Genomic DNA, 96,866 nt, shown 5'->3' on the forward strand with positions numbered 1-96,866 from the left:
CAACAACCGTGCAATAAGACCACGTCGTTTTTGCCCAGCGAGGACAAGGTCGCCAGCATGGCTACTTCGTTCACCATTTTGGTTTGAGGGTCAAAATACGGGTAATAAGCCACGTCCAGACCGGCGGCTTTCATGATCGGTGCGTGATTAGCGTAACTTAAATCACTCGTCCAGATTTTGGCCGTCGGATTGGCAATTTTAATAACCTCGGCAAGCAATCGTAACGCGCCGCTCGCGCCTGGCGTTTGTACGCCCACCGCGCGGGAGAGGCTACTATTGTCGCCCAATAACAAGTCCATCATCACGCGGTTAAAGCGTTCGCATCCTGCCATGCCGACATACGCTTTGCTGTCTTGTTCGTCCAAAAGGCGGGATTCTGCCATTTTGACCGATTGTAAAACCGGAGTGACGCCTTGTTCGTTGCGATAGACACCAACGCCCAAGTCTAATTTTCGAGAGCGTGTATCCTGAAGACAGGCTAAAGTTTGAGACAATATAGGGTCTTTGACCGCGGGAGTAAGTGCGCTAAACATGATGTTTTTTTCCTAGAGATTTTACTACGCCGCTCGCGAATACCACGCCGACACAAACGAAACACAAGCCAAAGATGGCCGCTAAGCCGATGGATTCGTGCAACAAAGGAATGGCCAGCAACGACGCTAATACCGGTGTTAATGCCCCCATGGCCGCGGTTCTTTCCGCGCCCAAAGCATTGATCGCGTAGCCATAACTAAAGCCCGTAAAAAGGCCGACTAACATAGATTGCACGAAAAACTGCCACGCCAATTCATTGGCACTGACCAAGCTCATTCCTGAGCTCACAACGCCCGTCGCTAATAACACCAATAAGATGCAGGTCGAGACCGAGCCAAGCAGCCCCGTGGCGGCCAACGGAGGCAAACCCGCGACGCGTAAACAAATGGTGTAAACCGCCCAAAAGAAACTCGCACTGATAAACAACAAATCGCCTTTCCATACGTCGCTGTCCAGAGACCACATGGAAATCAGCAACAGCGCCAAAATGCCAATCATGATGGCGACAAGACCCAGAAAACGAGGGCGACTCAGCGGTTCTTTAAACACAATGACGGCAATGGCGGTCACGAACAGAGGAAACGTACCGGGAATCAATAAACCCGCATGCGACACAGGCGCATACTGCATGCCCGCCGAGCTCAAGAAAAAGAACGGAACGCCCGCCCCAAGCACAATGCCGACCAACGTCCATTTAGGAACACGCAATAACATTTGACGAGATCGATATAAAAACGGAAACAACACCAATGCGGGAATGACGTATCGCATCAACGCCAGATCAAATGTGGTGAGCGCAGATTGCGCGCCCATTTTGACACTAACCAGCCAACCGGCCCAAATGCAGGTGGTGATAAATGCCGCCAAAAGGCCAAATTGAAACATGCGTCCGGAGGCAATATGCCGATAAGCCGGTGCAGCTGACTCTGGTGTCTGCGTTATGTCACTCATGAATATTCCCGATAAAATTCGTCTGTCAAAAAAACACTAATGCCTTCATTATAGGGACAGAGTCACGAGCATGTCCTTGCCATTAACACCTTTGAAAATTCATTTTTTGGCAGAATATACTCATTTTTTAACAATAAAATATCAGGTATGCCAATTTGAAAGCCGACAATACAGATACCCAAATCCTAACGCATTTGCAGAACGATGGCCGACTGAGCAATGTTGAGTTGGCCGAACAAATTCACTTGTCGGCATCGCCTTGCTTACGACGCGTCAAACAACTGGAATCGTCAGGGGTGATTAAAGGCTACAAGGCGAGCCTTGACCGTAAAAAGGTCGGCTTGTCGATGACGGTGTTTATTGAGGTTCGACTGAAGAGTCATACCAGCGAAGCCAGTGAAGCGTTTGAGGAAAGTGTCGCCAACTTGCCCAATGTGATCAGTGCGTATTTGGTGTCTGGATTTGCCGATTATCGATTGGAAGTGGTTGCAAAAGACCTTGCGGATTATGAAGGCATTTTAAAAGCCATGCAGAACCTGCCCTACGTGAAAGACATTCACAGCAATTTTGCAATCCGAGCCATTAAAAGCGACGCACCCTTGCCGCTTTAACCCACAAAAAAACCGCTTACCTTTCGATAAGCGGTTCAGATGTTATCTTATGGTGCTTAAGGTTTAGACCTTAAAGCTGCCCACTTGGTGATCCAAGGCTTTGTACAATTTCGTGATGTCTTGTGATTGCTGTTGAATCGTATCCGACACAGATTGCACAGAATCCGTTTGTTCTTTTAATGACACCATATTCTGGTTGATGTCATTGGCCACAACAGATTGCTCCTGAGTTGCTTGTGCAGTTTGCGCCGCCATATCCTGCACTTTACCAAAGGACACTCTCAAGTCATCAAATGCTTTTGTCACTTCGCCAAAGTTACTCACGGTAAGGTCCGCGTTATTACGGCTGTTTTGAATCGCTTTTGATGATTCCGCCACATTGATTTTAAGCTGTTCAATCATGGACTCAATTTCATTGGTGCTGTCTTGAGTACGCGTTGCCAAGGTACGAACTTCATCCGCTACCACGGCAAACCCACGACCTTGTTCGCCCGCACGCGCGGCTTCAATCGCGGCGTTCAAGGCCAATAAGTTCGTTTGCTCGGCAATATTACGAATCACTTCTAATACAGACGCGATGCTTTCAGAGCTTTTCTGTAACTCACCAGAACGTCCAAGCGCCAATTCAATATCAGACACCAATTCAGTCACGGCTTTTTCTGATTTATTAACGGCCGTCAAACCACTTTGCGTGAAACCACTTGAACTTTTGGCTTCATCCGCTGTGTTTTGAGCCACGTTCGCCATTTTCTGATTCGATATATCCAGCTCATGACCAGAGCTCACAACCGAATCTGACGCTTTTGCTAAGGCTACTGTGATGCTAGACGTTTTCGTCACCGCATCGTTCAATTTTCGCGTTGTTTGACCAAGTGCATCGGACTGTTCATGGATGTTACCAATGATGCCTCTTAGACGGTTCACAAACGCATTGAACTCATTCGCTAAGTCGCCCAGTTCATCTTTCGTCGAAAACTCAATGCGCTGTGTTAAATCTCCATCACCTTCGGAAATTTCACGAATACGCGTTCCCAAATAACGCACCTGATCGCTCAGTGTTTTTGGTGTTTTGTAACTGAACCAAATACCAATCAGCAAACCGATCACGACAACAATCAATGCGAAGTCTATGAAATTATCCACTTTTGCTTCGACAGCAACTTTGGTTGAATAAGCGTGTTTGTTAACAGTCTCTCCCGCTTTATCAAGGATCACTCTTAATGCTTTAAAATCCTTATTGGCTTTTGTTTCTGCCGCTTCACGTGCAGAAGAGTCGCTGTCTGTCGCAACCAAGGCGTTAGAGGATTTTAACCAGACGCTAAACGCGCTATCGAAATCACCCGCCGTTTTATAAACTTGAGGTTCTTCAGAAAGGTACTTGCGGAACAAATTAAATCTGTCTTTTACTTGTTGAGCATTTTCCGTACGATCAGCTTCTTCACTTTCCGCTTTACCCACACCGACAATAAGACGCTGCTCGGCCAATTTTGCTTGGTAAAGGTCTCGGTCCGCGTTCAAAATCGCCGTTACAGCTTTTTCATAGTTATCAACTTGAACGTCTAAAGCCGCTCTCAATTGATTACTAATATGCACCATGGATACCAGTGCAATAACAAAAGTAATTCCCATAACAAAAACAGGCAAAGAACTTTTTACCCTTATGGATTGTAAACGCATGAACTGATCTCCTAGACAATGTACGGCTTATAACGTAGGGGATCATGATAGTAGAATTACTTGCTGTGGCGAATCAATCCAAATTAACAATTACCTACATTTCTACCCCATTAAATAACCGGTAAATAAGCTACTCATTGATCAAAATCAAGAAAACGACCATTCATGTTTCAACCTAATGATTTTCTACGTTGTTCTCGGTTTATGAAAAATACAATAATGGCAGACGTTAAATGCTTCTAGAAACGCCTTTTTCCTTTACCTAAAGCATCAAGTAAAACAAACTCATTAGGAGGATAATCCTCTCTTTCTATGACTCATTATTATTAACACTTGAGAAGAGTAACGCGACACAATGACCTTCCCGACACACCGCGCCAAACTCGCCCTTGCTGCTTGGTTAGAAACGCACACCGCATTTCGCTTGTCCGTTCATGCTCGCAACTTGACCGACGCGCTAGACGAACTCGACACCTCACCTCAACCAATCAGCTATTTAACGCAGTTTATATCACTCAAACGCTACTTTAATCGTGTCATCTTGGGAATATTGGCAATGGCGTTTGTACTGGGTTTAATCGCCGTTCCACCCGCGTTTGCGACGAGCCAGTCCAGTCAGGTGAATATTTTTTGGTTGTTCATCGTCTTATTAGGCTTTCACGCACTGAATCTTACTCTTTGGTTCGCAACCATGCTGGCGACCATGAACAGCCGCTATGAAAACAAAGGCGTTCTTCTTAGCGCATTGATTTTTATTAATAAGAAAGTAAGTAAGCATTCCCATCTTTCTGAAGAAAGCACCTCGGCGTATCTGCATTGGCAATGCCCAACACACGCCAATAAATGGCTAGTGAGCAGTCTTTCGCATGGCGCATGGGGTTGTTATTTGTTGGCAGGTTGGATAATGACCTTGCTGTTGTTGCTGACCAATCAAGTAAACTTTGTTTGGGAAACCACATTATTAAGCGATGATGCGTTTATTCAGCTCACGCAAACCTTAAACCAAATTCCAGCATGGTTTGGCATTGCGCTCCCGAATCAGCTGGACATTCTGGCGAGTCGAGTCGATTTGTTGTCACAAAATGCGTCCACCAGACAACATTGGGCGAACTTTTTACTGGCAAGTATTATGATTTACGGCGTGCTGCCAAGGTTGGTTTTCCTGTTATTGAGCATTGGCATGTACCATTTTAAACGAGCGACACAACCACTCAGCACGCAAGAACGCATGATTAAAAATCGCTATTCACAGCAAGAAAAACAAAGTCGCGTCATCGTAGACAGTGACCATCAAGCATCGCCAATATCATCGGGAAAAAACCATAACGCGCACGTCAGCACGCTCGACGACAACGCGTTTTCAGAACATTGGGCCTTGTTTGAATGGAGCACGCCAACACCAGACTATTTGCGCTCGGCTCGAAGTGTCGCCATATTGAATAGCCGGGAAGAACAAGAACAATTTTTAAACCGCTCCAGCCAAGCGCCGATTTACATTTTGGTAAATGGTGAACAAAGTCCAGACCGAGGCAGCCGACGTTTTTTTGCTAAAATAAGCCCCTCTTATTCGTCCGTGACTTTGGTGATTTTTGGCGGTGAAAATGCGCGTTTCTTGGAAGATTGGCAGCGCCTTGCCAGAGAAACACCAATGCCATTCACCCACATCATACAAAAGGATTAAGCCGTGTCGATTTCCCTTTTGGTCGTTGGCCACGCAAACACAGGCAAAACCTCCTTGATCCGAACCTTGTTGCGTCGGCATGATTTTGGTGACGTCAGCGACAGAGCTGGAACCACTCGCCATGTAGAAAGCGTTAACATCAACATTGGGCTTAAAACCATTGTGACACTAACCGATACACCAGGGTTTGAAGACTCAATTGGTCTATGGGAAATTCGTCATTCTGAGGCGTTTCGATCGTATCAAGGCGCGGATTGGCTGCGACCTTTTTGTGAAAGCCACTTTGCCCAAGACGAATTCGAACAAGAAGCCAAAATACTCAAGCAGCTAACCAACACCGACATCATTCTGTATGTGATTGATATCCGACAAGCGCCGCTCGGCAAATATCTGGATGAATTGGCATTATTGGCCAGCGCCAATAAACCCATTATTCCGGTCTTAAACTTCAGCGCCACATCCAGTGCGCACCTTGAAACATGGCGCAAAGTGTTAGCAGAGCGCCACTTGCACGCGGTCGTAAAATACGACTCAGTCGCGTTTTATTTTGACGATGAAAAACGGTTATACCAAAGCATTCAAAGTTTAATGCCAGAACAATACGATGCCATAAATCAACTGGTTACCTATCGAGAGTCCGCCGCGACATTGCGCCTAACCATGGCGACAAGCCAATTAGCGGATTTTCTGATTAACGCCGCCAGTTCGCGCCTGGAATGCGTTCAATATCCACCAGAAGCGGCGGAATCCACCGCCTTTGAAAACACCATTCGCCAGCGAGAAAAAGCGTATATTTCGCGTTTATTGCAGCTGTATGAATTTCAGCAAGAGGACTTGGTCGTATCGCCATTGGCGATTCAAAATGACCGCTGGGAACAGGATATTTTTGATTCCGAAACACTCAAAGAATGGGGCATCGAAACAGGCACCAGCGCGTTAACGGGCGCGGCCATTGGCGCTGGTATTGATGTGATGACAGCGGGATTAACCTTGGGAACGGCCACCACGATTGGTGCCATTCTTGGTGCGACATGGAAAACCGGACAGCACTACAAAGACACGCTGATGAGCAAACTTACCAACAGCCACTTTTTATGCCTCGACAACGCCACACTGACGCTATTGTGTTTGCGTGGTTTAAGCGCGATTCAGCATTTGCATCAGCGTGGCCACGCTTCTCAGCAATCGTTCCAACTTGCCTCCTCTTCAAAAGACAACGGCATGATCGATCAAATGAAACCGTTCTGGAAACACGCTCAGCAACATCCAGAATGGGACAAGCAAACATTGCCCGATTCGCACCCCACAAAAAAAGGCCTTCAAGACCTGTTAGAAAAAGCATTGGTGGCGAACCAAGCAAAGCACGATTAACGCACTATCGATTCGCGGTGAATAAACGCTGGGCGAGCTCTTCGTCTAAGCGACGTTGCGAGTCGTGCATCTGCTTCTGACAGGTTTCCATCAAGGCAATAATGTCGGATTCCTGCAACCCTGTGGTGTCGATGGGCGCCAGCATTTCAACAATCACCTCGCCATTATTCCAACGATTCATCTTCACTTGTTGATGCGTCGTACTGCAAATAATCGGAACAATAGGGACACCCGCTTGGACAGCAGCGTGAAACGCGCCGAGTTTAAAAGGCAACCAACCTCGACCTCGACTGCGCGTTCCTTCCGGAAACATCCAAATCGATAAACCTGTTTGCTTCATGCTTTCAACCACTTGATCTATCGTGGCGATCGCTTGAACACGGTTATTTCGATTGATTAAGATGTTTCCGCTGGCCCAATACAAGGCGCCAAAAAATGGAATCCAGCGCAAACTGGATTTGCCTACCGTTACCATGGCTTTAGGCACCACAGCGGACAAGGTGAATAAATCAAAGTTGTTTTGATGGTTGGCCACATACACGGCTTGAGGAGAGTCCGCCGATTCGGGTGCGATCCTTCGTTCAACCGATAACCCAAACAATCGAGACACTTGCGCCAATACTCGGCTGATATGATACACCCGATTTTTCGAACCCAAATTCAGCAAGCAAAAAGCAATGCCGAATAAGGTAACACTGACGATCAATACTAATAACAAAACGATTCGAACAATAAACAACATAGAGCGATTAGCCTCTCGTGCACAGCGTGTGATTTTTATTATTGCTTATGAAAGCGTTCACGCCATTGAAAAAACTCTTCTGCAACCAAAGGCTTAGAAAAGAAGTAGCCTTGTATTTTATCACAACGGTATTGTCTTAGAAGCGCAACACCTTGTTCATTTTCCGCGCCTTCCGCCGTGACCTGAAAGCCCAAACTATGAGAAAGGTCGATGGTGGCGCGAACAATAAATTCATCGCCTTTGTTGGTGTCCATGAATTGAATAAAAGCACGATCAATTTTGACTTCATTAACAGGCAATTCGCGCAAATACGCCAAGGAAGATTGGCCCGTGCCGAAATCATCAATGGCGAGGTGAACACCCATTGCTTGCAAGGCTTTCAAAACATTGATTACCTTCTCGCGGTCTTTCATTACCGCACTTTCAGTGACTTCAAGCGCCAATGCCCGCGCTGGTAAACCGTTTGCTTTTAATGCTTGATCCACCATGTCGGGTAAGGTTTCATCGACCAAATCATGCGCGGATAAATTCACCGCGACGCGAATTTCATGGCCATCCGACCACCATTCACGAAGCTGGGACAACACGGTTTTCAACACCCAATTTGTTAACAGTTGAATACTGCCGGCATTTTCGAGCAAGGCAATAAATTCATCTGGCGGAACAAACCCCAAACTAGGGTGAATCCAACGAATCAAAGCTTCGGCTTCGTGGCAATCGGTATTCGCAACACCCACTTTTGGTTGGTAAACCACAAACAATTCGCCTGCTTCTAATGCCGCGGGTAAGTCTCGAATAATCGTCAATTGACGACGATGGTTTTCATCTTGTCCCACTTCATAAAAAACACAGAGTTTGCTTGCTTCTTTTGCTTCATCATCAATGATATCCAGTCGGCGCATGGCGCTATTCACATCCGACGTTGCGTGTTCAAAAGGTAACACTCCAAGACGGATATCAAGACGAATGCCTGAACCGGCTTCGACTTCAAATTCTTCGCTAAAGGAGGCTTTTAAGTCCATGCAATCTTGTTCGGATATATTACGTTCAAAAACAAATAAAAACTTATCGCCACCCAGCCGCGCCAGCATAACCGCGTCACAGCCCCATGCTTGTAGCCGATTCGCCACTTTGGACAACAACACATTACCGACATCAAAACCCAGCATGTTATTAATGCGTTTAAAGTGTCGTATGTTGACCAATATCAGGCCACCTTGTGTTTTCGGCAACGCCTCGCTTAAATACGATTCCACCGCGCTTTGATTAAACAAGCCCGTTAATTGATCATGAGACGCTCGATGCGTTATCTCTTCTTCTCGATTAGCAATGGCGTTTTGCATCGTTTTCATTGTGTGCGATAAAACACCAAACTCACCGCTCATTTTCGGCGCGTTTACTCTTTTATTGTTTGCCCCCAAACCAATCTGAGTCGCATACTCCACCAAACGGCCAATGGGCTGAGTCATGTTTCTCGCTAACGCCGCGCCAAATAACAACGCCAAGGCCAAGGCGCCAGTGAAAATCAACACCAACTGGTTACGTGTGCTGTTGTAGCTTTGAATCCATGGGCCATAGGGAAGATGAATCACCCCCCATTGATTGGGGATACCAAGGTCGACACCCAACGACAAATACTTTTCGTCATTGGAAAAGAGCGGAAATTGAAGGGCATTTTTAATGTTGCCAATATCATCAAATAAGATGTCTTTGTCTGGTGGTGGTAATGTCGATACGCCCGCCAGTGTATGAGTGTTATAAGTTTCATAAACAAAACTAATGTCTAGTCCTGTGACATTTTTGATTTGCTCCGCCAAGCTTTGATCAAGTAAAAACGCCATTCCGACCCAAGCAATCACATTGGGCGCTTTAATTGGAACCAGCACGAGTTGATAAGCACGATTATCCAAAGCGATCATGGTGCTGATGGAAGAGCCGCCGGTACGACGAGCGGCAAACACCAATTCAGAAACCGTATTACTGACATTAAGAACACGAGTCGAGGTAATAAGCTCGCCTTGTGGCGACACTAAAATAGACACATCGGCATTAATTCTCGCGCCATGGTTTTGCAAAACAGAGCGGATGGTTCCCGTTTCTCCTGTTGCTACCGCTTGTTTAAAACCAAAGTCCGAAGTCAGAATCTCTACTCCTTTGGTCAGCTGTTCAGCGCGCGCTTCCAAAAATAAATCAAAGACATTACGAGAGACGTCGATGGACTTCACACCCTGTTTATAATTGTCTTCTTTCAGTGACGACAACACCGCGAGCGCCGTGCCCAACTGGGCCAGCGCAAGCAGCATCAAGACAAACATAATCAGCTGGGCTTGAAAGCTTTTAAACAGCTTAAAACCTTTTTTAATACGAATCATAGAAACCTTTATCGAATACTTACGTTTTTAAACCACGCGCTCGCTCATGAAGAATAGGAGCTATCCTACTTTTACGCTATATCGGCTAAAAAAGCACTTGTAACGCACTCACTTTAAACATATGTTATTTGTTTAAACATCTGTTAATTTGACTATGAAACATCAAACTTATCGCGTTTATGAAGCTATCAAACTTGATCCACTGGCCTCGCAGCAGGCGTTGGCGGAACGGCTTGGTATGAGCCGAGAATCGGTTGCTGGACACATCATGCAGCTGACCAGACAAGGCTATATTTTAGGCAAAGGCTACTTGCTCGCTGAACAAAACACCTACGTTGTCATCGGCGGGGCCAACGTCGATATCCATGGTCATAGCACCGACACAATCACCTCACACGATTCCAATCCTGGCACCATCAGTCAAAGCCCGGGCGGCGTTGGTCGAAATATTGCGGAAAATTTAGCGCGCTTAGGTGAACACGTGCATTTGATTGCGTCCATCGGTTTGGATCAACGCGGCAATTGGCTCATCGAGCAGACTCGATCTACAGGTGTCGAAACACACAACATTCTACGTCATGATACATTGCCGACTGGCACCTATTTGGCCATCAACAACGACAGCGGACAACTGCAAGCCGCCATCGCGGACATGCGAATCATCGATACACTGGATGCGCAAAAACTCAGCCAAAAACAAGCGCTGCTGCAAAGCGCTTACTGCATTATTGTCGACGCCAACCTTTCCTGCGACACCATTACATGGCTCGCTCGACAAACGTTTTCTGCACAACTGGTTGGCGACGCCGTGTCTACAGCGAAAGCCGCTCGACTGCGCCCAATTTTGCCTAAGCTCAACCTATTAAAAGTGAATCAAGATGAAGCCAGAGCCATTTTAGGTAGCACCGAAACCGACCCTAAAAAGCTTGCGCAAGCCTTGCTTCACGAAGGCGTTGATGAAGTATTGCTCAGTTTAGGCAGCCAAGGGGTTCTCTATTTCAGCGCCGAGCACGGCCAGCAAACACCGTGTCATCCTACCTTACCCATTAGCGACACTGGCGCAGGCGATGCGCTATTGGCCGGCTATTTAAGCGCGTGTCAGCAAAATAAAAACCTCGATGACTCTCTCTCTTTTGCCTTAGCTTGCGCCGCCATGACATTAGAGAGTCCTCATGCGAATCACCCAGAACTCACTGTTCAAAACGTAACTCAATGGATAGAAGACCTATGAACCAATATCTCGATATACACCCAGATGTCGCGGCCGCGGTTGCCGCAGGAAAGCCCGTAGTCGCGTTGGAAAGCACGATCATTTCACATGGTATGCCATGGCCACAAAATGCCGAAACGGCCAAAAAAGTTGAGCAGATCATCCGTGATAATGGCGCAGTTCCGGCAACCATCGCCATCATCGACGGTCGACTAAAAGCAGGGTTAAGTAACGATGAGATAGACATTTTAGGTAAAGCCGGTTTATCCGTCACAAAATGCTCCCGTCGAGATTTACCCTTTGTGGTGGCGCAAAAACAACACGGCGCGACCACCGTTGCGGCGACCATGATCATTGCCGCCATGGCTGGCATTAAAGTTTTTTCAACGGGTGGAATTGGTGGCGTACACCGAGGCGCACAGCAGACGTTTGATGTATCCGCTGATTTACAAGAACTCGCAAAAACCGACGTGGCGGTAGTGTGTGCCGGTGCGAAATCTATTTTAGATCTGGCCTTAACCCGTGAATATTTAGAAACTCAAGGCGTACCCGTATTAGGTTACAGAACCGATACGCTGCCTGCTTTTTATACACGTGAAAGTGATCAGACTGTTGATTACAACATGCCGTCTGCTAGTGATATCGCCGACTTTATTAAGGCGAAATGGGAAATGCAATTGCACGGCGGAGCGATTATCGCCAACCCCATTCCTGAAGAATTTGCCATGAACAGTAATGTCATCGACACAGCGATCAATCAAGCGCTCGAAGAAATGGACGCGCAAGGTGTCGCAGGGAAAGAATCGACGCCGTTTTTGTTAGCTCGTGTTGCGCAGTTAACCGGTGGAGACAGTTTGGCCAGTAACATTCAGTTGGTGTTTAACAACGCACGACTTGCGACTGAGATCGCGGTCGCACTCTCGAAATAACACATCAGAACGCGCAATCGACTGGCGGCCTTAGCTCTGCCAGTCGTTGTCTCGCCAATAATCGATTTGATCATCTTGAAGAAAACTCCACGCGACAAAACGGCTGATTTTTTGACCTTGCGCCATTTCAATGGTTTTTACTTGGCGTGCGCCAACGTCTTTTAGGGTGCGATAAATGGCATCCAAATTGCTCTGACGAGCCACCAACGACGTAAACCAAAAACAGCGGTCGGCGTATTGCACGCTTTCTTTGACCATACGAGAAACAAAGCCCGCTTCGCCGCCATCGCACCATAATTCCGGCGCTGTGCCACCAAAGTTCAAGACAGGTTTAGACGCTGGTTTGGCTGATTTGCCTTTTACGCCACGCCACTTACGTTGAGATTCGTCGATCATCGCTGATTCGCTGGTATGAAACGGCGGGTTGCATAAGGTTAAATCAAAGCGGTCTTTTTCTTTCCAAACGCCTTCAAAGATTTTATCTGGTTGGGTTTGCAAACGTGCTGTAATCGCCCCTTTCAAACAGGCGTTGGATTTAATAATGGTCTCGCATGTTGCTACCGCAACGGGGTTCACATCGGAACCCACAAACTGCCAACCATATTCTTGATGACCAATAATCGGGTACACGCAGTTCGCCCCAACGCCCACATCCAAGACTTTTATGCCTTTACCGCGAGGAATAACGCCTTCATTACTAGTGGCCAGTAAATCGGCTAAATAATGAATGTAATCGGCTCGACCTGGAATCGGCGGACAAAGATAGCCAGGTGGAATATCCCAAAAGGCAACGCCATAGAAATGACTGAGCAAGGCGCGGTTTAGGGTTTTGACGGCGTTTGGGTTAGCAAAATCAACCGATTCATTTCCATATTGATTCAGTTGTATAAAACCCGTCAGTTCAGGGCAAGAATCCGCCAATAAAGCAAAATCATAACGCGCTCGATGCGGATTACGAGGATGAAGCTCTAGTTTATTGGTGCGTTTGCTTTTCGTATTCTTGCTTTTTAAGACCACTGCGATGCCATTGTTTTAAACCAAAAGATGAGTATAACCGAATTCCTGATCTTGGACTAAAGTGCTTACCGGTCAGGTTTCAGGATAAGGGATTAAGGCTTTAATCACCCTTTCACAAATCCCACGAAACCAGATCAATCCTGGGTCGTTTTCTACCGATTTTGGCCAACTGGAATAATAGTGAATAAAGGGAAACTCCATCGGCAAGTCTTTGATTACCAAGCCAAACTGATTCCTGAAACGCTCAGGTAATAAGCCGCTGTTACTCATTAATAGCGACGTTCTACCCACGGTTTCTAATGCGGCCAACATATATGGTGTACGAAACGCAAAATGGCGCTCTCGGGCTCGTTCACCCAGAAGCGCATCGCTAATAACCGGATTCGAGCCACCCAAATTCACCAACACATGGGAATACGCCAAGTAGTCATCTAGGGTTATGCTGTCCTTATTGGCCAATGCATGATTGGCCGACATGACACAAAGAAACTTCTCTCGCCCGAGCAGGTTTTTCTCAAAGCTGTTGGGGAGCTGAATATAGTCACTGCATAACGCCAAATCCAGAGAATGCTCTGCTTGGCTGAGCAAACTTGTTTCCGTGAGCGTACTGGCTTCCAATGACGCAAACGGCGCTTCTCGATAAAACTGCTCAGCAATCGCCGGCATATAAGCTTGAGCTTGGTAATGTGTTGTTTGCACTCGAAACGTACGATGGCTACTTTGTGGTTGAAATTCAGACTCGCTCCACAACTCAGCCATTTGCTCTAGCATGAGCTTTAACGGCGCTTCTAATGCTAACGCTTTCGACGTTGGCACCATGCCTTTGGCCGTACGAATAAACAAAGGGTCATCAAAGGCGTCACGCAGTCGATTGAGCAATCGACTCATGGCGGATTGGCTTAGATGCAACCGGTCCGCCGCGCGCCCGACATTGCGCTCTTCTAATAAATATAAGAGCCCAGTTAAGGACTTAAGGTCCAAATGTTGTAGCGAGCTAGGGATCATAACCAAATTCCGATTTATGCATAATGATTAGGTCTATTATGCATTGGATTTAACAAGGAGAGGAAGCCATTATGAAAGATCAGAGCCACTTCTTCTCAATAAAGGTAACGCCATGCCAACCGCAAAACAGACCTTCTTGTACGGCCTCTTTTTTAGCTCAGTTACCGTGCTGTTTTGGGGCATGCTGCCCATTGCTTTAAAACTGTCTGGTGACTTTTCCGACCCCATCACGCTCACTTGGCTACGCTTTTCGGTCGCTGGCATTATCTTGGGTTTATGGCAGTGGCAACGCGGAAAACTGGGTGAATTCAAACACCTTCATAAACAAGATTGGCTGAGACTCTTTGCGGCAGGGTCTTTTTTGATTGTGAACTACACAACCTTTGCGTGGAGTTTGGATTTTTTATTGCCGGGCTCCGCGCAATTAAGCTTCCAAATCGCACCACTGTTTCTCGCTTTAGGCGGATTGTTCTTTTTAAAGGAGAGCATCCATTGGCAACAGTGGGCGTGTTTTGTCGGCATTGGTTTTGGCATGCTGGTTTTCTTTCACCCTATTTTGGGGCAAGGAAACCAAGGCACCATTTGGGTTGGTTTTGCGATTGTTCAATGCTCAGCAGCGGCATGGTCTATGTATGCATTACTGCAAAAATCACTCTTTAAACGCTTAGCGCCATCCAATATTTTATTGGCGATTTATGCGTATGCGCTCGTGGTGATGCTGCCATTTGCCTCTCCCAGCACCTTGTTAAGCATGTCATCGGACGATGTTTGGATTGCGGCTTTTTGCTGTTTAAACACCCTGATTGCTTACGGCGCGTTTGCCCAAGCAATGCGTTATTGGCAAACCGTGCAGGTCAGTGCGTCGGTGGCACTGACGCCTGTGACGGCGTTTATTTTGACCGAGCTATGCGTCGCCTTTGGTTGGTGGTCTGGCAGCATTAGTTCGTCTCACGCGGACGGGTTAAGTTTGTTCGGTATGCTGATTGTGATTGCCAGCGCGATCAATGTGCAACTGATCAGTGCGCGAGTGCAGCGAAAAGCCGCCTTAAATCAAAAGCCACTGAACAACGCAGCTTAGCGCAATCGCTATAACCAAACAGTAAAGGGAAGGATAGAAACACCGAGAATCAGCAGAACGGCAATCAAGGTAAAAATGGCTTCTGCTGGATTTTGCCAAGCGTGTTGCAAATAACCCATCACCCATTGTCCAAAAGTGATTGGGCGCATGGTTTGAGCTCGAGCAATTTGGTCTTCGTGAATTAACGCTCTTGCTTTGATGGCTTGTTCTTTGTCTTTAACCCACAGCCCTGCCATGGAAATTTGCCAACGACCGGCATTGGTTTCATAGAAAGCAATGTCGTGATCCGTTAATAATTGACGTATCTCGTCTGCTTCCTCATCGGGAACATATTTAAGCCGAAAAACCAGCGTCGCCATGACAGTACCTTGAGCGTGAAAAATGAAGCGCTAAAGAGTAAGAGAAGCCAGCCAAGAATACAATCTCGCATCTAAAAACCTTACTGACTAGGTAGGATTTTTTTCCATCCATTCAATCACCTGAGCTTTGGGCAATGGTCGACTGTAATAGTAGCCTTGCACTCTATCGACACCCAATTCTCGAACCGCGTTCAGCTGTTCTTGACGTTCCACCCCTTCAGCCACCAGTTCCATGTTTAATTCTTTGGCCAAGTTCGTAATGGAGGTTAAGACCTGACGCGTAAATTGATCGTCTTGTAAACTGTCGATGAAAATTTTATCCAGTTTTAATGTGTCGTATGGGAAACGTCTAAGGAAATCCAAACCGGCATACCCCGTACCGAAATCATCCACGGACAAGCGAATCCCTAACGCCTTAATGTGCTCGAATCGGCTGACCATCAAGGGCAATTCAACAGCGGTTAATGCGCTGGTCTCTGTGACTTCAAGCCCCAATCTCCCTTCCAACTCTGGGTATAGCGCCAAAATAGACGATAAGCTCGGCGAAAAGCTCTCTTTCAGTAAACTGTATCTGTCCACATTCACTGATGTATTAATGCCTTTTAGCGGCGCTGGGTATTCGCGATAAAAGTCCCCTACTTTGCGGATAACCATCCAAGTAAGATCGTCAATCAAACCAAGCTGTTCTGATATTTCAACAATAGCCAGAGGAGAAACTTGACCATGATACGGCGAGTTCCAGCGAATCAGCGCTTCCAGTTCATGAGGTTCACCCGCTTTAAGTGACACAATCGGCTGAAAATGCACGTCTATCTCATTGTCTCTGATGGCTCTTCTAATACTGTGTGACAAGGAATGTCGGTAATACAAAATACTCCAGTGAAAAGCACAAAAAATCAGACATAACAAAATGCAGCAGAATAAAACAACGGGGAGAAAAGAAAAGAAACAGTGCCAGTACAAACTAGAAGGTAAGAAAACAGCCAATTCCATTGACCAGTCATCCAACGACACCAACGTCTTCTTCAGAATGTCGGAGTCGATGCCGTTTTTATTAGAATAGAGTATTTGTCGTCCCAGTGTCAGCTCATAAAAATAATCCGGCAACAGTATATGGTTCACTTCTACCGCGAGTTCGCTTGGTGGTGCCAAAGCATTCGCGCCGATGCCATTTGGGCCTTGGTAAAATGCAAAGAAAGTGGATTCTCCCAAGGTATTTGAGCGCACCAGAGACACCGTCGTATGTTCAGGACTTTGTTGAATTCTTTCTGCGATGGAGTTGAAGATAGGAAAGTTTCTGGCGCCGAAATCCGTGCAGTAAACTCGGTATTTCTCGTTAAAGAGACCAAATTCTTTGAAGGTTGGAGAGTAAAAAGTAGAGCGACGTAAATGTTTAAGGTTAGCCGCGTCACAAGACGACGTCGCGCCATCCACCACCAGCGTTAATTCCTTAAAGATGCCATTCATTCTATTGGTTAACGCATCTTTAGCGGCTTCGGTACGATCGTCTAAGTTTTTTAGCAGATAGACATACAATCCAAAGGAAAAAATGAGCAAACTCAGAAACAGCGAAAGCGCACCATAATAAAAGAAAAACTTCTTTTTAGAAGGCACTACCGAGTTAATACTTTTAAACATTAAGCAACCTTCCTAATCCCTGAATGTTGATATCAATAAAAACAATTTGTAAGAAAGTGTTACCTGAGTTAAATAATTACATATAAGTGCTTTTGCACCAATAAAAAAGGCCACCTAAAGGCAGCCTTTTTATAAAATCCGCAGCAATTCCATTACTGAATACAAAAGAATATGCAAGATAGTAATAGTTAATCAAGCATCATATTCATATTTAAGATATCACGCTTAATGATCCGCTTGATTGAGCTTCGTGATGACGATCGATAAATACCCCACTTCAACGCCAAACTTCGTCATGATGGACTCATTCATCACAACGCCGTCCCTCACCATGTACATGCGATCGTCCACTTTGACCTCCAATAAATCATCGTCATAAGGCACCTGTAAAATGTACTTCATGAACAATGCATTACCGGCTATTTTGATCTCACCAACGCCAACCACATCGTTCGCGGTGGCCGTATATTCACCTTTGTCATTCGGCGTCATCGTCCACGTTCTGTATTGAATTTCACCATCATCAAACGTAAAAACTTCAGCCAGTGTGCCTACGCCTTCCTTCCAACTGCCTTCTAACGTGGCATTAAAATAGCGTATTACTTCGCCACTACGATTTTTTAAAATACCATGCGCCATTAAGGAACCAGAGAAAAACGGCCGCAATTCAAACTTAGGTTCATTTTTGGCGTATAAAGACACATCAGGCGCGGAACACGCCGATAACAACAAAACACACAGCAAGGCCGCAGCCTTACTCATAACAGAACGACAGACATGACGCATCATAGTTTCCTACCTTAAAACCGCTTATAAATATCGGTATTGGATATCGACGTTTTCGTATTTCCCTTGGGCATCACAAATATTCGCTCGCCCAGTAAATCTCAATAGCCGTTTTGACTTTGGCTGATACGCCACAATGATCGGATCCACCGCGAGCTTTACAACCCATGACACCGGTGAAAGTGAAAAACAGACCGCGCCTGTTTGCGTACCTTTCACACACGCGGCCTGACTGAAGCGAAACGTAAAGGTCGTTTGTTTACTTGGCACCAAATACTCAACGTCCATTTTTTTGCCCGCACTCAACGCGTCCCAATATTGCTTAATAAACTCATCAAAACCGGCATCCACTACCATGCCTGCTGCGAGTTTCACCGAGCCAGTCTCTTCTTTGGCGGCGCTGTTTTCTTGATAGGTTGTGGTTAAATCACCCTTCTCATGCTTAACTTCAATGCTCTCACCATTTCGATCATTTACTTGAGTAAAGCTCGGAGCAAGAGTAGACGAAGAAAAGTCGAGTTTCTTATGGGCGAACATCGCACCATTCGGCTCAGAATAATCCACTTGGTAATGAGCATCTTCGAGCGGTGTGTGCGTTTCTTTATACAACAACGCGCCCGTTTTCATGCTGTACGCACTGCCTTCAATTTGCGTAAAAGGCGTATCTGCCATTGAATATGTGTTTAGTAACAAGACCATGGAAGCCAATATCGTCCATCGTATCCTATTTAGAATCTGCATTATTTTTGTCCCTTTTCTTCAAACAATGACCATTTTTCGGCCAAATAAAAACCAAACGGCAACACCAAAGACCAAATAAGCGCGACGACCAATAAGGTCGACGCAATGGGGGTCGCTAAGGTAATCCCCGACAAATTCGCACCGGCGAAATAACTCAATGTCGGCCCGACCATTCCCATCATCGCAGCCAATGCATAACGCGAACGCAAAAACGCCAGACTGTGAGCAAACAAGGTCGCGACACTGATCCACAAACACAGTAACCAAATGGGCGGAAAAGCACTTGAGAAAGAAGTCATTGACGACACACCTGGCGTTTCCACTGAAAACACACCAATGTGAAACAAGCTGCCATCAATCATCACGCCGAGTAGCAAGAAAACAGCGATCAAGCGCCACTCTTTGCGAGTCTGCATAAAATAGCGATCATGCAAAAACAAATACATCACGGTTGCCACCAGCGCCCAAACATTGCCCGCCAATAAACAGACAAACCAAACGATCTGAAATAAAACCGCATTGATCAAACGCTTCACGGCAAACGCTCCTGCTATTTTTGCTCGATCGAAAGTCGATGGTCCGGCTTAGCGAATATGAATTGGCCGGTGCTGATCGCGCGCTCTTTGAAGCCGCCTTCACAATAGGCGAGATAGAAATCCCACATACGGCAAAACACATCATCGAAGCCCATTTCTGTGACGTCATGGCGCGCAGCATGGAAGCGTGTTCGCCAGTCAGCAAGGGTTTTTGCGTAATGCTCGGTAATGTCTTCTAAGCCGACAATTTGCATGTCGGTTTTAGACGCTATTTTTTGCGCAATGACTTGGTTGGAAGGCAAGCAGCCGCCCGGAAAAATATAGCGCTGAATGAAATCCACCGAACGACGCGCATAGTCGTATCGCTGATCCGCAATCGTAATGGCTTGGATCACCATTACGCCGTGTGGTTTCAGTAGTGCGCTGCATTTGGTGAAATAACTGTCGTAGTATTCGTGACCCACGGCTTCAATCATTTCGATGGACACCAACTTGTCGTAATGCCCCGTGAGGTCTCGGTAATCTTCTAATAACAAGGTGATGTTGTCTTGCAGACCTTCCGCCTCAACTCGAGCTTTCGCAAACTCGTACTGTTCTTTAGAGATGGTCGTCGTGGTGACTTGGCAGCCGTAGTGTTTCGCGGCGTGAATCGCCATGCCGCCCCAGCCGGTGCCAATTTCTAGAAGATGATCGTCTTTCGTAAGCTGAAGTTTCTGACAAATACGATCCAGCTTATGAACCGACGCCTCTTCTAATGAAGCTTCTTTCTGAGGATAAATCGCCGACGAATACATCATCGTCGGATCCAGAAAAAGTGAGAAAAAATCATTGCCCAAATCGTAATGCGCCGAAATATTGTCTTTCGAGCCGTCTTTGGTATTGGCGTTTAATCGATGGGCGATTTTCGCGCCGATACGACTCCAAATTGGGCGTTTCGCATCCATTTTATTGATCAGATTAAGGTTGGCTACCATCAAACGAATCACGGACACCACATCGGAAGAGGACCACCCGCCCTTCATATAGGCTTCGCCTGCGCCAATGCTGCTGTTTAAAAAGACATCTCGGTAAGTATGAATGTCATGAATCTGAATATGAGCAATGTATTTCGCATGCTCTTTTGCTTCGCCAAACACATAGGTTTCGCCATTTTCTTCCAAGATAAGATGGCCAATTTCTAGCTTGTTCAACATGGTGAATACCATCTTACGCGCCATATTATCGAACCAGGTTGTTGTTCGGTTTTTACTCACTTTACGGTTATCCATACTGACGGAGTTCATTGTTGTTAGTCTCCTAATGTTTGTGGCTACTTGGTGGTAGACGATGATTGACTAGGGTGCGAATAAAAAGGCACTTTTTTCAGCCAAAGCTTGAGTGCTTGCCAATAAATACCAAACGCGACTTTCATCGTCATGAACGGATAACGAAACAGTACCCGTGCCATAGAAGAAGACGTGAGCGGCATTCGAGACAGCGATAACGTGGCATCAAACACGCGCTGCTCACTGACTAACACTTTGTTTTCCATGTGAACAGCCAACTTTTTATGTGGAACATTGCTGCGCCAATCATAAAAATGATCCATTGGATGAAAAGGAGAAACATGCATCGCCTTATTAAATTGAATACGTTGCGTCGCCTGAGTTGGATCACATTTCAACACGTAATTCACCTTTTCTTTCCAAGGCGTGTTGGTGACTTGCAACAGCATGGCTTGCAAGTTTTCGTGTTCATCAAAGCAATAATAAACAGTGATTGGATTAATAATAAAACCGAAATAACGGCCGTTGCTCAGCATTCTGACCGGGCCGGAAAGTGACAGATCCAGCTGTTCATTCACTTCATTCAATACCGCCTGTTTGATCGATATTCCCTCATCGCCAAAGTAGTCTTTTCGAGCGAATCTCGCCAAAGACCAAGGCGACATTGACCACCAAGGGCTCATCGCCAACACATCGTCTACTTCATCGAGATCAAAATACATCATAAAGACACGATATCGAAAAGCATGACCACGAGGTGAGAATCGACGATGTCGCACTGTGCCATGATAAATAGCGCTGTGTTTGGGGACAAAATCTACCATATCACGCCCAATCCATTCGCCACACGAACGCCGCTCCAGCAGCCGTCTTCATGGAAACCATTGCGCCAATACGCACCACAGAACCACGTATTGTTCACACCATTAATTTCCAACCAGCGTTCTTGCGCTTTCATGCCCGCTAATGTGAAAGTCGGATGCGTGTAATTAAAACGTCGTAATATTTTCTCTGGCGCAATCATGTCGGTTTGGTTCAGTGTCACCACGTAGGTTGTCTCGCTGGTGAAATGTTGCAAGATGTTCATGTTATAGCTGAGTGTTGCGGGTTTGGTTCGGTCTTCGCCCAAATGATAATTCCAGCTCGACCACGCCAGTTTTTTCTTAGGCAGCAATCGTGTGTCCGTGTGCAAAACGACCTCATTGTTTCGGTACGGAATCGCAGACAAAATATCTTTTTCTGTCTCACTGGGGTCCGCCAGTAACGCCAAAGCCTCGTCGCTGTGACAAGCGAACACCACTTGATCGAAAGTCTGCTGTGAACCGTCCGCAAAATGAATAATCACCTCTTCGATGCGTCGATTCACTTGAGTAATACGAGCATTCAAACGGATTCTGTCATGGAACTGACGAATCAAAGGCGTTAAGTACGCGGAAGAACCGCCTTCAATCACCCGCCATTGCGGACGATCGTTAACACTTAATAAACCATGATTTTTGAAAAAACGCACAAAAAACACCAAGGGAAAGCCCATCATTTCATCCAATGTGGATGACCAAATCGCACTTCCCATGGGAATCAAGTAATGGCTGGCAAAACGCGCGCCATACCCTTTGGCTTTTAAGTAATCGCCTAAGGTGACGCCTTCTTCTAATTGACCGCTTTCAAGGTCTTGGATCGCTTCTTTATTAAACCGTAGAATGTCTTTCAACATGCCAAGAAATGGAATATTGAAAATATTGCGACGCTGAGCAAACAAAGTATTTAAGTCATTGCCGCCGTATTCAAGCCCTGTACGCTGGCAGCTCACACTAAAGCTCATTTCCGTCGTCCTAGACGACACGCCAAGTTCGTCCATCAAGCGAATAAAATTCGGGTATGTCCAATCATTGAAGACAATAAACCCCGTGTCTATCGCACGCGAGCGCTCGCCTTCTTCCACTTCAACCGTTGCCGTGTGTCCGCCGATGCGATTTGCCGATTCGAATACCATCACGTCGTGTTTTTGTTGCAAAAGATAGGCGCTGGTTAGACCGGAAATCCCTGACCCTATAATGGCTATTTTCACTCATTGCTCCTTAAATTGACTCTCGTTGTACCCAGCCACGCTGATGTATTGTGTAAATTATGAATGGCTTTTCTTAGGTGCCAGCAGGGTGAACCATAATTTCGGAAAATGCCTTCCAGCCCATAACATCGCCGACAAGCGTTTCGGAAACGCGAATTCAAACGGGCGCGAAGCCAGCGCCGAATACATTCGGTTGGCTGCGTCTTCTGCAGACATCAAAAACGGCATGGAAAAGGTGTTTTTTTGCGTCAGCGGTGTATCGACAAAGCCGGGTAATAAACAGGTCACATCAATATTGAATTGTCTCAAATCCATTCTAAGTGACGATAAAAAATAACGAACTGCCGCTTTACTCGCGCCATAGGCTTCGGCCTGCGGAAACGCCGCTTGGACAGCCTGAGAACTGACTCCGACAAGATGGGGTTTGGCCGATTTTTTCAGCAAGGGCAAGCAAACGTCGACACTGTTGACTAAACCGAAAAAGTTCACTGACATGACGCGGTCCATCATTTTCCAATCGGGTTCGGTTGCCGTAATGTCTAAATATTCACAGGTACCGGCATTCAACACCACGCAGTCTAAATGCGCTGTGTGATTGCTTAGTGCTGCTCGCACGTCGTCTATTTGGTTGACGTCCGTCATGTCGAAAGGAAGAAAGGTGACGTTCTCGTTGGTCGCCAACAATTCTGACAAACCGCCTTGGCTTCTCGCGCTGGCAAACACTCGCCAACCCTCGCTCAAATAACGCTTTGTTAACGCGAGTCCAATCCCTGAACTGGCGCCCGTTATCCAAACCACATTATTTCCTGCTGTATGACTCATTTGGCTCTCCTTACCTCACATAGCTAAACGTTTTTTGAGACTTTTGACCACCGAACCCAATAACGGTACATGCTCGTAAATTAGTTCACCTAAGTCGTAAACGTCTTCGTGAAAATAGATCCGTTCGTTGAATTGCACCTGACTAATGCCGCGTACTGTGATGGTTTTATTACCCAATTTTGGATGCTTAAAATGCATATTCCATTTTATGTACGCCGTGTTGTCGGACACGATCTGATCCAAATACTCAAAACGGCCGCTGTGAACATTGACGCTCATTTCAGACAGATAGGCGTGCAATTTTTCCGCGCTGCGCAACTCATGGACAGGGTCTTTGAATAAGACATCTTCCGTATAAATTTCGTCTATTTTATCGAGTTGCGGGTGCTTAACATCTTGATAAAACGCTTTAAAACGCTCTATTAACAACGCATTGGCATCCATTTTAATGTCCGTCATACTGGCCACTTACCTTCACTGTTATCCTAAAAAAGAATCGTGTTGTTGTATTTTTTCATTCTTTATTAAACGCATCAGATCGAATATTGGATCACTCTTTTTCAAAAGAATCGCCGGATAAAAAACACGCCTTTTAGAAGACGAGGGGTTTTCGCCTGTTTAAAACAACAAAAGTGATCCAAACTAATATTCAGCACGTAAATGAGGTATAGCGCACTAGACGTGCCGTGACAGCCTTCCTTTTCTGGAGCAATCAATGGAACGCGCAACAATATTACCAGCCGAAGAACAGCGAGTGACGGATATGCAATCCATTGCTCAACACAGGGATCAAGCCGCGCTCGCTCGCTTGTTTGATCACTATGTTCCGCGAGTCCGATCATTTTGTCTGGCTGCCCAACCGGGCGCCAACATCATGGCCGACGACATTGCTCAAGAAGTGATGATTCGCATCTGGAATAAAGCTCACACTTACAAGCCAGAGTCGGCGTCGCTGAACACCTGGGTTTTTACCCTAGCAAGAAACGCTCGGATTGATTACTTACGCAAAAACAGCCGACATCAATCGGATATCGATCCAGAATATTTGTGGCGCAATGTGGTCGACGAAAACGCAGATCCCTTTAAAGACGCGCAGCAAAAAAGAGATCAAGAACGCATTCAGCAAGGGTTAGACAAATTGCCATCAGACCAAAAACAAGTCTTAGCGAAAGTCTATTTAGAAGGCAAAACACACAAAGAAGCCGCCGAAGAGCTGTCGCTTCCGCTTGGCACGATCAAGTCTCGTGTTCGCCTTGCTTTGCACAAACTCACTATTTACGTAAAGAGGTAGTACTGATGATTCACTACCATCCATCGATTGAAACGCTCACCGACTACGCCGCAGGCTCATTACCTTTAGCGCATTCGTTATGTGTGTCCACACACGTAGAACATTGCCAAGAATGCCAACAGCAAATCAGAAAACTCGAAATGCTCGGTTCGCACCTTTTTGATCAAGCCGGTACGCACAGTCGACAGCTAAATCATTTAAAAGACCGCTTTTTCACACAGCTGGAAGAACATACGCTTGAAGAAAACGACATAGAAAAACACGCGCAAGAACCCAACAGCAACCATTGGGGTGACTACAATATCCCGAGTAGCCTACGCCAGTTTATTACAAAGAGTTACGATGACCTGACGTGGTTACGCTTGTCGCCTTCGTTTAAAATCGCCACGCTATATAACGAAGAAGGCGGTGCTCAGATAGCCCTAACACGAGTAAAAGCAGGTGCACACATGCCAACACATACTCATACTGGCAATGAAATAACCTTGGTATTAGAAGGGGCTTTTTCTGACGAGAGTGGGGTGTATCGACAAGGTGACTTCATTAACCGTGACGCCAGCCATAAACACAAACCGATCGTGACAAAAGACGCGGAGTGTATTTGCTTAACGGTTTTAGACGCTCCGATTGAGTTTACTGGCTGGTTTGCGCGTTTATTGAACCCAATCATTCGCCGCTATCATCCGTATTCTCGTGCATGAACCTGTATTTGCTAAGCCATCATAGCTAACGATAGGCACACGATTGCAGACGTTAGCTAAGAACAAGCAAATTTTGTGAAATTCTGGTATAGTCCTTGCTCAATCTAAAAACAAGGACTATTTATCATGGCAACTAAAAAGAAACAGCCGGCCGCTTCGGAGACTTCGGAATCCATTGAAAAGCAAATGCAAGAGTTTCTTGCTCGCGGTGGACAGATAGATAAAATCGATTCAGGGGTTAGCGGTCAGTCTCAGCTAACAGGATCACGTCACATATCTCTAGGCAACAGCAAAACAAAAGCACAATAAGTGTTAAGGGTATTTCCTTCACTATAAATACCCTCGCTATTCTCGTTTGTACGCCAATTCTATCGATTCTGTTTTAGGCCTGCCCTTCAACAACAATAGGTTGGCGGATCAAATTTCCATAGCCCATGGGTCTACCACCCCATTTTTATCAATACAGGAACATTATGCTTACCGAATCTGATCGCGCTTTTTTTCGCCCTAAATGGCGTCGAGTTGCCGCTACTCTCTTTTGTGCTGCCTGGTCTGTTCTTGAATGGGTATCGAATGAACCGATTTGGGCAACCATTGCTGTCGGCATTACGTTCTACTGTTTATGGCACTTCTTTTACAAATTTGAAGACGAAGACAAGCAAACCCCGACCGAGTAATCTTTCTCCAGTTCAAATGTCTTAACACCAACAAGCACTTTCATTTATTTTCTGTTCTAACGACAGGTCATATTTTCGCCACACAACCGTCACGACGCTGTCATATTCGCGCTCTACTCTCATTCATAAGACCACTAAAAATCTTATTAGAGCGGAGCAACACTGTGATACAAGTCGAGCAAATGATTGCCAGTAAATCTCCTCAGTTTTTCGACAAAAGCCCACTTATTACTCGCCCTACGTTAAGCGTATTAAAACGCTTATTCCACGAAAGTGAAGTAAACCAATTCCTGGAAAAAAACGACGGCTGTGTCGGCTTCGAATTTATTGATCGAGTGCTTGACCACTTCAATTTTAGTTATCAAGTGAGCCAAGTGGATCGACGCAACATCCCTGCCAGTGGCCGCATGATGATTATCGCCAATCACCCTCTTGGCGCTTTAGATGGCTTAGCTCTGCTGAGACTAATCGGCGAAATTCGCCCAGACGTCAAGATTGTCGCCAATGATTTATTAATGGGGTTCGATGGCTTAAAAAGTCTTGTGCTGCCTGTGGATAATCTAGGTGGCAAAACAGGCCGTCAACAGCTGAAAGCCATTATGAATTGCTTGCACAACGAAGAAGCGGTGATTATTTTCCCTGCAGGTGAAGTGTCTCGCATGTCACCAAGCGGTGTAAAAGACCAGCAGTGGAATCAGAATTACTTAAAAATCGCACAAAAAACCAATAGCCCATTGCTGCCTGTGCACATAGGTGGTCGTAATTCTATGCTGTTTTATACCAGCTCAATCTTGTACCGCCCGTTGTCTACGCTTCAGCTTGCTAACGAAATGTTTCGCCAGAAAAACCGCAAAATACCAATGCAAGTGGGCCAAGCCATTCCGATCCAAGAACTGGCAAAACTGCCGCTAAGCGACAAAGAAAAAAACAAATTGGTGAAACGCCATCTGTATCGCATTGCCAAGGGCAAAAAACCACTGCTGAAAACAGAAAAGACCGTCGAACACCCTCAAAATCGCCAATTGATAAAGCAGGAACTTAAGCAGTCCGAGCATCTTGGCAGCACCAAAGACAACAAACAGATTTACCTGTTCGACTACGATCCTGTGTCGGTGACGATGAAAGAAATAGGCCGTTTGCGCGAAATCGCCTTTCGCAAAGTAGGGGAAGGCACAGGCGAACGCTCTGACTTAGATAAATTCGATCAGTACTATCGCCATTTGGTGTTATGGGACGAAGAAGCGTTGGAAATTGTTGGTGCTTATCGTATTGGTGAAGTCGCTCGTTACATGAAAGAAGACAAGGCCAATAAAATATACAGCGCAGAATTGTTTCAATATTCCTGCGACATGGAACCTTATTTTGAGCAAGGCATCGAGCTAGGGCGCAGTTTTATCCAACCCAAATACTGGGGCATGCGCAGTTTAGATTATTTATGGTACGGGATTGGCGCTTATCTGGATCGTCATCCTGAAGTACGTTACATGTTCGGGCCAGTCAGTTTGAGCAACAGCTACCCACAAGTAGCAAAAGACTTCATTGTGTCATTTTATCAGCTGTATTTTTCGGACAAAGAGCACCTAGCGCGATCCTTTACGCCGTATCAAGTCAACGCAGAACACAGCGACATTATTGCTTCACTGTTCTGTGGTGATAACTACGACGAAGACTTTAAAGTGCTAAAGGAACAACTCAGCCATTTTGGTGCCAGCGTTCCAACTTTGTTTAAGCAGTACAGTGAATTGTGTGAACCGGGCGGAGTTCGCTTCTTAGACTTTGGTGTCGATGCCGACTTTGGCTACTGTGTGGACGGTTTGGTCCTAGTAGACCTAAATACAGTCAAAGAAGCGAAAAACAAACGCTACCGCGGGCATAACCCAATCAGCCAACCTTAGCTTACGACTTAGGATCCTGGTGGTGCGAATTATGATGTGCATGTGAATGGTGATGTTCATCCTCTGATCGCGTCACAACCAGATAGACAATTTTAATAACCAGCATCACACTTAATACAATGAGAACGATCATTTGAATGTCCATAAAACACCTCTTTATTTTTGTTGGTGTCTTTTGAGTGTAGAACATTTATAGGAGTTACATTGTAAATTTACGTCTCAACATTGTAGTGCACCTATAGGCTCTATAACGGGGCGTTTATACCCAATTCAAGGGTGGTTTTTACTCAACTTGGCACTTATAAAAACACGTTTATTTTCTTTTCTATTTGAGATTAATCACTTAGAAAATATGGCGTAAGCCTTGCTTACCCTACTCATCAACCTTCAGGCTTTTGTTGTAGCCTTCTATTTTTGTCTATCACTAGACCATGGAGCTGGAAATGATTGAGAAAACATACCTAAAGACCAAACCTGAATGCAAAGTGAAATTTGCCCTTTCTGCAGATGTAGTGGGTGATGGTCGGCAAGTTTCGGTCGTCGGTGACTTCAATAATTGGGACGCATCAGCACACCCGTTACGCAAACAAAAGTCCGGTGTGTATGCTTCCACCATGAACTTAGAAATCGATCACACCTATCAATTTCGCTACCTTGTCGATAACAGCCATTGGCTGAATGATGACATGGCGGATTCCTATGCTCCGAGCCCGATCAGTCAAGATTCAAATAGCGTCCTGAGCGTATAATGTGTCGTCGCCTCTTTTTGTGTATAGCGTTCAAAAAGAGGCGGAGTTTTCCTAACTTCTCTTTTTAATTCCGCCGTATTATTCACGTCAAAAACGACCCGCAGTTGTCCTCAAAACGCCCTCCACAAAACACCCAACTGCCATTATCTGACAAAAAAGTGTACAATGGTTTTTATTAAACGTGCGTTTAATAAAAACCATTAATACCTCGATAGCGCCATAAAGCGCATCGAAACAGACTATAAAGAGGCACATCATGGCACATCAGCAGCAATACATTCACGGCCGCTACCATGCATCCACCAGCAAAGAACACTTTGAAACCATTAACCCAGCAACAGGGGAAGTGATTGCAACTGTTGAGCACGCCGGTCAAGCCGAGCTAGATGCTGCTGTTGAATCTGCCAAAAAAGGTCAGAAAGTGTGGGCCGCCATGAGCCCTGTTGAACGCGGTCGCATTCTAAAAAAAGCAGCAGAACTGCTTCGTGAAAACAACGAAGAATTGGCGCGTCTAGAAGTCATGGACACAGGTAAACCGTTGCAAGAAGCCATTTGTGTCGACATCGAAACGGGCGCTGACGTCATCGAATATTACGCCGGCCTAACCGATAAAATCCAAGGCGAATACCAAGACCTTGGCAACGGCAACTTCTTCTACACCCGCCGCGAGCCATTAGGCGTTTGTGCTGGTATCGGTGCTTGGAACTACCCTATTCAAATCGCGATGTGGAAATCTGGCCCTGCGCTGGCTGCAGGCAACGCGATGATTTTCAAACCGTCTGAAGAAACCCCGTTATCCGCACTTAAATTGGCAGAAATTTACACTCAAGCTGGCTTGCCTGATGGCGTTTTCAACGTTGTTCAAGGCGATGGCCGTACAGGACAAATGATCACCGCTCACCCAGGCATCGACAAGGTGTCTTTCACGGGTGAAGTTGGTACAGGCAAAAAGGTCATGGCGGCTTCGGCACAAACACTGAAAGACGTCACCATGGAGTTGGGTGGTAAATCCCCAATGATCATTTTCCCTGACATGCCGGTTGATCAAGCGGTTTCTGCAGCGATGCTCGCAAACTTCTACACCCAAGGCGAAGTATGCACCAACGGCACACGCGTATTTGTTCATGCCGACATGCTAGACGCTTTCACTAAAGAACTGAAAACACGCACCGAAGCCATGATCATTGGCGACCCGATGGACATGAATACTCAAGTTGGCGCGCTGATTTCTAAAGACCACATGAACAAGGTTCTGGGTTACATTCAAGCCGCAAAAGACGCAGGCGCAACCTTGCTTTGCGGCGGTTACCAAGTCACTGAAAACGGCTTAGACAAAGGCGCATTCGTTGCGCCAACGGTCTTTACCGATTGCACCGACGACATGCCACAAGTGCAAGACGAAATCTTTGGCCCTGTCATGTCGGTTCTTAGCTTCACCGATGAAGACGAAGTCATTGACCGTGCGAACGACACAAAACTCGGCTTAGCGGCTGGCGTCTTCACCAAAGACTTCGCTCGCGCGCACCGTGTTATTAACCAAATGCAAGCGGGTATTTGTTGGATCAACGCATGGGGCTCTTCTCCAGCGGAAATGCCAGTTGGCGGTTACAAAGAGTCTGGTATCGGCCGAGAGAATGGCATCGATACTTTGTACCACTACACTCAAAACAAGAGTGTGTTCGTTGACCTAAACGACATTCAAAACCCTTACTAAGCGGGACTCTTAACTCTTAATAAATGAGAAAAGTCATGGCAAACGAAACATACGATTACATTATTGTTGGTGCTGGCTCTGCAGGGTGTGTGCTGGCAGACCGACTAACAGAAAGCGGCGAACACTCCGTTCTGTTATTAGAAATGGGCGGCTCGGATAAAAGCATTTTCATCCAAATGCCAACTGCCTTGTCTTACCCGATGAACTCGGACAAATATGCGTGGCAATTTCACACAGAGAAAGAGCCAGGCCTAGACAATCGAGAAATGCATTGCCCACGCGGTAAAGTATTGGGTGGCTCGTCTTCCATCAATGGCATGGTATACGTTCGCGGACACGCGTGCGACTTTGACCAGTGGGAAGAAAACGGCGCGGCAGGTTGGAATTACCAAACCTGCTTACCGTATTTCAAAAAAGCCGAATCGTGGAAAGGCGGGGCAGACACCTATCGTGGTGGCGACGGCCCATTGTCGACCAACAACGGCAACGACATGACCTACAACCCACTGTATCAAGCCTTTATTGATGCAGGTAACCAAGCAGGTTACGGCGAAACCGCTGACTACAACGGTCATCGCCAAGAAGGGTTTGGCCCAATGCACATGACGGTCAAAAATGGTGTGCGGGCGTCTACGTCTAACGCCTATTTACGTCGTGCGATGCAACGCCCTAACCTAACACTCAAAACCGGTGTCTTGAGCCACAAAGTCCTCTTTGAGGGTAAAAAAGCCACAGGCATTGAATACAGTAAAAACGGTCAAACACAACAAGTCCACGCATCGAAAGAAGTTATTCTGTCGGCAGGATCGGTTGGTTCTCCGCAATTGTTGCAATTGTCTGGTGTGGGTCCAAAAGACGTTTTAGAAAAAGCCGGCGTGCCTTTATTGCACGAATTACCGGGCGTGGGAGAAAATCTACAAGATCATTTGGAAGTCTATTTCCAGTACCGCTGTAATGAACCCGTGACGTTGAACGGCAAATTGGACTTGGTCAGCAAAGGTTTAATTGGCACGCGCTGGATCTTGTTCAAAAGCGGTTTAGGCGCAACCAACCATTTTGAGTCTTGTGGTTTTATTCGCTCTCGTGCTGGCTTGAAATGGCCAAACATTCAATACCACTTCTTGCCCGCCGCCATGCGCTACGATGGCCAAGCCGCAGTTGATGGTCATGGTTTTCAAGTCCACGTTGGGCCAAACAAACCAGAAAGCCGTGGTAAGTTATGGATCGAATCCGCTGATCCAGCGGCGAAACCGCGTATCTTGTTTAACTACATTTCGACTGAGCAAGACAAACAAGACTGGCGCGATACCATTCGCCTAACACGCGAAGTGCTTCAACAATCGGCATTGGATACTTACCGTGGCGAAGAGATCCAGCCTGGCATCAACATCCAAAGCGATGAAGACATCGACCAGTGGGTTAAAGAGAACGTAGAAAGTGCGTATCACCCATCTTGTACTTGTAAAATGGGCAGCGACAATGACCCAATGGCCGTGTTGAACGAGCAATGCCAAGTGCGCGGTTTAGAAAACCTACGCGTGGTGGATTCCTCTATCTTCCCGACGATCACCAACGGCAACTTGAACGCACCAACCATTATGGTGGCAGAAAAAGCCGCTGACATGATCCTTGGTAAAGACGCATTGCCAATCCTAAACGCACCAGTTTGGATTCACCCAGAGTTTGAAACCAAACAGCGCTAGTAATGTTGATTGAACAGAGATAAGGACAAAAAAAACCCCAAGGTGATTTCACCTTGGGGCTTTTTATTGAGTGCTTTAAACCACGTTTTAGCGTGGACGCAAAATGCTATTCATCTCTTAATTTAAAGCGGCTGATGATCTTCTCTAGCTCCGTCGACAACTCGGCCATTTCTTCACTGGATTTGTAAATTTCCGTGATGGCTCTTTCGCTCTGAGACGAGGCTTCCGTCACCGCTTTGACATTATTGCTGATCTCGTTGGCAACGCTTCCTTGTTCTTCTGACGCAGAGGATACCTGCTCCATCATGCTGCTAACATTGTCCACATAGTTCGACGCTTCATTCAAAGACTCCGCCGTATTGTTCGCCGCATCTGAAACTTTCTTCGCGTAATCAACACACGAATGCAGGACTTTCTGAGCCGCTGACGCTTCCATTTGAAGGCTACGAATGATGTTGGCAATCTGCTCTGTTTCTTTCTGCGTATTCGATGCGAGTCCACGCACTTCATCCGCGACTACCGCAAACCCACGACCGGATTCCCCAGCACGCGCCGCTTCAATTGCTGCGTTCAATGCCAGCAAGTTGGTTTGATCAGAAATGCCCTGAATGGTCGAAACAACATTGGAAATTTCTTCTGTTTTTTGATTCAGCTTATCGACTGTTTCTCTGGCTTTACGCACTTCTTCAGACACTTGTTCCATGTCTTTCACCGCGGTCAACAGGTCTTCCCTGCTATCGTTAACGCGTTGCTTTGCATCCCCTGCGGCACTGGTTGCATCCAAAATATTGCGTGCCACATCCGTTACGGAAATAACCATTTGCTGCATCGCACTGCCTATCTCTGAGGTGTTTGCATGCTGAGTCTGAATATTAGAACTTGTCTGTTCTGATATTTCAGCCAACTTAAACGAGGACGCAGACTGAGAGGCTGCACTGCTTTTCACCTGTTTAATCAGCTGATTTAAGTTTTCTGACATGGTTCGCATCGCGCCATAAATACTGGTCGCGGAGCTGGTTTTATTAAATTCAATAGACAAATCACCGGCGGCAATTTTCTCTGCAATGGCTTGCATCTCTTTCGGTTCTGCACCCAAAGGTGCCAACACGCTACGAGCAACCCACAACGCCACAAAAGCAATTGTAACCGCAATAATCAAACACAAAGCCAGAATAACGTAATTCAATTTATGCACACTGGCTAACGCTTCATCTTCCGCCATTTCTGCGATGACTATCCACTTCAAACCGCTGTATTCAAGTGGGCTATAAGAAGACAATACGGAATTGCCTTTGTAGTTTTTAATCATTTGCGTATTGGTAATGCCCTTGCTGGCTTCTTGCACAACAACCGTATCAACACTGCCTTCTTTTGGGTTTCTAAAAGACGCTAAGACAGAATGGTTTTCTGGATCAAGGTAAGAGTCGGAACGCATCTTACCGTCCATACCAATCAGGTAGGTTTCACCGGTTTCGCCCAATCCCGCTCTTTCCGTCATAATGTTATTTAATGCACTGATTGGAAATTGAGCGATTAACACACCAATGCGCTTTTCATTTTTAAAGACAGGCACGGATAAAAATCCTGCTGGCGCTTGATAAGACGGCATATACAAAGAAAAATCGGTAAAGCTCACACCATCATCATTTAATGAGCTTGTGTACGCTTGTGCCAATCCTGAGTCTTTAAATGGGCCTTCGGTTAGAGACGTACCAAAATCCACCTCTTTAAACACGCTGTACACCACGTCTCCGTCTTTGGAGACTAAAAAGACATCATAAAAGCCAAATTCTTGCTGAACTTTTTCTAAGTATGGGTGCGTTTTTTGATGAAAGGCATCGTACGCTGGAACACGTTGTGAGCTGAGTGTTTTATTTTTTTCTCCAACTGGGTTCTCGTTTTGTGCGATATACGCACTTTGAAGAAGGATTGCAGCAGGAGAAAGCTGAGAAACCAAATCGGCCGAGTTAAACTCAGCGGCTTCATTTGGCGGCAACATGGACTTGAATTCATTGCCATAAAACGCCGAGACATCACTGCGATTTTGGTCGTTCACAGGGATTCGATTCAGCCTTTGATACGCATTACTCAATAATGGCAGCATCCGTTCAACAATTGGGTTTTCGGATAGAAGAGAAAGACCATTGGAGAGCGTGTCTAAATAAGAGTTAACCGAATGGCTCTTCGTTTCTTGAAGCGACATTAATTGATTGTTACCCATATCAATCAGCGCTTTACTGGAGAAATGAATAGAAATTGCGGAAGAGATAAAAACAGGAATTAATCCGACCAGCAATAATGTAATGAGTATCTTATTTTTAAAGGTCATAAGCAGTAGGTATCTTCATTCAAGAGGTTCATAAGTACGAGCCGACATCCCTTATAAGGAGGAATCTGCGTCACATTTCGATTTATATTTTTTATAATTCTACCTTAAAATCATACACTTCTGTAACCAACTCCATCTTGATCGCCATTCTTCCTTTAACATTTGGCTACCTGATAATCATTCAATGACAGAAGTGGAGAGGCGAAAACCTCCCCACTCCCAGCATCGTAAAAATGCGATTCACCTAGTTACTTTAGCTCAAAAACAGCAAAACCGTTATCATCTAAAGATTGATAAATCATATTTTTACCCGCCGCGTCTTTTGCCTTAGGCGATGTAGTGAAAAGCACCTTCGCTTTACCAAAGCCAGCGAACGACCAGTTATTATCCGCCGCTGGATTAATGGTTTTTTGACTTAACAAATAGTTTGCCACAACATCTCGGTTTTTATCTGGCGCATCAATCACGATGGTCTCGCCGGACAAATTAGGGAAATGCCCGCCACCGCCAGCGCGGTAGTTATTCGTCGCGATCAAGAAAGACGCACTTTTATCCAAAGGCTTTCCTTGGAAAGACACACCTTCAATGCGATGCGCATTTTCATTCGCTACCTTACCATCTGCATTATAACGCGCAGGTTGTGTCACATTGATCTTGTAATTAATGCCATCAATCACATCAAAGTTATAAGTTGGAAACGCGGCATTGATCAAGTTTTGTGGCGCACTTGATGCGGCATCAATTTGATTAAACTGACCGGCGGCCACTTCTAACCACTCAACCACTTGAGCGCCCGTTAATTTCACCACTTTTAAATCGTTCGGGTAGATATACAAATCACTGACGTTTTTCAGCGCGATGTCGCCTTTTGGTACATCGGTATAATAGTCTGGGCCGCCTCGACCGCCAGCTTTGAACGGCGCACCAGCAGACAGAATCGGCATGCCTTCATAAGACGTACCACGAACAATATTTTCAACATACCAAACCTGTGCGTTGTTCACGATTTGGATAGAAGGGTCATCTTGGACCAAGGCAAAGAAGCTGTTGATGTCGGCGGTGGATTCACCCACTTTACGACGCATGTATGCCAAGGTGCCTTCATGCTCGGTTTTCACCGCATCATTAATACTGGCATCCGCTTCCACCAACGCCACCGTTTTACGGCCTTCACGACGTGAAATAGCGCGTACTTCGGCCTTTCCATCGGCGACTTTCCATCCGTTACCAGCCGGCTCCAGCGTTAAATCAATCACCCCAAGGTGAGAACCCCAAAAGCCCGGCATGGTCGCTGGTTTACCAAAGATCGTGCCTTTGTCACCGTCTACCCCTTCAAAAGCGTCTAACGCCTTATCACCAGGGAAGATTCGATGCGAGTGACCAAATAACACCGCATCAATGCCCTCTACTTTTGCAAGATGATAAGACGCGTTTTCTTCGCCTTTCAAATAAGGGGAATTCATCATGCCACTATGCGGAATCGCGATGATCACATCCGCGCCATTGGCTTTCATTTCAGGCACGTATTTATTCGCGCTTTCCACGATGTCTTTGGCAATGACTTTATGGGTTAAATTGTCTTTATCCCACGTCATGATTTGTGGCGGAACAAAGCCAATGTAACCTACCTTAACCGTTTGTTTTTTACCGTCAGAATCGACGAAAGTTTTGTCTTTGATAATATAAGGCTGGAAATACGGCTGATCATTCGACGCATCGTTGTCGCCATCGTCTACATAGACATTCGAGTTAACGTACGGGAAATTAGCGCCACTTAAACTCTTCATTAGAAAGTCTAAACCGTAATTAAACTCATGGTTACCGATATTACCCACATCGTAATCCAGCAAGTTCATCGCTTTAAATGCAGGATGCGTCTCACCAAAGCGCAGCACTCGACCTTTAGCAACATAATCGCCCAACGGCGTGCCCTGTAATAAGTCACCGTTGTCCACCAACACCGAGTTTGTCACCTCGGCACGCGCCGCCTTAATCAAGGTCGCCACACGAGACAAGCCCACCGCATCACTTTGCTTATCGCCGTAGTAATCGTAATCCACCAAATTCATGTGAATATCGGTGGTTTCCATAACTCGCAAGTCAATGGTAGAAGCCTGCGCCATCGCAGCAAAAAGCAAAGAAGAGGCGAAAAGCGTCGCGCCCTTAGGAACAAAAAACGTCATGACATTACTCCATTCATTCAAACATCTTTCTTATTAAAAAATACTAACCAAAAAGTCAGTTTCGATAGTAAGACGAATTTATGCGAACTTCATGCCTTTTTGATGACAGCGTGTTTTCAAATAGGTTAAAGCTTCACTTTCTTCGCGAATTACGCTCCACTCATGTCGCCCTACGCGAAGGAATATGGCAAGAAAGACACTATCGCTTAAACCAGCGCCAAACGAAGAGTACTTTGATAAGCGCAGCGGCAACGTAAGTCATGGCGCAGGCAGTGAGGATTTTCTTCACTTTGGGTAAGTCTTCCTTCGGTATGTAATTACCCTCTCTCAAAATTGGCAGTGCTTTGTTAAAACTGGCGTCCCATTCTTCAGGCAATATTGCCAGCTGCACGATAACAGCTAACAAACCCGACAAACCAACGACGACAGCGTGTAACGCGACAGCATAAGGCAGATGCAATAACAGTGAAATCAGCGGCCAACCGATTAACAAACCCGCTGTAATTTTTCGTGCGGCATGGGCAAACGGCAAATAGCGGGAACTTAAATGCGAAATTTTTTGTTTCTTTTCATGCGCAATCGCGTGCCCGACTTCGTGTGCCGCTACGGCTACAGCAGTTAAAGAGCGTCCATTAAACACACTCGGACTAAGACGAACCACATGCTGTCCGTAGTCAAAATGGTCTTGCCCTTCTTGTGTCGTTTCCACCTTTACGCCGCTCAGTTCGAAGCGTTTCACTAAATGCGTGGCCAGTTCACCACCCGTTCCAGATAGATCCCTGCGCTCCGTTGCATAACGCTTTAGAGTAAATTTCACCCAAGCACTTGGCCCTACAATCAGACCAATGGCGATTAAAATCACAATAACCCATAACATATTCTGTTTTCACCATATTCAAAATACATAAAAAACGGCCTCAACTTTGACCCTTTTCGCCTTCATCACATACACTGTGATAACTACTTATACATAAGAGTCAGATATGAAGAACCCCTTAGTTGGCCCAATTTTAACCATCTTAAAAAATAACCCCAATGGCATCAGTGAATTCGACATCCTCAAAGCGCTAAAAGAACGGCTGCCAGAATTCAGCCAGCTTGCTAAAGACACCAACTTACTGCTTTTTCGCCAACACTTTCTCATCATGAATGCGTTATATCAATTGCAAAGCAGCCTCTGGCAAGAAGACAATCTCATGCTAAGCATCAGCGCCATGCGCATTCACCTCGTCAGCGAGACGCACATTCAGTTATCCGATAGTACGACAATAAGCGACAGCGTAGATGCAAAATTGGCGGCTTACTACTTAGATTGGGAAGAGTACGAGAAAACCGACGTAGAAGAAGTTTCACGTTTACTCAACAGCTTCTACAAAGGCATCAGCTTAGGTGGCGATCGAGATTCGGCACTAAAAACATTGCAAATACAAAGCAACAATCCGACGAAAACCGTCATCAAGCAACAGTATCGTAAATTGGCCCAACAGCACCACCCTGATAGAGGCGGCGACCAAGACCTTTTCATCGACCTAAGACAAGCGTATGAATACCTTATGTTTTAACCCATTCGCATACATTAAGAACGCATGAAGGATGGACTGTAAAACGCCTTGCAAAGCATTGATTTCAAATTGATAACTATTCAAGATGAACCTCGCTCTTCATGGGCGGTCAAAACACAATGTACCGCCACTTTACCCACTTATTGCATAGACAGGGCTTATGATTTTTTCTTCTTTGTTTCAGCGCATTCTATTCACACCAAAACACAGTCACTCGTTGCTTCGCCCATTTTGTCTTATTTCGTTTAGTTTACTCGCCAGCTGTAGCTTTAATGAAATTGATAGTTCCAATAATTTTGAAAATAATGGTCGAGATGTCACGGCCCTAAAGAGGGATTCTTTGTATTTAAAAGAAAGCCTTCCACCTGGCCTTCCTTATCCAGACGCCAGTTTCCAATCAGGGTTACAACAGCAAATCGCCTATTTGAATCGGCTGTCTGATAAGCCCTATTTGCTTGAAAATACACAAACGAGTGTGGCGGATTTAAAACTCGTCGCAACAGAAATAGACAATTGGCTCAACAACCCTACCCAGCAACCTCAAATCATTGCGCACCAATTAGCAGGACAAGACCAACGAGGTAACGTACAGATCACGGGCTACTATGTCCCTGTTTTATCGGTTCGACATCAGCCGAACGAAGTGTATCGCTTCCCGCTTTACCGTAAACCAACACATCGAAACGCAAAGGGAGAGTTCCCTTCTAGAGAAGAAATCGATTTTGAAAATGCCCTCGCAGGACAAGGATTGGAAATTGCGTACACCGCCAATTTAGTCGACAATTTTTTCCTACACGTGCAAGGCTCGGGCGTTATCGAATATGAAAATGGTGAACAAAAACTGCTGTCTTGGGGTGGCGTAAACGGTCATGCTTATCGCAGTTTAGGTAAGGAGCTCATCGAAAGAGGCGAAATAGACAGAGCCAATATTTCGGCACAAAGCATTCGACAGTGGCTAAGTGACCATCCAGAACGTAATCGCGAAATCCTGTCGACTAACCCAAGCTATTTGTTTTTCAGTGAAGGACCTCAAGCACCAGTGGGTGCCGCCAATGTGCCATTAACCCCATTATATTCTGCGGCTGTTGACCCAAGCGTCATTCCTCTTGGTTCAATATTGTTGGCACAAGTGCCTAAGCTCGATGCTTATGGAAACTTAATCGGACACGAGTTTCGTCTCTTGCTGGCCCAAGACAAAGGTGGCGCGATTAAAGGACCAGGGCACATCGATTGGTATCAAGGTATAGGCGAAGAAGCCCGCTTTCATGCAGGTCAACTCAAGCAATTTGGGAAAGTCTGGCTGCTATTGCCGCAACACCCGACACCACAACAACTGATCGCTCAGTAACCCATTCGTCAGACATGAAAACGCCGCGCTTTATGGCTAAAGCGCGGCGTTTTTTTATTCCTGTACATCGCTATTAAACGACCAACTACCTCAAGTCACTGAGTTTAAAAGAGACAGGTAAATTGATGCGTAATTCGCTCTCTACCATGCCCTTAGTAAAGTGAGGCAACGGCGTCGAGCGTTTGATCATATCCAATACCGCGTTATCAAGACGTCTATGTCCTGAGCTTTGGGTGATTTTTACATCGGACACGGAACCATCGGCATACGCCACAAAAGACAAGGACACGACACCTTCTTCATTGCGTCTACGTGATGCTCTTGGGTAACGCTTATTCTGTGCTAACACCGATTTCAGCTGAGAAAAATAGCTGGCTTTCGCGCCAGGGTTACCACCACTGCTGGCAGAATTAGAACGACCCGTTGTTGCTTTTTGATTCGCCATGGAAGGCGGTGCCACTTTTTTAGGCTCAGCCTTCACGACAGGCTTTTCAACTTTTTTCGGTTCGGGTTTTTTCTCTGGCTTCGGTTTTGGCTCAGGTTTAGGCTCTGGTTTTGGTTTGGGCTCTGGTTTTGGTTTGGGCTCTGGTTTTGGTTTGGGTTCTGGTTTTTTTACTTCAATAGGAGACTTTTGTTTCACCACAACTGGTTCGGGTTCTGGCTCAACAATTGGTTCAGGTTCAATAATTGGCTCAGGCTCAACGATTGGCTCTGGCTCGATGATAGGTTCAGGTTCTACAACTGGTTCAGGCTCCACTTCCGGTTCAATTTCTTCTTGAACCTCTTCCACTGGATCCTCAACCACCTCTTCCACTTCTTTTGCTTCTTCCTGAGCCATCGTGGTTTGTGCCGCTGCACCAAGGTCACCCATCATTCCGAGGTCAAATTCAATGCCCTGAGAACCCGCCGCTTGGCTGCCTTCTGTCGGGTTGTAAAATACGGTGTAAAACGCACCCGCATGAACCGAAATAGCCAAGCTACCAGCAATAATCCAATGACGCGTGGAAATCATTCTTTCACCCGCTCTAGCTGTGTCGCTAAACTGACTTTCTTTAAACCAGCCAAACGTACTTGATCAAAAACGGGGCGCAGTTTGTCTAATGAAATGGCGCCATCGGCTTTAATTTGCACCCAAAACCCTTCTTGGTTAGGTGAGGATGCAAACTGCGACTCTAAATACGACTGTACGTCATCAATGAAGAACACTTGATCATCCACATACAGCTCATTGGCAGCACCAACGACAATCACCACATTTGGATCCGTTTGTGCTCGAGTGTCATTAATAGACTGAGGTGGAATAACCGCAATAGGATCTGCTTTTTTAATCTGACCTGCGACCATGAAGAAGACCAACATAAGGAAAACCACATTGATCAGCGGCACCATATTGTCATCATCACCGGCCGTTCTCGCGGCGTATTTTTCGCCTATTTTCATTTTGTCTCCGGCATAGCAAAGGCATTCGCAATCGACACCGTTTTGGCGCCATTAAGCTTTAAACGATCCGCCAAATGCAGCAGAGTTTGTAACGTCACACCGTCTTCCGCTTTGATAACAAAAACACCTTCGCGATGGTCAGCAATGAGCGCTTGAAAACCGGCTTGATCCACAAACCGAATGGCGTGATCGTTCACCCAAACCTGATCGTCATTTTGCTTCAACGTCATCACCACATTGTCTTTTTCTTCGTTGTTAATACGTGGTTCAGAAGCAACAGACAGTGGCGTGTCTACAATACGCCAAGGCACAAAACTGGAGGTCAACATAAAGAACAGCAGCAAGATAAACACCACATCAATCAGTGGTGTTAGGCTAATGGCATTCTTACGTTTAGGTTGAGAAAGATTAAGCGGCATGAAGCATCTCTTTGGCGGCTTTTTCAACCAAATGCTTTGCTTCTTTGCTGGTAAAAACCTGAGTCACGGCGTCATTCATATTATGAGAAATGCGTTCCACTTTGCGTTCTAGCCAACTTTGCAATGTGACCACGGGAATCGCCACGGCCAAACCCACCGCAGTGGTTAACAAGGCTTGCCAAATGCCGCCAGACAAAACAGATGGATCCACTTGGCTACCCGCGCCTTCCATTTGTTGGAACGCTGTAATCATACCCAATACCGTACCAAGCAAACCCAGCAACGGACTTAAGGTCGCAATGATCTCTAATGGACGAAGATAGGAACGTAATTGATTCAATTGCTTCATCGCGCGACGCTCTACTTCTTCACGGATCAAATCGGCACTGGTGTTTCCACTCAATAATGCACGCATGGTGTAACCAACCAACGCATCAATCGGGCGCTTTTCATCCAGTCTTTCAAGCGCACTTTCCGCGCCTTCATTACGCCATTCCTGCAACGCCAAGTCTGTTGTTTTCAAGCTTTCAGCGCGAAGTGACGAGAACTGCCACAACTTCAAAAGTACAATAGTTAAAGCAACGACAGAAAACACCATCAGTATCCATACGACAGGTCCACCGACCTGTAAAAAATCGACAATTTTCTGCTGTACTGAATTTTCCACAATACTCTCCAGGTGAGTAAAAAACATGTGACAAATGGTAGTCATTCTCAACTATATTTTCAATACATAATTGTGATAGTGCGCAAATAGAACCAAGTCAGTCAGAAAGCAATACGTCCTATTTCGGCCGCCAACCGACTTTACGTTGAAAACACAAACCGATAGGCAACGTAAAACAGCAATAACGCCATGACGCGATTCACCCACGCCATTACCGTTGGATTCACGGCCGCTTTTTTTAATCGCGCTCCCGCAAACAGATACACACTCGGCGCACCGCATGCCATGGTCGCCAGAACCAAAGACCATAATGCGATTTGAACACCTTCAATATGAAAGCGTGGAAATTGCACCGTCACAATCGGCACAATCGCCACCAAGGATTTGGGGTTACAAAGCTGTAAAATTAGCCCCGTTTTAAAACTGATCGTCGACGCATCCGCCTTAACCTCCGTCTGCTGGAAGCTCGCCTTCATAATTTTCGCACCAAGATACGCGATGTAAATACCACCCAGAATGCCAATAACAGATTGATATTGTTGTGGAATAATTCCACCGCCAAGATAACCAATCAGTAAAAACAGAATAAACATGGCAACGCCGACACCAACACAGTACAAAAACGCGCGCCAACCTTGTCCGTTAACGCCCGCGAACAGCGCCAACATATTGGCAGGTCCGGGACTGTACATAACACCAAAGGCATAAACGAGTATTTCGAGCATGAGTATTCCTCAAAAGATGATTTGATAAGTATTAGAAACAAAGAAAAGAATGAACGTGAGAGTGAAATGCCGCTAGATGCGCAGTAGATGCCGTCTAAATTGATACGGCGTGACGCCGAAAATAGGCTTGAAGCGGCGGTTAAAATAACTCAGATCCGTAAAACCGAACATAAAGGCGACATCCGCCAATGGCATGCCTCGTTCTATCGCCTGCTTGGCACGATTAATACGGTAATTTTGCCAGTATTGATGCGGCGTCATGCCAAAATAATCCCGAAAGCAGCGCAACAAATGGTACTTCGACATATGCGCAACTTGGCTTAAGGCATCCAGTGAAACTTCTTCGCCAACGTGCTCATGCAAATACTCTCGGACACGTTCAAAAACAGGGTCTTTAGAGCGTGGTTTGGATTCAATTTGAATGCCTTTTTGGCGAGCAAGATACTCGGCAAATTCAAATAACGTGGAAGAATATTCCAACGCTGACGTTGCAGAGTCTTCAACCAACTGAGCCAAGCGTAAAATATGCGCTTTTAGCACAGGGTCGTCTTGGACCATTTTTTCAACCCGAAAGTCTTTTGCTCGGCGAATGCCCGCGCTTTCTAGCATAGGCGACAATTGATCGGGGTGAACATAAAGCATTTTGTAGTGCAGCGTGTCGTCACCGCCAGAATGGCCGTCGTGCGCGTCTTCAGGGTTAAACACAATCACATTGCCAGAATGGCTCTTGCGGTGCTCGCCCAGCGCGAAAAAATCTTGACGACCAGACAAGGTCACACCAAAAGAAAACTCCTCGTGTGCGTGCGTGTCATAGGCGAAATCGTTCATCGATGCCTCAAGCAACATCACCTCATTAAAGGCCGCGCTTTTTGCAAATTGGAAACGATTTTCTGCCGACATCACAACCTCTCTTAATCCAATAACGCCCCTGACTCATATCCGTTCTGACTTATATCCGCCCTGACAAGAATCGCTTTACCCATAAAACGAGATTACCCAATACGACGGCAAAAAGATTGGACGATATTGCGCAATAAGAGCAAGGCGCGCTATAAATTGCTATTCGGCTGCACAGACAACTCAACCTTCGCCAGTGCGCGTAAGTACATTTTCCAAGCGCATAAGCCAGCCAGTACATTACCGATTAATACACCAACGAAAATGCCTTTTAACCCCGCGATTTCTGATCCAATCCACAAGCAAGGCAAGAAAAAGGCGAACAATCGCAACGCCGAAATGGTCAGTGCCGTGTATGACTTACCCAAGGCATTAGATACCGACACCATCAGCATGCAAATACCCAACGCACCAAGGCTAATCGGCACCAAGGTCAGATGCCAATTGAGAATCTCAGACACGGCCGTTTCACTGGTCAATAAACGCGACAGCACCCCAGACGCAAAAAACGTCGCAAACGCGACAATAAGCTGAAAGATCAAAATAAAACGACAAGAGATCGACACCACAACGCGAATATCATCAATTTTTTTCTCGCCCAACAAGCGCCCAATCATCGGCGGCATTGACATAGTCAGCGCCAACACAGCGACAATCGAAAAGAATTCAAAACGCGAACCCAGCGCCCAAGACGCCACGGCCGCCGTACCAAACCCTGCTATCAATTTTGTTGCCAACATAGAAGACACCGGCGGCAACAACTGACTGACCATCGCTGGCCCCATAATATGACCAATAGACGACAAGCTTTTCGCGACGTTTAAGTCTTGCCAGTCGAACGTCAGCCAATGTTTTCGAGCCACTTTTGGTGCAACAATTAAGGTGCCCAAACCAAACGCCACCGTGGTGGCCATGGCGGCGCCGTTCAAACCAAGATCAAAAGTAAAAATGAAGATCGGATCCAAAATCAGGTTCAATACGCTGGTAACAATCATCATGATGCCAGGCAACAGTGTATTCCCATTGGAACGACAAATGCTGTAGTAAAAATAGATCAACGCGCCGACCCATGCACTCAATAGCCAATGCGGCCAATAAGAATCGATAACCGGAAACACAGAATCTGGCGCACTCAACAACGCCAAAATAGGATGACGCAAAAACCAAATCAGCACACAGAAAAATGCAATGCCCACGCTACCCATGGCCAAAACCAAACCGCCCAGCTGTTTCGCGTAACGTGCGTTACCTGCCCCCAAAGCACGAGAAATAATCGCCGTCGTGGCAATGCCAAGTCCCACTTGCAAACCAATCACAATCATCTGAATCGGCAAAGTGAAACCCTGCGCCGCCAAAGGCAAGATGCCTAATTGACCAATAAAAGCACTGTCGACCAACTGAAAACTCATCAATGACAAGATCCCAAACATCATGGGCCATGTCATCGAAAAAAGTTGTTTGCCTAAGGATGTCGAAGAAGAGGTTGGGGAGGACATAGAAGCGCTCATAGAATAAATTGAGTGGGTATTCTAACCTACTTTACTGACAACTGGATGACACTCACCTCATCAAACAAACTATGCGATGAAAAGCCTTATTCTTCTACATAACGCTGGCTGTACCTGTATCCATATCTCAGCATGACTAACGCCATGATGGAGAAGATAACAAAGCCGCTGGCCAATGGCGTCACGGTGAAATGATAAAACTGACCTATGAACGTCGAAAACACAATCGCAATAAAGCTCGATAACGATGAAATAACCGACGTCCCAAGACCGGCCATTTTTCCCAATGGCTCCATCGCCATGGCGTTCACATTACCGAACACCATGCCGAAGCAAGAAAACATGATCATGCCCAAGCCCATGAAAAGCACAAAAGGCGGTACACCATCAAAGTAAAACGCAGACAACAGCAACACTAAAGACGTCGCTAACAGCACGCTCAACGCCGCAATCACACAGCGCAACATGCCAACACGCTGGACAATTTTACCGTTTGAAAAGCTGATCACCGACGACCCAATCGCCAATAACGCGAAGTACAGCGGGAAACGATCGCCTGTTTGATACACATCCTGAAATATCGATTGTGCGGTACTAATATGCAGCATCAAGCCGCCAAAAATGCAGCCCAACAACACCGTCAACGCCATCACATCGCGACGACTCAAAATAATGCGCACGTCGGCAATGAGGCGTTTTCGATTGAGCGGAATACGGTTTTCCTTCGTCAGTGTTTCGGGCTGGCGTAGCAACAGCCACCCCCCCGCCACCGACGCTTGAAACACCAACAAGGCAAAAATCCAACGCCAATCAGCGACCTGCATCACCAATTGTCCGATCGACGGCGCCAGCAGCGGCACTAAGATAAACACCATCATCACAAACGACATTATCCGCGCCATGGCCGCGCCTTTATAAAGGTCTCGAACCAACGCCCGCGACGCAATTTTTGGTCCCGATACGCCCAAACCTTGAATCACACGGCCGAGTAAAAACACCTCAATCGACGACGCAGACAACGCAATCACCGAACCTGCAATGTAAATCCCAATACCAATCAGAATGCATTTTTTCCGACCGATTGCGTCCGACAAGGGCCCAAAAATGATCTCGCCGAACATCATGCCAAAGACCATCGCCGACACGATCCATTGCGTTTTTTGATAATCCACAATGGCCAAAGATTCCGCGATATTTGGAAACGCTGGCAACATAGAGTCCATGCTTAATGCGGTCAACGACATCATCAAAGCGAACAACGCAATAAACTCTTTTTCAGGTAAAAAACCGTCGGCACTGGTGCGTTTTTTCAAGATCGACACGGAGCGAACATCCTTATAAAGTAGAGGTGTATTAATCGGTTTACGATATTGAGACCTTTCAACAAAAATAACAACTGAGAGCAGCATGGACATTGGTCTGGCGAAACACTTAAAGCTCAATCAACTGCGTTTAATTTCGGTGATTGCCGAACACGGTCAGCTCAGTATTGCCGCTGACGAAATGGCGATGACGCAACCTGCTGCATCTCGTATGTTAAGCGAAATTGAACAAACCATCGGCACGCGTTTATTTGTGCGTCATGCGAAAGGCATGGAACCGACCTTAGTCGGTCAAGCCGTCGCACGACGCGCGCACAATTTGCTGGTCGAATTACGTGATTTGGCCCGTGAAGTCGACGAACTAAAAGAAGGCGGTGGCGGCACAACCGCCATCGGTGCCGTTACGGGCGCCGCCGTTGGTTTTGTTATTCCCGCCATTCAACAACTACGCGCCATTGCTCCCAAAGCCGAAATCGATATTAACGTCGAAACCAGTGACAATTTGGTTCGTGATTTGATTGCGGGTCACAATGATTTTGTCCTCGCGCGCATTCCAAAACAATACGACGCCAATGAATTCGAGATTTACCCAGCACGAAGCGAATCGGTTCGGCTTGTGGTGCGAAAAGATCACCCATTGGCGAATTTAGACAAAGTCGGTGTGCGGGACCTGGCGCATTTTGAATGGGTCATGCAATCCCATCGCGCACCCATACGCGAAGCGGTCGAAGCGGCGTTTATGGAGGAGCGTGCCGAGCTGCCGTTGAGCATCACCAACAGTACGTCGTTATTGGCTTTGATCGCCATTCTGGTGTCTTCTAATGCGATTGCGCCTATGGCAAGCGAAGTCAGCGACCTTCTCGTGGGGCAGAAGGTTCATGCCGACCTCAAAACCCTAAAATTAGACCGCAGCATTGTCATGAGTCCTTACTATTTATTGCAAATGCGCGGCCGCCAATTGTCCCCATTGGCGAATCAGCTCAAGCGTTTGGTCTTGGCGGAATTAGAACAAAAACCCGCGGACAAAAACGTCTAATACGCCACGATAAACCAAACGACACATAAAAAAAGCGAGTGCTACTTTTTTCAAAGTAGGACTCGCTCAAAACTCACATTGAACATTCGCCTGAGATGGCTATTCAGTGAGGTCTTTCGGTAACAATGCGCTGGGAATATTTTGATAACAAACCGGACGCAAAAAACGACGAATCGACAAGGTGCCAACAGACGTCGCACCAAAGTTAGTCGACGCAGGATATGGTCCGCCATGCACCATGGTGTCGCTGACTTCCACGCCCGTCGGGAATCCATTCGCTAACAAGCGGCCAGCCTTACGTTCCAACACGGGGAAGAGTTTCTGACATGCGGCGTAATCGCCTTCATCCAGATGAATCGTACACGTAAGCTGACCTTCCAAATGACGCGCCAGCTCAACCATCTGTTCCACACTGTCGGTCAACACGACCAAGCCAAGTGGACCAAACACTTCTTCATGCAACTTAGGATTGTTCAACCAATCTTGCCCAGTCACAGTGAATAAATTCGGCAACGCTTGTCGCCCTTCACTTTGTGTTTTCACCAATTTTTGAGTGGGCGATTGCGTAAACGCCTCGACGCCTTTTCGATACGCCGCGGCAATGCCATCGGTTAGCATGGTTTGCGCAGGCACATCCGACAACGCGTCACTTGCGGCGGTCATCATGGCGCGCGAATCTGCATTGTCCAACATCACAGCAATGCCAGGATTGGTACAGAATTGCCCTGCGCCCATGGTTAAAGATGCCGCCCAACCTTTGCCCAATGCTTGCGCGCGTTTTTTCACCGCTTCTGGCATCATAAACATGGGATTCACGGAACCCAATTCGCCAAAGAAAGGAATCGGTTCTGGGCGCGCCGCACACAAATCAAATAACGCGCGTCCTCCCGCCAAGCTGCCAGTAAAACCAACCGCTTTAATCAAAGGATGCTGAACCAACGCTTGCCCGGCTTCAAAGCCATGACCTTGTACCAAGGAAAAAACACCCGCGGGTATATTACAGCGCTTGATCGCCGCTTCGATTGCTTGAGCAATAATTTCCCCTGTGCCAGGGTGCGCTGGATGACCTTTGACCACCACAGTACAACCTGCCGCCAACGCCGCGGCGGTATCGCCACCCGCAGTGGAAAAGGCCAATGGGAAGTTTGACGCGCCGAACACCGCCACAGGGCCAATGGGTCGTTGCATCATGTGCATATCGGGTCGTGGCAATGGCGCGCGATCTGGCAACGCTTGGTCAAACCGGCGATCCAAATACTCACCCGACAAAATGTGTGTGGCGAACAAACGTAACTGGCCAACTGTTCGACCACGTTCGCCTTGCAGTCTTGCCACTGGTAAACCGGTTTCTTGCACGCCGATCTCGGTAATGGCTTCTCCGCGAACGTCTATTTCATCGGCAATCGCATTTAAAAAAGCCGCACGAACGTCACGAGAAGAATAGCCATACGTTTCAAAAGCCGCTTCGGCAGCTTTTGCCGCGGCATCCACATCGGAAACTCGGCCAACATAAAAAGAATGAGAAGGCCCACTCGCTGGAGTAGAAGAAAAGGTTTCCTCGCTTTTAACCCATTTTCCAGCGATAAAGTGCTGTCCAGTAAACATGCTTACTCCTTATTAATTCATTATGAGGCCGATGTTTCATGCCTATTTTAGTGGCTGTCTTTCGGCACCGCAGCGCCTCGACATCCTTTTAGGAAGTCAAAATCCGCGCCTGTGTCTGCACCTTGGACGTGGTCATGGAACAACTTAATATAACCGCTTTTTGGTGGTTCTAAATGACTTTTCCAATTGACTAACCGTATGGCCATTTCTTCATCAGAAATGTCCACGTGCAAACGACGGTTTTCCACGTCTAACTCAATCATGTCGCCATTTTTCACGACGGCCAATGGTCCACCCGCCGCCGCTTCCGGTGTGGTGTGCAAAACGACCGTACCATATGCCGTGCCAGACATGCGCGCATCGGAAATCCGCACCATGTCTTTGATGCCTTTGCGCAAGACTTTCGGCGGCAAGCCCATGTTGCCCACTTCCGCCATGCCTGGATACCCTTTCGGGCCGCAGTTTTTCAGTACCATGACACAGTTTTCGTCTATGTCTAAGTCTTCGTCGTTTATCTTAGCTTTATAGTCGTCAATGTCTTCAAACACCACCGCGCGTCCGCGATGTTGCAATAAATGCGCCGACGCCGCCGACGGTTTTAACACCGCGCCTTGTGGTGCTAAGTTGCCTTTTAGCACCACAATGCCGCCTTTTTGCGTTAATGCTTTATCAACGGGCAAAATAACGTCTGGGTTCCAATTCCGAACTTCTTTGACTTCGTCCCAGATGGATTCGCCCGACACGGTAATCGCGTTTTTATGCAATTTACCGGCTTCCGCCAAATGCTTGATGACAACCGGCAAACCGCCCGCGTAGAAGAACTCTTCCATCAGGTATTTGCCCGATGGCATGAGATTCACAATGGTGGCGATTTCTTGGCCGAGTTTGTCCCAATCGTCCAAGGTCAAATCCACACCGACACGACCCGCAATCGCCAATAAATGAATCACCGCATTGGTGGAACCACCAATTGCGCCGTTAACACGAATCGCGTTTTCAAATGCTTGGCGCGTTAAAATGTCGGACGGTTTAAGATCGTCTTTGACCATGTCGACAATACGACGCCCCGTCAGATGCGCCATAACTCGGCGACGACTGTCAACCGCGGGAATGGCTGCGTTGCCAGATAACGCCATGCCCAAGGCTTCTGCCATCGACGCCATGGTACTGGCGGTGCCCATGGTGTTACATGAACCCGCTGAACGAGACATGGATTGCTCGGCTTCAAGAAAGTCTTCCTGCGTCATCTTGCCCGCTTTGATGTCTTCCGACATTTGCCACAGCGCCGTGCCAGACCCCACACGTTCGCCCCTGAAATAACCGTTCAGCATCGGTCCGCCAGACACCACAATGGACGGAATATCGACACTGCAAGCGCCCATTAGCAACGCGGGGGTAGTTTTGTCACAGCCCGCCAGCAAAACAACCCCGTCGAGAGGATTCGCACGCAAGGCTTCTTCCACATCCATCGCCGCCATGTTTCGATACATCATGGCGGTTGGTCGGAGTGAGCTTTCTCCCACTGAAAAGACAGGAAACTCCAATGGCAAACCACCGGCTTCATAAATACCGTGTTTGACTCGATCGGCAAGGTCACGAAGATGCGCGTTACAAGGCGTTAATTGCGACCAAGTATTACAAATACCAATCACCGGACGACCATCAAATAAATCGGCCGGCAAACCTTGGTTTTTCATCCAGCTGCGGTGATAAATATGATCTCGCGATGTGCCGCCAAACCATTCCGTAGAACGCAATTTACGGGGCCATTCTTTTGGGACAAACGTATTTTTCTCAAACTCAGTCATACCCAACCTCCATCCACAATAAAGTTTTGCGCCGAGCACATGGCCGACGCATCGGCGCCCAAAAACAGCGCCATGTTGGCGATGTGCTCAGGAAGCACCTTGCCAGTTAGGCATTGGCTTTGTTTGATTTTTTCTTCTGCGGCGTCATCGACCCATAAACGCAGTTGCTTTTCGGTCATTACCCAACCTGGCACCAAGGTGTTTACGCGAATTCCTGCACCACCCAAATCGCGCGCCAACGAGCGCGTTAAACCATGCGTGGCGGCTTTGCTCGTGCCGTAGGTTGGATAACCCGCGGTTGCCATCATCCAGCCAACGGAACCGAAGTTGATGATCGAGCCGCTACCCATTTCTTTCATCATGGGCGCGACGGTTTGCGCGGCGAACATCGCGTGTTTGATGTTCACGCTAACCAATTCGTCGAAGCGTTCTTCGGTTAACGACTCCAAGGAATGGCGCACGTCGTTGGCGGCGTTGTTCATCAAGACTGAAATCGGCCCAAACGCCTCTGCCGCGGCGCGGATTTTGCTTTGATAATCTTTGATATTGGTAATATCGCAAACGTCAAAACGCACCTCGCAGCCGTCTTTAGTAAGGCGTTTCGCCAGATTATTGCCCGCCACTTCATCCAAATCCACAAAGGCGGTTTTCGCTCCTTGCTTGGCGTAGGCTTCCACGATGGCGGCACCAATTCCGGTTGCGCCACCAGAGATAAACACCGAACGGCCATTTAAATCTGGGTAAACGGCGCTATTTGTCTTATTCATAGCGGCGCTACCTCGGTATTGAGTTCATCCGCTTTCCCCAAGGCATTGCGTAATGGCAAACCAAAAGTGGGTGAAGATATTTCAAAGACATCGCCTTCTTGTGCTTGAATGCCATCCGCAAACGACAAGGTCGCTGTACCAAACATGTGCACATGCAAATCGCCCGGTTGACGAAAGATCGAATATTTAAAATGATGATGTTCTAAATTCTTAAAGGTATGCGACATATTGTCTTCACCTGACACAAAACCTTTCTCCCAAAGCGTGGTTTCGCCACGCTCAATGCGCGAATGACCTTCAATGTGCATTGGCAATTCCCCCACCAGCAATTCAGGGCCAAACGCCGCCGGACGCAATTTTGAATGCGCCAAGAACAAATAGTTTTGGCGTTCGGTGACGTGATCTGAAAACTCATTCGCTAAGGTATAGCCAATTCGATGCACCTTGCCGTTTTCGCCCACTAAATAAAAGCCCGCGATTTCTGGTTCTTCGCCTCCGTCTAACGCAAAAGATGGCGAAGGCAACGCGTCACCCGGTGCGATCACGCCTGCGCCATTGCCTTTGTAAAACCATTCTGGCTGCACACCTTCTTGTCCTTCGGCAGGTTTTCCACCCTCTACACCCATTTGGAAGATCTTCATCGAATCGGTGAGTTCTTCGCTTTTCGCGTGCATGGCATTACGAGTGGCGGCCGAACCTAAATGCGTTAAGCCCGTTCCAGTTAAATACATGTGCGCAGGATCTGGATGGCGAACAGGACAATCTAGCTGATTATTCTTAGCCAGCTCGGCCAAATTTACAGGCTCACCTAAGCCATGTTTTTCAAGAATAGACGTCAGCGGCACACCATTTTTAACGGCTTCTTTTGCGAGTTCGTAAACACTCGACGCGTGAAGAACAAGGTGTGCTTCGCCGCCTTCACGACACACCACACCGCCTTGTTTTATTTGAGATAGAAACAACATAATCTGCTCCTTAACGCGCTTTTTGTTTGTTGTAGACATCAAATACCACTGCCGCGAGCAAGACCAAGCCCTTGATCACCTGCTGCCAATCAATGCCTATACCCAGTATCGACATCCCGTTATTCATTACGCCCATGATAAAGGCGCCAATCACCGCTCCGATGACTTTGCCCACGCCGCCCGTCATGGACGCGCCGCCAATAAAGACCGCCGCGATCACGTCAAGCTCAAACGCAAACCCCGCTTTTGGTGTGGCGGTGTTCAAACGCGCGGCGAAAATCAAACCCGCCAGCGCCGCTAACATGCCCATGTTGGCAAAGGTCAAAAAGGTCAAACGCTCGGTATTAATGCCCGACAATTTCGCCGCTTTGACGTTGCCGCCCAAGGCATAAATACGACGACCAATGGTCGTGCTGTTGGTAATAAAGGTGTAGATCGCGATCAACACAGCCATGGTGATCAGCACATTTGGCAAACCACGATAGGTGCTTAACAGATAGGAAAGATAGATAATCGCCGCGGCAATTAAGGCATTTTTCACAAGGAAAAACGAAAACGGCTCGTCTTGAATCCCGTATTTTAATGACTGAGCTCGACTGCGCGCCGCTAAAAAAACAATCGCACTGGCCGCCAATACACCCAAGACCAAGGCAGTCACATTCGGACGCCCAACGCCAAACACGTCAGGAATAAACCCAGTACTTAATAACTGAAAGCTTTTTGGAAAAGGCCCAACAGATTGTCCTTCCAGTAACGCCAAGGTCAAGCCACGGAACACCAACATGCCTGCCAAGGTGACGATAAACGCTGGTATTTTCCAATAGGCGATCCAATAACCCTGCAAACCACCAATGATCAACCCCACGACAAGACAAACCGGCACAACAAGAATGGTGGGCAAATCGTAGTTGACCGACATCACCGCCGCCAATGCGCCAATAAACCCTGCGACCGACCCCACCGACAAATCGATATGCCCCGCGACAATCACCAGCAACATGCCAATCGCCATGATGATGATGTAGCTGTTTTGCAAGAACAAATTGGTTAAGTTAACCGGACGCATCAAGGTGCCATCGGTTAAAAATTCAAACATCCCCATGATCACGACCAACGCAATCAACATGCCGTAGTCACGCACGTGTGTCTTTAAATAATGGGTAACAGAAGGCGCGGACTGCACCGTCGAAGTCGTTTCTTTTGTTGTCGCCATTTTTATGGTTCCCGCTCTTATTATTCTCGTTATGCTTTGACTATCATCGACATGATTTTTTCTTGGCTCGCATCGGCTTGGTCTAACTCGCCAACAAAACGGCCTTCGTTCATCACGTAAATACGATCACACATGCCAAGTAACTCTGGCATTTCTGAAGAAATCATCACCACGCCTTTGCCATCATCGGCGAGCTGGTTGATGATGTTGTAGATTTCAAATTTGGCACCTACGTCGATGCCGCGGGTCGGTTCGTCCAGAATCAACACATCCGGTTGCGAATACAGCCATTTGCTCAGCACCACTTTTTGCTGATTACCACCGGACAAGTTCATCACTTTTTGAAACACGCTGGGCGTTCGAATGTTGAGCGCTTGTCGGTAATCTTCCGATACTTGGCGTTCGATATTTTCATTGATGACGCCTCGGGATGACACGCGATCGAGATTGGCCAAAGTCGTATTGATTTGAATGGTTTCTTCTAGAATCAGTCCGAGTTCTTTACGGTCTTCTGTCACGTACGCCAAACCGCTTTTGATGGCCTTTGGTACGCTGGATAAGTCGGCCGACTCTCCGCGCAACCGCACCTCGCCTTGAATGTTTTTGCCATAGCTTTGACCAAATAAGCTCATCGCTAATTCAGTGCGGCCTGATCCCATTAACCCGGCAATGCCAACAATTTCCCCTGCCCGCACATTGAACGCTATGTCATGAATCATCTGACGATCCAGCGCCTCTGGGTGCCAAACATTCCAGCTGCTTACTTCCATCAAGATTTTGCCTAAATGGCTTTCTCTTTGTGGATAACGGTTTGCCATATCACGGCCAACCATGTCGCGAATAATGTCTTCTTCGCTGATGCTTTGCGCGTGGCAATCTAATGTAGACACTGACGCACCATCACGAATCACGGTAATGCTGTCGGCAACACGGCTGATTTCATTCAATTTGTGGGTAATCAGAATGGAGGAAATGCCTTGTGCTTTGAATTCCAATAATAGGTCGAGCAACTTCGCGCTGTCGTTCTCTTGCAACGCCGACGTCGGTTCGTCCAAAATCAATAATTTCACGTCTTTGGCCAGTGCTTTGGCGATCTCAACAAGCTGTTGTTTGCCAACACCTAATTGACCAAGTAAGGTCGAGGGTGATTCTTTTAACCCGACCATTTCTAATAAGGTTTGGGTGCGAGCGTAGGTTTTCGGCCAGTTAATCACACCGTTTTCGACATTTTCATTGCCTAAAAATAAGTTCTCGGCGATCGACAAAAGCGGCACCAATGCCAACTCCTGATGAATGATAATGATGCCTTTTTCTTCGCTGTCCGTGATGCCGGAAAATGCCACGGTTTCGCCGTTAAACAGTATGTCTCCGTCATAACTTCCAAATGGATAAACCCCACTCAATACCTTCATGAGCGTCGATTTACCCGCGCCATTTTCCCCCACTAGCGCGTGAATTTCCCCTTCACGAACTTTCAGATTCACCGAGTCGAGGGCTTTAACGCCAGGAAAGGTCTTGGTAATGCCACGCATTTCCAAAATGATATTTTCCATAAAACATCCCGTTAGCGGACGCGCTACTGGTCAGTAAACACCACGCCCGCTGTTTTATTATTGTTAATAGGATTTGTTGGCTATTAATTAACCTGAGATTTTTTGTAATACCCACTGCCCAACAGCACGTCTTGCCAATTGGATTTATCGACCGTGACGGGCTCAAGCAAATAACTCGGGATGACTTTGATGCCATTGTCGTAGGTGGTCGTGTCATTGATTTCAGGTTTGGTGTCGTTCAATACCGCTTGCACCATGCCGACCGTCACATTGGCTAATTCTCGCGTGTCTTTAAAGATGGTCGAGTATTGCTCACCAGCAATAATAGACTTAACAGAAGGCACTTCGGCATCTTGACCTGTTACGACGGGCATCGCCATGCCGCCAGAACCATAACCAACGCCTTTTAGTGACGATAAAATACCAATTGAAATACCATCATAAGGAGACAATACGCCGTTTATACGTTTTTCGGTGTAATGCGCAGACAGCAAGTTATCCATTCGAGATTGCGCGGTGGCGCCGTCCCAACGTAACGTACCGACTTTATCCATACCCATTTGGCCAGACACGACATTGACCTTACCGGAATCGATCATTGGCTGAAGCACAGACATGGCGCCGTTGTAGAAGAAGTACGCGTTGTTATCGTCTGGTGAACCACCAAATAACTCAACGTTGTAGGGTCCTTTACCACGTTTCTCCATGCCGCTGACCAAGGATTTTGCTTGCAGCACACCGACTTTAAAATTATCAAAAGTCGCGTAGTAGCTCACATAAGGGCTGTTTTTGATCAGTCGATCATAAGAAATCACCTTGATACCTGCGGCATCGGCATTTTCCAGCGCGTTCGATAACGTTGTGCCGTCAATTGCGGCGATCACCAAGACATCAACGCCTTTTACGATCATATTTTCAATTTGAGAAAGCTGATTTGGAATTTCATCTTCTGCGTACTGCAGATCGACTTTATAACCAGCGTCTTTGAATAGTTTGACCATGGAATCGCCATCGGTGATCCAACGAGCAGAGGATTTGGTTGGCATGGCAATACCAACATAACCATTGGCGGCCAACGCACTGGCGGAACTGAGCACCGTTGCGCCAAGCACCAAACCAGCCATGGCATTCTTTAGATAGTTCATTAGCTTCTCCTGTTACGGCCGAGTCAGCGCAATGAAGAGCAAACTCAGTTGGCCATAGGGTTATTATGATTATTTTTTCTAGCCAATCAGGTCTTAAAAACCTGTTATTCAGAGTATGGAAAACAGACATACCATTCAAATAGAATAAATGTTGTACTGCATACCGTTTTTGATATGTGAATAGAATTGTTGGAGAAGTGTTAAATCCCCGTATTACGTGCTGCGCAATACCAGCAAATTTCGTATTATATTTCCCTTTATCAACACCATTTACTGAGAAGAACTGCATGGAATTTATTTGGATCTTATTCGCGTTTGCCTGCGGACTCGCTGTAAAAATGATAAACCTACCGCCATTAATCGGCTTTTTGTTGGCGGGTTTTTTGCTCAATTTTGCGGGATTAGAAGCCAGCTCTACGCTGGATTCGCTTGCCAACATTGGCATCACTTTAATGCTGTTCTGCATTGGCTTAAAGCTGCATGTGAAAGACCTTCTCAAACAGGAAGTGTGGGCATCGACTCTTGGTCATATGGGGGTTTGGTCTCTGCTTTTTGGCGGCATCGCGTTGTTACTTGGTACGCTGAGCCTGCCTTATTTCGGCGTACTCGACTTTAAAACTGCGGCACTACTTGGCTTCGCGCTCAGTTTTTCCAGCACGGTTTGTGTGATGAAGCTACTGGAAGAAAGCAGCGAACTAAAAACCCGTCATGGTCAGTTGTCGTTAGGTATTTTGGTCATGCAAGACATTGTGGCAGTCGTATTTTTGGTTGCCGCCACCGGCAAAATCCCGTCTATATGGGCGCTGGGGTTATTTGGCTTATTGATGATTCGTCCGATCATTAACAAGATCGTTGATAAAGCAGGACACGGTGAAATGCTGCCACTCACCGGACTTTTCCTCGCATTAGGTGGTTATGAGTTGTTTTACCTCGTTGGCGTAAAAGGCGACTTGGGGGCTTTGATCGTTGGTATTTTGCTCGCGTCGCATTCCAAAGCCGCCGAAATGAATAAGTCGTTGATGAATTTCAAGGATCTATTTTTAATCGGTTTTTTCTTATCGATTGGTTTTACCGCTTTGCCTACTTTAAGCATGGTCGGCATCAGCTTGATCATTACGCTTGTCATTTTGGCAAAGTTTGCGCTCTTCTTCTTTATGTTAACCAAGCTAAAACTGCGCGGCAGGACGGCATTTTTGTCCTCGATGATTCTGTCCAACTACAGTGAATTTGGCCTTATTGTTGTGGCCTTGAGTGTGGCAAATGGCTGGTTGGATAAAGAGTGGTTGGTGGTGTTAGCGCTGGCGGTCTCTTTCTCGTTCGTTATCACCAGTGTGTTGTATCGCAATGTTCACCACTTGTACCATAAAAACAAAGAAGTCATTCGTCGTTATGAAGACACAGACTGCTTACCAGAAGACGTTTTTGTTCAGCCGGTGAATACGGAAATTCTCGTCGTTGGTTTGGGCCGAGTCGGACGTGGTGCATTTGAGTCGTTAAAAACCTTATCGGACGGTACCGTCGCTGGCATGGACGCGGACAGAAATCGTATTAACCAAATGCAAGAAGACAACGAAAATGTTTTCTACGGAGACGGTGAAGATGCGGATTTATGGGAGCGTTTGGACACGTCAGACATCAATCTTATTCTATTGGCCTTGCCAGTCGCGGAAGACACGACGAATGTCGCTATACAGTTGCGTAAAGCCAACTACCACGGTCAGATCGTGGCCATCGCTCGTTATCAAGATGAGCGAGATATTCTGCTTGCCTCAGGTATCGACAATGTCTTCAACTTCTACACAGAAGCCGGTACCGGTTTCGCGGAAGAAAGCTTGGCGCTGATTCGGGCTCAAAATACAGCGAGTTAAATCACCTACGCTCACCAAAGAACACTCACCTTTAGTTCGCTCAGCATAATAATCCCACTTTATGCTGAGCGAACTACCCGCAGCCTGTAAATAAGCACACACATAAACCAACAAATATTGTACGTTTTCCAATCACATTGAGCGCTATAATAGAAAAAATGTACTTATTTCAGACGATATAAGTAATCATATACTGCATCGAAGCATAAGGAGTCAGCGTGTCATCCCAGCCTACCAATGATCACCCTACAAAACGCTTGTCTCAGGCATTTTCTGCTTTTTTCCAACAGGTGACAATTCCTAGCGAACACGCCGACAGCTATCGATATCATCAGTTTTGTACCATCGTTCGTTTATTACCGCTGGTCAGCCTTGCCACCTTTTTTGCGGCATTTTGCGGTTTATATTTTGCTTGGAACCAAGGCAATAACGGACTTATTGTCATATGGACAAGCATACTGGCCCTCATCGCCTCATCCGAATTAATAGTTTGGTGGCTGTATATTGCTCGCCCTAGTGTCCATTATGTATCCAAATTTATGGTCTACTTGCTGGCATTCAGTATTGGCCTTGCAGGCATATTTTACGCCATCATTACCATCCATTTATTCAGTCTCTTTTCCGATCATGAACGTATTTTTCTCTTCGCCATTGTGTCGGCGTTTCTGTCTAGCGGCGGATGGATTTTTGCCAGCATTCCATTAGTTGGTTTGGTCTGGACGATCAGTATGAGTGCCGGACTAATATTCGGCCTGATCTATTTATTTGGTGATACCTATTTTTTATTGGCGGTATTAGCGGCTTTTTATTGTGTGTTTTTATGCTCCGCCATCCTCATTTTTTCTCGGCAGTATTTAAAAGCCTTAATGTCAGAAACAGAAATTGAAAACCAACATCAAACGGTCAGTTTATTGCTCCATGACTTTGAAGAGAAAGCCACCGACTGGTTATGGGAAACCAATAAAAAAGGCCATTTACGCCATTTGTCTCAAAAGCTGATTGAAGCAGCGCAATCCGATGAGGAAAAGCTTTTAGCCTTCCCTTACATTAGCATCATCGGAAACTTGCTCGAAAAAGGCGAAGAAGATTCCCTTAATCAACTGCAAATACTGTCTGAAGCACTGGCATCCAACTGTAATTTTAGTGACATTGTCGTGCCAGTAAACATCAATGGCGTGACGCGTTGGTGGTCCTTTTCTGCCAAAAAGCTGATGGATAAAACACATCAGTTTAATGGCTGGCGTGGCGTGGCGTCTGATATTACCAACAGCGTATTGCGTGAACGAGAAATGATAAAACAAGCGAATACCGATACCTTAACGGGGATTGGTAATCGACTCTTTTTTAATGACCAGCTCGCGGCGCTGTTCCCTAAGGCCGATGACTTGGATGCATCTTGTGCCTTGCTGTTATTGGACTTGGATAACTTCAAACTGATTAATGATTCTTTTGGCCATGCCGCCGGCGATGAATTGTTGATTGAAGCCAGTAAGCGGCTTCGTGACAATACGCCAGACAACGCCATTCTTGCCAGGCTGGGCGGCGACGAATTCGCCATGATCGTACCGCATCCTGCGCTATACGCCGAAATCGCAATCTTAAGCAGTCAGCTCCAGCACGCTATTTCTCAACCGTGGCATTACGGTGAAAACCTCATTGAAATACACGCCAGTATTGGTATCGCGTTTACCAGCCAAGCCATCACTCGCATTGATTCGCTTTTACGAGCCAGTGATTTAGCGCTTTACGCCGCCAAAGAGGCAGGTCGTGATGCGGTTCGTTTTTTTGATCCTGCCATGGAAGAAGCCGCCAACCATAAAGGTCAAATATTAGGAGAGATGCGACAGTCCATTTTCAATAATGAATTTGTTTTGCATTACCAGCCTCAACTCGACTTAAGCACCGAAAAGCTCATTGGTTTTGAAGCCTTGGTACGATGGAAGCACCCTAAACGAGGCATGATACCGCCTCTCGATTTCATTCCCATTGCCGAAGAAAGTGGCTTGATTCTACCGCTCGGTTCTTGGGTGTTAGAGCAAGCTTGTTTGGAAGCGGCCAAATGGCCTGCTAACACGTACGTGGCAGTGAATGTCTCTGCGATTCAAATAGAGCGCAGTGACTTTTTATCAGAAGTAAAAGCGGTCTTGCAGCGTACTCAGTTACCACCAGAACGTTTGGAAATTGAAATTACTGAATCTGTGCTAATGACAGACCAAACGCCTGCGTTTAGCTTCCTTATGGGGTTAAAAGAGATTGGCGTCAAAATCGCGCTGGATGACTTTGGTACGGGGTTTTCTTCTTTGTCTTATTTACAGAACTTACCGCTAGACAAGATCAAGATAGACCAATCCTTCATCAATTTATCCGATACGGACGACAAAGCCTGCGCCATCATCCGAACCATTACGCAACTGGCGGAGGCACTTCAATTGAATACGATTGCAGAAGGCATTGAGCGCAACGGGCAATACAAACTCCTGTCTGAGTTAGGTGTCAATTCAGGGCAAGGCTATTGGTACGCCCGCCCTATGCCCGCCGAAGAGATTACCGCCTTTATTGAAGGTAAAAAAGCCTTGTAGCCGTTCTCAAGCGATTGGCTTTTGCGTAGCGTCTATTTTGGCTTTCACGGCTTCAGCTTGTTCGGTCAACTCTGAATACAGTCGAATGTCACCTCCACGCTGGGCCTGCATGGCTTTTTCCAGTAACACGCCATATTCTTTATTGAGTTTCTTTAATGGGTCCGATTTTAAAAATGAAAACATAAGCGTCCTTTAATTTGAGTCTGTTATTGATACGGTCACAAACCGCATTTGGATGACAAAAAAAACGCCAAGCAGTGTAATAATCTGCTTGGCGTTTTTATGTGTTTTACCTTTCAACCAGTAACAAGATTGAAATTACACGTCTAAGAAGTCCATGATGCCTTCAGCCGCTTTACGGCCTTCATCAATGGCCGTTACCACAAGGTCAGAACCACGAACCATGTCGCCACCAGCGAAGATCTTCTCATTCGTTGTTTGGTACATGAACTTGCCTTTTCTCGGCGCGATAACACGACCACGAGCGTCGGTTTCAATGCCGAACTTCTCGAACCAAGGCGCTGGGCTTGCTTGGAAACCAAACGCCACCAGAATCGCGTCAGCAGGAATAATTTGCTCGCTGCCTTCAATGACTTCCGCGCTGCGACGGCCATTTTCATCTGGCTCGCCCATTTGGGTTTCAACCACTTTAATGCCTTCGACTTTACCATCACCAATGATTTCGACTGGCTGACGGTTAAAGAGGAACTGCACGCCTTCTTCTTTGGCATTTTGCACTTCTTTACGTGAGCCTGGCATATTTTCTTGGTCACGACGATACGCACAAGAGACGCTTTTCGCGCCTTGACGAATCGCCGTACGGTTACAGTCCATCGCGGTATCACCACCACCCAAGACAACCACTTGTTTGCCTTTTAGGTTGATGTAATCCGCTTCGTCTTCTTCGAAGTCTAGGCAATGATTGACATTGGAAATCAAATAATCCAAAGCGTCGTAAACACCCGGTAGATCTTCACCAGGGAATCCGCCTTTCATGTATTTATACGTTCCCATGCCTAAGAAAACCGCATCGTACTCTTCCAATACATGTTCAAACGGAACATCATCACCCACCGACGTGTCCAACACAAACTCAACACCCATTTCTTCGAAAATTTCACGGCGGCGCGTCATAACGCTTTTTTCCAGTTTGAATTCTGGAATACCAAACGTCAGCAAGCCGCCAATTTCTGGGTACTTATCAAAAACAACAGGCTTAATACCGTTACGAACCAAGATATCAGCACAGGCAAGGCCCGCAGGACCAGCACCCACAATCGCGACGGTTTTATTCACCGGCACCACGTTGGACATATCCGGACGCCAGCCCAAAGCAAAGGCAGTATCCGTAATGTATTTCTCAACCGAACCAATCGTCACCGCACCAAAGCCCCCTTCGCCAAGCGTACAAGCGCCTTCACAAAGACGATCTTGCGGACACACTCGACCACACACTTCCGGCAAGGAGTTGGTTTGATGGCTCAGTTCAGCCGCTTCTAAAATACTGCCTTCACTGACCAGTTTTAGCCAGTTTGGAATGTAATTATGAACAGGGCATTTCCACTCGCAATAAGGGTTGCCACATTCTAGACAACGGTGCGATTGATCTTTTGCACCGGCCTCTTCGAACGGTTTATATATTTCGACGAACTGCGCTTTACGGGTAATTAAAGGCTTTTTCTTCGGATCTTTACGATCTACTTCGACGAATTGAAATACGTTTCTCAAGCGCTCAGACATAAGCTGCTATCTCCTCGGCCGCCTGTTAACAAGCGGCGCTTCTTTCAAATGGGTCAGACTGATTCATTCACAACGCTTGGCTTCATTCAAACAAAACCAAGCGCCATAACAGCGTGTTTTATTCCGGACGTTGACGAGTACTCGCCAAAAGCGCGCCTAAGCTTGCCGCTTTTGGTTTTACTAGCCAGAACTTGCCAATGTAGTCATAGAAGTTTTCTAAGATCTCATGGCCCCATTCGCTGTCAGTTTCACGGACGTATTCTTCGATCACTGAACGAAGGTGCGAACGATATTCTTCTGTCAATTCCGTACCAATACGGTGAATTTCCACCAATTCGTGGTTGTATTTGTCCACGAAGGTACGATCTAAATCGAGCACATAAGCAAAGCCACCGGTCATACCAGCGCCAAAGTTATACCCGGTGTTACCCAGTACCGTTACCATGCCGCCTGTCATGTATTCACAACAGTGATCGCCGGCGCCTTCAATAACCGTATGTGTGCCAGAGTTACGCACGGCGAATCGTTCGCCTGCGGTACCTGCGGCAAACAATTTACCGCCCGTTGCACCATACAAACAGGTGTTACCAATAATGGCCGACACTTGAGACTGGAACGATGAACCGCGTGGTGGGCGAATCACTAGCTTACCGCCAGTCATACCTTTGCCCACGTAGTCGTTTGCGTCGCCTTCCAAGTACATGTTTAAGCCGCCCGCGTTCCATACACCGAAACTCTGACCCGCTGTACCGGTCAGTTTCAACGTCAATGGCACATCAGACATGCCTTGGTTACCGTAGCGTTTGGCGATTTCACCAGACAAGCGAGCACCGATAGAACGATCACAGTTCGTCACTGCAAAAGCGAATTCACCGCCTTCTTTTTCTTCAATGACGTCTTTTACTGTGTCCCACATTTTCAACGCCAATAGGCCTTTGTCATGTGGCGGGTTAAACGGTAAATCGCAATATTGTGGCTTGTCCGCTGGGATCAAGTCATTGTTCAAGATCGGCGACAAATCCAAGTTACGCTGTTTGTCCGTTTCACCAGGAAGCAACGCCAACAAATCAGTACGACCAATTAAGTCACGTAAGTTCGCAACACCCAACTTCGCCAACCAAAGACGCGTGTCTTGAGCCATGAATAAGAAGAAATTCTTGATCATCTCAACCGTGCCGATGAAGTGATCATCACGCAGACCTTGGTCCTGAGTCGCGACACCCGTTGCACAGTTGTTTAGATGACAAATTCGCAAAAACTTACACCCCATGGCAATCATTGGCGTTGTACCAAAACCGAAGCTTTCTGCGCCTAGGATCGCCGCTTTCACGACATCCAGACCGGTTTTTAGACCACCGTCTGTTTGTAGACGAATCTTGCCACGAAGGTCATTAGAACGAAGCGCTTGCTGTGCTTCCGCCAACCCTAATTCCCACGGTGAACCCGCATGACGAATGGACGTAAGCGGTGACGCAGCTGTACCGCCATCGTAACCAGAAATGGTGATCAAATCCGCGTAGGCTTTCGCCACACCCGCGGCGATCGTGCCCACACCCGGTTCAGAAACCAACTTCACAGAAACCAAGGCTTCTGGGTTCACTTGTTTCAAATCGAAAATCAACTGTGCCAAATCTTCAATCGAGTAAATATCGTGATGCGGCGGCGGTGAAATCAAGGTTACGCCCGGAACGGCATAACGCAAACGCGCAATAAGACCGTTTACTTTACCGCCGGGAAGCTGACCACCTTCACCCGGTTTCGCGCCTTGTGCGACTTTGATTTGTAGTACTTCTGCGTTGACAAGGTATTCTGGCGTGACACCAAAACGACCAGACGCAATTTGCTTGATCTTAGAGCGACGTTCTGTGCCATGGCGCGCTGGGTCTTCGCCACCTTCACCAGAGTTAGAACGACAACCTAATTCGTTCATCGCTTGCGCCAAGGCTTCATGCGCTTCTGGAGACAACGCCCCTAGCGACATACCCGCCGAGTCAAAGCGCGGCAATATGCTTTCAACCGATTCCACGTCATCGATGGCAATCGCTTTGGCTTTATCTGACAAGGTAAACAAATCACGTAACATAGACGCTGGGCGAGTATTCACTAACTCTGCGTATTTCGTGAAATCTTCAAACTTGCCACTGCCTACCGCGGCTTGTAAGTTTCGCACCACATCTGGGTTAAAGGCATGGTATTCCGCATCGTGTACGTATTTTAGGTAACCGCCCTGTTGGATCGGTTTACGCAATTTCCACGCGTTGCTGGCGATTGTTGTTTGGTCGCGCTGGAAGTCTTCAAACTTCGCGCCTTTGATTCGACTGGCGACGCCTTGGAAACATAGATCCACAACCGCTGTGTCCAAACCAATCGCTTCAAACAATTGCGCACCACGGTAAGATGCCATGGTGGAGATACCCATTTTTGACAGTATCTTCATTAAGCCTTTGTTGATGCCTTTACGGTATTTTCCGTGACAAGCGATCGGATCGCCCAACACTTCGCCTTTGTCGATCATGTCGTTAATCAGACGAAAAGACAGGTACGGATATACCGCTGTCGCACCGAAGCCTAACAACACAGCAAACTGATGAGGATCACGAGCAAAGCCAGTGTCTGCAATGATGTTCGAGTCGCAACGTAAGCCGACTTTGGTTAAATGGTGATGCACTGCACCCACGGCCATTGGCGCAGGAATAGGCAAGTGTGTTTTGTCAATGTCACGGTCGCTCAATACGAGAATCACCGCGCCATTTTTCACTTCTTCTTCCGCTTTAATTTGGAGGTTCAACACCGCCTGTTCAAGCGTTACTTCGTCAGGATTGTAATTGGTATCCAAACGCACCAAACGGAAACGGTGATCATTCATGGCCAATAATCGGCTGTATTTACGTGGCGACAACACAGGCGAAGACATGATGATTCGGTTCGCGTGCTTTGGCGTTTCTTCAAATAAGTTACGCTCAACACCAATGCAGGTTTCCAACGACATAACGATTGATTCACGCAATGGATCGATCGGCGGGTTGGTCACTTGCGCAAACTTCTGACGAAAGTAATCCGTCAATGGACGCGTTTGGCTAGACATTACCGCCATTGGCGTGTCATCACCCATTGAACCCACCGCTTCATGGCCACTTTCGGCTAATGGGCGGAAGATTTGTTCACGCTCTTCAAAAGACACTTGGAACATCTTCTGATACACCAACATTTCATCTTTGGTGAACGGCACGAACTCTTGAGTGGATTCTTCTAATAAAGATTCAACGCGAATCGCTTCTTGTTTCAACCATTTTTTGTATGGATGTAGAGACTTAAGACGATTATCAATGTCTTGAGTGTGAAGCATCTTGCCAGTTTGTGTATCGATAACCAGCATTTGACCAGGACCAACACGACCTTTTGCCACAACATCTTCTGGCTTGTAGTCATAAGTTCCGATTTCAGACGCCAACGTAATGAAGCCGTTTTTCGTCACAACCCAACGAGAAGGACGCAATCCGTTACGGTCCAACATACAAATCGCATGACGACCGTCTGTCATTACCAAGCCTGCTGGGCCATCCCATGGTTCCATGTGCATCGAGTTGTATTCGTAAAATGCACGTAACTCTGGATCCATGTTTTCGACGTTCTGCCACGCTGGTGGAATGATCAAACGTGCGGCACGGAAAATATCCATTCCGCCCGTTACTAACACTTCCAACATGTTGTCCATTGAGGACGAATCGGAGCCCGTTAAGTTAACCAAAGGTTGAAGGTCTTGAAGCTCTGGAATCAACGGTGAACGCAGTTTGTTCGCTCGCGCCAAAGCCCAGTTACGGTTGCCTTCTATCGTGTTGATCTCACCGTTATGCGCCAACATACGGAATGGCTGAGCAAGCGGCCATCTCGGTAGCGTGTTAGTTGAGAAACGTTGGTGAAACACACAAATGGCCGTCTGCAGTTTTTCATTACCCAAATCTTTGTAAAAAGACGGCAAATCTACTGGCATCATCAATCCTTTGTAAGACAACACCTTGTCAGACAAAGAACAGACGTAGAAATTTTCGTAATGTGCCAAAGCCATTTCTGTTTGACGACGAGCCACAAACAGACGCGTAGAAAAAGTACGCGCGTCCATCCGATTGCTGTCGATAAAGACTTGTTCAATGCGTGGCAGGCATTCTTCTGCAATACGACCAAGACACGTCGAATCCGTCGGGACTTCACGCCAGCCGACAACATTCAGCTCTTGGTCTTCTAACTGCTTAGTTAAGACGTCGCGCTGCTCTTTTGCCAGCACTTCATCTTGATCCAAAAACACCATGCCGATGCCGTAAAGGTCAGACAAGGTGTGACTAAACAAGTTAATCGCTTCGGTACGTAAAAAAGCATCCGGTTTTTGGATCAAAAGACCGCAACCGTCACCCGTTTTTCCATCGGCGGCAATACCACCGCGGTGTGTCATACATGTCAAAGATTGAATCGCTGTTTTAAGCAATTCATGACTTGTGTTGCCTTCCATATGAGCAATTAAGCCAAAGCCACAGTTGTCTTTGAACTCGCCAGGACGATAAAGGCCTGCATTCATACACCAACTCCCACAGTTGAAACGTAAAATTATAATTAGAGGTAAATTAGACTATTTGGTGACTGGGCTAAAAAGCGAAAGCGTCAATAAACTCGCTTCGAGAATGACTATCATCTACCCAAAAGGCCACAAAATGGACGATCATACTACCCTGCCAACGGGTTCTACTCAAATTGCCACCGAGCGGGTTTATGTTATTTTGGCGGTTTTTATAGGGGTTTTAGAGGCAAATAATGGGGACTTAGAGAATTATCTATGGCTGGAGTTTTTCCAAACAGAAAATTCCACTGTTCATTCATGTTTTTCAGAGAATTACAGTGAATTTTACTTAATTTAGAGATTACCTATACAAAAGCCTCACAAAACGAGGCATTTATGGCGTTTTATTCACTACGAGACCATTAAAAACAGCGCACTACTGCGTTTTCTTAATATCGTCCTGAATACCGCGGGCACTTCGCGCCCAAGGGTTAAGATCACGAATGTCTTTAGGAAGTGACTCTGACGCCGCAATGGCTTCACTGCGGTTTCGGTACGTTCCGTAAACAACCACAAACCAATCCTTGCCGTTATGCTTTGATTTGAAGTAACCAAATGCGTCGACACCACCTTGATCGCGGATAAAATCTTGTACCGTCGATTGGTTATGAGTGCCCAGTAATTGCAGCGTGTAGCGATTTGGATTCTGCGACAACCACCACTCCGTTTTATCAAATGGGTCTTTTGAAGTATTGAGGTTGGCCTTTTCACTTTTGGGCTGCGTCACTGGCGTGCTGATAATAGGCGCCGCTTGCGCCAATGGGGCTTCTGATCGAATCGGGGCCGTTGATATTGCTGGCGTCACCATAGAAGGTGCTGAGGGTTGCTCTGCCGTTGGCGTATTCGACATACTAATCGCAGGCAAAGAGGTTCCGACTGGAATCGGCGGCAATACGATTTCGCCCTCCTGACCGATTTTACGCTGCATCGCGTCAATACGAGCAATGGTTTCCGCAGAAGATTGCCCTTGTCGAGGACTCAAAGGAATGACATTACTGGTTCTGTCCGCGGACGTGTTTACCTGTGCGGGTTTATCAGAGAATAACACCGCCACCAAAATACCGAGCATCACGACTGACAGTAACGCCATGTGCGCTAAAGGGAAGCCCATCGCTAGATTAAAGCGAAAGCCAGATTTCGGTGGTTTGTTTCCATTGCCCATCATCGCCTGAGCAATTTGATTGATTCGCCCAGGATAACCACCAGATTCTTGATGGATTTGCGCGACTTGTTTGTCATTAAATGGCAAGTTGATCCCGCCCCCCACCGCACGAACGCGATGCAACAAATACGCTCGTGTTTGTTCTGGTGAATAAGGCGCTAAGGTAAAGGAATGACTTAATTGCTCATAACGGGAGCGCTGGTACGTGTCTAAGTTACGGGATAAGGAATATTCACTAAACAACACAACATGAGGAACGGTTTGGTTGTCGGTTGCCAGAGACATCATGTCTAACAACATGCTCACAGCATCGGTGTTTAGCTCTTGAGCATTATCAATCAGTATCAACGCCGCTTGGCCTTTCTCATCCAGATCATGAGAAAATTTAAGCAAAGGACCGAACGTGGTTTCATTTGGGGGTTGCGTAAAATGACTGGCGTAACCGGCATAGATCGCTTGCAGTAGTTGCCCCGCGGTCATCAGCATGACACCTTTGACGTGACTAACCACCGTAGTATCGTCTTGATGTCGGGCGAACTCCATCAAGAAACGACTTTTACCGCTGCCTTGTGGTCCTTGGACCACAGAAAGCAGACTGCTATAACGGCTTAGGTGTTCCAGCAGAGCAAGCTGCTGATTGCCTTCTTCAGAGGCGAAATAGACAGAAGCGTCTTTCGAGCCAAAAGGATCCCTCAGCGTCGCTTTTGAGGGCTGATTGAGCGCATCCTCTAGGTCATACTGAAAGTCTGGCTTTGACATACTTCGTCCTTCAACAATAAAGATCCAACAGAATTAAGTAAGATTCGCTTGTTTACTCGCCTCAAGCGCATCCAAAAGGCATGCATTAAAATCTTCCATCGGAAAGTCCGACGTCACCATGGCATCACCAAGCGCACTCAGTAACACCAAACGCAAACTGCCATCTAATACTTTTTTGTCCAATGCCATGCGGTCAATGAAGCTTTCAAGCGTCATGTTTTCAGGTGGCAAGACAGGTAAATTAGCCGCCTTAAAAAGCGCCACAGAACGACTAACATCTTGCTCTGTTACATTGCCCATACGCCAAGAAAGATCAATGGCCAAGACACTACCCGCGGCCACGGCTTCACCATGTAACCAATTCCCGTAACCCATTTCCGTTTCAATCGCATGACCGAAAGTATGGCCTAAATTCAAAATAGCGCGAATGCCGCCTTCTCTTTCGTCTTGTGCAACAACATTGGCTTTTGCCAAACAAGAGCGGTAAATCGCATCGCTTATTTTGTCATTGTCCAACGCCATCAAATGCGGCATTTCTTGCTCTAGCCAGTCAAAAAACGGCACATCGCAAATTAAACCGTATTTAATCACTTCCGCCATGCCTGCCGACAATTCACGCTGTGGCAAACTGGACAAGGTGTCGGTATCAATAATCACAGCTTGCGGCTGATAAAACGCCCCAATCATGTTTTTTCCCAGTGGGTGGTTAACACCCGTTTTACCACCAACGGAAGAATCCACTTGTGACAATAAGGTCGTCGGCACCTGAATAAAAGGCACACCGCGCTGATAGGTTGCGGCTGCAAACCCCGCCATGTCACCGACGACGCCGCCACCCAGAGCAATCACCGTGGTTGTACGATTGTGTTTTGCTTCCAACAACGACGTCATAATCATGCCGTATGTGTCCAGCGTTTTGAACACTTCACCATCAGGCAAAATACACGTATCCACCTTGTAATCGACAGATAACATGGAAACCATTTCCTCGAGATACAGAGGCGCGATGGTTTCATTGGTTACGATCATGACTTGCTTGCCATGAATGGCATCGTCGAACAGCGCTTTCTGCTGACGAACGCCTCTGCCAATAAAAATAGGGTAACTGCGGTCGCCAAGGTCAACGGTTAACGTGCGCATTAGGATACGGTAATCTCCATTTTAAGATGGCGTCGGATCGCATCTAACACCTTGTTGGCGACAGATCTAGGATGACGGGCATCGGTTTCAATAACTAAAGTCGCTACTTCTCGATAAAGAGGGTCACGTACTTCAAATAATTTTTTCAAGATGGCTTTCGGATCACCCGTTTGCAAAAGAGGTCGGTGAGTACTTTTGGATGTGCGGTACAGTTGCTGAGCAACCGATGCATACAAATAAACGACTAATGCATTTTCGCGAAGAATGTCTCTATTTTCTTCTCGCATCACGATTCCGCCGCCGGTGGCGAGCACACAGTCACCGGCATCTGATTCTGCGATGGACGCCAGCGCTTGAGTTTCTCGTCTCCGAAACCCCTCTTCACCTTCTCGTTCAAAGATCCAAGGAATATCTGCACCAGCATTGTCTTCTATGACTTTATCTAGATCATAGAACTCTTTGCCCATCGATTGAGAAATCAAACGGCCTATTGTCGTTTTTCCTGCGCCCATTGGGCCTACTAAAATAATATTGGGGGCTTTTATCATTGTATTCAATTACGTCGGGATTAAGCAGATTTAGACTGCGGCCTAGTTACCTGACATTTGTAGCAGCTTTGGCGTAATAAATACAAGTAATTCAACCTTTTCTTGCTGTTCTGACCGTCTTTTAAACAACTCGCCCAACCACGGAATGTCACTAAAGAATGGAACACGACTCTCAGATTCAAAGTGTTCCTCGCGAAAAATACCTCCTAAAACAAGTGTTTCTTGATTTTTGACAACCACCTGAGTCTTTAAGCGATTGGTTTTAAGACTGGGGACGCCATTGACCAAGTCTCCGACAGAATCCTGATGAATATTAAGAGAGAGCAAAATGTGCTCGCCATCTTTCATAAAAGGGGTGACTTCTAACATAAGCGCAGCTTGACGAAACTCTATGCTGACTTTGTCATCACTCACCGTTTGATAAGGCACCTCCGTACCCGACTCAATACGGGCAGGTTGACCTTCCGACGTGACAATTTTGGGTTTAGACACCAGATTTGCCATGCCTTCGGTTTCCATCATCTCCAATGTAAAGTTCAACAAATTCGATCCACTCACACTGGAAAAGTCCAAACTCGTCGTTGAAGTTAATGCGCCTAAATCAATGGCACCACCAATCGATGAGCGAACACCATCGGACAGCTTTGTTTGCCAGTTAACACCAAATTGTGATTGCGCCGTACGACTTACTTGAGCAATTTGAGCGCTGATTTCAATCTGCCTGAGCGGTGTGTCTAGCCAAGCCAATGTTTCTTGAATTCCCTCAGGCGCATTGCAAGAATACGCCACAATGGAGTTAGTGCGGTTATCAACGATCAAAGATAACGTCGGATACAGTGTTTGTAAGTGAACACCTACTATTTTTGCCTTAGCGTGCTTTAACACCCAATAAAACCGTCGACATTCTGAGACGGCCTTTTCCGCTTTATCCAATGGCGATGTCTTTGCTGACAGTAAAACTGCCACCCGTCCTTGCCATTCAAGCCGAAGATTAGGCTGTTGCGCGACGGCTTCCATCACCTCTTTCCAGCTGGCGTCTTTTATCGACAAGGTTAATACGTCGTTTATGTCTGGACTAATAACGACACTTTCGTTCATTTGAGAAGCGAGCCATGGCAACACCTCTTGCAACGAACGAGATTCAAAATACACATCCATCGCACTAACACAATGCGACACAGACAAGGACAAAAAACAGACCCATCGACACACACAGTTAATCATTCTCATCCCCCATGTCCCGTACGACCAATGTCTGCAAGGAACCATCTTTCGCCATTAAAGTGACGCTATTGAACGACACCGCACTGACCGTAACACCAGATCTCGGTAACCAGCTGCCTGCCTGAACCCAACGCCGATGATGTTTATAGGTCACCAATGCCGAAGCGTGCTCAGCCGAGCGCATAGTAGAAAGTAATTGCCAATCTTTCTTAATGAATTGTGTCGCGCGTAGTTTTGTGGGCAGCCAATTATGGTAGTCACGATTCGCTTTTGGTATTTTGATATCAAACAGCAAACGCCCTTTCCAATGACCACTTTGCTGACGCTGCCAATCAACCGCCTGCAAACCTAATGCGCATTGCGCTTCGACTCTTTCAAGCAACGTCTGCCATTGAGCGATTGACGCGACACCTTCCAAAGACCAAGTCGTTGGCACACTATTGAACGAAGACTCGACAGCATGCTGCGCCCAAGGCGCATCTTTAAAATGGACCGTTTGGAGATTTTTTGCCTGTCGCTCCGTTTTTCCCCATTCATACAAAGTTCGATCTCTCAGTCTTAAATGGCGATTTTGCTCGCTCTGAGTTTGAGAAATAAAAGGATACCAAGCGGCCAATTGAAACAACGCGACCAACAGGACAACCGAGCCATTAATCGCATAAAGAGCAGACATCTTAATACTCAAAGACGGAAATAGAGGCATCCACCACCTCCTCTTGATTCACGGATGCAGGCAAATAAAGAGAATGCTCTTCTACTTTCCATCGCCAATGCTGGTGCTGCTGATGCCAACGCGCTAGTAATCGATCAAGGTCCTGTTTTGGCAGTGTCACCTTAAAAGTCGCCGTAGCAATACGACCATCAAACTGCGCCAAGCGAGCGGACACAGGTAAGGTTTGAACCAGCCCTAAAACGGACTCAGAAAATTCACTCGTTTCTTGCTCTGAAGACCATGTTGATTGTGTTTCGAGGAGTGACTTACGCTCTAACAGCGCCTGTTCGGTGCGCTGCTGTGACACGAAAAGATAAGCAAAAGCCATACTGTTGATTATCACACTCAGTATCAACAAATAACCCCAGAGGCGACGCGCACTTTTGCATTTTTCTTTGTCAGGCTGATAAACAGACAAGGCGCGCTGCGAGCAAAAAGACCAAGATTGAACCTTTGGCGGCATATCAGCCCATTGCTGCTTTGTCATGATGACACATGACTTGGTTAAGCGCTTAAACGGTAAGCACAACCGCTCAGCCCATTGATTTGAACACGCAAATACCGTCAATTGAGTGTGCTTGGCAGGCAAAGTTTCTTGTTGATAGCTAAACATCACCAACTCTGGCGGAGAATACGTCGTTTCCACTGCATAGCTCAACGCCGCTAATGGCAATAAAGACGAAGGAATAAGGTGGTCAACTTGATGCTGAGAGACGGATAACCAACTGTCCGGCACTAAAACAATCAATCGCGATGCAATGGATTCATTGTCCAGAGACAAGGTTGCTTGAATGGATTCCAATTGATCAATATCTGGTGTCGATCCTTCGTTCACGAACTCGCCACAGGATACGTTTACAGACTCAGGTGAATCGAAAAAGGTGCATGTTTGGGCCGAGTAGATAGCCACAGAATAGGAGGGCATAAGCTTCATCTTTCATCCTTGAAATAGTAAGCAGCAACATAAGATTTTCGATTTGACGTCCATGCCAAATTTTTAACAAGATAACACGATTTGATGCAAAGTTAACCGCCTATTCCTTGATCATCTTAGGTATAATGCCTTTTTTTCATCCAGCATTAATTAGGCTAATATGGCTAAGACATTCAAGATACTCTTTTTTCTCGGTCTCTTCGGTACGCTCTGTGCAGCTGGCATCACCTACGCCATTTATTACAACGTGAAAGACCGCATTCCTACTGTCGCAGAATTAAAAGACATTGAACTGCGGATTCCATTACGAATTTACACCGCTGACCACCAGCTTATTGGTGAATTTGGTGATCAACGCCGCACGCCCATTAATTATGCTGAAATACCCCAAAATTTAGAACACGCCATTTTAGCCGCAGAAGACACCAATTTTTATCATCACCCAGGTGTTGATATTCTCGGTTTAGGGCGCGCTGTCGTACAACTGATCACCACAGGCCAAAAGCAAGGTGGTGGTAGTACGATCACCATGCAGGTGGCCCGAAATTACTTCTTGTCCTTCGAACAAACCTACACACGAAAATTTACTGAAATCTTCATCTCCCTCAAGATGGAACGAGAACTCAGTAAACATGAAATCCTTGAACTTTACGTCAATAAAATCTACTTAGGAAACCGCGCTTATGGATTTGAAGCCGCGGCCCAAGTGTATTATGGAAAAAGCCTCAGTGAACTCGACCTTGCCCAACTGGCAATGATCGCTGGTTTGCCAAAAGCGCCTTCGCGTTTTAACCCTGTTGTAAACCCATCGCGAGCCCTTATCCGTCGGAACTGGATTTTACAACGGATGCTGTCCCTCGGCATGATTGACAAAGACGCCTATCAAACCGCAGTCGAAGCACCTATTACCGCAAAAAATCATGGCATCATGCCTGACATAGAAGCTGGTTACATCGCTGAAATGGTTCGATCAGAGCTCTATAGCACCTTTGGTGAAGACCTTTACAGTACTGGTATGACCGTCTACACCACCATAGACGCAGAAAAACAAAAGTCCGCCAATGAAGCGGTGTTCAATGGCGTATTAAATTATGACATGCGCCATGGGTACCGAGGTTCCATTGAAACGCGCATCGACCTAATTGATGCACCACTAGAAGAACAGGAAAAGGCCTTACAAGACATTGAGCCATTCAAGAACTGGCAAACCGCATTAATCATATCGACAGAAGACACCTCAGCCGATGTCCGCTTAGCGAACGGAAAGCGAGCAACATTGTCATGGGATGCAATAAAATGGGCAAAACCCTACATTAGCGAAGACGCTCAAGGTCCGTCTCCATCCGCGGTCGCTGACGTGTTGGTTCCGGGTGATATCGTTCGTTTACGCCCAGACGCTCAATCACAATGGTTATTAGCGCAAAAGCCGGAAGTGCAAACCGCGTTGATTTCACTAGACAGCAAAGATGGTGCAATCCAAGCACTGGTCGGTGGTTTTAATTTTTATGAAAATAAATTCAACCGAATTACCCAGTCTAAGCGTCAACCGGGATCGAATTTCAAACCCTTTATTTATGCCAGTGCATTAGACAGAGGCTACACTGCGGCGAGCATTATCAATGATGCGCCCGTGGTATTTAACGATACCAACCTCGCAACAGCATGGCGTCCAACCAATGATGGCGGCAAGTTTTACGGGCCAACACGTCTACGCCAAGCACTGTATCGTTCGCAAAACATTGTCTCTGTTCGTTTACTGGATGAATTGGGGGTTCGGCCAACGCTGGATTTCTTGCGCCGCTTTGGGTTTGATCCAAACGAGCTTCCACACAACTTGTCTTTGTCTTTGGGCAGCGCGAACTTATCGCCTTTGCAAATAGCGACCGGTTACGCGGTTTTTTCAAATGGCGGTTACCAAGTTCAGCCTTACTTAATCGACAGAGTCATCGACAGAAATGAAAACGTACTGTTTCAAGCAAATCCCGTCACAGTTTGTCGAACCTGTACCCTGCTTGAAAAAACCACCGATGGTGAACCTCAAATGGGGCTATTTAACACGCAAGATGGCATTCGAAGCCTACCGATTGCACCTCAAGTACTGGACCCAGAAGTAAACTACATCATTTATGACATGATGCGTGATGTTATAAAATACGGCACAGGACGACGCGCACGCGTGCTTCAACGTGATGATATTGCTGGTAAAACTGGCACCACAAACGACGGCCGTGACGCTTGGTTCTCGGGTTTCAATGGCGATTTAGTCACCTCCGTCTGGAGCGGTTTTGATAACTCATCTCCTCTGGGGCGCGGTGAATGGGGCGGCTCCGTTTCCTTACCGCCATGGATTGACTACATGCGCGATGCACTCAAAGACACAACGCCTTCTTTTGTCGCCAAACCATCTTCATTGGTGACAGTACGAATCGACCCTAAAACGGGCGAACGTGCACTACCAGGGCAATCAAACGGTATTTTTGAGATATTTAGAAAGGAACATGTGCCGCCACAACGCGATCTCAACCTGCCCTCATCAAATACCAACGCTGGCAATGAGGCTCAAGAAGAAACACAAGAAAATAACGCGCTAGAAAACCTCTTCTAAGCTTCTTACTTATGCCTTAACCATAAAAAAGGCGACTCCTTAATCAGGAGTCGCCTTTTTTGTACCTCGCTTTTACTTAAGCACCGAAGTGATCAAGATTCTCAAGCGGGTAAAAGTCTGGGTATTGAAGCATAGCAACACCAGAATCTACAGCGGCTTGCGCCACAGCAGAAGACACAACGTTAAGCAAACGAGCATCCATTGGTTTTGGCAAAATGTACTCTTTACCAAAGCTCAACGCGCCGCCGCCGTACGCGGCAACAACATCTGCAGGTGCTTCTTCTTTTGCAAGATCTTTTAATGCATGAACCGCAGCCACTTTCATTTCTTCGTTGATCTTAGTCGCACGAACGTCTAAAGCACCACGGAATATGAAAGGGAAGCCAAGTACGTTATTTACTTGGTTCGGGTAATCAGAACGGCCGGTTGCCATGATCAAGTCATCACGTGTCGCACGAGCCAATTCAGGATTGATTTCTGGGTCTGGATTTGAGCAAGCAAACACGATTGGGTTAGCCGCCATTTTAGCCAATTGATCTGCAGAGAAAAGATCAGGACCGGATACGCCGATGAAAACATCTGCGCCTTCAATGGCATCGTCCAACGTGCGTTTGTCTGTATCAATCGCAAACATCGCTTTAAATTGGTTCAAATCGTCACGACCAGAGTGAATAACACCCTTACGGTCCAGTACGAAGATGTTGTCACGCTGCGCGCCACAAGCAATGATCAGCTTCATACAAGCCGTTGCTGCTGCACCTGCGCCTAGGCAAACGATTTTCGCGTCGGCAATGTCTTTACCTTGAAGCTCAAGCGCATTCAATAGACCTGCCGCCGTTACAATGGCAGTACCATGTTGGTCATCATGGAAAACAGGGATAGAACAACGCTCAATTAGCTGACGTTCAATCTCAAAACACTCTGGTGCTTTGATGTCTTCTAAGTTGATACCACCATACGTATTCGCAATGCGCGCAACGGTATCGATGAAAGCTTGTGGGCTTTCAGATTCAACTTCAACATCAACAGAGTTAATGCCAGCAAAGCGCTTAAACAACAACCCTTTACCTTCCATAACTGGCTTACTTGCCAATGGGCCTAGGTTACCTAGACCAAGAATCGCCGTACCATCGGAAATAACCGCAACAAGGTTGCCTTTACCTGTGTAACGGTAAGCGGCTTCTGGGTCTTTTGCGATTTCGCGACAAGGCTCAGCCACACCTGGGCTGTAAGCTAAAGAAAGATCACGAGCGGTTGCGGTTGGTTTAGTGATGGTTACGCTCAGTTTTCCTGGAACTGGATACTCATGGTAGTCCAGTGCAGCTTGCTTAATATCTTCTGCCATTATGATGTTTCCGTCTGTTTGGTGTAATTAATTAATTTTATCGTAGCCGAATGGCGCCTTGTTTCAGAACCTAAAAAAGCGTTGAAAGTAGCGCCTTATATTTTTAATCTGTCAGAATAGTCGATCTATTCATTTCTTTAAAGCACAAAAACAATAGGAATATTCTATCAATCAATGATTGGTAGGCGCTTCAATTTCAAGTAAATCATTAGGGTGTCTTACCGATAGAACCCAAGATTTAAATGCTGAATTACGATTTTTTCTTTGATGCTGCCAGCCACGTACTTCTATCTCCTTACCCTCAAGATAAAACACTTTTTGGGCAGGCCAATAATCGATAACGTTTGGTGGCAAATTGATCACTAGATCCTGATTGGTTTCTAGCCACCAACCTCCTCGGTTCTGAGTAATTGAAGTGATGGTGACACGAGATAATGCAAATCCAGCTTTTGGCTGCCATTGCAAAGTTTGCTGCCATAATCCCTTATGCGCATTGCGAGCTGAGCTCTCAGCGGCCTCAAAACATGCTTGATACGCTAGGTTTGGAGGGAAAGCAATACGATAACCAAGTCCTTCGGATAGTAACTGACTTGTCAGTGAAATACGATCTTTATCGAAAAGGTAGTACAAATAACGACCATATCTATCGCGGTCATTTTTGGCTTTTTGTATGTACACAAAGCGATCAAGGCGCGAGCGTAAAAAGCGCGTCGCTTCAACAGCATAAGCCTCATGCTGGCCTTTTTTATGATCAAGTTCTGGTGTATCAATGCCCACCAACCGAACTTTCCGGCCATCGGTAAGATGAACGGTGTCGCCATCGACCACACGCTTGATCGTTGCCTTTTCAAGTTCGCCCGTTGCTTCGCACTGCGTATTCGCTTGTACAGCAAAGGACAAAAACAAAAAAAGCGCCAAGAAAACTGGGCGCTTTTTTAATGCGATCACAATCGTTCTACCAATATTACTTAGTAGTACGACGCGCTCCGAAACGCTTGTTAAAGCGATCAACACGACCACCAGTGTCCAACATTTTTTGTTGGCCTGTGTAGAATGGGTGACAGTTGCTACATACGTCGATGTGCATGTCTTTACCAGCAGTTGAGTTAAGGTTCAGAGTGTTACCACAAGTACAAGTTGCAGTAAGCGCAGAGTAAGTTGGGTGGATATCTTTTTTCATCGTATTTACCTTAAAGTTTGGTGTGCCGCCACTTGGTCGATATAGATGGGCTATTGCCGCGCCAAGCACCGCACGTTTCGTTGTACAGACATTGTACAGTGGTGCCAAGAATCGCGTATTTTAGGGATCTATTCGCCAATCAGCAACCCTTTTGTCGTGCTTTTCTTATAAAATTGCCACTCGCACCGAACCACTACTCTGACGTACACTTAATTCTTCGTCGAGATACTCTATTTTTGCTTTACTAAACAAGGTCTAACCTAACGCATGTCCGAGGCGCTTCTTACTCCTTACCCTTTTATCAAAGTCGCTCTACCTGTGCCAATGCGCACCCTGTTTGACTACAAGGTCCCCAAAGCCATTGCGCTTCGACACGAATTAAAGCCGGGCATGCGAGTCAAAGTTCCGTTCGGAAAAAGCACCCGCCTCGGTGTGATTGTTGCCTTGAGTGAATCCAGTGACTGGGATCCTGCGCAAGTCAAACCACTCACATCTTTGTACGACGAGCGCCCCGTTATTACAGAAGAGCTCATGGCTCTGTGTGAATGGGCCGCTCGTTATTACCATCACCCTATTGGCGATGTGGTTTTCCATGCGTTACCCATATTGCTTAGAAAAGGCGAAAACGCGGAATTCCGTACAGAAAACTGGTGGCTAACCACACCTGAAGGGCAGCACTTACCGCTCGATCAACTCAGCCGAGCGCCTCGACAGCAAGATTTTTTGAAAGCCGTGCAACAACACCCGCACGGTTTAAGCCAACATGCAGCCTCTGTTCTCGACCTTGCACCAGCGGCAGGTAAAAGCCTAGAAGAAAAAGGCCTACTGCGTAGGGAACCTCGCTCATTCAACAAAGGCGGAGAAAAGCACTCTCACCAAACGCAAATTCCGCCCACTCTAAACCCAGAACAAGCCATCGCGATAGAAGAACTGCTCGATACACGCCACCAGTTTCATGTGTCTTTATTAGACGGTGTGACCGGCAGCGGTAAAACCGAGGTGTTTTTACGACTGATGGAGCGCCTCATCACAGAAGGAAAACAAATCCTCGTGATGGTGCCAGAAATTGGCCTGACACCTCAAACACTGAAACGCTTCGAAGTCCGCTTCAATACTGACATTGTGTTGATGCACTCCAACATGAGTGATCGAGAGCGCCTTGATGCCTGGCTCTTAGCGGCCAGTGGTCATGCGAAAATCATCATCGGCACACGCTCAGCGGCGTTTATTCCGGCACCCAACCTCGGTCTTATCGTCATTGATGAAGAGCACGACACCTCTTACAAGCAGCACGAAGGCTTTCGTTACCATGCCAGAGACCTTGCGATTAAACGCGCGCAATCGCTGAATATTCCTGTTTTATTAGCCTCAGCCACACCGTCTTACGAGAGCTTAACCAATGCGCTGCAAAAGAAGTTCTCTTGGCTCAAACTGCGTAAACGCGCAGGCAACGCACACATTCCAGAAATGGAACGCGTCGACCTGAGAGGCAAAACCTTAATTCACGGTTTTAGCGAACACGCTCTTGCCAGTATAAAGCTGTGTTTAGAGCGCAAAGAACAAGTGCTGATCTTCTTGAACCGTCGCGGCTATGCGCCCACCTTGATGTGTCATCAGTGCGGCTGGATCGCCGCTTGTGATCATTGCGACGTGAACCTTACCGTTCACAAACGCGCCAACAAACTGCATTGTCATCACTGCGATACACAGAAAGCGTTATTGCATACCTGTCCAGAATGCCAGTCAGAAGAACTGTTTACCGTAGGCGAAGGCACCGAGCAGGTTGAAACACAGCTCAGTACATTATTCAAAAACGTGCCTATTTTACGGATCGACAGAGACAGTACGCAGCAAAAATCGGCCATGGCAAAATTGACGCAAAAAATCCATGAACACGATCAAGCGATTCTGATCGGCACGCAAATGCTGGCAAAAGGTCACCATTTCCCGAACGTCACCTTGGTTGTCATTATGGATGCGGATGCGGGGCTTTTTTCCTCGGATTTTCGAGGTATGGAACGCACGGCTCAACTGGTCACACAAGTAGCCGGACGGGCTGGACGCGCTAAAAAACCGGGTCATGTGTTGCTGCAAACCTATCATCCAGACCATGCGGCAATCGAATGCTTGTGTAACCTAGGTTACGAGCATTTTGCGATTGACGGATTGGCCGAACGCAAATCACTCTCGCTGCCACCGTTTTATCATCAAGTCATTGTGCGTGCGGAATCTGGCAATGAACAAGAAGCGATGCAGCTTTTGTCTGCAATGAGAAATGACCTTGAACCCTACTTTTCAAAAGACGTTTATCTGGTTGGGCCTTACGCCGCCATCATCGTTCGTAAAGCCGGACAGCACCGCGCGCTTATTTCCATCAAATCCGCCCACCGAGCGCCGTTGCACCAAGCGACACAAATGATGACCAACTGGTTAGAAAAATCCACAAGGCAACATAAAATTCGTTTTGCAATCGACGTGGATCCACTGGAAACTTACTAAGCTTGCCCCCATAATGTGCGCGTCGCACTCGACGTCTAATATTTAAAAAAGCCAAAAGCGAAATTATGTTTAATCCTGTTCAAATTGCAGCAAAAGGAAGTCGTCCTAGAAAAGGCGCGACTCGTAGAGCACCAACACCGCAGAAACGCAAAACCGCTTGGTGGTTATGGCTTTTGGTGCCCGCTATTCTAATCGCTTTTATTTACGGGCTAACGCAATTAAACCAAGTCGCGCCTAAGACCAAACCCAAGCCGGTCGAAAAAACCAACGTTGTACCAAAGTCACAACCTAAAGAAATCAAAGTGGCTCCCAAAGAAGCCAAAGTCACGCCCAAGAAAGACACCTTTGAGTTTTATCAAATATTGCAGGACAGCGAAGTCGACACCAGCCACGTAGATGCGTATCAATCCACACCTCGCGGCGAACAAGACTTTTATTACATGCTGCAAGCGGCGTCATTTCGCAACCCAGAAGACGCTGACCGAATGAGAGCAAAACTGATTATCTCAGGGCTGGTCGAAACCAATGTCCGCAAGACCATTGGCAAAGGCGATTTACCTTGGTACCGCGTCACACTCGGACCATACGAATCCCGTTCCAAAATGAACCGAGCAGAAGACAAACTCGTTTCGATGGAAATCTCACCGTATTCTTACAAAGTCAAAAAAGAACAATAACCCCACCTCGAGGACACACCAAAAGTGAAAGCGCTTTCTGTGTGTCCTCCTCGCTTGAAATCCTATCGCTTGCCCCCATTTCGTTAGAATCGAAACTGGAGTAGACCATGACAACAATTCTGACTGTACGTAAAGGCAACCAAGTCGTCGTAGGCGGCGATGGACAAGTCTCTTTAGGCAACACCGTGATGAAAGGCAACGCGCGTAAAGTGCGCCGTCTATACCATGGCGAAGTCATCGCAGGTTTCGCTGGCGGCACCGCCGATGCGTTCACCCTATTCGAACGCTTCGAAGGCCAACTCGAAAAACACCAAGGTCACCTGGTTCGCGCCGCGGTAGACCTTGCGAAAGATTGGCGATCCGACCGAGCATTGCGCAAATTAGAAGCCATGCTGATTGTGGCCAACAAAGAAAGCACCTTAATTATTACCGGCACAGGCGACGTGGTAGAACCTCAACACGGCGCATTGGCGATTGGTTCTGGTGGCAACTACGCGGAAGCCGCTGCCCGTGCTTTGATCGACAATACGGACTTATCCGCCAAAGAGATTGTTGAGAAGAGCCTGAACATCGCGGCAGACATTTGTGTGTTCACCAACCACAGCCTGACCATCGAAGAAATCACCATCGATCCACAGCTTGAAGACCAATCGGCGTAAACAACACAAATCGCCGGACCATTACATCGTTCCAGAACAGAAGAGAATTGATAATGAGCAGCATGACCCCAAGAGAGACGGTTAACGCCTTAGACAACCATATTATTGGCCAACAAAAAGCAAAACGTGCGGTGGCGATTGCCCTTCGAAACCGCTGGCGTCGCATGCAACTTCCTGAAGAAATGCGCGCTGAAGTCACCCCTAAAAACATCCTGATGATCGGGCCAACGGGCGTGGGTAAAACAGAAATTGCTCGCCGTTTAGCAAAATTGGCTAACGCACCTTTCATCAAGATCGAAGCAACAAAATTCACCGAAGTGGGTTATGTTGGCCGCGATGTGGAATCGATTATCCGTGACTTGGTCGAAATGGCCATCAAGATGCTGCGTGAGCAAGAAACCGCAAAATTGCGCCACAAAGCCGAAGACGCCGCAGAAGATCGTATTCTCGATGTCTTGCTACCACCAGCACGCGGTGGTGACCCAGAACTAGCAGACAACAGCACCCGCCAAACTTTCCGCAAAAAACTGCGCGAAGGCCAATTGGACGACAAAGACATCGACATCGATGTGGCCGATTCGCCAGTGGGCGTCGAAATCATGACGCCGCCGGGCATGGAAGAAATGACCAGCCAGCTGCAAAACCTGTTTTCTAGCTTTGGCTCGCAAAAAACCAAAAAACGTAAACTGAAAGTGAAAGAAGCCTTACGCCAAGTCCGTGATGAAGAAGCCGCGAAACTGGTGAATGAAGAAGAACTGAAAGCCCGCGCCGTTGAAGCCGTTGAACAAAACGGCATCGTCTTCTTAGATGAGATCGATAAAGTCGCGAAAAGCTCTGAACGCTCTGGCGGCGAAGTGTCTCGTGAAGGTGTTCAGCGCGATCTATTACCACTGGTCGAAGGCTGTACCGTCAGCACCAAATACGGCATGATCAAAACCGATCACATTCTTTTCATCGCATCGGGTGCGTTTCATTTGTCCAAGCCGTCTGACTTGATTCCTGAACTCCAAGGTCGCCTGCCGATTCGTGTGGAATTGGATGCGCTGACCGTAGACGACTTCAAGCGCATTTTGGTTGAACCGAGTGCGTCATTAACCAAGCAATACGTGGCGTTGGCAAAAACGGAAAACATGACACTGAACTTCACCGAGGAAGGTATTCATCGCATTGCTGAAATTGCTTTTCAAGTGAATGAACGCACAGAAAACATCGGCGCACGCCGTTTGCATACGGTTTTAGAACGCCTCTTAGAAGAAGTGTCTTATTCCGCCAGCGACATGCCAGATGGCCAAACGGTTGAAATCACTGCCGCTTATGTGGATGAGCAACTAGGGGAAATCGTGAAAAACGAAGACCTCAGCCAATACATTCTATAAGCCACGCTGCGCCTTCCTTCGAAGGCGCAAGCTCTTAAAAAAAGGACCCCACATCATGGCAACGCCGACGCCGACAAAAATTCACTACCACAAGCAATCTCGTGAGTTGGCGCTGACGTTCGCCGATGGTCAAGACTTCCGTCTCAGCGCCGAATACTTGCGAGTGCATTCTCCATCCGCTGAAGTGCGTGGTCATGGCATGCAAATGCCAATTCTCCAATACGGAAAAAAAGACGTCGCAATCAATAACGTGGAAGGCGCCGGCAATTACGCGCTCAAGATTTCCTTCGACGATGGTCACGATACCGGCCTTTATTCTTGGGAATACCTTTATAATATTGGCAAAAATCACGACGAACTTTGGCAAATGTATCTAGATCGCCTTGAAAAAGAAGGTCAGACACGTGACACTTCTGTGATCCAAATCCACCAGCTTTAGTTCTTGCAAGCCATCATCGGGAAAGTCTTTATGAGTTCACTCAGTTTGTCCGCCATCAGCGCCATTGAAAGTGCGGTTAATCTTGCGCTTAAGCAAGACCAACCTTCTCAAGATCGTCTGAGTAAACTGGCCGGACAGCAAGTTTTTCTCTATGTCGAAGACGTCAACTTCATCTTGCAAATCCATTTGCTTGAACAAGGTGTGATGCTGAATCGTCCTGAAAGCTTAGACGAGATAGAACTCGACCCGCGACTTGACACTTTGGTGCAAGGCCCGAGCAAAGCGTATCGTAAACTGCTCGAAGGCGACGGTTTTTTTGACGGTGATTTACGCATTCAAGGCAACGCTCAAGCCTTGATGACACTGCATAAAGTAATGGAAAACTTTGAATTCGATTGGGAAGGATTGCTTGCGGATCACATTGGGGATTTACCTGCCGCCGCATTGGCTCGCTTGTTACGCGTACAATGGACATGGAGCAAAGAAGTCGCCACCAACACCCGAATACAATTGGTTCAACACTTGCAAACCAATAGCCAACTACTACCAAGCAAAATCGAATTCGATCATCTGGTCGATAACATAGAGCGCTTCGGCACAGCGCTCGATCGAGCCGAAGCTCGACTGAATTTACTCGCTAAAAAACGCACCTAATCACCAGTAACCTTTTCCGCCGATGCGGTTTACTCATGCCGCTTTGGCCTTAGGTCGACTCAAATACACACCAACAATCGTAATCACAAAACCAATAATTTGAATCATCGTCATGGATTCGCTAAACAGAAAGTAACTTTCTACTGCCGCCAAAGGTGGCGCCAGCAACAAGACAGTAGACACTTGGGACGCTTTGACTTTCCGCAACAACCACACCATCAAAAAAACACCACCGCCCGACAGCACAATCACACCCCAAAACATCAACAGGATGGATTCGAGCTGCAGCTTAAAGAGGCTTTCGCCTAAGATCAGTACAAACCCAAAAGACACCACGCTGGCCGCTAGGTTTTGTATCGCCATTGAGCTAAAAATATCAGACGAAGAAATAGACAGCTTTTGGTACGTCACACCAAGTGATAGAGCAAAAATAGCCGAGCACGCTAAAGCAAAGGTAAACAGGGACACGCCACCGTGGCTCATGTCTAACGCTAAAGCCGGGCTCACCACCAAGCCCAATCCCAACATGCCAATCAACATGCCGATGACGCCTTTTAGAGAGGCTTTTTCTTTGATGATGAGAAACGCCAGTAAGGTGACCAACGCTGGCTGTAAGGCACCAATCAGCGCCATAATGCCAGCAGGCAAACCTTTCGCAATGGCGACATACGCGAAGCCAAGATACAGGCCGTTCATCAGGATTCCGGCAATGATGTGCTTAGGAAGCTCTTTCCAACTCGGGAAATATCGGCGTTTCCACACGGCAATGGCGAGAAACAACACGCCAGCAAAAAAGAAACGCAGACTTAAGTACACATTTGGATCAATAAGACCGACGATCAGTTTTCCGGTAATGAACCCTGTTGACCAAATAACCACCAAAAGCACATACAAAAACGCCATTTAAATTCCCTTTTAAACAAGAACAGAAAGTGACATGCCGGTCTAACTCACTCAGAGCATAGTTTTAATCTCTTTCGCCGTTAATCCTAAACCTGTCAAGAAGTGCAATTTCACAAAGGCCGCTTCATACGTCATATCGTCACCCGATATAACACCCGCTTGTACCAGTGCTGAACCGGCTGCATACGCGCCAGCGGCAATACGGCCTGCGCCGCATTGACTGACATTCACTATCACTACACCACGATCTGCGGCGCCCTTTAGAAGTGCCAACAACGCGGTATTTTTGTCTGGCGCGTTGCCCGCACCATAACTCATCAATACGGCGCCTTTTACATCGTCATTTAATAAGCCTTGCCAATGCGTTGCGGTGACACCTGGAAACACGGGCAACAGAGTGACAGCACTTTCGTCCATGTCTGGAATTTGAATCGTCATAGGAAGCTTGGGCTGAGCCGACTCTCGCCAGCGCCAGTCGATTCCTAATATTCCATATTCAGGGTGGTTAGGTGAATTGAAGGCTTGCCAATCACTGGTGTGCGCTTTATGCGCTCGATCGCCTTCTATTAGTCGACCCGCAAAAAACAGGAACACGCCATTCACGCCCTCTTCGCACGCCGAGATGGCACCCAATACATTATTCATCGCATCTGTGCGTGTTTTGTATAACGGCACTTGTGATCCAGTGACAATAATCGGCTTATCGCTATTCGCAAACATGTAGGTCAATGCGCACGCGGTATACGCCATGGTGTCCGTACCGTGCAAGACAATAAAGGCATCAAAGTCATGCCATTTTTTTTCGATATCGCGGGCAATGGTTTGCCAATCTTGAGTCGTGGCATTGGAGGAATCGATGAGAGTTGGATAGCTGACAATGTCGAAATCGTGGGGCAATTCGTCTGCTTTGTTTAACTGCTGAGCAAGTTGCTCAGCAAAAGCCGCATCGGGTACAAGCCCTTGTTCAGAAGGCACCATGCCTATTGTGCCGCCGGTGTAAGCAAGGTATATCTTCATATCTCTCCGATCATTATTTTGTAAAAGTCGATAAATAAGCCGACTATCGGCTTAGAATAGCCCTCAGTTTAAGGCATCTTTCTATGTGTTCCTATCAGTCGCCCCGTTGGTCATCAAATTACTCTTCGGCTTTGTGATGCCAAGATTCGTACTTTAACGTTTTGAGCTATCATTTTTGGCTGTGAATAAATGCTGTTGATACATTAACGCACTCATGGGCTCACCAAAGTAATAACCTTGCAGAATATCGCATTGATGCTGCGTCAAAAAGTCGACTTGCTCCTGTGTCTCGATACCTTCTGCAATCACATCCATTTTCAGCCCTTTTGCCATCGCAATGGTTGCTAAAATGATGCTTTCATCTGTTTCGTTATGCCCGATACCCGCGACAAATGAACGATCAATTTTAAGGTAATGCGCATCAAGTCGTTTTAAATAGGTTAACGAGCAATAACCCGTGCCAAAGTCATCAATCGTAATGGTGATGTTGTTCTCTACCAGTTGCATCAAGTTTTGCGTCAACGTGGCCGAGCTGACCATTAGCGCGGTTTCGGTCAACTCCACAGACATGGTTTCGCTAGGAATAGCGTACTCTTCCATAGCCGCTAATAAATCCTCGACAACATTAGAGTTAGACAATTGCACTGTCGAGATATTAATGGCCGTTTTACCCACATCCAGACCCAACTGACGCCATTCATGTAGTTGCTTACAACAGGCCTGAATGATCCATTTTCCTAAGGTGACAATTTGTCCCGACTCTTCCAGAATAGGAATAAACGCTTCTGGAGCGACGTGCTCTCCGCTCTTTCTAACCCATCGAAACAAGAGTTCTGCACCAATCACAGCGCCAGTACACGCATTCACCTGAGGCTGAAAGTCTAAACTGAGCCCATCTCCCGTTCGTATTGCTTCATCCAGCTCTTGCTGTAAAGCAACCCTGTGTTTCATAATTTCATCCATGGATGAATCAAAAATACGGTAGGTATTTCGCCCCTCTTGTTTTGAACGATACATAGCCATGTCCGCTTGTCGTAACAAGGTCGAGGTGTCCGCGCCTTGGATGGCGTTTACCGCCACCCCCACACTGCAGGTCACAAAAAATTTCGAACCTTGATAATCAAAAGGGGTCTCCAAGCCTGAGACAATCGCTTGCGCTAATTGCGTCATTTCTTCTCGATCCGCCAACGGATACACAAACAAAGCGAACTCGTCGCCACCTAAACGCGCCAATGTGGCAGTATCCGGTAAAATGCTTTGGAGCTTATTGGCTGTGCGTTTTAATAATATGTCGCCCGCTTCGTGACCCAATGTGTCATTAATTTCTTTGAAGCGATCTAAATCGATAAAGATCAAACCAATTAAACCTTGAGAGTAGCCATGAATGCGTTCATTAATCTGTTCTTCAAAATAACGACGATTAGCCAGACTGGTTAGACCATCGTGCTTGGCCAAAAATATGGCGTGTTCTTCGGCTATTTTTCGGGCACTAATATCCTCGTGTACGGCAATATAATTTTCTATCTCGCCGGTTACAGACTTAATCGGCGTAATCACTTGGTTTACCGTAATCAAAGAACCACTTTTGTCTCGGTTAATCAATTCACCGCGCCAACTTTTACCCGACGAAATGGTTTTCCATAAATCCCGAAAATAACGCCTGTCTTGGCAACCCGAGTTCAATATTCTTGGTGTTTCTCCTCGAATTTCTTGGATGGTGTACCCTGTAAGTTTTGTGAAGGCTTGGTTGATCCAATGAATTTTGCCCTTTTTGTCTGTGATGAAAATAGCATTGGCGGTATTTCGAATCGCAGCACTCAATAAGCGATTATTACCATTGTTACGTTCATAACGATGCTTAAACACAAAGGACATCAGCATTAATATCACAATCACCAGCCCAAATACGGCAAAGCTCCATTTCAGTATCCAAGCATCAGAAGACCAAATTGCGAGGTCAATATGATCGTAAGAACGAAGCGTGACCACAAAAGGGATAAAAGCCGCCGCGCGAAAACTTTCTGAATAAGCATAAACACCCTCTTTTTCAATGCGCTGCACGCCCCACGCGGTACTTTGTGAAGCTTCTTTTATCCAGTGAGGCATCGGCAATGCGCTTCCTAGCATGTTCTCGCCAGACGTATGAAACACATCGATTTCCTTGCCTCCGTATTCCTTAGCGCTGAGTAAATTCGAGTAATAATTGGGATCAATAGAGCCAACGACAAAGCCTTTTATTTGACCTTCTGCATAATACGGTGAACATACTGGCCAGTAACGCGCGGATTGTTGCCTTACATTCACTCCCCATCCATGTCCATCTTGAGGCGTCAATAGACGCACTTTAGAGGAATTCGACGAAGTCGGCTCAGTTTGGCACAAGATTGCATCTGATAATGGAACCACTTCAATGCTGTGTAACTGCGGAAACGAATGCAGCAATTGCTTCTCTACTCGCAAAATTGCGGTGTCAGAAAGTTCTGGAATTTGAGGAGAGAGAGAGGAAAGGCTTCCACTGACCGCTTGAATCGACAAAGTTATCGATTCTTCAATAGCATGGACCAAGGCTACGTTGGCAGCTAACTGTTCATTTAATGCCCTTTCATAACCTCGCTGTAATAGCTGGTGTAAAATGACGGATAAGCACACAAGGATAATCACCACTGCAGGTAATAAGACGGGTTGTCGTCGAAGATGTTCACCCACTGTCTGTCGCCATATTTTCAACATAGGTAAATATCACATTATTTTTATAATGCTTAAATTATAAGCAGGGTTAATAGAAATCAACCATAAAGATGTTAAGTATGTCATGCGCTTAGTAAAGCGTTTGTATGTGATGGGGTATTCGTGATTGCCTTATCGGACAGTCGCGGCAATATCTGCCTTCTTATTGCCTTTTTCGAATACGCATAAAAAAGGCACCTTAAGGTGCCTTTTTTGATTTAAACCAAGGAGAAACTACATACGCTCTAGGGTTTCAATGCCTAATAGCTCAAGACCTTGCTTCAACGTCGACGCGGTATTTATCGCCAGTTGTAGACGGCTTTGTTTCACGTTGTCTTCTGCATTCAAGATTGGGCAAGCTTCATAGAATGTCATGAACGTGCCCGCTAAATCGTACAAGTAAGCACACAAGAAGTGCGGCATACCGTCATTAGCAACCTGCTGAATGGCTTCTTCAAACTGACACAGCTTTACGGCCAATGCGCGTTCTTGCGGTGCATCAACTGAAATATCCCCCGTCAAACTTGTCACGTCGATCTCAGAACGCTTAACAATGCTGGCGATACGAGAGTAAGCGTACAACAAGTAAGGCGCGGTGTTGCCTTCAAAGCTCAACATGGTGTCCCAGTTGAACACATAATCACTGGTGCGGTTTTTCGACAAATCGGCGTATTTGACTGACGCAATACCCACAACACGACCGATGTTACGCAATTCGTCTTCGCCCATTTCTGGGTTCTTGGAAGCAACCAGTTTATACGCTCGTTCTTGCGCCTCTTCTAGTAAATCAGACAATTTTGCTACGCCACCAGAACGGGTTTTAAACGGTTTTCCATCGCTGCCCATTACAGTGCCAAAAGGCATGTGTTCCAGTTGCGTCTCTGGTTTCACAAAGCCCGCTTTACGCGACAAGGTGAAAATTTGCTGGAAATGCAAAGACTGACGCGCATCCACAAAATACAACACACGATCTGCGTTCAATGTGTGTTGACGGAAACGAACCGCGGCCAAATCGGTTGTGGCATACAAAAAGCCACCACCGGTTTTCTGTACAATCACAGGTGTAATTTCACCTTCTTTGTTCGCAAATTCCTCCATAAACACACATTGCGCGCCGTTGGATTCTTGTAACAAACCTTGAGACTGTAACTCGTTGACCACATTCTCTAAATCGTCGTTATACGCACTTTCTGGCATAACGTGCTGACGTTCTAAAGACACGCCAAGCATCTTGTAGGTTTCTTCACAATGGGTCAGAGAGATGTTGATAAACTCATCCCAAAGTGCCAAACATTCTTCGTCACCCGATTGCAGCGCAACCACCAATTCACGAGCGCGCGTAGCAAAGGTTTCATCGTCGTCGAAACAGTTTTTTGCCGCTCGGTAAAAGGTTTCAAGATCCGACAGCGCCATGCTAATGGTCGTATTTTCAGAACGTAAACGTTCCATGTACGCCAACAACATGCCGAACTGTGTTCCCCAATCGCCTACATGGTTTTGGCGAACCACATTGTGACCAAAAAACGCCAATGTGCGTACAACTGCATCACCAATAACAGTCGAACGAAGATGACCCACGTGCATTTCTTTCGCAAGGTTTGGCGAAGAGTAATCCACGACAACCGTCTCTGGCGATGCCACTGGATTTACATCAAGGCGTTCGCTGGTACGTAATTGCACAAGCTCTTTGCTCAAGAAAATATTCTTCAAGAAAATGTTAATAAACCCCGGACCGGCGATTTCGACTTTCTCTGCCAAATCAGACAAATCCAACTTATCCAGCGTGGCTTGTGCAAACTCACGAGGGTTCATTTTTAGGGCTTTTGCTGCGCCCATAATGCCATTGGCTTGGTAATCACCAAATTGTACTTTTGCCGATTGACGGACTAATGCCGCCGCCGTATCGGACGCGCCAGCCGCAATCATAGCAGCCTGAATACGTTGATTAAGAAGAGTTTGAATATTCACTAAGAAGACCTTTAAACAGTAAACACATCGTTAATGATAACGACATGTCAGAATCACACAGCCCTCTGATTGATCACAATCAAAGGGCTGAATTCAAGAAAATAATGGCGCTAATGATAACCGATTTTCGCACTTTTAGCGAAAGAACAGCTTACACGCTTCGTTGTTGTTTTCGTCCTGATAAGGATAGCCGAGTTCATCTAGGAAATGCGTCACATCGGCCTCTTCACCCGCAGCTTGCAAACCAACCAAAACACGACCATACGCATCACCATGGTTACGATAATGAAACATGGAAATATTCCATTGTCCGCCAAGCGTGTTTAAGAATTTCAGCAAGGCACCTGGGCGTTCAGGAAATTCAAAACTATAAAGCAATTCGCCTTTGTCGCTGCGCAAATGCCCACCAATCATATGACGAACATGGACTTTCGCGGTTTCATCATCGGTTAGATCGGTGATTTCGTAGTTTTTCAGGTCGTCTATTAATTCTTTTCGACTGTGCGGACTGCCACCTAATGCGACGCCGACAAAAATCACCGCTTGTTTATCATCGCCGTAACGGTAGTTAAATTCGGTAATGTTACGGCCAACCAACGCCTGACAAAAATCTTTAAAGCTGCCCGGATGCTCTGGGATTTTCACTGCAATAATCGCTTCACGTTTTTCACCAAGTTCAGCGCGTTCTGACACATGTCGTAAGCGGTCAAAATTGACATTTGCGCCACTATTGATCGCAATCAATGTTTGGCCTTTCGCGCCTTCACGCTCGATGTATTTTTTCAAACCAGCCAACGCACAAGCGCCCGCCGGTTCAGTAATGGCTCGAGTGTCATCGTAGATGTCTTTGATTGCCGCACACATTTCATCGGTCGTCACTGTGATGACTTCATCGACCGTGTCTTTGGCAATCGCAAAGGTATTATGACCAATTTCTGCCACGGCCACGCCTTCCGCAAAAATCCCCACGGTGGCCAAGCGAGTCGGCTTGCCTTTTTCCAATGCGATTTTTAAACACGCCGCATCCACAGGCTCAACGCCGATGATTTTGATGTCTGGACGAAGGTATTTAATGTAGGCAGATACACCGGCGATCAAACCACCGCCGCCAACCGGAATAAAAATCGCGTCGATGTTACCTTCATGTTGATGCAGGATTTCCATACCAATCGTGCCTTGACCAGCAATCGTATCCAAATCATCAAAAGGATGGACATAGACTTGGCCAGTTTTTTCCATAATTTCACGGGATTTAGCCGACGCTTCATCAAAAGCATCACCAAATAAAACCACTTCAGCGCCATGGTTGCGCACGGCGTTGACCTTCACTTCAGGCGTAGTTGCTGGCATGACAATCGTCGCCTGAATGCCGAGTTTTTTCGCCGCCAAGGCCAAACCTTGCGCGTGATTTCCTGCAGAAGCAGCAATCACGCCACGCGCGCGTTCTTCCGGTGTTAGCTGACAAATTTTGTTGTATGCCCCACGAATTTTGAAGGAGAAAACCGGCTGTAAATCTTCTCGCTTCAAAATAATCTCGTTGCCTAATCGAGTCGATAACTGATTGGCACGAGACAGTGGCGTTTCTACGGCAACGTCATAAACGCGCGCCTGTAGGATCTTTTTGATCATGGTATGGGGCATAGTGCTTCCTAAACGAATATAAATCGGCAACGCGATATTCTTAACGACACCTACGCTGACTCTGCTAGTCAAAAAAAACGAATAGGAAATATACCCTTTCAACCCTCTTCGCGCAAAGACCGATGCTCTCTCTGGACACATAAAAATCGCATAAAATCGGTCATTCACCTGACCCAGCAGGGTAACAATCACCACTTGAAGTGCTTATAATATTCACACCATCAGAGGAGACTTATCATGAGAAGTAAGTCCCAACAGACAGCCCCTAACAAAACCATTATAAAAGGCGACAATCACCATGACTCAAGACGAATTAAAGCAAGCCGTTGCCGAAGCGGCCGTTGAATACATTCTTCCTATGCTCGAAGCCGATACGATCGTCGGCGTTGGCACGGGTTCTACTGCGAATCTCTTTATTGATGAACTAGCAAAGCACAAAGGTATTTTTGACGGTACGGTTGCCAGTTCTGAAGCGTCTGCTGAACGCCTAAAGAAACACGGCATTCCCGTTTATGATTTAAACAGCGTCGACAACATTCGTGTTTATGTGGATGGCGCAGACGAATCCAATGATCACTTGCACCTCATCAAAGGCGGTGGCGCGGCATTAACACGTGAGAAAATCGTCGTGGCTTGCAGTGATGAGTTTGTTTGTATTGCTGACGAATCCAAACTGGTTAAAGTACTGGGTGATTTTCCACTTCCAGTCGAAATCATTCCAATGGCGCGTGGTCATGTAGCGCGTGAGTTAGTAAAACTTGGTGGTGATCCGGTTTATCGTGAAGGCGTGGTGACGGATAACGGCAATAGCATACTGGATGTCTATAACCTTGATATTCTAGACCCTGTTGCACTGGAAAAAAGCATTGATGGCATTGTTGGCGTAGTAACAAACGGCTTATTTGCAAAACGTCCCGCCGATATTTTATTGCTTGCAACAAAAGACGGCATTAAAACACTGAAACGATAAAGACAATTAAAGCCGTTCACACCAATGAACGGCTTTAATGTTTTCTAAATCACTAGAACCAACGGCTTCGTCGCATTAAAATAAACTGACCGCCGCCTAAAATGACCAACGCAGTGCAGAATAACCAGAATGCAGCGCCGCTGTCCGTTCCGGGCATTCCACCAATATTGATACCAAATAATCCTGTTAAAAAACCCAGCGGCATAAAAATACCAGACAGAATGGAAAGCACATACATGCGTGCGTTCATTTTTTCGGCTTGTAAGTTGGTGAACTCTTCCTGCATCAGCAAACAACGCTCACGCAGCGACTCCAGCCCTTCGACATAGCGTGTGATGTCGTTGGCAGCTTCCTGAACTTGAGCGGATTGATCCGCTGTCATCCAAGATAAGGATTCCTGATACAACTTATTAATCGCTTCTTTTTGAGGCACTAAGAAACGCCTTAGACGAATCGTTTCAAGACGACGCTGAACCAGAGAATCTCGCTGCCCCGCTTCAATGCCTTCTCCGATACTTTCTTCCAGATCCGCCAGCTCATCTTCCAGTCCATTAATGACCTTCGCCATACGACCTGTCAGCGTTTCTGTTAGCGTTGAAAGAATGTCTCCCGTACTGGTCGGACCTTCATTGTTCGAAAGGTCTCTCACGATGTCTTGAACGGATAATAAGCGACGTCGTCGACTCGATATAATGAAATGCGGAGTCACCCAAAGTCGCAAAGCAACCATGTCGGAAGGGTTCGATTCTGGGTTTAAATTCACACCACGTAACGTCACCAATAAACCTTTTCCCATTTTAACCGTGCGTGGGCGTGTCTCTTCTGCGAACAATGCCTCAATCACGGTTTCAGGAATGTCTTCTAAACTAGACAGCCAGGTGTGACCTTCTTCTTCACTGCAATCCAAATGCACCCATCGGCACCCATGAATAGGAAGCGAGGTTGGTAAATCCGTTGCGGACAATACACTCGCCCCACCTTTACCATCGAGTTCTAAATTGTGTATTAAAAAAGCAGACATAGTCATTCCTCTTAGCATTTTTCGTAGATTATCTGAAAACCTCCGCTTTCCCTATTTATTTTATCCTCATCACACAAGCTTGGCTGACACTTAGAGTCGAGAGTGGCATAATTTCGACAACCTCAAATAATAAGGAAATGCCAGACCATGCAAAACCTATCTGATGTTTTAGCATCCAGCTCAACACCGAAAACATTAAACACTGTTTTAACGGTAACAACGGACACCTGCATCGCGATTTCTGATGCGCTAAAACAAGGTTATCTTGCAGGTATTCTGGGTATGGCTGGCAATGAAAATGTGCAGGGAGAAGAACAAAAGAAGCTGGATGTTATTTCTAACGATATGCTAAAAGACGCGCTGCTTGCCTGTCCATCAGTCCGAGCGATTGCTTCTGAAGAAGAAGATTACATAGTGCCAGCCAATACAGACGGCGAATATTTTATTGCTTTCGACCCATTGGATGGCTCATCAAATATCGACATTAATGCCATGGTCGGCACCATTTTTTCGATCTATCGTCAAACTGGAGAAAAGCCAGCAACAGAAGAAGACTTTCTTATTCCAGGCAAACAACAAGTTGCCGCTGGCTACGTACTTTACGGGCCTTCTACCATGTTGGTTCTGACCACAGGCGATGGCGTCAACATGTTTACCTATGATCCAACAAAACACGTTTTCACACTGACGCATAAAAAAATTCAAGTTGCGAAGGAAACTCAAGAGTTCGCCATTAACATGTCTAATCAGCGTTTTTGGTCCAAAAACATACAAAATTACGTGAATGATCTTGTAAAGGGCAAAGAAGGCGAACGCGGTAAGAACTTCAACATGCGCTGGGTAGCGGCCATGGTTGGCGATGTACATCGTATTTTGTGTCGTGGTGGTATCTTCATCTACCCATGGGATAACAAAGACCCTTCGAAAGCCGGTAAACTGCGCCTAATGTACGAAGCCAACCCAATGGCTATGCTATTAGAACAAGCTGGCGGTAAAGCGCATACACATACTCAACGCATTCTAGACATTCAGCCAGAAGCCATTCATCAGCGCGTTGCAGTTATTTTAGGTGCTGTGAACGAAGTAGATAAGTGCCTAAGTTATTAACTTTAAAAAATCTTGTTTTTAAAGTGCTGTGAATAAGTTCTACAACTAAGCCTTCTGCATGAAGGCTTTTTTATGATCAAAACACAATACGAGCCCGTTCTTTATAAGGGCTTGGCTCAAAATGACACTTTCCCCGAGCCGTTTTCTCAGCCCCTTATTTCAGTCACTTATTTCAGACGTAAAAAAGC

The 96,866-nt window shown here is 46.6% G+C and carries 82 protein-coding genes (1 of these 82 only partly in view); 29 read left to right on the forward strand and 53 right to left on the reverse strand.

The genetic code is table 11. The features are described 5' to 3' along the window. On the reverse strand, positions 1–533 hold the beginning of the coding sequence (locus D104_RS36520; RefSeq protein WP_024025642.1) for an amino acid aminotransferase. Its footprint begins 655 nt before the window's first position; the window shows 533 of its 1,188 coding nt (coding positions 1–533); the start codon lies at positions 531–533; its stop codon lies beyond the left edge, outside the window. Next, complete coding sequence (locus D104_RS36525; protein ID WP_024025643.1) at positions 526–1,485, reverse strand: DMT family transporter; 960 nt, start codon at positions 1,483–1,485, stop codon at positions 526–528. Before D104_RS36525 ends, D104_RS36520 begins: the two co-directional genes overlap by 8 nt. A gap of 155 nt (positions 1,486–1,640) precedes the next feature. On the opposite strand from D104_RS36525, the gene D104_RS36530 reads away from it, so the two are divergent. After that, positions 1,641–2,096, forward strand: coding sequence for an Lrp/AsnC family transcriptional regulator (locus tag D104_RS36530; RefSeq protein WP_024025644.1), 456 nt, complete (start codon positions 1,641–1,643; stop codon positions 2,094–2,096). Between the two features lie 63 nt (positions 2,097–2,159). Here D104_RS36530 and D104_RS36535 read toward each other — a convergent pair whose 3' ends face one another. Next, positions 2,160–3,773, reverse strand: a complete 1,614-nt coding sequence (locus tag D104_RS36535) for a methyl-accepting chemotaxis protein (protein ID WP_024025645.1) — start codon at positions 3,771–3,773, stop codon at positions 2,160–2,162. Between the two features lie 355 nt (positions 3,774–4,128). Between D104_RS36535 and D104_RS36540 the strand changes: the two genes are divergently transcribed. Both D104_RS36540 and D104_RS36545 read left to right on the forward strand, forming a co-directional pair. Further along, the gene (locus D104_RS36540) at positions 4,129–5,454 is read left to right on the forward strand and encodes a DUF2868 domain-containing protein (protein ID WP_024025646.1); all 1,326 of its coding nucleotides are present in this window, start codon (positions 4,129–4,131) and stop codon (positions 5,452–5,454) included. Positions 5,455–5,457: 3 nt separating this feature from the next. Further along, positions 5,458–6,825: a DUF3482 domain-containing protein gene (locus D104_RS36545; protein ID WP_024025647.1), complete on the forward strand. Its 1,368-nt coding sequence runs from the start codon at positions 5,458–5,460 to the stop codon at positions 6,823–6,825. A gap of 4 nt (positions 6,826–6,829) precedes the next feature. On the opposite strand, the gene D104_RS36550 is transcribed toward D104_RS36545, so the two are convergent. Both D104_RS36550 and D104_RS36555 read right to left on the reverse strand, forming a co-directional pair. Then, complete coding sequence (locus D104_RS36550) at positions 6,830–7,567, reverse strand: 1-acylglycerol-3-phosphate O-acyltransferase (protein WP_024025648.1); 738 nt, start codon at positions 7,565–7,567, stop codon at positions 6,830–6,832. A 38-nt stretch (positions 7,568–7,605) separates the two neighbouring features. After that, positions 7,606–9,939: a putative bifunctional diguanylate cyclase/phosphodiesterase gene (locus tag D104_RS36555; RefSeq protein ID WP_024025649.1), complete on the reverse strand. Its 2,334-nt coding sequence runs from the start codon at positions 9,937–9,939 to the stop codon at positions 7,606–7,608. 154 nt (positions 9,940–10,093) lie between these two features. Here D104_RS36555 and D104_RS36560 point away from each other — a divergent pair, with 154 nt between their 5' ends. Together D104_RS36560 and D104_RS36565 are read left to right on the forward strand one after the other, a co-directional pair. After that, positions 10,094–11,170 carry a carbohydrate kinase gene (locus tag D104_RS36560; protein WP_024025650.1) on the forward strand — a complete coding sequence of 359 codons (1,077 nt, stop codon included), beginning with the start codon at positions 10,094–10,096 and terminating at the stop codon, positions 11,168–11,170. Beyond that, positions 11,167–12,078: a pseudouridine-5'-phosphate glycosidase gene (locus D104_RS36565; protein ID WP_024025651.1), complete on the forward strand. Its 912-nt coding sequence runs from the start codon at positions 11,167–11,169 to the stop codon at positions 12,076–12,078. Before D104_RS36560 ends, D104_RS36565 begins: the two co-directional genes overlap by 4 nt. 30 nt (positions 12,079–12,108) lie before the next feature. On the opposite strand, the gene rlmF is transcribed toward D104_RS36565, so the two are convergent. Together rlmF and D104_RS36575 are read right to left on the reverse strand one after the other, a co-directional pair. Continuing rightward, positions 12,109–13,095, reverse strand: a complete 987-nt coding sequence (rlmF, locus tag D104_RS36570) for a 23S rRNA (adenine(1618)-N(6))-methyltransferase RlmF (RefSeq protein WP_024025652.1) — start codon at positions 13,093–13,095, stop codon at positions 12,109–12,111. A 72-nt stretch (positions 13,096–13,167) separates the two neighbouring features. Next, positions 13,168–14,100: a LysR family transcriptional regulator gene (locus tag D104_RS36575; RefSeq protein WP_024025653.1), complete on the reverse strand. Its 933-nt coding sequence runs from the start codon at positions 14,098–14,100 to the stop codon at positions 13,168–13,170. Positions 14,101–14,212: 112 nt separating this feature from the next. Here D104_RS36575 and D104_RS36580 point away from each other — a divergent pair, with 112 nt between their 5' ends. Continuing rightward, the gene (locus D104_RS36580; protein WP_024025654.1) at positions 14,213–15,178 is read left to right on the forward strand and encodes a DMT family transporter; all 966 of its coding nucleotides are present in this window, start codon (positions 14,213–14,215) and stop codon (positions 15,176–15,178) included. A gap of 8 nt (positions 15,179–15,186) precedes the next feature. Here the strand turns inward: D104_RS36580 and D104_RS36585 are convergent, their stop codons facing one another. The 10 genes from D104_RS36585 to D104_RS36630 form a co-directional block, all read right to left on the reverse strand. Further along, positions 15,187–15,537, reverse strand: coding sequence for a DUF6164 family protein (locus tag D104_RS36585; RefSeq protein ID WP_024025655.1), 351 nt, complete (start codon positions 15,535–15,537; stop codon positions 15,187–15,189). 87 nt (positions 15,538–15,624) lie between these two features. Next, positions 15,625–17,175 carry an EAL domain-containing protein gene (locus D104_RS36590; protein WP_024025656.1) on the reverse strand — a complete coding sequence of 517 codons (1,551 nt, stop codon included), beginning with the start codon at positions 17,173–17,175 and terminating at the stop codon, positions 15,625–15,627. A 225-nt stretch (positions 17,176–17,400) separates the two neighbouring features. Next, positions 17,401–17,964 (reverse strand): DUF3833 domain-containing protein, encoded by a 564-nt coding sequence (locus D104_RS36595; RefSeq protein WP_235075971.1) that lies wholly within the window; start codon positions 17,962–17,964, stop codon positions 17,401–17,403. Positions 17,965–17,985: 21 nt separating this feature from the next. Further along, positions 17,986–18,702 carry a hypothetical protein gene (locus D104_RS36600; protein ID WP_024025658.1) on the reverse strand — a complete coding sequence of 239 codons (717 nt, stop codon included), beginning with the start codon at positions 18,700–18,702 and terminating at the stop codon, positions 17,986–17,988. Then, a complete protein-coding gene (locus tag D104_RS36605; protein ID WP_024025659.1) occupies positions 18,702–19,238 on the reverse strand; it encodes a DUF2878 domain-containing protein in 537 nt (178 codons plus the stop codon). The genes D104_RS36600 and D104_RS36605 overlap by 1 nt, the downstream gene beginning before the upstream one ends. Positions 19,239–19,252: 14 nt before the next feature. After that, a complete protein-coding gene (locus D104_RS36610) occupies positions 19,253–20,521 on the reverse strand; it encodes an SAM-dependent methyltransferase (protein WP_024025660.1) in 1,269 nt (422 codons plus the stop codon). Between the two features lie 26 nt (positions 20,522–20,547). Continuing rightward, positions 20,548–21,327: a DUF1365 domain-containing protein gene (locus D104_RS36615; protein ID WP_024025661.1), complete on the reverse strand. Its 780-nt coding sequence runs from the start codon at positions 21,325–21,327 to the stop codon at positions 20,548–20,550. Then, complete coding sequence (locus D104_RS36620; protein ID WP_024025662.1) at positions 21,321–22,571, reverse strand: NAD(P)/FAD-dependent oxidoreductase; 1,251 nt, start codon at positions 22,569–22,571, stop codon at positions 21,321–21,323. The genes D104_RS36615 and D104_RS36620 overlap by 7 nt, the downstream gene beginning before the upstream one ends. Positions 22,572–22,628: 57 nt before the next feature. Continuing rightward, the gene (locus tag D104_RS36625; protein ID WP_024025663.1) at positions 22,629–23,393 is read right to left on the reverse strand and encodes an SDR family NAD(P)-dependent oxidoreductase; all 765 of its coding nucleotides are present in this window, start codon (positions 23,391–23,393) and stop codon (positions 22,629–22,631) included. A 15-nt stretch (positions 23,394–23,408) separates the two neighbouring features. Next, positions 23,409–23,852 (reverse strand): nuclear transport factor 2 family protein, encoded by a 444-nt coding sequence (locus tag D104_RS36630; RefSeq protein ID WP_024025664.1) that lies wholly within the window; start codon positions 23,850–23,852, stop codon positions 23,409–23,411. Between the two features lie 256 nt (positions 23,853–24,108). On the opposite strand from D104_RS36630, the gene D104_RS36635 reads away from it, so the two are divergent. From D104_RS36635 to betA, 8 genes are all read left to right on the forward strand, one after another. Beyond that, the gene (locus D104_RS36635) at positions 24,109–24,684 is read left to right on the forward strand and encodes a sigma-70 family RNA polymerase sigma factor (RefSeq protein ID WP_024025665.1); all 576 of its coding nucleotides are present in this window, start codon (positions 24,109–24,111) and stop codon (positions 24,682–24,684) included. 5 nt (positions 24,685–24,689) lie between these two features. Beyond that, complete coding sequence (locus tag D104_RS36640; RefSeq protein WP_024025666.1) at positions 24,690–25,385, forward strand: ChrR family anti-sigma-E factor; 696 nt, start codon at positions 24,690–24,692, stop codon at positions 25,383–25,385. A gap of 126 nt (positions 25,386–25,511) precedes the next feature. After that, the gene (locus D104_RS36645) at positions 25,512–25,694 is read left to right on the forward strand and encodes a hypothetical protein (protein ID WP_024025667.1); all 183 of its coding nucleotides are present in this window, start codon (positions 25,512–25,514) and stop codon (positions 25,692–25,694) included. Positions 25,695–25,858: 164 nt separating this feature from the next. After that, on the forward strand, positions 25,859–26,062 hold the full coding sequence (locus D104_RS36650; RefSeq protein WP_024025668.1) for a hypothetical protein: 204 nt from the start codon (positions 25,859–25,861) through the stop codon (positions 26,060–26,062). A gap of 164 nt (positions 26,063–26,226) precedes the next feature. Beyond that, a complete protein-coding gene (locus D104_RS36655; RefSeq protein ID WP_024025669.1) occupies positions 26,227–27,957 on the forward strand; it encodes a GNAT family N-acyltransferase in 1,731 nt (576 codons plus the stop codon). A 443-nt stretch (positions 27,958–28,400) separates the two neighbouring features. After that, positions 28,401–28,706, forward strand: coding sequence for an isoamylase early set domain-containing protein (locus D104_RS36660; protein WP_024025671.1), 306 nt, complete (start codon positions 28,401–28,403; stop codon positions 28,704–28,706). A 256-nt stretch (positions 28,707–28,962) separates the two neighbouring features. Then, entirely contained in the window at positions 28,963–30,420 is a 1,458-nt protein-coding gene (betB, locus tag D104_RS36665; protein WP_024025672.1) for a betaine-aldehyde dehydrogenase, read from the forward strand. Between the two features lie 35 nt (positions 30,421–30,455). Beyond that, the gene (gene betA, locus D104_RS36670; protein WP_024025673.1) at positions 30,456–32,123 is read left to right on the forward strand and encodes a choline dehydrogenase; all 1,668 of its coding nucleotides are present in this window, start codon (positions 30,456–30,458) and stop codon (positions 32,121–32,123) included. 106 nt (positions 32,124–32,229) lie between these two features. Here betA and D104_RS36675 read toward each other — a convergent pair whose 3' ends face one another. From D104_RS36675 to D104_RS36685, 3 genes are all read right to left on the reverse strand, one after another. After that, complete coding sequence (locus D104_RS36675; RefSeq protein WP_024025674.1) at positions 32,230–34,452, reverse strand: methyl-accepting chemotaxis protein; 2,223 nt, start codon at positions 34,450–34,452, stop codon at positions 32,230–32,232. A 248-nt stretch (positions 34,453–34,700) separates the two neighbouring features. After that, a complete protein-coding gene (locus D104_RS36680) occupies positions 34,701–36,635 on the reverse strand; it encodes a bifunctional 2',3'-cyclic-nucleotide 2'-phosphodiesterase/3'-nucleotidase (RefSeq protein WP_024025675.1) in 1,935 nt (644 codons plus the stop codon). A 199-nt stretch (positions 36,636–36,834) separates the two neighbouring features. Further along, positions 36,835–37,512: a zinc metallopeptidase gene (locus D104_RS36685; protein WP_024025676.1), complete on the reverse strand. Its 678-nt coding sequence runs from the start codon at positions 37,510–37,512 to the stop codon at positions 36,835–36,837. Positions 37,513–37,618: 106 nt separating this feature from the next. Here D104_RS36685 and D104_RS36690 point away from each other — a divergent pair, with 106 nt between their 5' ends. After that, positions 37,619–38,197 carry a DNA-J related domain-containing protein gene (locus D104_RS36690; RefSeq protein ID WP_024025677.1) on the forward strand — a complete coding sequence of 193 codons (579 nt, stop codon included), beginning with the start codon at positions 37,619–37,621 and terminating at the stop codon, positions 38,195–38,197. A 160-nt stretch (positions 38,198–38,357) separates the two neighbouring features. Further along, positions 38,358–39,545, forward strand: coding sequence for a murein transglycosylase A (gene mltA / locus D104_RS36695; protein ID WP_024025678.1), 1,188 nt, complete (start codon positions 38,358–38,360; stop codon positions 39,543–39,545). Positions 39,546–39,630: 85 nt separating this feature from the next. On the opposite strand, the gene D104_RS37805 is transcribed toward mltA, so the two are convergent. The 8 genes from D104_RS37805 to D104_RS36735 form a co-directional block, all read right to left on the reverse strand. Continuing rightward, positions 39,631–40,557, reverse strand: a complete 927-nt coding sequence (locus D104_RS37805; RefSeq protein WP_024025679.1) for an energy transducer TonB — start codon at positions 40,555–40,557, stop codon at positions 39,631–39,633. Next, a complete protein-coding gene (locus tag D104_RS36705) occupies positions 40,554–40,985 on the reverse strand; it encodes an ExbD/TolR family protein (protein WP_024025680.1) in 432 nt (143 codons plus the stop codon). The genes D104_RS37805 and D104_RS36705 overlap by 4 nt, the downstream gene beginning before the upstream one ends. After that, positions 40,982–41,404 carry an ExbD/TolR family protein gene (locus D104_RS36710; RefSeq protein ID WP_024025681.1) on the reverse strand — a complete coding sequence of 141 codons (423 nt, stop codon included), beginning with the start codon at positions 41,402–41,404 and terminating at the stop codon, positions 40,982–40,984. Before D104_RS36710 ends, D104_RS36705 begins: the two co-directional genes overlap by 4 nt. Further along, positions 41,394–42,071: a MotA/TolQ/ExbB proton channel family protein gene (locus tag D104_RS36715; protein ID WP_024025682.1), complete on the reverse strand. Its 678-nt coding sequence runs from the start codon at positions 42,069–42,071 to the stop codon at positions 41,394–41,396. Before D104_RS36715 ends, D104_RS36710 begins: the two co-directional genes overlap by 11 nt. A gap of 140 nt (positions 42,072–42,211) precedes the next feature. Beyond that, positions 42,212–42,796, reverse strand: coding sequence for a LysE family translocator (locus D104_RS36720; RefSeq protein ID WP_024025683.1), 585 nt, complete (start codon positions 42,794–42,796; stop codon positions 42,212–42,214). Between the two features lie 72 nt (positions 42,797–42,868). Continuing rightward, entirely contained in the window at positions 42,869–43,696 is an 828-nt protein-coding gene (locus tag D104_RS36725) for an AraC family transcriptional regulator (RefSeq protein WP_024025684.1), read from the reverse strand. Positions 43,697–43,845: 149 nt separating this feature from the next. Then, positions 43,846–45,189: an MATE family efflux transporter gene (locus D104_RS36730; RefSeq protein WP_024025685.1), complete on the reverse strand. Its 1,344-nt coding sequence runs from the start codon at positions 45,187–45,189 to the stop codon at positions 43,846–43,848. 98 nt (positions 45,190–45,287) lie between these two features. Continuing rightward, complete coding sequence (locus D104_RS36735) at positions 45,288–46,523, reverse strand: multidrug effflux MFS transporter (protein ID WP_051997782.1); 1,236 nt, start codon at positions 46,521–46,523, stop codon at positions 45,288–45,290. Between the two features lie 85 nt (positions 46,524–46,608). Here D104_RS36735 and D104_RS36740 point away from each other — a divergent pair, with 85 nt between their 5' ends. Continuing rightward, complete coding sequence (locus D104_RS36740; RefSeq protein WP_024025687.1) at positions 46,609–47,559, forward strand: LysR family transcriptional regulator; 951 nt, start codon at positions 46,609–46,611, stop codon at positions 47,557–47,559. Between the two features lie 99 nt (positions 47,560–47,658). On the opposite strand, the gene D104_RS36745 is transcribed toward D104_RS36740, so the two are convergent. The 7 genes from D104_RS36745 to chvE all read right to left on the reverse strand — a co-directional run bounded on the left by D104_RS36745 (position 47,659) and on the right by chvE (position 56,615). After that, a complete protein-coding gene (locus D104_RS36745) occupies positions 47,659–49,164 on the reverse strand; it encodes an aldehyde dehydrogenase (NADP(+)) (RefSeq protein WP_024025688.1) in 1,506 nt (501 codons plus the stop codon). Positions 49,165–49,211: 47 nt separating this feature from the next. Further along, complete coding sequence (gene araD, locus D104_RS36750) at positions 49,212–50,972, reverse strand: L-arabinonate dehydratase (RefSeq protein WP_024025689.1); 1,761 nt, start codon at positions 50,970–50,972, stop codon at positions 49,212–49,214. Continuing rightward, a complete protein-coding gene (locus D104_RS36755; RefSeq protein WP_024025690.1) occupies positions 50,969–51,739 on the reverse strand; it encodes an SDR family NAD(P)-dependent oxidoreductase in 771 nt (256 codons plus the stop codon). The genes araD and D104_RS36755 overlap by 4 nt, the downstream gene beginning before the upstream one ends. After that, positions 51,736–52,704, reverse strand: coding sequence for an AraD1 family protein (araD1, locus tag D104_RS36760; protein ID WP_024025691.1), 969 nt, complete (start codon positions 52,702–52,704; stop codon positions 51,736–51,738). The genes D104_RS36755 and araD1 overlap by 4 nt, the downstream gene beginning before the upstream one ends. 10 nt (positions 52,705–52,714) lie before the next feature. Beyond that, positions 52,715–53,917, reverse strand: a complete 1,203-nt coding sequence (gene mmsB / locus D104_RS36765) for a multiple monosaccharide ABC transporter permease (protein ID WP_024025692.1) — start codon at positions 53,915–53,917, stop codon at positions 52,715–52,717. 29 nt (positions 53,918–53,946) lie between these two features. Beyond that, positions 53,947–55,470 carry a multiple monosaccharide ABC transporter ATP-binding protein gene (gene mmsA, locus D104_RS36770; RefSeq protein WP_024025693.1) on the reverse strand — a complete coding sequence of 508 codons (1,524 nt, stop codon included), beginning with the start codon at positions 55,468–55,470 and terminating at the stop codon, positions 53,947–53,949. A gap of 83 nt (positions 55,471–55,553) precedes the next feature. Then, complete coding sequence (gene chvE / locus D104_RS36775; RefSeq protein ID WP_024025694.1) at positions 55,554–56,615, reverse strand: multiple monosaccharide ABC transporter substrate-binding protein; 1,062 nt, start codon at positions 56,613–56,615, stop codon at positions 55,554–55,556. A 287-nt stretch (positions 56,616–56,902) separates the two neighbouring features. On the opposite strand from chvE, the gene D104_RS36780 reads away from it, so the two are divergent. Continuing rightward, positions 56,903–58,483 (forward strand): cation:proton antiporter family protein, encoded by a 1,581-nt coding sequence (locus tag D104_RS36780; protein ID WP_024025695.1) that lies wholly within the window; start codon positions 56,903–56,905, stop codon positions 58,481–58,483. 218 nt (positions 58,484–58,701) lie between these two features. Next, entirely contained in the window at positions 58,702–61,062 is a 2,361-nt protein-coding gene (locus D104_RS0119175; protein ID WP_024025696.1) for an EAL domain-containing protein, read from the forward strand. 6 nt (positions 61,063–61,068) lie between these two features. Here D104_RS0119175 and D104_RS37360 read toward each other — a convergent pair whose 3' ends face one another. The 3 genes from D104_RS37360 to gltB form a co-directional block, all read right to left on the reverse strand. After that, a complete protein-coding gene (locus D104_RS37360) occupies positions 61,069–61,245 on the reverse strand; it encodes a DUF6435 family protein (RefSeq protein WP_024025697.1) in 177 nt (58 codons plus the stop codon). A 135-nt stretch (positions 61,246–61,380) separates the two neighbouring features. Further along, entirely contained in the window at positions 61,381–62,802 is a 1,422-nt protein-coding gene (locus tag D104_RS36785; protein WP_024025698.1) for an FAD-dependent oxidoreductase, read from the reverse strand. Between the two features lie 118 nt (positions 62,803–62,920). After that, entirely contained in the window at positions 62,921–67,372 is a 4,452-nt protein-coding gene (gltB, locus tag D104_RS36790) for a glutamate synthase large subunit (protein ID WP_024025699.1), read from the reverse strand. Positions 67,373–67,505: 133 nt separating this feature from the next. Here gltB and D104_RS36795 point away from each other — a divergent pair, with 133 nt between their 5' ends. After that, positions 67,506–67,709 carry a hypothetical protein gene (locus tag D104_RS36795; RefSeq protein ID WP_152531180.1) on the forward strand — a complete coding sequence of 68 codons (204 nt, stop codon included), beginning with the start codon at positions 67,506–67,508 and terminating at the stop codon, positions 67,707–67,709. Between the two features lie 78 nt (positions 67,710–67,787). On the opposite strand, the gene D104_RS36800 is transcribed toward D104_RS36795, so the two are convergent. The 6 genes from D104_RS36800 to D104_RS36825 are packed head-to-tail and all read right to left on the reverse strand — an operon-like array spanning position 67,788 to position 73,890. After that, complete coding sequence (locus D104_RS36800; RefSeq protein ID WP_024025701.1) at positions 67,788–69,332, reverse strand: SPOR domain-containing protein; 1,545 nt, start codon at positions 69,330–69,332, stop codon at positions 67,788–67,790. A 33-nt stretch (positions 69,333–69,365) separates the two neighbouring features. Further along, the gene (aroB, locus tag D104_RS36805; protein ID WP_024025702.1) at positions 69,366–70,472 is read right to left on the reverse strand and encodes a 3-dehydroquinate synthase; all 1,107 of its coding nucleotides are present in this window, start codon (positions 70,470–70,472) and stop codon (positions 69,366–69,368) included. Beyond that, on the reverse strand, positions 70,472–71,020 hold the full coding sequence (locus D104_RS36810) for a shikimate kinase (RefSeq protein ID WP_024025703.1): 549 nt from the start codon (positions 71,018–71,020) through the stop codon (positions 70,472–70,474). Before D104_RS36810 ends, aroB begins: the two co-directional genes overlap by 1 nt. 42 nt (positions 71,021–71,062) lie before the next feature. Beyond that, positions 71,063–72,244, reverse strand: coding sequence for a type II and III secretion system protein (locus D104_RS36815; RefSeq protein WP_024025704.1), 1,182 nt, complete (start codon positions 72,242–72,244; stop codon positions 71,063–71,065). After that, a complete protein-coding gene (locus D104_RS36820) occupies positions 72,237–72,947 on the reverse strand; it encodes a hypothetical protein (protein ID WP_024025705.1) in 711 nt (236 codons plus the stop codon). Before D104_RS36820 ends, D104_RS36815 begins: the two co-directional genes overlap by 8 nt. Next, positions 72,919–73,890, reverse strand: coding sequence for a hypothetical protein (locus D104_RS36825; protein WP_024025706.1), 972 nt, complete (start codon positions 73,888–73,890; stop codon positions 72,919–72,921). The genes D104_RS36820 and D104_RS36825 overlap by 29 nt, the downstream gene beginning before the upstream one ends. A 160-nt stretch (positions 73,891–74,050) precedes the next feature. Between D104_RS36825 and D104_RS36830 the strand changes: the two genes are divergently transcribed. Continuing rightward, positions 74,051–76,495, forward strand: a complete 2,445-nt coding sequence (locus tag D104_RS36830) for a penicillin-binding protein 1A (protein WP_024025707.1) — start codon at positions 74,051–74,053, stop codon at positions 76,493–76,495. A 76-nt stretch (positions 76,496–76,571) separates the two neighbouring features. On the opposite strand, the gene D104_RS36835 is transcribed toward D104_RS36830, so the two are convergent. From D104_RS36835 to rpmE, 3 genes are all read right to left on the reverse strand, one after another. Continuing rightward, positions 76,572–77,840, reverse strand: coding sequence for a malic enzyme-like NAD(P)-binding protein (locus tag D104_RS36835; protein WP_024025708.1), 1,269 nt, complete (start codon positions 77,838–77,840; stop codon positions 76,572–76,574). A gap of 171 nt (positions 77,841–78,011) precedes the next feature. Further along, positions 78,012–78,788, reverse strand: coding sequence for a thermonuclease family protein (locus D104_RS36840; protein ID WP_235075972.1), 777 nt, complete (start codon positions 78,786–78,788; stop codon positions 78,012–78,014). A gap of 16 nt (positions 78,789–78,804) precedes the next feature. Beyond that, positions 78,805–79,020, reverse strand: coding sequence for a 50S ribosomal protein L31 (gene rpmE / locus D104_RS37270; protein ID WP_084546058.1), 216 nt, complete (start codon positions 79,018–79,020; stop codon positions 78,805–78,807). A 267-nt stretch (positions 79,021–79,287) separates the two neighbouring features. Here rpmE and D104_RS36845 point away from each other — a divergent pair, with 267 nt between their 5' ends. From D104_RS36845 to D104_RS36870, 6 genes are all read left to right on the forward strand, one after another. Continuing rightward, a complete protein-coding gene (locus D104_RS36845; protein ID WP_024025710.1) occupies positions 79,288–81,519 on the forward strand; it encodes a primosomal protein N' in 2,232 nt (743 codons plus the stop codon). A gap of 65 nt (positions 81,520–81,584) precedes the next feature. Continuing rightward, positions 81,585–82,196 (forward strand): SPOR domain-containing protein, encoded by a 612-nt coding sequence (locus D104_RS36850; protein ID WP_024025711.1) that lies wholly within the window; start codon positions 81,585–81,587, stop codon positions 82,194–82,196. Between the two features lie 107 nt (positions 82,197–82,303). Next, positions 82,304–82,855, forward strand: a complete 552-nt coding sequence (hslV, locus tag D104_RS36855; protein ID WP_024025712.1) for an ATP-dependent protease subunit HslV — start codon at positions 82,304–82,306, stop codon at positions 82,853–82,855. Positions 82,856–82,908: 53 nt separating this feature from the next. Continuing rightward, positions 82,909–84,231, forward strand: coding sequence for an ATP-dependent protease ATPase subunit HslU (gene hslU, locus D104_RS36860; protein ID WP_024025713.1), 1,323 nt, complete (start codon positions 82,909–82,911; stop codon positions 84,229–84,231). 55 nt (positions 84,232–84,286) lie between these two features. Next, positions 84,287–84,670, forward strand: a complete 384-nt coding sequence (locus tag D104_RS36865; protein WP_024025714.1) for a gamma-butyrobetaine hydroxylase-like domain-containing protein — start codon at positions 84,287–84,289, stop codon at positions 84,668–84,670. Between the two features lie 30 nt (positions 84,671–84,700). Further along, positions 84,701–85,324 (forward strand): ubiquinone biosynthesis accessory factor UbiJ, encoded by a 624-nt coding sequence (locus D104_RS36870; protein ID WP_024025715.1) that lies wholly within the window; start codon positions 84,701–84,703, stop codon positions 85,322–85,324. 33 nt (positions 85,325–85,357) lie between these two features. On the opposite strand, the gene D104_RS36875 is transcribed toward D104_RS36870, so the two are convergent. The 5 genes from D104_RS36875 to ilvA form a co-directional block, all read right to left on the reverse strand. After that, positions 85,358–86,227 (reverse strand): DMT family transporter, encoded by an 870-nt coding sequence (locus tag D104_RS36875; RefSeq protein ID WP_024025716.1) that lies wholly within the window; start codon positions 86,225–86,227, stop codon positions 85,358–85,360. 51 nt (positions 86,228–86,278) lie between these two features. Beyond that, positions 86,279–87,244 (reverse strand): asparaginase, encoded by a 966-nt coding sequence (locus tag D104_RS36880; RefSeq protein WP_024025717.1) that lies wholly within the window; start codon positions 87,242–87,244, stop codon positions 86,279–86,281. A 153-nt stretch (positions 87,245–87,397) separates the two neighbouring features. Further along, complete coding sequence (locus D104_RS36885) at positions 87,398–89,974, reverse strand: putative bifunctional diguanylate cyclase/phosphodiesterase (RefSeq protein WP_084546059.1); 2,577 nt, start codon at positions 89,972–89,974, stop codon at positions 87,398–87,400. A gap of 231 nt (positions 89,975–90,205) precedes the next feature. After that, on the reverse strand, positions 90,206–91,939 hold the full coding sequence (gene argS / locus D104_RS36890) for an arginine--tRNA ligase (RefSeq protein WP_024025719.1): 1,734 nt from the start codon (positions 91,937–91,939) through the stop codon (positions 90,206–90,208). 135 nt (positions 91,940–92,074) lie between these two features. Further along, positions 92,075–93,580, reverse strand: a complete 1,506-nt coding sequence (ilvA, locus tag D104_RS36895) for a threonine ammonia-lyase, biosynthetic (protein ID WP_024025720.1) — start codon at positions 93,578–93,580, stop codon at positions 92,075–92,077. Between the two features lie 298 nt (positions 93,581–93,878). On the opposite strand from ilvA, the gene rpiA reads away from it, so the two are divergent. Then, a complete protein-coding gene (gene rpiA, locus D104_RS36900) occupies positions 93,879–94,550 on the forward strand; it encodes a ribose-5-phosphate isomerase RpiA (protein WP_024025721.1) in 672 nt (223 codons plus the stop codon). A 52-nt stretch (positions 94,551–94,602) separates the two neighbouring features. Here the strand turns inward: rpiA and D104_RS36905 are convergent, their stop codons facing one another. Beyond that, complete coding sequence (locus D104_RS36905) at positions 94,603–95,571, reverse strand: zinc transporter ZntB (RefSeq protein ID WP_024025722.1); 969 nt, start codon at positions 95,569–95,571, stop codon at positions 94,603–94,605. A gap of 147 nt (positions 95,572–95,718) precedes the next feature. On the opposite strand from D104_RS36905, the gene D104_RS36910 reads away from it, so the two are divergent. Next, complete coding sequence (locus D104_RS36910; RefSeq protein WP_024025723.1) at positions 95,719–96,678, forward strand: class 1 fructose-bisphosphatase; 960 nt, start codon at positions 95,719–95,721, stop codon at positions 96,676–96,678. The last annotated feature ends 188 nt before the right edge of the window (positions 96,679–96,866 follow it).

Source organism: Marinomonas profundimaris (assembly GCF_000508165.1).
In the GTDB taxonomy this organism is placed as follows: Bacteria; Pseudomonadota; Gammaproteobacteria; order Pseudomonadales; family Marinomonadaceae; genus Marinomonas; species Marinomonas profundimaris.

What these genes read in the sequence shown, in the direction of transcription:
- D104_RS36870 (WP_024025715.1), top strand. Translation starts at nt 84,701, where the DNA reads ATGAGTTCACTCAGTTTGTCCGCCATCAGCGCCATTGAAAGTGCGGTT.
- D104_RS36810 (WP_024025703.1), bottom strand. Translation starts at nt 71,020, where the DNA reads ATGATAAAAGCCCCCAATATTATTTTAGTAGGCCCAATGGGCGCAGGA.
- D104_RS36850 (WP_024025711.1), top strand. Translation starts at nt 81,585, where the DNA reads ATGTTTAATCCTGTTCAAATTGCAGCAAAAGGAAGTCGTCCTAGAAAA.
- D104_RS36540 (WP_024025646.1), top strand. Translation starts at nt 4,129, where the DNA reads ATGACCTTCCCGACACACCGCGCCAAACTCGCCCTTGCTGCTTGGTTA.
- D104_RS36885 (WP_084546059.1), bottom strand. Translation starts at nt 89,974, where the DNA reads ATGTTGAAAATATGGCGACAGACAGTGGGTGAACATCTTCGACGACAA.
- D104_RS36720 (WP_024025683.1), bottom strand. Translation starts at nt 42,796, where the DNA reads ATGCTCGAAATACTCGTTTATGCCTTTGGTGTTATGTACAGTCCCGGA.
- D104_RS36610 (WP_024025660.1), bottom strand. Translation starts at nt 20,521, where the DNA reads ATGAACTCCGTCAGTATGGATAACCGTAAAGTGAGTAAAAACCGAACA.
- D104_RS36825 (WP_024025706.1), bottom strand. Translation starts at nt 73,890, where the DNA reads ATGAAGCTTATGCCCTCCTATTCTGTGGCTATCTACTCGGCCCAAACA.
- D104_RS36650 (WP_024025668.1), top strand. Translation starts at nt 25,859, where the DNA reads ATGCTTACCGAATCTGATCGCGCTTTTTTTCGCCCTAAATGGCGTCGA.
- D104_RS36905 (WP_024025722.1), bottom strand. Translation starts at nt 95,571, where the DNA reads ATGTCTGCTTTTTTAATACACAATTTAGAACTCGATGGTAAAGGTGGG.
- D104_RS36845 (WP_024025710.1), top strand. Translation starts at nt 79,288, where the DNA reads ATGTCCGAGGCGCTTCTTACTCCTTACCCTTTTATCAAAGTCGCTCTA.
- D104_RS36680 (WP_024025675.1), bottom strand. Translation starts at nt 36,635, where the DNA reads ATGACGTTTTTTGTTCCTAAGGGCGCGACGCTTTTCGCCTCTTCTTTG.
- D104_RS36730 (WP_024025685.1), bottom strand. Translation starts at nt 45,189, where the DNA reads ATGTCCTCCCCAACCTCTTCTTCGACATCCTTAGGCAAACAACTTTTT.
- D104_RS36740 (WP_024025687.1), top strand. Translation starts at nt 46,609, where the DNA reads ATGGACATTGGTCTGGCGAAACACTTAAAGCTCAATCAACTGCGTTTA.
- D104_RS36615 (WP_024025661.1), bottom strand. Translation starts at nt 21,327, where the DNA reads ATGGTAGATTTTGTCCCCAAACACAGCGCTATTTATCATGGCACAGTG.
- D104_RS36835 (WP_024025708.1), bottom strand. Translation starts at nt 77,840, where the DNA reads ATGGCAGAAGATATTAAGCAAGCTGCACTGGACTACCATGAGTATCCA.
- rpiA (WP_024025721.1), top strand. Translation starts at nt 93,879, where the DNA reads ATGACTCAAGACGAATTAAAGCAAGCCGTTGCCGAAGCGGCCGTTGAA.
- D104_RS36690 (WP_024025677.1), top strand. Translation starts at nt 37,619, where the DNA reads ATGAAGAACCCCTTAGTTGGCCCAATTTTAACCATCTTAAAAAATAAC.
- D104_RS36880 (WP_024025717.1), bottom strand. Translation starts at nt 87,244, where the DNA reads ATGAAGATATACCTTGCTTACACCGGCGGCACAATAGGCATGGTGCCT.
- D104_RS36795 (WP_152531180.1), top strand. Translation starts at nt 67,506, where the DNA reads ATGGACGATCATACTACCCTGCCAACGGGTTCTACTCAAATTGCCACC.
- aroB (WP_024025702.1), bottom strand. Translation starts at nt 70,472, where the DNA reads ATGCGCACGTTAACCGTTGACCTTGGCGACCGCAGTTACCCTATTTTT.
- D104_RS36755 (WP_024025690.1), bottom strand. Translation starts at nt 51,739, where the DNA reads ATGAATAAGACAAATAGCGCCGTTTACCCAGATTTAAATGGCCGTTCG.
- D104_RS36785 (WP_024025698.1), bottom strand. Translation starts at nt 62,802, where the DNA reads ATGTCTGAGCGCTTGAGAAACGTATTTCAATTCGTCGAAGTAGATCGT.
- gltB (WP_024025699.1), bottom strand. Translation starts at nt 67,372, where the DNA reads ATGAATGCAGGCCTTTATCGTCCTGGCGAGTTCAAAGACAACTGTGGC.
- D104_RS36815 (WP_024025704.1), bottom strand. Translation starts at nt 72,244, where the DNA reads ATGATTAACTGTGTGTGTCGATGGGTCTGTTTTTTGTCCTTGTCTGTG.
- D104_RS36910 (WP_024025723.1), top strand. Translation starts at nt 95,719, where the DNA reads ATGCAAAACCTATCTGATGTTTTAGCATCCAGCTCAACACCGAAAACA.
- mmsB (WP_024025692.1), bottom strand. Translation starts at nt 53,917, where the DNA reads ATGGCGACAACAAAAGAAACGACTTCGACGGTGCAGTCCGCGCCTTCT.
- D104_RS36525 (WP_024025643.1), bottom strand. Translation starts at nt 1,485, where the DNA reads ATGAGTGACATAACGCAGACACCAGAGTCAGCTGCACCGGCTTATCGG.
- D104_RS36535 (WP_024025645.1), bottom strand. Translation starts at nt 3,773, where the DNA reads ATGCGTTTACAATCCATAAGGGTAAAAAGTTCTTTGCCTGTTTTTGTT.
- D104_RS36800 (WP_024025701.1), bottom strand. Translation starts at nt 69,332, where the DNA reads ATGTCAAAGCCAGACTTTCAGTATGACCTAGAGGATGCGCTCAATCAG.
- D104_RS36820 (WP_024025705.1), bottom strand. Translation starts at nt 72,947, where the DNA reads ATGCCTCTATTTCCGTCTTTGAGTATTAAGATGTCTGCTCTTTATGCG.
- ilvA (WP_024025720.1), bottom strand. Translation starts at nt 93,580, where the DNA reads ATGCCCCATACCATGATCAAAAAGATCCTACAGGCGCGCGTTTATGAC.
- D104_RS36550 (WP_024025648.1), bottom strand. Translation starts at nt 7,567, where the DNA reads ATGTTGTTTATTGTTCGAATCGTTTTGTTATTAGTATTGATCGTCAGT.
- D104_RS36630 (WP_024025664.1), bottom strand. Translation starts at nt 23,852, where the DNA reads ATGACGGACATTAAAATGGATGCCAATGCGTTGTTAATAGAGCGTTTT.
- rpmE (WP_084546058.1), bottom strand. Translation starts at nt 79,020, where the DNA reads ATGAAAAAAGATATCCACCCAACTTACTCTGCGCTTACTGCAACTTGT.
- betA (WP_024025673.1), top strand. Translation starts at nt 30,456, where the DNA reads ATGGCAAACGAAACATACGATTACATTATTGTTGGTGCTGGCTCTGCA.
- D104_RS36565 (WP_024025651.1), top strand. Translation starts at nt 11,167, where the DNA reads ATGAACCAATATCTCGATATACACCCAGATGTCGCGGCCGCGGTTGCC.
- D104_RS36685 (WP_024025676.1), bottom strand. Translation starts at nt 37,512, where the DNA reads ATGTTATGGGTTATTGTGATTTTAATCGCCATTGGTCTGATTGTAGGG.
- betB (WP_024025672.1), top strand. Translation starts at nt 28,963, where the DNA reads ATGGCACATCAGCAGCAATACATTCACGGCCGCTACCATGCATCCACC.
- D104_RS36675 (WP_024025674.1), bottom strand. Translation starts at nt 34,452, where the DNA reads ATGACCTTTAAAAATAAGATACTCATTACATTATTGCTGGTCGGATTA.
- D104_RS36865 (WP_024025714.1), top strand. Translation starts at nt 84,287, where the DNA reads ATGGCAACGCCGACGCCGACAAAAATTCACTACCACAAGCAATCTCGT.
- araD1 (WP_024025691.1), bottom strand. Translation starts at nt 52,704, where the DNA reads ATGTTGTTTCTATCTCAAATAAAACAAGGCGGTGTGGTGTGTCGTGAA.
- D104_RS36585 (WP_024025655.1), bottom strand. Translation starts at nt 15,537, where the DNA reads ATGGCGACGCTGGTTTTTCGGCTTAAATATGTTCCCGATGAGGAAGCA.
- D104_RS36590 (WP_024025656.1), bottom strand. Translation starts at nt 17,175, where the DNA reads ATGTTTAAAAGTATTAACTCGGTAGTGCCTTCTAAAAAGAAGTTTTTC.
- mmsA (WP_024025693.1), bottom strand. Translation starts at nt 55,470, where the DNA reads ATGGAAAATATCATTTTGGAAATGCGTGGCATTACCAAGACCTTTCCT.
- D104_RS36640 (WP_024025666.1), top strand. Translation starts at nt 24,690, where the DNA reads ATGATTCACTACCATCCATCGATTGAAACGCTCACCGACTACGCCGCA.
- D104_RS36635 (WP_024025665.1), top strand. Translation starts at nt 24,109, where the DNA reads ATGGAACGCGCAACAATATTACCAGCCGAAGAACAGCGAGTGACGGAT.
- D104_RS36745 (WP_024025688.1), bottom strand. Translation starts at nt 49,164, where the DNA reads ATGTTTACTGGACAGCACTTTATCGCTGGAAAATGGGTTAAAAGCGAG.
- D104_RS36625 (WP_024025663.1), bottom strand. Translation starts at nt 23,393, where the DNA reads ATGAGTCATACAGCAGGAAATAATGTGGTTTGGATAACGGGCGCCAGT.
- D104_RS36660 (WP_024025671.1), top strand. Translation starts at nt 28,401, where the DNA reads ATGATTGAGAAAACATACCTAAAGACCAAACCTGAATGCAAAGTGAAA.
- D104_RS36560 (WP_024025650.1), top strand. Translation starts at nt 10,094, where the DNA reads ATGAAACATCAAACTTATCGCGTTTATGAAGCTATCAAACTTGATCCA.
- D104_RS36780 (WP_024025695.1), top strand. Translation starts at nt 56,903, where the DNA reads ATGGAATTTATTTGGATCTTATTCGCGTTTGCCTGCGGACTCGCTGTA.
- D104_RS36725 (WP_024025684.1), bottom strand. Translation starts at nt 43,696, where the DNA reads ATGTCGGCAGAAAATCGTTTCCAATTTGCAAAAAGCGCGGCCTTTAAT.
- D104_RS37360 (WP_024025697.1), bottom strand. Translation starts at nt 61,245, where the DNA reads ATGTTTTCATTTTTAAAATCGGACCCATTAAAGAAACTCAATAAAGAA.
- D104_RS36555 (WP_024025649.1), bottom strand. Translation starts at nt 9,939, where the DNA reads ATGATTCGTATTAAAAAAGGTTTTAAGCTGTTTAAAAGCTTTCAAGCC.
- mltA (WP_024025678.1), top strand. Translation starts at nt 38,358, where the DNA reads ATGATTTTTTCTTCTTTGTTTCAGCGCATTCTATTCACACCAAAACAC.
- D104_RS36575 (WP_024025653.1), bottom strand. Translation starts at nt 14,100, where the DNA reads ATGATCCCTAGCTCGCTACAACATTTGGACCTTAAGTCCTTAACTGGG.
- D104_RS36580 (WP_024025654.1), top strand. Translation starts at nt 14,213, where the DNA reads ATGCCAACCGCAAAACAGACCTTCTTGTACGGCCTCTTTTTTAGCTCA.
- D104_RS36875 (WP_024025716.1), bottom strand. Translation starts at nt 86,227, where the DNA reads ATGGCGTTTTTGTATGTGCTTTTGGTGGTTATTTGGTCAACAGGGTTC.
- D104_RS36705 (WP_024025680.1), bottom strand. Translation starts at nt 40,985, where the DNA reads ATGAAAATAGGCGAAAAATACGCCGCGAGAACGGCCGGTGATGATGAC.
- D104_RS36645 (WP_024025667.1), top strand. Translation starts at nt 25,512, where the DNA reads ATGGCAACTAAAAAGAAACAGCCGGCCGCTTCGGAGACTTCGGAATCC.
- D104_RS36830 (WP_024025707.1), top strand. Translation starts at nt 74,051, where the DNA reads ATGGCTAAGACATTCAAGATACTCTTTTTTCTCGGTCTCTTCGGTACG.
- D104_RS36600 (WP_024025658.1), bottom strand. Translation starts at nt 18,702, where the DNA reads ATGCAGATTCTAAATAGGATACGATGGACGATATTGGCTTCCATGGTC.
- araD (WP_024025689.1), bottom strand. Translation starts at nt 50,972, where the DNA reads ATGACTGAGTTTGAGAAAAATACGTTTGTCCCAAAAGAATGGCCCCGT.
- D104_RS37805 (WP_024025679.1), bottom strand. Translation starts at nt 40,557, where the DNA reads ATGATTTCCACGCGTCATTGGATTATTGCTGGTAGCTTGGCTATTTCG.
- hslU (WP_024025713.1), top strand. Translation starts at nt 82,909, where the DNA reads ATGAGCAGCATGACCCCAAGAGAGACGGTTAACGCCTTAGACAACCAT.
- D104_RS36595 (WP_235075971.1), bottom strand. Translation starts at nt 17,964, where the DNA reads ATGATGCGTCATGTCTGTCGTTCTGTTATGAGTAAGGCTGCGGCCTTG.
- chvE (WP_024025694.1), bottom strand. Translation starts at nt 56,615, where the DNA reads ATGAACTATCTAAAGAATGCCATGGCTGGTTTGGTGCTTGGCGCAACG.
- D104_RS36710 (WP_024025681.1), bottom strand. Translation starts at nt 41,404, where the DNA reads ATGCCGCTTAATCTTTCTCAACCTAAACGTAAGAATGCCATTAGCCTA.
- hslV (WP_024025712.1), top strand. Translation starts at nt 82,304, where the DNA reads ATGACAACAATTCTGACTGTACGTAAAGGCAACCAAGTCGTCGTAGGC.